Source organism: Xanthomonas sp. NCPPB 1062, from assembly GCF_041481705.2.
GTDB lineage: Bacteria > Pseudomonadota > Gammaproteobacteria > Xanthomonadales > Xanthomonadaceae > Xanthomonas > Xanthomonas euvesicatoria.
Window position 1 is genome coordinate 684,791 of sequence record NZ_CM192987.1, and the last position, 115,343, is coordinate 800,133.

A 115,343-nucleotide genomic window follows, 5' to 3' on the forward strand; every position below is an offset into this window, starting at 1 on the left:
GCAGCATCAGCGGCTTGAGACGCGCATTGATGATGAAGGGCGCGATGGCGTTGACCAGCTGCGTTTCCAACAGCTCCACCGACGGCACTTCGGCCATCAGCAGGCGCCAGGAATTGCGGCCGCGCAGATCGACCTGCTGCAGGTCCTGATCCAGTCGCCCATCAGGAAACAGATGCTGCTGGCCTACCAGCTCGTCGTCCAGCAACGCGATCTGCGAGAGTTCGGCGGCACGGGTGAGGCCGTCGGCGCTGTCGAGCCCACGGCCATGCACCGCGGGTAACGCGGTGGCCGAGGCATCGCGGAGCAACTCCGGGGTGCGCAGGCCTTCGTAATGACCGACAAGATTCCGCACGGTCTCCGGCAGCTCGTGCAATGCGGCGGTTTCGCCGGCCATCATGTGGGCGTAGAACTGCGGCGGGCGACGCACGGTCTGGCAGGCGTTGTTGATGATGAAATCCAGCCGCTCGCGCGTGGCCAGCAGTTCATTGCAGAACGCTTCCACGCTGGGGGTATGGCGCAGGTCCAAGCCGAACACCTGCAGGCGATGACCCCACTGCGCGAAGTCCGGTTCCTGCGCATAGCGCGCGGCCGAATCGCGCGGGAAGCGCGTGGTGACGATCAACTCTGCCCCGGCGCGCAGCAACTTCAACCCCGCCTGGTAGCCGATCTTGACGCGCCCGCCGGTCAGCAGGGCGACGCGCCCGCGCAGGTCGGCGGTTTCGGTGCGCTTGAAGAAGTTCACCTCCGCACAGGTGGGGCACATCTGGTCGTAGAAATGATGCAGCTCGGTGAACTTCTGCTTGCAGACATAGCAATGGCGCAGCTCGGGCGAATGCGTGGGCTCCGCCGCGGCAGTGGCGTTTTCGCCGTTGTGGGCGTCGTGCAGGCCGGCGGCATGCGGCGGGAAATAGTTTGGCGTGCTGAACACCGGTTTGCGTCGTAGTGCGCGGATACCGCGTTGTTCCAGCAACGCTTCGGCCTTGCGCACCTTTTCCTGGTGGCGCTCTCGCTCTCGCTGCTTGAGCAACTGCCGCCGCGCCTTCGGCTCGGGGTGATAGACCTTGGCAACCACTTGATGCAGCCGCACGCGGTCGGCTTCGGGCAGGGTGTCCAGTACGCTGCGGTCGGCGTCGATGGCCTCCAGCACGTCCAGGGCCGCGCGCAGGCGGTCGGTCAGGGGCAGCTCGTCGTTGGGCACGGGTGGGGCGTTGGTGTTCAAGGCAGATCCGGAATGGGCGGCTGGCAACGCAGGCACGATGGCCGGCAGCCAGCAGGCGAAGACGATGACAGGAGCAGGCGGGCAGGGCGCCGCTGCGCTTGGCCGCTGGGCGGGATGTCGGCAGGCGGACATTTTCGCCGATTGTGGGTGGCTGGCGCCAATACGGGCGGCTGAGCGGGTCAGCCAGGCTGTTGCCGCGCGCTCGGCTGGCGGCCTTGGGCGCTCCATGAGCGACGAGCTGTCGGTGAACGTCCCCCAGCTGCGGGCAGGATGCGACTGGCCGGATGTTTGGGTAATCTTCCGCCACACCGGCGCGAATTGGCGCCCGGGGCATTCAAGGGGACATCGATGAAGACTTCCATGCTGGCCATCGGGCTGGCCGGCTTGCTGTGTGCGTGCACCGTTGTGTCGCCCGATCCGGGGCAGCAGGCCGTGTTGGTGGATAAGCCCTTGTTCTTCGGCAAGGGCGGCATCCGCCTGGACGATGTGCGCGATCCCGGGCGCACTTACACCTGGCTGACCACGTCGGCCAGCTATGTGGATGTGACGCCGCAAACCGTGCAGGTGGCATTCGACGATTTTTCCTCCAGCGACAACATCCTGTTGGACTTCTCCACCCAGATCCAATACAGGATTACTGCGCCGGCGCTGCTGTTGTCCAGGTTTGGGCAGGATTGGTTCAAGAACAACGTGGCCAGCCAGTACGCGTCCATCGTGCGCGACCAGGTCAAGCGCTACGACATGACTAAGATGATGAGCGACCCGGACACCGCCAGAAAGATCGACGATTCGGTGACGCAAAACGTCAGTGCCTTGGTCAAGGAGCAAGGCCTGCCGATCCAGATCCAGAACATCACCTTGGGCCGCGCACGTCCGAATCCGGATGTGTTGCAACAGATGAATCTGACTGCCGCGCAGCAACAGCGGGTCAAGACCCTGGTGGAGGCGACCACCGCAGAACGGCAGCGCGAGCAGGAGCAAGAGGCCAAGGCCGACGCCGACAACGCGTACCGCAACCGCATGGGGCTGACGCCGGAGCAGTACCTGGCCAGCCAGATCGCCGAGCTCAATGCCGAGGCCTGCAAGAAAGCGCAGGCGTGCTACATGGTGCCATCGGGAACGGCGGTGATTGCAAGATAGGTGCGTCTTGCCTGCCGCCAGGCGCACGCACCGGGTGATGCGCCTGCCTGCATTCTTCCACGGTGATCGCGTGCCACGCTCGCGCACCATCGCGCTGCTCACGCAGCCTGCAACATCGCTGGGCTACGGTCGCCAGTGAGTGTCGCGGCGGGAGAAAGCACGATGGGTCTGTTGGTCGATGGCAAATGGCAGGACAGGTGGTATGACACCAGCAAGAGCGAGGGGCGGTTCGAGCGCTCGCAGTCGCAGTTTCGCAATTGGGTCACGCGCGATGGCAGCGCCGGGCCGCATGGCCAGGGCGGGTTCCAGGCGGCTTCGGGGCGTTATCACCTGTATGTGTCGCTCGCCTGCCCATGGGCGCACCGCACGCTGATCTTCCGGCGCCTGAAAGGGCTGGAGTCGATGATCGACGTGTCCATCGTGCACTGGCTGATGCGCGAAAACGGCTGGACCTTCGCCGATGGGCCAGGCGTGGTCGGCGACACCGAGAGTCACGCGCAATATCTGTACGAGGTGTATCTCAAGGCCGACCCGCATTACTCGGGCCGGGTCACGGTGCCGGTGTTGTGGGACCGCGAGCGCAAGACCGTGGTCAGCAACGAGTCGGCAGACATCATCCGCATGTTCAATAGCGCCTTCGACGCGATTGGCGCTGCAGACGGTGATTTCTACCCGCAGCCGCTGCGCGAGCAGATCGATGCGGTGAATGCGCGTGTCTATGACACCGTCAACAACGGGGTCTACAAGGCGGGCTTTGCGACCACCCAGGCGGCCTATGACGAAGCGGTGGTGCCGTTGTTCGAAAGCCTGGACTGGCTGGAGGCGCGCCTGAGCGCACAACGCTATCTCTGCGGCGACCGGCTCACCGAAGCCGACTGGCGCCTGTTCACCACACTGGTGCGGTTCGATGCGGTGTACGTGGGGCACTTCAAATGCAATCTCCGGCGCATTGCCGACTACCCGCAGCTGTCTGGATTCCTGCGCGAGCTCTACCAGATGCCGGGGATTGCCGACACCGTGAACTTCCAGCACATCAAGGGGCATTACTACCAGAGCCACGACACCATCAACCCCACCGGTATCGTCCCGATGGGGCCGCTACTGGATCTGGATGCGCCTCATGGGCGTGGCGGCTGATTCGCATGGTCGCCATGGCACGGCGGGTAAGGTGGCGTATGCTGCGCACCCGCGCGATCAACAGGCGACGTCATGCTCAATCATGTCATGGTAGGAACGAACGATATCGCGCGTGCGCGAGCGTTCTACGATGCATTGCTAGGAGGTGTCTTCGGTGCGCCTGCGCCGTTCGTCAATCAGGCAGCAAGCGGGCACACCCGCCTGTTCTACCGGCATGCAGGCAGCACTTTTTGTGTGAGCGAGCCGATCAACGACGAACCCGCCAGCCCGGGTAACGGTGCAACGGTTGGCTTCAAGTGCGACTCGCCGGAACAAGTGCAGCACTTTCATGACAGCGCGGTCGCTGCCGGCGGCATTTCCATCGAAAGACCGCCCGGTTTGCGTGAGAGCAGTATGGGGCCGACGTGGTTGGCGTACGTGCGCGACCCTGATGGAAACAAGCTGTGTGCGATCTATCGCCCGGCGTGAGCAAGGTCTGTTACGCGGTCTGTCACAGGCATAATTTGCTGAGTTGATAGCGGCGACGGAGCGCTATGCGAGCACGGCCTGCGCAACCCGTGGCAGGCCTTCAAGCATCATGCATGGATCCGTGGAGATGCGTTATCGCTTGGCCGCATCGCGCATGATCAGCGTCGCCGCGCCTACCGTGATCGCGTCTTCGACCACGCCGGTGCTGGTTTGGCCGTAACGCTCGATCGCGCGCATGCGTGCATTGAAGGTGAGATAGGCGGCGGCAACGGCCGTCGTCGCACCGAGCAGCGCGGCGATGCCGCGTTGTTCGCGCGGCGCCAATGCAGTGCCGACGATCACACCGGTGGCGATGCGCGCAATCATGCCGGGCAGCACGATGCGGTCGGGCGCGGTCTTCATCTTGTCGCCGGCCAGCTCGCCGCCAGCCAATGCCAACATGCCGGCCGATGCCAGTGGGTTGGCGAGCAATGCCGGCGCGCCATTGTCGGCAGGGAGATTGCCGGTGCGTGCAGCATTGGCGACGGCGGCCAGCGGCGTCATCGACCGCATGCCGGCGACGGCGCCCATCAGGATGGAGTGGATCAAAGCCATGTGCACCTCTGCATGTGCTCGACCATCGCAGGCGGAATGCCTGCGCGTGGCACGCTGTTATCGATCTGCGCAGACTAGGGCGTGGCGTGTGTGGGAGTTGGCAAGATGTTGTGCACGCTGCGCATCGGTTGTGCTCGCATGCCGGCCGCTGCCATGCGCAAACCGCTGGCGCAGCAACCGGTGGTGTCCGTGGCTGACCGCTGCGGTGCATGCCGTTGCCTTGGGCACTTCAATATCCCGAGGCCATGCCTTGTGTCAGCGCTCGCTCTGATCGGCAGCCTTGCTCCCGAGCAATACCTTCAAGCCGTGGGTGATGCCGCGCGGCCCGATGCTCAGGTGGTCCTCATCGTTGAGAACCTCAAGCGTGAGATGCAACGACGGATAGCCACGCGCACGCAACGCACGCGCCATGTTCTGGGTATCGATGACCATGTCGTAGGTCTGGTGATAACGCACTTGCTCGTACTCGCCGACGTACATGTACACCTGCGCCGGCAGATCGCGATGCGTGGCTGCAAAGGTCGTTTCCTGCGCCACCATGGCATGTTCGCCATACCAGTACGACGGGCTCCCGAGGATATAGCCAGAAAACATCTCCGGGCTGCTGAGCAGGATGTCCGTGCCGAGCAGGCCGCCGTACGAATGCCCCAGATACAGGCGCCGCTGTTCGTCGGTTCGGTAGTGGTTGGCCACAAACGGCAAGACCTGCTCGCGCAGGTAGCGGATATAGGCAGCGCTCTTGCCGTGGGTCGCCACCGGCGCCGCGTTAGGGCCGTCTTCCGGCGTCGGCGTATAGTCGCGCCTGCGGCTGGGCATGGGTTCCTCGCCGACGGCGTAGGACAGCCCAACCAGGATGAAATCCTCGATGGCCGGGCCTTCGCCATTCAAGCGACGTGCGATCTGTTTGACCAGCGCAAACGCGTAGTCGCCGTCGGTGGCATACAGCACCGGGTAACGCCGCTGCGGATTTTCCGCATAAGCGCGTGGCAGGGCGACGAAGACCTGATAGCGACGCCCCGAGACTGGATCCGGTACGTCCCAGACCTGCGTATCGGCCAGCTCATAAGGGTGGCCCTCGCCACGCTGGCTGCCCGGGGCATGGGCAGGCGTGCGCACTGCGACCGCTGCCTGCGGCGTTGCTGCTTTAGCCGGCGTCGGCGCTGGTGCCTTGCCGCAGCCGACCAACAGCGCGATCCCTAATCCTGCCAACATCGCATTCTTCAAAGCAGTCTCCTGCAGGGTTACCCTGGAATCGTCTGGGGACATCGGCACGCGGCGTTTAGTTCAGTCGACCGATCGAGGTCAACGCCGCCGTCGTGGCCATATCGTTCGGATTGGTGCCCGGCATGTCCTGCGGCACAGGCATGCCCTTGCTGCGGTAGAAATCGATCCAGTATGGCGAAATCTTGCCGGTCTGCAGGTTCTTGAAGTTCATCGGTTGCAGGGCGAACACGTGATGCGCGCGGAAGGCGCGCTCGATGAAATCCGAGCAGTAATAGCGGTTGTCGTCCTGCACGTAAGTGTCGTTGTAGGGCTTGCCAAGCATGCGCCATGCCTGGGCAATGGCATCGGGGATGGCAGGACGATGTTCGGGGGTGAGCCGATACACGAAGATCTGCCGCTGCTTGGCGGTGGCCTCATCGATGAATGCCTGCAGTGGCTGCTCGCGCGAACCGTATTCGTCGGCATGCAGCACCACCGCAACGTCGCCTGCATGCGCCACCAGCGCGACATGGTCGAAGCTGGGTTGCCCCTGGGTGGCAGTTGCATCGTCGATGGCGCCGCTGAGGCCAGTGTGCGCCGCAGTGACGAACAGCAGATCGCCATCGCGCACCTTCAGCGCCAGCGCCGTGGCGGGCAATAAGGCAACCAGCAGGAACAACAGCAGTGCGATGCGCATGGTGCGAGGCTTGAGGACGACGGAGCCGGCATTATCGCCGGGATGTGCGGCGGCGGTGCCAAACGCATGTGGGCACTGGGCACGTATCACGCGCATCGGTCGCAAGGCGCATGCGCTTGCCTGGCCATTTAACCTCAGTGTCGTTGGGTTGGACTGTAGACTGGCCTTGCCAGCGGGCGTCGCCGCCGCCATCGCGTCGCGGCAATCCCTGTCCGTCTGGAGTGTTGTATGCGTGTGTCTTCTGCGTTGTCGCCGATCGGCCGTCTGTTTGCGTTGGCTGCATTTTTCGAAGGGCTGACCTGGGCCGGATTGTTGGTCGGCATGTTTCTGAAGTATGGGCTGCAGAGCACCGAGCTCGTGGTCTGGGTATTCGGGCGCCTGCATGGCGCGGCGTTCCTGTTCTATGTCGCGGTCAGCGTGATTGCCGCACTGCGGCTGCGCTGGCCGTGGTGGGTATGGGCCTTGAGTCTGCTGGCGGCGTTGCCGCCGCTGGTGACGGTGCCGCTGGAGATGTGGTTCCGGCGTCTCGGCTTGCTGGGCCAGCGGCAACCTGTTGCGCACTGAACCGTTGCGCGCCCGGCGCGCGCAGCCCCCTGGCAGCACGTTCGCCGCTGACACCGGCCAATCCGATCAAGATGCCGGTGCTTCTTATGGCCGGTGGCAAGGACGAGCGCGCCGGTCGAACACACCCAACGGATGGAGTGCGCACTCAAGGATGCCCGCGTAATCGCTGTACTTCCCCAACGAGGGCTACGGGTTCTTCATCGAGCCGCATCGACGCGGGTACGACACGCGCGTGCTGGCGTTTTTGAGGAAGCACTTGGGTGGCAGTACGGCCAAGCGAGTGGCCGCCGTGTCATCCGGGTCTAACCGGATGACACATGTGGTGCGGCGCCTAGGCGCGATGACGCGTTAGCTGCGGACATGGCGCAGCAGCGGCCACCGTACCGCCTGTACGCCGCTCAATTGGCCGGCATCGGCTGCATCTGATACTGCGCCGGCGGGGTCGCACCGAGCAGGTACTGCACGAAGTAATCCCAGCGACGGCGGGTGACGTACGGGGTGAGATCGCCGTAGCCGTGCTTGGCGTTGGGCAGCATCAGCATGTCGAAGTTCTTGTTGGCCTTGATCAAGGCATCGGCCACCAGCAAGGTGAGGTACGGCGGCACGTTGTCGTCCAGCGTACCGTGCACCAGCATCAGCCGGCCCTTGAGCTTGCTGGCGTGATTGGCGTTGGCCTGGTCGTCGTAATTGGAGGTGCCGTCGGTGTTGACGATGTGCTCGCCGTGATACTTCTCGGCCCAATCGTCTTCGTAGCCGCGATTGTCGTGGTTGCCGCTTTCCGACCAGGCCACCTTGAAGAAATCCGGATAACGCAGCATCGCGCCGGTCGAGGCGTTGCCGCCGCCGGAATGGCCCCAGATGCCGACGCGATCCAGATCGATCCAGGGATAACGTTGACCCAGCTCCTTCAAGCCGGCGACCTGATCGGGCAAGGTGTTGTCGCCCATGTCGGCGTACCAGGTGTCGTGGAAGGTCTTGGAGCGCCACGGCGTGCCCATGCCATCGATGGCAATGACGATAAAGCCCAGTTCGGCCAGCGATTGATTGTCGCCATGGCCGGCGAGAAAGCTGCGCCCGCGCACCGAGCCGGTCTGCGGGCCGGGGTAGACGTAATCGATGACCGGGTACTTGCGCGTCGGGTCGAAGTTGGTGGGTTTGAACATCAAGCCGTACAACGTGGTCTTGCCATCGCGTGCCTTCACTGTGATGGGTTCCGGCGGTACCCAGCCGGCCGCCTTGAGGCGGGTGATATCGGCGGTGGCGATCGTGCTGACGGTGCGGCCGTCGCCGGCTTCGCGCAGCAACGTGACCGGCGGCGTGACCGAGGTGGAATAGGTGTCGACAAAACGTGCACCGTCGGGCGACAGCGCGATGCTGTGATTGGCCGGTTCCGGCGTGAGCAACACCGGATCGCCGCCATCCAGGCTGACTTTCCACAGCTGCTGGTAGTACGGGTCCACGCCTGCGCTGCGGCCGACGCCGACAAACCATGCGGTGCGCGTGACCGGGTCCACGCGCAGCAATTCGGTGACGTTGCCTTCGCCGGTGGTGATGGCGCGCTTGGGTTTGCCGGTGGCCAGATCGTAGAGATACAGCTGGCCCCAGTCGCTGCGTTCGGAGAACCACACCGCCTCGTTGCTGGCCGGCAGATACGCCCAGTTGGCGGCGACCTGGCCGCTTTCGTAATAGGTCTTGACGGTTTCGTCGAAGGCGGTGCGCACCGCGCCGGTGCTGGCATCGGCGATACGCAACCAGGTCTGCTTGTGGAAGCGCGAGGTGGAGGCGAATGCCAGCGTCTTGCTGTCCGGTGCCCACTTCACGTCGTCCCACAGGCCAGGCGAGCAACTCACGTCGTCGCAGAGCGTGGAGCGATGTTGATCCGGCGGTGTTTTCAGGCGCAGCACGCTGCGGGTGGGCACGTCGATGATGACGCGCTCGATCATGGTCACGTCCTTGTCGCCGGCCAGCGGATATTTCCACGCCCGCAGTTCCGGATGTCCCAGCTTGGTGCTGACCAGGTACATGTCGCCGGTCTTGCGCTGGTCCTGCTGGAAGGTGGCGATCTTGCGGGAGTCCGGCGACCACGCCAAGATGGCATTGTCCGTGTGCTGCCAGCCGGCGTTATCGGTGGCGTAACCGAAGTTTTCCACGCCATCGCGGGTGAGCTGGGTTTCCTGGCCGCTGGCAAGATCGCGTATCCACAGGTTCCAGTCGCGTATGAAGGCTTCGCTGCGCTTGTCCGGCGACAGCACGCCCGGTTCCGGTTTGTCCTTGGCGTACAGCTTGCTGCAACGCGCACGCGCATCGCAGACCACGGCGGTGTCGCGCACGTTGAGGCGGTAGCGACCATCGGCGGTGACCTTGACCACCGGTGCGAAGGTGTTGGCCTTGAGCGGCTTGTCGCCGGTCTTCAATAGCTTGTTGAGCGAAGCAACCAGCGCAGCCTGTTTGAAGAGCGGTGCGGTCTTGCCGGTGCTGGTGTCCAGCTGCAGCAACCGGTTGCCCTTGGCATCGTGATCGACATACGCCACGTGCGTGGCATCCAGCCAGTCGATGCGGGTGAGGGCGTGGTCCACCAGTGGCTGTGCGGCATAGCTGATCAGCCGTTCGGCGCGCGCGTAGTCGGCCTCGGTGACGGCAGGGGCTTGCGCGCCGGCAAGTGCCGGCAGAGCGGCCAGGGCGACGGCAAGGCACAGGTGCCGCAGCGGCAACGGGGTGGTGGGCATGAAGATTCTCCGGGATGAAAGGAGCGCGCAATGCGGTCGGCGCGACCGTCCGATGCTACCCGCCACGTGGGCTGGGTGCCTCTGCCAGAAGTCGTGCCCGCGTGGTGGCGTCCGTTGCGGGCCGCATCCGGCTCGCAACGGACGCCGCGTGGCCGAGAAAGCGGGCCGGCAATCGAGCGGTTGCCCAGCGGATTGCCCAGGCCCGGCATCACCGCTGCGTGGCGGCGCGGGCTCGATCGCCATCGCCATCGTGGGCGAAGACACCCACGGCCCGCACGTGCGTCGCTGCGCGATCAGCCACCGACGACGTGCCCTTGCGCGATGAACTACGCTTCTCCCGTGCCCCGGCATGGCCATGCGGCACGATATGGGGTGTTGCACGCACGCAATGTTGACTGGAGGCCGTCTGATGTCCTGGTTTCGCCGCTTGGCACTGTCCCCCTTCCTCAAGGCGCATCCGCCAGTCAGGACGCAGCCTGCCGCCATGGATCTGATTGCCGCATATGCGCCAGTGCTGCCTGCCAGTCTGCTCGAGCTATGGCGTAAAAAAGGGCTGGGGCATTATGGACGCATGCAATTGGCGCTGATCGACCCCCGGCACTGGCAGCCGGTGCTGGATCGCTGGATCGTCTCGCCAACTGACGCAGTACAGCGTATTCCGATCGCGCTCACGCCCTTCGGCGCACTGCTGTACTACCGCAAGCTCACTGCCACCGACGAAGACGTGGTCTATGTGGATCCGGTCTCCAAAGCCACCGGCGATCTGAGCTGGAACCTGGAGGACTTCTTCAACCAGTCCCTCTGCGATGCGGCGTTCTGCGATTCCCTGATTCCATCGGCCCGGCTTGCCGCCGCGCGCGAGGAGTGCGGCCCACTCGCTGCGGGCGAGGTCTACCAGATCGACCAACTGCTGCTCTCGATGCAGATGCTGCGGGTCGACAAGGTCGATGCGTTGGCGCTGCACAGCCGGCTGCGCGACGCTGTCGATGCCCCCGCACCCGTGGCCGACGTGCCCGCGACCATTGCCGATGCATTGCCTGCAGAGCAGCGCCCTGTGTTCGAGGGCATCTTCCAGCAACCACAGGCGAGCGGCGACCTGCACGGCCTGTACCTGTCGTCCTATATCGATTGGCATCGCATGCTGTCACTGGAACCCGACGGGCAATATCGCCTGCTGTTCTGGAAGATCGATCATCGCAGCCATGCCCGTACCGATGTGCGTGCGTATTCGGGGCGCTTTGAGGTGACGCAGACCGAAATGGGCGATCGCTACCTCACCCTGGACATCCGCTTGCGCCGCGATTCGAGCGGTAGCGATGCCAACGATGCACAACTGCTGGTCATGCGCTCGGGTACGGAGATGTTCCTGCTGCGCACCGACGAACTGGCAGACATGGCAACGGCCATGGAGGGCTCGAAAACACTCGGACGCAGCGAGTACTACTTCCGTAAGGTGAGGTTGACCGATGCGTTCGTCCCGGAGCCATCCGGCGGGCGCGCCGCGCCACCGCTTGCCGATCTTCCACACGTGTTGCAGCAACAGGTGAATGCCGAGGCGATCATCGCCACCGTCACCTACGTGGACGAGATCGACCCGGACGCTGAAGACGACGGCGCCGGCACCGTCATGTGCACGCTGGACCGCGGCCAGGACGATGGCCTGCGCATGAACATGCCGCTACGCTCGCCACCAGGCACAGGGCGTGCCCTGGTTGGCTGGGTATGGGAGATGGACCTTGCCGCGTGTCGTGCCGGCATCAGGTATCAACGCGGCAGCGATGGCAAGGTGGAAGACGGCCCGGTTGTCGGCGATGTGTTGACCAATCGCCTGAGCACCGAATGAGGCGACAGAGCGCAGCGTCGGCAGCGCGGTGGCCCGCTCGTCTACTTGCTCATGCAGCGCTTCCAGCGTTCGTTCACCCGCTGCGCAAACCAGGCGGTGGTGAGCGTGCGGGTGATCTTTGGGCTTTCCAGGGTGATGCCGGGCAACACGGCACGCGGCAGCGGCTTGCCGGCGCTGCGCTCTGCCAACGCGAACACCTGGCGATACAGGTCGGAGTCGGCGAAATCTGCGGTGTTGCCGGCCTCCAGTGCGCGGCGGAGCTGGCGGTCGCTCATCGCCAACTGGCTGCCCAGGCTGCGTGCGGCGCGCTCGGTGCTGCCGGGCGCATCCAGGCTGGCGCCCGGCGTGAGCAGGTCGCCGTCCAGGGCTAGCGCGATGCCGCTGGCCCTGCTCAGCGCTGCCTGGAAGGCGGCATTGCGGCTGGCGTACCAGCCGGCGTTGAAATCGGCGAAGCGGTACAGCAGCGCGTCGTAGTTGGCGGGATAGCCCAGCAGATGCTGGGTACCGAACCACAGCCCGCCACGGCGGCTGAAGACTTCGTGGCGGATCGAATCGCCGGGCGGGTAGGGGTAGCGCTGCGCATGCTGCTCGGCGAAGGCGATGCTCACCTGCATCGGCCCGGCGGTATGCACCGGGTTGAATCCGTCGAACAGCCGCGCGCCCAGCGGCACGCTGCCGGTGAAGTCTTCGAAGATGCGGCTCAGTTCCTGTTCGGTACGCGCGGCAGCGATGCGCGTGGCATAGCTGCGCCCATCCGGCGAACTCAGACGCAGGGCGGCATCGACCATGAAGCCGGGAATGTGATGCGCGCTGGCGCGGCGGTCGATCTCGGCACGCGAGATCTTGCCCAGGTTGGGCACGACCGGATTGGCCTGGTAAGTCGATTCCTGCTCGGTCACCGCCAGCACTGCGCAGATGTGCTCGGCGCTGGTGTCCAACGCCTGCGAGGACAGCGCCACATACACATCGTTGGCCCAGCCGGCGCGGTCGGGCAATGTTGCCGGCAGGCGCTGCGCGATATCGGCCTTGACCGCATCGGGCGAGCGTTGCGGGGCACGCGGGGCCTGTGTGGCGCAGGCCGACAGCAAGGCGATGGCGAGCAGGGTGAGCGCGCGGGGCAGGTGTGAGATCACGGCGTTTCCGGAAGATCGAGGGGCGGCAGCTGCCGTGCGGCAGTTTACGCGGCCGCGCCGGGGGAGCTTCACCCACCGGCGCGTGGGGTTGCCGTCTCGTCGCATCGCGATGGCAGGCGATCGAGCAGATGGGGTGGACTGCGTGTCGCCGTGCGTCATGTGCATCGCGCGATAGCCAGGCGACGATGCGGGTCTGGCTGCCGTCTGCGCGTCCGGGCGATGTGCTGCGATCTCCCGTCATCCGGATTCAAGAGTGGCCCGCCTGGGCCGATAACGAACGCGACCGCTTGCGTCGATCACGTGCGCTGTCGTGTGCGTTGGTCATCATGACAGTCGCATCACCTCGGAACATGGGCGTTTGGCCTGAAATTCCGCTGGATTCCATCGCCATCCAACCGTGGGAGTGCTTGAAATGCCGCAGCAACCAGCAAGCCGCCACGTATGCGCAGATGGCAGCGGCTTGGCGTGCGCACGTTGCGGCCCGTCCTCGACGTGATGACGCGATGAGCATGTGCGTGGTCCGGTGGCGACATGGGCTCGCTGCGTTTGCCTTGCTGCTGGGCAGTGGCATGGTGTCGGCGCAGCCGCAGCCGTGGAAGACGATCGAAGCGGCGACCATCGACGACCCGGTGGTCGCCTTGCAGATCGCACAGGGCGCACTGCAGCGGGCTAGCGGCGACCACGACGTGGAGGCCGAGTTCTGGGCCTTGCTGGCGCAGGCGCGCGTGCTTATTTCACTGGAAGACAGCGAACGCCGCCAGGTGGCGCTGACGCAGGCGCGCGGAAAGCTCGACCAGCTGCACGGCAGCACCTCGCAGGCGCAGCTGTGGCTGGATATCGTGCAGGCGCTCAGCGACGTGCGCGAAAACCCCAATCGCGTCATGGTGGCGCGGCTGGAAGCGCTGCGCCAACGGGCCAGCGCGCTGGGCCGCAACGATCTGCTGTGCGAAGTCGAGGCGGTCGACATGTGGAGCATGCTCGCCTCCGGCAGCAGCGATGAATCCTGGAGTGCGGCGCAGGCCAGCTATCAATGTGCGGCGCGCGAAAAACTCCTGGGGCTGGAGCTGGATGCGTTGACGCAACTGGGCGCATTGGCCAGCCGCGTCGGTGGTCGGCCCGCCGAAGACAGCGAAACCGAAGACTATCTGCAGCGTGCGCTTTCACGCCTGCACGACCAGCCGGCGCGCTTCCAGCGCAGTCTGATCGAATACGAGTTCGGCACTGCCTTGGCAACCAGGCAACCCGAAGCGGCGCTGCTGCATTTCAGGCGCGCCTTGGCGCTCAGCCGCGAACTGCGCGACCAGGCCGGCGTGGCTGCGGCGCTGACCAGCGCCAGCGAAGCCCTGATCGAAACCGGCGATGCCGCTTCTGCATTGACGATGGCGCGCGAAGCCCTGCCGTTGATGCAGCAGCAAGGCAATATCGGGCGCGTTGCGGCGTGTCATGCCGTCTTGCTGCAGGCCTTGATCGCGTTGAAGGCTGAGGGCCTGGACGCCGAAATCGTCGCCGCCAAGGCCGCGGACGATCCCAACCTGACCTTGAACCGTCGTGCGCAACTGGTGGACGCGATCGCCCAGGCGCTGGCATTCCGCGGCCGCCATGCAGAGGCCTACCAGGAACTGCAACGCGCCAACGCGCTGCGCGCGCAGAGCCTGGACCGCCAGCGCGATACGGTGATGTTGCGGTTGCAGGCGCGCTACGAAGACGCACGTCGCGGCGCCGAAACGGCCGAGCTGCGCCGCCGCAGCGAGACCGCGCAGCTGGCACTGCAGGCGCGCGAAGCGGGCCAGCGGACGCTGTGGATCGCGTTGTGCGCGGCCTGCCTGTTGCTGCTCGGTGCACTGGTGGTGCTGGCCTTCGGCGCACGGCACCGCCGCCAGTTGTCGCGGCTGGCGATGCGCGATGAACTCACCGGCCTGCCCAACCGGCGCGCCATTCGCACCGAGGCGCAGCAGCAGATCGAGCAGGCCTTGCGCTCGCACACGCCGGGCATGCTGGCATTGATCGATCTGGATCACTTCAAGCAGATCAATGACGTGTATGGGCACGCCACCGGCGATGCGGTGCTCAAGGCACTGGCCAGTGCGTCCCGGCTCGCCTTGCGCGCGCAGGATCGCCTGGGCCGCCTGGGCGGCGAAGAATTCCTGCTGGTGCTGCCGGGCTGCGGCGAAGAGGAGATTCCCGCGGTGTTTACGCGCCTGCGCAGTGCGGTGGCAGCGATCGACATCGCCGGCCTGCCGCCCGACCAACCGGTGCGCTTTTGCATGGGCGCGGTGCGCATCGTCGCCGACACCGGGCTGGATGTGTTGCTGAGCCAGGCCGATCTTGCGCTGTACGCCGCCAAGACCGCTGGGCGCGATCAATGGGCGGTGTGCTGATCCTGGTGCACGCACCCGCGCTGCGACATCGAGGCGATGCTGCGGCACAATCTGCCGGCCGATGGCGACCGCTGGTTGCCGTGAACCGATCCAACGACCCAGGACCGCATGCGCACCGATAGCCGCCTTTCCCGCATGTTGCACGTGTTGCTCCACATGGCCAGAAGCCCGCAGCCGATGACCTCCGAGCAGATCGCCAGCATGCTGTCGACCAATGCGGTGGTGGTGCGCCGGACCATGGCCGGGCTGCGCAGTGCCGGCTATGTGCAATCCAGCCGCGGGCACAACGGTGGTTGGCAGATCGGCTGCGATCTTGCGCAGGTGACGCTGCTGGATGTGCATCGCGCGGTTGGCGGCCCGCACCTGTTCGCGATCGGTGCCGATCACCCGAATCCGCAATGTGGGGTGGAGCGTGTGGTCAATGCGGCAATCGCCGATGCGCTGGCCCACGCCGAAGCGCTGCTGTTGCAGCGCCTGGGCACGGTGACGCTTGCCGCACTGGCGAGCGAGTTCGATGCCTTGTGCAGCGCGAGGGCGCCATCTGGCGGCAACGCGACGGGCAAGCGCACGCGGCAGCGCTGAATCACGTCACTGGATGCGCGGCGCGATACCCGTGGTGTCTGTCGTCGTCGATTAATGTAACACCGAAAGATACATTAATCGGTGTCGGCACCCAGGAGCGACCATGCAGCACGAGGTGATCATCATTGGCGGCAGTTATGCAGGGCTGTCAGCCGCCCTGCAGTTGGCGCGGGCGCGACGCCGCGTCTTGCTGGTGGACAGCGGCCGGCGGCGCAATCGTTTTGCCGAAACCTCGCATGGCTTGCTGGGCCGCGATGGCGCATCGCCCGCGCGCATCGCCGATGAGGCGCGTGCGCAGGTGCTGTCGTATGCCAGCGTGCAGTGGGCTGACGGCGAGGTCGTCCAGGTCCGCGGGCAGGCGGAGGCGTTCGAGGTCGTCTTTGCCGATGGCAGCGTGCATGCCACCCGCCGGCTGATTCTGGCCATGGGGGTGGTCGATCGTCTCCCTGCGCTGGCCGGTCTGGCCGAACGTTGGGGCAGGCAGGTGTTCGTGTGTCCGTATTGCCATGGCTACGAACTGCAGCAGGGGCGCATCGGTGTGATCGCGACGTCTGCGCTTGCTGCGCATCAAGCCGCCATGCTGCCGGATTGGGGCCCTACTTGGCTGTTCTTGAACGACACGCTGGTGCCGGACGAATCCCAGCGGGCGCAACTGGAGACGCGCGCGGTGCATGTGGTGACCGGCGCAGTGGCGGCGCTGCAAGGCGAGGGCGATGCGCTGGAGCTGGTGCTGCACGACGGCCAGAGGTTCGCGTTGGACGGGGTGTTCATCACCACCCAGACCGAGATCAGCCCGTTGGTGAGGCAGCTTGGATGTGCCACCAGCGAGGGGCCTTTCGGTCGCCTTCTCGCTGTGGACGCCATGCAGGCAACGACGGCGCCGGGCGTATTTGCCTGTGGCGATATCGCAAACCCGGCCGCATCGGTGGTGTTGGCGGCAGCCGGCGGCGCGATGGCCGGCGTCGCAACGCATCGCAGCCTGATCTTCGGCCTGGGTAGCTGACGATTGCGCCGGTAGCGACGCGCGTGCACGCCAGCGGTGTGCGGGCTGCGACTCAGCGCCGCATCCCCGACCGACGCAGGTCCTGCATTGGAATCCTGTGCGTGGCGAAAACAACAGTGCAAGAGCGCCGCAGCCGGTGACGAATGACGGCCAAGCCCACCTGACGACTTCGCAGCGGTTGGTCGCTCTGAGTGGGGGCGCGTAAACTTCGCTGCCATGTGGATAGAAATTCAGGCTTGAAAACACCTCGTCCATCACCGTCGCCGGCCTCTGAACGCAAGAGTTCACGCCTGATCGACTGGCTCGTGCGCGGCGTGGTCGGTATCGCGGTGATCGCATGTTGCGGACGTTTTTGGCTATTGGGTGAGGCAGTCTTCGAAGGACGCTATGTCAGCGTTATTCGTGGCCGGCCGGCACGGATCTTTCTGGTCGACAGCGACCCGCATCGCTTCTGGATTGCCGTTGGCTGGGATGCGCTGCTGAGCTGCGTACCGTTGCTGATCGTCGGCGGGTTTGCATATGCAAGTTGGCGCGCGCCGCCACGTGCGGTGATGGCACGGTTGGCGGCGATTGCAGTCTTCGTGCTGCATGACCCGGCGTGTGCGTGGCCACCGATCATGCGACGTCGCTGCCATCCGATACCCAGCGGTTGAGGCGCGGCGGCAGGCAATCGTCTGCAGCGTGCAAATGCTGGTGCGCGGCGCAAACGGCGTGTCGAGCAAACAGCGCTGACCAAAAGCAGGCCGGATTCGCATCGCCCCGGGGCGCTCGCACAACCATCAATGCGCTTTTTGCTTGCGCGAAGGTCGCCGCGCACCGTGCCTGGGCCAGGTGTCGTAGCTGTAGACGAACTGCTTCTGGTCGGCCCCCGCGGTCGGGTCGCAATGCCAGGAACCGGCGACACCGCCGGGTTCCAGCACGCCGCCGATCTCGCGTACCGCCTGCGCTTCGAAGGCGCAGATGGGCCCGTAGACGGCCACATCCCAGTCTGGTCGCGACGTTGGATGCGCGTGCTGTACCAGCACGACGTCGCTGCCATGGAAGCGATGGACCTGCGCGGCATGTTGGCGATCGGTGCTGAAGTAGCAAGGTGCACCGATGCTCAGTACCACGACGTCGCCGTCGCGCGACACCGCGCACTTGCCCTGGTGTTCGCCCAGGCGGATCACACGCCCGCCCACCGTTGCGGTGGTCACCGGATAGCGCGTGGTCACTTCCGACATCGGCTGCGATGCTGCGCTTGCCGATGCCGTCTGCGCGTGTGTTGGTGTCGCAGTGACCGGCAGTAGCCAGACCAGCAGGGCAATGATCAAATGGGCGCGCATGCAACGTCCGTGTCGAGGGCGCGGCAGTATCGCAGATCCCGCCGGCGGCACGCTGCAACCGTCGCGGTAACCGTCATGCCGGCCTCGTGTGATCATGCAGTGCGCATGCGTGCCGCGAGTGCACGCCGTCTTGCATTCGCCACGCGATGATCGCGCGGGCCGTATCGCCAGCGTCAATGGCGTGGAGGCACCACTCAGCGCCGTGCAGGCAAGCTCGCCAGCACGCCATCCAGGGCAAGTTGCGTGGTGAAGCCGGCCTTGGCCAGGCGCTTGCTCACTTCGTTGGGCACATCGCGCCCACTGGTGAGCTTGTTCGGCGCGCCGGTGTAATGAAACAGCCGCCCGCCTCGGCGCAACACGCGTGCTAGCTGATCGTAGAAAACCTGCGAATACAGCTCGCCCGCAATGCCGAAGCGGGGCGGGTCATGCAGGATGGCATCGACCGAATCGTCGGCCAGCGTGGCGATGTGCTGCGCGCTATCGGCATGGGTCAGCTGCAGGCGCCCGCCGGCAGCGGCGCCCACCGGATCCGGCGACCACGGGTTGAGCGTGCGCAGCCACAGCACGTCGGCATTCTTTTCGAACGAGAGCAGCTGCGCGACCCCGGCCTCCAGGCAGCAGGCGGCGAAGTAGCCCAGGCCGCCGCAGGTGTCCAGCACGATCTTGCCGCGCGGATCCACCAGCGCCACCTTGCGCCGCGCATCCTCGAATGGGGATAGTTGCGCGGACGGCAGCATCTTGATGCCATCGATCTCGAACGTGGGCGCGCCCCATTCGGTGGGCACCAGCTTGATCAATGCGCCGCTGTAGCGCGAGATCGGCGCGAAATCCTCGCCATCCCAGAAGTACAGGGTGCGCTCCTTGAGTTTGCCCGGATACGGGTAGCCCTGGCCGCGCCACTGCCAGGTCTGCACATCGAGCTGGGCGGTATCGGTACTGCGGCCCAGGTCGAGCGAGCCGGTCCAGTGAGTCAGACCACTGCCGCGCGCGGCAAGCAGGGCTTGGGCATCGGCGAGAACGAGTAGGGGGCCGGAGTAGTGGGGCACGGCTGACAGCTCTGTGTGCGGCGTGCGGCACGTGCCGCACCGCTGCAAGGAAGGGAGCGGCATCGTAACCGACCTGTTGCGGCCCGGCATCTGCTGCCGGGCCGCCACCATGCGCTCGCCACCGAGGTCGACTGCCCGCGCCGTTTCGCTGACACACGCTGCAACGCATACTGCATGCAGTCCGTATCGACACCTCGTCGGATCGGCGTCAACCGTGGAGTGTGGGCAATGCTGAAAGGTGTGTTGTTGGGGTTCGCCTGCTATGCGGCCTATTCGATCAGCGATGCGTTCGTGAAGCTGCTCGAGGGCACGCTGCCGGTCTATGAAGTGCTGTTTCTCGGCGCGCTGCTGATGCTGCTGGCGGTGCCGTTCCTGAAAAAGCCCGACGACCAGTTGCGCGAGCTGGTGATGGCCAAGCAGCCGGCACTGTGGCTGCTGCGTGCGCTCACCGGCGCCATCGGCAATCTCACCTCGGTGATCGCCTTCACCACCTTGCCAATGGCCGAAGCATTCGCGCTGATCTTCCTGATGCCGATCTTCGTCACCGTGCTGTCGGTGATCTTCCTCAAGGAAGAAGTGCATTGGCGGCGATGGTCGGCGGTGATCGTCGGGTTCATCGGCGTGTTGATCGTGCTGCGCCCTGGATTTCGTCATCTCACCCACGGGCATGTGGCGGCCATCGTGTGCGGCCTGGTCGGCGCCATCTCGGTGATCGCCTTGCGCATGGCAGGGCATAGCGAGAAGCGATTGACCTTGTACGGCGCTGGCGTGATTGGCCCGTTGGTGATGGGCGGGATCATGATGTTGCCGAGCTTCGTCTGGCCCACGCTGTCCCAGTGGGGCTTGTTGGCCGGCTACGGCTTGCTCGCCGGGCTGGCCGCCATCTGCATGATGTACGCCACGCGCATGGCCCCGGTCAGCCTGGTCGCACCGACCCAATACAGCCAGATGCTATGGGCCATCGCCTTCGGCTACCTGCTGTTTCACGATCATCTGGACTGGCCGATGGCCGTGGGCATCGCGCTGATCCTGGGCGCCGGTCTGTTCACCCTGGTGCGCGAGGAACAGGTGTCGCGTTGGTGGCGGCGAACCAAGATTGTTTGACGGCGGGGATTGGGGAGTCGGGATTGGGGATTTGTAACAGCGTTAGTCGACTTGACGTGCAGCTTTGCTGCTTTTCGAATCCCTAATCCCGGCTCATTCAGCGCGGCTGCCGCCAGCCTTCAACAATGCGTTGATAGTCGCCGCTGGCCTTGCTCAGGTGCAGCCATTGGTCCACATAGGCTTTCCAGGCGTGGTCGTCGCGCGGGAGCAGGAAGGCTTTTTCGCTGTATTGCAGCGGTTGCTCCGGTGCGATGGCGCACAGGCCTGGCAGCCTTGCCTGCTGATACAGCGCTTCGGAGGCGTCGGTGATCATGACGTCTGCGCGATGCGCCAGCAGTTCTTGGAAGATGGTGGTGTTGTCGGCGAACAGCCGCAACGTGGCCTGCGGTAACTGGCGGTGCGCGAAAGCCTCGTTGGTGCCGCCCGGTGGTTCGATGAGGCGCACCTCCGGCCGGTTGAGCTGTTCCAGACTGCGGTAGCGCGCCTGGTCGGCGCAGCGCACCAGTGGAATCTTGCCGTCCACATCCAGTACCGCGCTAAAGCTGGCCTGGCGTTGCCGCTGCAAGGTGACGGAGATCCCGCCGACCGCGATATCGCAGCGGTCGGCCAGCAAGTCCGGCATCAGTTGCGGCCAGCTGGTGCGCACCAGGCGCACGCGTGCGTCCAGGCTGGCGGCCAGCGACTGCACCAGGTCGATGTCGCTGCCTTCGAACTGCCCGTCGCCGCGCAGCAACGAATAGGGACGGTAGTCGCCGGTGGTGCATACGCGCAGCACCCCCGATTGCAGCACCGCATCCAGGCGCGACGCCGGTGTGGCGGCGTGCGCCGTGCCGCAGCTCAACAACAATGCAAGGCAGATGCGATGGCGCATGGCATGGTCTCGGCGAGGTCTGGGCATGATAGCGGTGGCTGCGGCGGCCTGCGCTGCAAGGCGTCGCATGCGCGCCAGGTCAGGCTTGCTTACCGGCTTGGACGTGGCCGTCTGCGGTTGTGGATGCGCGACCGCGCAAGAGGGCCTTGTGCGCCGTGCGATGTCGAGTGTGATCATTCGCGCCATGCCGACTGCGCCACGTCAACAGCATGTCACGCAAGCTCATTGCAGGCTCACGGCGGAGTAGCGCGATGCAGCCTAGCGTTAACGCTCCTGTCGAATTCCATCGGAGCTGCTCATGCATCTGAATCCACGCACCGCGCGCACCATGACCAACGCCGACGCCGCTGTTCTGGCACATGGCACGCCCGATCCCGATACCAACGAAGAAGACACGCCGCTGGAAGAACAGCCGCCGCAACGCGGTGGCCTGAACGATGAGGTGGGCGACCCGGAGCAGGAGGACGACGGAGCGCTGCCGGGGCGGGTAGGCGGCGGCCTTGCGGGTGGTTGAGTACTGACGGTGCGACTGCGCTGGTATGAGCTCTACCTGCCGTCACCGTGACAGCACGTCGCATGCCGGTCCCACTTGTCGGCGCGTGTCTTTCAAGACACGGGCGTCCACGCCTGTACCGCGTTTTGTTCTCTTGATAGTAGCGCCAACGAAGAGTAGGTCAGTGTCGCGTTTGGCCCTGCTTCCTGTTGGCCATTTTTTTCGCCTGGCGTCGTGTCTCTGCGTGCTCGTCCTCCGTCTTGTGCGCTCGACGTTGTGCGCTCGACGCTGCTTGTCACGCGCGCGGTCGGGGAAGCGGGCGCGAGCATGGCACGCGCATGCTGTGTGCGGCTGCGCTGCAATGGGGCAGCACTAGCAGCGCCGTGGTGTGATCTGAGGCGCAGCTGCAGGCTCGATCTATTGCATGTGGTGCTGTTGGCGTCGTCATCAATGCCGTGCACTGCCTTGCTGCCCGGCGATGACCTCGCGACAACGGGCATTGCGGCAAACGATCCACCAGTGCAGCTCGACCAGCACGAGTTGGCGAATCAGGCGGGCGCGAGCCGGCTGTCCGATGCGCAGCGACTGGGTACCGGGTGCCCAATGCGCGCAACGCCCACGCGCGCGCTGCCTGCCTCGAGAGTGGTTGTCCACACGGCACCACCGACGCCCCATGATGGGGCGAGCTGCCCACCATGCGCCGGCGCATCCATGCCCTTGCGATTGCCGCAGCGCAAACCCCTGGTATGCGTCGGCGCGATCTCGTATTTTTGACGGCTTGTTCACTTGCCGGTGCCGTGCCCATGTCTGACCCGTCCGCGCCCGATCATCTGCAACGCAGCCTGTCCAATCGCCACCTGCAGTTGATCGCCATCGGCGGGGCGATCGGTACCGGCCTGTTCATGGGCTCTGGCAAGACGATCAGTCTGGCCGGGCCGTCGATCCTGTTCGTCTATCTCATCATCGGCGCGATGCTGTTCTTCGTGATGCGCGCAATGGGCGAACTGCTGCTCTCCAACCTGGAATACAAGTCGTTCATCGATTTTTCCACCGACCTACTCGGGCCGTGGGCCGGGTTTTTCTGCGGGTGGACGTACTGGTTTTGCTGGATCATCACCGCCATTGCCGATGTCATTGCCATTGCGGCCTATGCGCAGTTCTGGTTTCCGGGATTGGCGCCGTGGATTCCCGCGATCTTGTGCGTGTTGTTGCTGCTGAGCCTGAATCTGGTCACGGTGAAATTGTTCGGCGAGATGGAATTCTGGTTTGCGCTGATCAAGATCATCGCCATTGCCGCATTGATTATCACCGGCGCCGGGCTGGTGGCCTGGGGCTTCCGTTCGCCGTCGGGCAACGTGGCCTCGCTGTCGAATCTGTGGAACGACGGTGGCATGTTCCCCATGGGCATCGGCGGGTTCTTTGCCGGCTTCCAGATTGCGGTGTTCGCCTTCGTCGGTATCGAGCTGGTCGGCACCACGGCTGCAGAAACCGCCGATCCGCGCCGCAACCTGCCCAAGGCGATCAACTCGATCCCGGTGCGCATCCTGATTTTCTATGTGCTTGCGCTGATCGCCATCATGGCGGTGACGCCGTGGCGACAGGTGGTGGCCGACAAGAGCCCGTTCGTGGAGTTGTTCGTGCTGGCCGGCGTGCCGGCGGCAGCGAGTTTGATCAACTTCGTGGTGCTGACCTCGGCCACCTCCTCGGCCAATAGCGGCATCTTTTCCACCAGCCGCATGCTCTACGGCCTGGCCGAAGAACAGCATGCGCCCAAAGGCTTTGCCAAGCTGTCGCGCGCGGCGGTGCCGGCGCGCGGCCTGCTGTTTTCCTGCCTGTGCCTGCTGCTGGGCGCGATGCTGGTGTATCTGATTCCCAACCTGGTCACTGCGTTTACGCTGGTCACCACGTTGTCGGCGGTGCTTTTCATGTTCGTGTGGTCGCTGATCCTGTGCGCCTACATCGCCTACCGCCGCAAGCGCCCGGAGCAGCACGCCGCCTCGGCGTTCAAGATGCCCGGCGGCGTGCTGATGTGCTACGTCTGCCTGGCATTCTTCGCCTTCGTCATCGTGCTGCTCACCCTGCAGGACGACACGCGTCAGGCATTGCTGGCCAGCCCGGTGTGGTTCCTGCTCCTGGCCATTGGCTATGCAGTCAAACGCCGCGGGAACCGGCAGCATTGAGCGATCGGTGCGAACTCATCGCGTGTGCAGCGTGCGGCGGTGACCGCACGCTGCGAGCCGTCATGACGATGCGCGTGGACGGTGGATCATTCACCGCTTGGGTCAGGATGCGCCGCTTCGCCTTTCTCTGCCGGGCTCGGTGACGCGATGGCCGCACCGGCGGGCACACGCTGCAACGGAATCTGTTTCTTTGCTTTCCATTCCGGCGTGACCGGCAGACCGTAGTGCTGAAAGAGCTTGGCGACGTTTTCGAGATGGTCTGACGTTCGGTCGGCATATTCGCTGAATCGCCCCGAATCGTTATCGATGCAGAGCTCGCCGTCCGGGTTGTAGTACAGCGTACCGCTGATGCGCGCTTCCGGTATCCGGCGATTTTCCTGCCAGGGGGTCTTGTTCCATGGTTGGCCGCCTACGAGGGTGACATGGCCTTGCGCGTATGGCTGTTTCTTCTTGCGCGCGTCCTTGCTTGTCATCGGCTCGTCCAGGACCACGCCAGGATGCCCTTCGCCGATGACCAAGCTACCATTGCTGGCGATGTTCCATTTGTACTCCACCTTCTTGTCGCGCAGATCGTCCAGGCGCAGGCGCTGAGCCAGTGGCGTACTGGGCGGGACGTCGGTTGCAGTCTGTCCGCGGAACGTCGGGGTGCTTCTGATGCGATCGATGGCGTCCTCGCTCAGCCCGAGATCGTTGGATAGCTTGGCTGGATCGAGACGATGCAGCGTCTTCAGTGCCGGACCGGTCGAGACGAACAGGCGTGTTGGATTGATCTTGACGTGCTCGGGAGCCTCCGTTATTTCCTGAGCCTGGATCGGCGTCCGGTGGGTACCGTCTTTTAGAAGCTTTCCGCGCGCAGGCTGGGTGCTGCCGAACAGCGTATCGAGATGGCTGCTGTCTGCGACGAACGCCGGCGATCGCCCCTTGGCTGATGCGCTTCGGCGCAGGCGGGGCAGCTCGCGAAGCTGGGAATGGACGCCGATTTGGATGTCGTCGCACACCGCTGGGGCATGTCGCGGATCCACATGACCGATAGGCTCGTGTAGCCCGCCAGACGCCGAGCCGGAGATCTTCATGCGCGTACTCCTGGAATGCGTGAGCGGAAAATGTAAGACAGCCAGAAACTGCATACCGCGCACAGCAGAATCGATGTGCGATTTGGCGAACGCTTTCGCTGCCTTGCAGAAACCGCACGGCGAATTGCAGGTGTGACCAGGGACGGCCGTCGTCGCCGTCGCCGATGGGCATGTGCCGGCGTTGACGCCATGGTGGACGCGGAGGATGCTTGGGCTCTTTCATCTCACCGTCGATGCATGATCACGATCCACCCGATTGCCGGAACCCAGCACACCCCAGGTTGCTGGGTCGACCTGTGCCAGCCAAGCCCGCAGGAGCTGGCGCAAGCCGCTGAGAAAGTGGGGTTTGCCTTGCCTGATCGTGCGGCGATCGGCGAAATCGAATTCAGCAGCCGGGTGCGTCGCCAGGGCGATGTGTTGTTTCTCAATGTGCCGCGTTTCCAGGACGAGGACGGCCCCACGGCGCCGTTGGGGTTTGCGCTGTCGCCCACCATGCTGGTGACCTTGCGCGAGCAGCGCATCGGCTCATTGGAGGCCCTGACGACGCGGCTGGAACACGAGCCCTGCCACAGCTCTGACGATTTGCTGCTACGCATGTTCGATCAACTGGTCGGGCGTCTGGCGGACCGGCTTGAGGGACTGGAAGCGGCGGTCACCGAAACCACGCGGCTGGTATTCGACAGCCCACACAAGACCAAGGGCCTGGAGCGCATGTTGCACCAGGTCGGCGACATGGGCCGCCAGCTTGGCGGCCTGCACAACGCAGGGCAAGGCATGCTGCGCCTGGTCACCTATCTGGATGGCGCCGCCCCGGACTGGTTCGGGGCCGATGCAGCCAAACGCATCACCCTGCTGCACAAGGACCTGACCACCTTGAGCGAATTCCAGCAGCACATGGACGACCGCATCGAGTTCCTGCTCGACAGCGTGCTGGGCATGATCAACATGGACCAGAACAACGTGATGAAGGTGATGGCGGTGGCGTCGGTCGTCGGCATTCCGCCCACCGTGCTGGTCGGCATCTGGGGCATGAACTTTTCTTACATGCCCGAACTCAAGGGGCACGACCATTACTTCTGGGCGCTGGGCATCATCGCGCTGAGCGTAGTGGTGCCGCTGGCGTGGTTTCGCAAGCGTGGCTGGGTGTGACGCATCAGCGCCCGTAAACCGTGGGAGCGCTGCTGGGCGCGCTATGGCGTGACCGGGAAGGCGCTCGCGCCCGGGGGCGCTCCTACAACGTGTCGTTAGCGCAATCATCTGTTGCGCGCGGTTTCCAGACTAGGCAATGCCGAGCTGGTGCAGTTCGGTCGCCCTGCAGCTCGCGGCAGAATGCGGGAAACCCGTAGGAGCGCCCCCGGGCGCGATGTGGGGTTACCGGGAAGGCCCTCGCGCCCAGGGGCGCTCCTACGGGGTTGGCCGGAAAACTGCCCGGGGTGCATGGCGTGCAACCGGGCAATGTGCAGTGCTTGCTGCTGTCGGGCGGCCTGGTCAGCCCTTGGCCTGGAAGCTGGCTTCTTCGTACGGCTGCACCACCACCCAGCCTTCGCCGGCAAAACGCATCTGCAGGCTTTCGCCCGAGCCGCGGCCGAACAGCGTGCCGATCGAGACGTCGGTGACCAGCTCGGGGGTCAGCGTGCCGGACCAGGCGACGGTGGCGTTGGGGTCGGTGAACACCGGGCCGCTGGCGGCGGTGACCGGCAAGGTCAGTGGCTCGTAGTGCGAGGTGATCGCCACGATGCCGTGGCCGCTCAGGCGCACATTGAACAGCCCGCCCGAGAGCATGCCGGCCACTTTGCGCATCATGGTGATCTTGTGTTCGACGCCCGATTCGAACGCCAGCACGTCGTTGCCGTTGACGAAGATCGCCTCGCCGTTCAAGCGCAGCAGCGTGATCATCTTGCCGACATCGGCCAGATACACGCGGCCCTGGCCTTCGGCCTTCATCAACTGCATGCCTTCGCCGCTCACGGCTTTTTTCAGCAGATTGCCCAGGCCCTGTTCCAGCAGTCCCTCGCGGGTGAACTTGACGTTGCCGGTGCGCGCCACCATGGCGCCGGCCTTGGACCACACCATGCCGTCGAGGCGCACTTCCAGCAGATGCGGGTTTTCCAGTTCGAACGGATCGGGGCTGACGTCCTTTTCCTTGGAATGGGCGAGAAATTCGTTGAGCGTGCGTACGGCCATGGGTCCGTCCTGGAGTGAAAGAGTGCGCATGATACGCGGCCCTCTGCGGTGCAGTCGCGGGCCGGCGCCGGGAGCATAAGTGCTGCGCATCGCCGCACGCGATGACAGCGGCAATGTGGCGATCAGCAATCGCGCTCTACGCTTGCGGGCGAACCAGGTGCGGATCGAAGAGCTGCGCTCCACGCGGCTGCGCACACCATCAGAGCGCGTCGCCGGTGCGCAGGATCGCCATGGTGGCCCGTCTGCCACGGCTCGTGCGGGCAATGCCCCATCGCACGCCTGTTCGCAACGTGTTGCCAGCAAAGGCAGAGCGCGTCATGTCGCCGCGACGGCGGTGCTGCGCATCGGTGACGTGCACCGTCCGAGACCCGACGCCAATGATCCGACCCTGCCGCTGCCACGCACTGCGCGGCAGCGGCACCGCCCTCAGCGCGCGGCCGCCTCGGGCTTGCGCACGCGCTTGGCGGGTGCGGTTTTGGCATCCTTGCCCGGATACAGGTTCAGCAGCATCAAGGTGACGCCGTTGGTCCAGCCGAAGCCGTCCTGCAAGGCGTATTCGCCACCGCCGCCGCCGGCCGCATCGGTCTCCAGGCCGTACTTTTCGACCAGCTTGTGCTCGCGTGCGAACAGCGCCTGTACCTGGGCCAGAAAACGTTCGCCAATGGTGCGTGCCAGCGCGTCTTCGCCGTAGCGCCGCAGGCCATCCACGGCCACCCATTGCAGCGGCGCCCAGCCGTTGGGTTCGTCCCATTGCTGGCCGGTCTTCACTGCGGTGGTCGCCAGGCCGCCGGGGCGCAGCAGCGTTTTACGCACGGTGCTGGCGGTGCGCTTGGCGTGATCGTCCGAGGCCAGGCCGGCGAACAGCGGGTACAGCGCGGCGGCGGTGACCTGGTTGCTCAGCGTGCGCGTCTGCCAGTCGTAGTCGGCGTAGTAGCCGGCGGCATTCCACAGATGCGCGTCGATGGCCTGCTTGCGCTGTTGTGCAAGTGCGGCGTAATCGCGGGTGCACTCTGCGCCGGCTTGCGCGCAGGCCTGCGCCAGCGTGCGCTCGAGGTGGTAGAGCAGGCTGTTGAGGTCGATCGGGAGGATGGCCGTGGTGCGGATGGTGCGCAGGTTCTGGCCGTCGGCCAGCCAGCGGCTGGTGTAGTCCCAGCCACTTTCGGCGCCGGCACGCAGGTCGCGGTAGACCTCGGCGGCCGGGCGGTCTTTCACTTCTGCGGCGGTACGGGTGTCGTGCAGCCAGGCCTCCGGGCGCGGGGTGTCGCGCTCGTCCCAATAGCGGTTGAGCACGCTGCCGTCGGCCAGGCGCACCACGTGGCGCGCGGCCTGGCCGGGCTGCAGGTCATCGCTGCCCTGCATCCAGTAGGCGTATTCCTTCTGCAACTGCGGCAGGTAGCGCTGATACACCGCCTCGCCTTCCACGCCGGCCTGCAGCTCCACCATGTAGGAGAAGAACGGCGGCTGCGAGCGGCTGAGGTAGTAGGTGCGGTTGCCGTTGGGAATATGCCCGTAGGTGTCGATCAGGTAGGCGAAGTTGTCCAGCATCTGGCGGCTGAGCGTGGTTTCGCCGCTCTTCACCAGGCCCAGCATGGTGAAGTAGGAATCCCAGTAATACACCTCGCGGAAGCGCCCGCCCGGCACCACATACGGATGCGGCAGCGCCAGCAGGCTGCTGTGCGGCGGCACGTGGTTCTGGCTGCGCACCAGCTTGGGCCACAGCAGGTCGATGTGCTCGCGCAGCGCGGTGTCCTGGCGGATCGCGTCGGTCTGCACCGGCGGCGATTCTTCGAAATTGGCATCCACGAACTTGCGCAGGTCGAAGCCGGGGTGATCGTGCTGCGCCAGATAGTCGGCATTGATCAGCGCCGGGTCGCGCAGCGGCAGGAAGTCGACAAAGTGCTTCTGGTCGTCGAACAGCTCACCGCGCTGCACGGCCTGGAACAGTTCCGGGTAGGCCAGGTCGGGCGTGGGCGGCGTGGGCGCCGGCGCATTGACGACCGGAGGGTCCAGCGGCGCGGCGGTCAGCGTGCCCGGCGCAACAAACATGCTCAGCGACAGGCCAAGCAGCGACGTGCAGCACGGGGGCGCGGCAGAACTCATGACATCTCCAGAACGGGCAGTGGCGTAGGGCATGGTAAACGACCGATGTGGCGGGCGGGACCGAGCGGGGTGCCGGCACGCCGACAGGCTTCGCACGGGGACGACTGGATTCAGCAAGCTGATCGGCGTGGTGCCGCAACGTGCGTCTGTCCAGGCATATCGGCGCGGCACTCAGGCAGCTTGAATGGTGGCGCGCCGGCATCCCTGCAGTCTGGCTGCTGCAAGATGCGCGCCAGTGACGTGCCGGAAGACCGCCACCTGCCCGCTTGCGCTAGCGCTCGTTCTTCAGCAGGCGCTGTAATTCCAGCGCATTGGAGGTGGCGCACCCGGCTGCGGTGTTGTCGAAGATCACCCAGCGTTCGGGCGGTGGCGGCGTGCTATCCGGGTGGCTGGCGCGCACCGTGGCGGCCAGCGCCTGCAGTGCGGTGTGCGCGTAGCTGCTGTAGTAGATACGCGGGGCGCCATGCCAGCGCCAGTAAAGCGGCGCAGCAGCCAGGCTCGGGAGGGAGGCCGCGGGCACCGGCGCCGGGTCGGCGGCGCAGCGTGCAATGCGATGGCGTGCCAGCAGCGCCTGCGCAGGTGCGGCGAACCAACTGGCGTGGCGTGGTTCGCAGACCACGCCGCCGTCCCAGCGCCGGCGCAGCATCGCGAAAAACCGCGAGGCCACCGCGGCATCGAAGGCCGCGCTGGGCGGCAGTTGCAGCAGCAGGCAGCCCAGTCGTGTTCCCAACGCGCCGGCCTGCGCCAGGAAGGCATCCAGCAGCGGCCCGGTGCCGTGCAGGCGCGCGTCGTGGCTGATGCTGCGCGGCAGCTTGACCGAAAAACGAAAGTCCTCCGGTACGCTGTCGGCCCATCGTGCGTAGGTGCTGGCGCGATGCGGGCGATAGAACGAGGAATTGATTTCCACCGCGTCAAAACGCGTGGCGTAGCGCTGCAACACGCTGGCGCCCTCGCCGAACTGTGCACGGTCGGCGGCAGGAATCGACCAGCCCGCGCAACCACAACGCACACGTGCAATGGCACCGGATGGACGAGCTGGCATGGCAGGCAAGCGGAGGGTGGCAGCACTCTATGCATGCGCGTGCGTCAGGATGTCGTGTGCATCGCGATCACGGGCGAATCACGCAGCGCTTCGATACTGGGCGCATGCCAGAAGGTCCCTCACTTGTCATCCTGCGCGAAGATACCCAAGCGTTTGTCGGTCGCAAGATCGTGCGCGTGTCCGGCAATAGCAAGCAGGACATCGCCCGTCTGGACCAGCAAAAAGTGCTGGCACTGCGCAGCTGGGGCAAACACTTCCTGATCGAATTTGCGCACTTCAGCGTGCGCATCCATTTCCTGCTGTTCGGCAGCTACCGCATCAACGAAGACAAGCCCAACGCGGTGCCGCGCTTGTGCCTGGAATTTTCCAACGGCCAGCGGCTGAACTTTTATGCCTGCTCGGTGCAGTTCATCGAGCGCCCGCTGGACGAGGTCTACGACTGGACGGCGGATGTGATGAACCCGCTCTGGGACCCCGCGCAGGCACGCCGCAAATTACGCGCCGCGCCGGCACTGCTGGCGGCCGATGCACTGCTCGACCAGACTATCTTTGCCGGCGTGGGCAACATCATCAAGAACGAGGTGCTGCATCGTATCCGCGTGCATCCGGAAAGCACCGTGGGCGCACTACCGGCGCGCAAGCTGGGCGAACTGGTCACCCAGGCACGCGACTACAGTTTCGACTTCTACACCTGGAAAAAAGCCTTCGTGCTGAAGAAGCATTATCAGGTGCACACCAAGACCAGTTGCCCGCGCGACGGCGCGCCGCTGCAGTACCGCAAGCATCTGGGCAAGGCCGGGCGTCGCGCGTTTTTCTGCGAGGTCTGCCAGCGTCTGTACCGCGCCGACGAGGCCTGAGCTGCGCCGCGCCGCGGCCGGGAAAGCGGCGGGCGGATCGGGTAAGGCCTGCCGACGGATTGCGGTCACTCAGCACCAGACCGCACTGGCCGACACATGCGTGCGCCTGTCGTTGGCTTGCCAATGAGCGGACGGCGATGCGTCTTCGGTGGGAGCGCTGGCGTACCGGTGCAACAGCGTTCGGGCAGATGCACTGCGCGGTTGGGCGTCGCCGGGTGCGCAGTTTTTCGCGGTGCTGGCGGTTGGCCTGCGCATCGCATGGCCGGCGATGTGCCTTGCCTGTTTTCGGATGCTGGTGTCGACAGCGGCGCGCCCGCTGTTTGGCCCGTGGCGCACTGGCAATTCGCTTGCGCAACCTGCGGCGCAATGTGAATGGCGGCTGGCCCTGCCTGGCCAAACAACGAATTCCAAACGCGCGCCGGCGCGGCGCCGGCTAGATTTGCGCGTCGCACACCAGGGTTCGCCGTGTGCGGCATCGGCACTCTCATCTCATCGGTCTCCCGCATTGTGATTACCCGCAGGAAGGAAGCGCTTGTCCCGCATGTCGCCGCTGTCGCATGCACGGGCGCCATCCTGTTCTTTCTTGCCTGCCTGTTGCTGTACATGCCGCCGCCGCGCGAAACCGCGCAACACGAGGACACGTTGCAGGTGTATTTCGTGCCGCGGCCGCAACAGACGCCGCCGGCACCGCAGCAACCGCCGCAGGAGCCCGAGCGCAAACCGCGCGTCGCATCGGCCGCGCGTGCGACGCCGCCGGCCACGCACACGCCGCCACCGCCGCGGCAGCCGGCCGCCGCCACTGCCCCTGCCAGCGATTCGATGTCGGCCCAGCTGTATACCCGTGACGGGCGCCTGCGCATGGCGCAGGTGGACCCCATGGCGCAGACCGGCAGTGCGGTGCCGCCGGGGATGGCCGACGAACGCGCGCAGGCCAAGGCGCGCAAGATCATGGAGCGGGTCAACCCGGTGCAGTACCAGCAAACCCGCTTCGCCAAGGACTGGAAGAGCGATGGCACCCTGGGCGATGTGGCGGTGCAGGAAATGAATCGCGGCATGAAGAAGTTCAACGACATGCTCAACGGGCCGCAGACCCAGGTTGCCAAGGCGCGGCCGCCGCCGGATGTGCGCTTCAATCCCGCGCTTGCCGGCAATCAGGCCGAGATGGGCAGCGAGGCGACGGGCGATGCCTATAAATCGGCGCCGATTGCGCATGAAACGCTGCCCGACCTCAAGGGTGAAGCCAGCCGTCGCATCCGCGAGGCATTGGCGGCGCTGGAACAGCGCAGTGCGCGTTGCGATGCCTCCAGGCGCACATCGCTGTTGTCGCCGGTACGCACGCACCTGTCGGATCTGGAACGCGCCGAGCACGCCTTGAACAACGGCGCCGACCCGGTGATGGCCGCACAGATGTTGCCGCGTCAGGCCGACAGCGCCTACGACCTGGCCCGCCGCGCGCTGTGGTACGCCGATCGCCAGTTGAAGCAGTGCGCGCTGGGGTGAGGGTACGTCTGCGACGCAGCAGACCGGTTCGCAGGCCTCAGGCCAGACTCTGCCGGTAACGGTCCTTTTCTGCACTCAGCGCGACCTCGGCACGTAGGAACACCTGGCCGATCGGCTCGTCCGGGGCAGTGGATTGCGCTTGGCCCAACAAGACGGTCAGGCCCAGCGCATGTTGTTGCTGGGCGATCTCGCGCAGGCTCTGCAAGGTGCGCTCGGCGTCGGGGCCGCGCAGCACGGCGATGAATTCCGCACTGTCGGTGACGCGGTCGATGCTGTTGCCTGGCCCCTGCACCAATGCCGCGAAGGCCTGGTCGAGCTGCTGCAGGTTGCGCCCGAGCAGACGTTCGCTCTGGCGCTCGGCCAGTGCGGCCAATTCCTGCACTTCCAGAATCACCAGGTGATAACCCGTGTCGGCAACGGCCTGGCTGGCGACCGGGACGACCGGCTGCAGGATGGCATCGCGCTCCAGTTGCAGCTCGCGCTTGCGCTCGTCGAGCAGGCGCATGGCCACCCGTGCAAGCGCCTGCAGGCCGGTGCGCTGCAACTCGGTGAGCGTGCGTGGCTCGGTGTCGAGCACGCAGACCGTGCCCAGTGCAACGCCTTCTTCGGTGACCAGCGGCATGCCGGCATAGAACCGCGCGCCGGTGTCGCCGGTGACCACCGAGATATCGGCAAACCGGCTGTCCTTGCGCAAGTCGGGTACTTCCATCAACTGATCGGGGCTGCGGATGGCGTGGTCGCACACTGCCTGGCTACGTTCGGTCTGCTGCAGGCCCAGCCCCAGCCGCGCCTTGAACCATTGGCGGTCGCGGTCCACCAGCGACATCAGCGCGATCGGTGTGTCGCACAGGGACGCGGCAACCTGCACGACGTCTTGATAGGTGTCCTCCGGCAGGCTGTCGACGATGCGATAGCCATCCAGGACGTGTTGGCGAGAGGATTCGTCAGCCACGGGCATGTCTTTCATCGAATAAGCCAGGCAAGCGCGAACGCGAAAGCCGCAAGCATACCGGCAGCGCCGGTAACGTGGCGTGGATGCCGCCCCGCGGAGCGCGCAGCGTGAGACACCAACACCGCATGCCGACAACGACCGCACGTGTCGTGGTTGCGTGCCGAGCGGGCAGGGCTGCCATGGCGCACTCGCTACAGGCGAGGTGTTCGACATGTGCTGGGTGTACCGCCCGCTCTGGCGAGGTTTCGCCCGGGCCGTCTGCAGCAAGATTGCACACAGCGGCATACGGGCCCACCCGGCAGTGGCGAGCCAGTGCGATCGCTGCTTCAACAGCACAGCGCATGACAGGCACTCTGCCGTATCCCTGCTGCTGTCGAGCACGCCTGCAGGCCGCGATCACAGGGCAGCAGTGCATGTGCCCCTGGTGCTGTCGCGCCACAACCACGCGGGAACACTCGCGGTGGCGACGCTCGTTCGGGCAACGACTGACGCGGCAGACAACCACACGCTGCATCACCATACCCCGCCGGCACCGGCCACGCTGCATGCAGCAGCGCAGCCGGTGTCGCAGGTGCGATCAGCGCTTGACCGGCTTGCCGTCCACGTCCAGCACCTGCACTTGGCCCAGCTTGAGTGCACGCACCGGGGCTTCGATCTTCTTCAGGTCGCCGACGATCACCCAGGTCATCGCCTCCGGCTTGATGATTTCCTTGATGGCCTTTTGCGCGGCCGGCTGGTCGATCGCTTCCAGGCGCGGCTTGAGCGTCTGCACGTAGTCGTCGGGGCGGTCGAACTGCACGATGCCTTCGATCGCACCGAGCACCGCACCGGTGGTTTCGAAGCTGCCGGGCAGGGCGCGGATGCGCTGGTTCTTGATCTTCTCGATTTCCTCGCTGGTCAGCGGCTTGTCGCCGATGATGGCGGTGGCTTCCTTGAAGATCTCGTTGGCCGATTCGGCGGTCTTGTCGGTCTGCACCGGTGCCGAGAACAGATATGGCCGCTGGCCCTGCGCGTCCATCATGCGGGTGCCGGCGCCATAGGCCCAGCGCTTGTTCTCGCGCAGGTTCATGTTCAGGCGCGAGGTGAAGGTGCCGCCGAAGGCGCCATTGGCCACGCCGATCGCCAGGTTGTCCGGCGCCTTGGTGGACGGAGCCAGCAAGCCGGCCAGAATCACCGATTGCGGTGCGTCCGGGCGGTTGATCAGGTACACGCGCGGCTTGGGCTGGGCGGCGACGTTGGCCAGGTTCTTCTTCGGCAATGCCGTGGTCGGGGCCTTCCAGTCGCCGAAGGCGGCATCGAGCTGGGGAATGATCTGCGCCAGCGTGGTATCGCCGGCCACCAGGATGCGCAGGTTGTCCGGGCGCAGCCACTGGCTGTGGAAATTCTGCAGATCCTGCGCATTGAGGCTCTTGATCGCCGCCTCGGTCCCGCTACCGGTGAGCGGGATGCCGTACGGGTGCTGGTTGCCGAACAGCAACGGCGGCAACGCCCGCAGCGCCAGGCTGTTGGGCTGGGTCTTTTCCTGGGCAATGCCGGACAGCCACTGGCCGCGGACGCGTTCGATGTCGGCGGCCTTGAATGCCGGGTTGCGCACGATGTCGGAGAACAGCTGCAGCGAGGGCTGCAGCTGGTCGTTGAGCGCATCCAGCGAGGCGCTGCAGCTGTCCAGATCGCAGCCGACCGCCGTGATCGCGCCCAGGCGCTGGCGGCGCTGCGCCACTTCCACCGAATCCAGTGCTGTGGTGCTCTCGTTCATCAGCGCGGCACTGAAGCTGGCGGTGCCGAGCTTGTGGCCCTGGTCGGCGGCGTAGCCGGCGTCGAACAGCAACTCCACCTGGGTGACCGGGATGGTGTGGCGTTCGGCCAGGATCACCTCGATGCCGTTCTTCAACTTGCCGCGCTGCAGCTTCGGAAAGCTCAGGTCCGGGAATCGATCGGTCTGCGGCACGCCCTTGCTGCGGTCCAGCGTGGAGGCGGTGACCTTGAACGTGCCCGCGGCCGGCAGCTTGGGCGCCGGCTTGCCGGGTTCTTCGCCACGTGCCACCACCGCCTTGTCTTCGGCGGCCGGGTCGAAGTCCTTGCCGGCCGGCAGCACGGTCAGCAGGTAATCGCCCTTGCCGAACCAGGTGGCCGAGGCCTGCTTGACGCTGTCGGCGGTGGCGGCCTGGGCGCGCTGCAGATCTTTCTTGTAGGCGCCGGGGTCGCCGCGATAGACCTGGCCCTCGGCCAGGATCACCGCCTTGCCGGTGAAGCCGCCGACCTTTTCCAGCCCGCGCACGAAGCCGGCGCGGTAGGCCACCTGCGCGCGCTGCAGTTCGTCGGCGGTGGGGCCCTGGGCGATGAATTTCTTAAGTTCTTCGTCGATGATTGCCTCGACCTTGGCCGGGTCCACGCCGTCCTTCACGTCGGCCTGGATCTGTACCTGGCTGGACAGCGCGAACGGCTGCACCGAGGCGGAGACGTCGTCCACCAGATTGTCCTGATAGACCAGGCGCTGATACAGCCGCGAGGTCTTGCCGCCGCCGAGCACGGTGGTGGCCAGATCCAGCTGGATGAGGTCGTCGGTGCCCAGTTGCGGTGCGGCCCAGGTGCGGTAGATGCGCGGCTGCGAGACATGGTCGTGCTGCACGCCGCGCTTCTGCGCCGCCAGCGGGGTCACCCACGGCTGCTGGCGCGCCACCGGCTTGCCGGACGGGATATCGCCGAAGTACTGCAAGGCCTTGGCGCGCGCCTGCGCCACGGTGATGTCGCCGGCCAGTACCAGGGTGGTGTTGGCGGCGCCGTAGTTGTCGTTGAACCACTGTTTGACGTCGGCCAGCGAGGCCGCGTCCAGGTCTTCCATCGAGCCGATGGTGTCGTGCTGGTAGGGATGGTTGGCCGGGAACAGGTTGGACAGGATGTTCTGGTCCACGCGGCCATACGGGCGGTTCTCGCCCTGGCGCTTTTCGTTCTGCACCACGCCGCGCTGGGTATCGAGTTCCTGCTGGCCGATCGCACCGAGCAGGTGGCCCATGCGGTCCGATTCCAGCCACAGTGCGGTATCCAGCGCGGTGGTCGGCACGGTCTCGAAATAGTTGGTGCGGTCGAACCAGGTGGTGCCGTTCATGTCGGTGGTGCCGACCTTTTCCAGCGGCGCGAAGAAGCTGCCCTTGTTGTTTTCCGAGCCGGAGAACATCAGGTGCTCGAACAGGTGGGCAAAGCCGGTCTTGCCGGCCGGCTCGTCGCCGGAGCCGATGTGGTACCAGATGCTCACCGCCACCACCGGCGCCTTGTGGTCTTCGTGCACCACCACGGTCAGGCCGTTGGGCAGGGTGAAGCGGGTATAGGCGATATCGGGAATGGCGCTGCTGGCCGCGCTCTTGGACAGGCTGGCCGGGGCGGCAGCAACGGCGGGGGCAACGGAACCGGCAGCGACGCCAAGCACACCGGCGATCAACAGGGACAGCGGACGCAGCATGTGACACTCCAGGACAGGGCAATCGGCCGAGGGTAGTGGCTGCTTGGCGGCGGGGCAAATGCGGATCGGCAGGGGCCAGCCTGGCGGCTCACCGCGTTCGGTGCCGGGCAGGAGCCGGGCGCCGGCGCGTCGCTCGCGCGGCGCATTGCCACGGCACGACGGCCAGGCGAGCGCCAGCGCCACGACTCAAGTTGCTCGTCGCCTCGCCGTTACCTGGGGCGACCTATCCTGACCAGACGCCGCCTGCCGATCACGCCATGACCGTCCTGTTGCCGCCCGTGCCGATGCCCGTCGATGACGCCCTGCGCGTGGAGGCGGTGCGCCGGCTGGGCGTGCTGGACACCGAGGCCGAGGCCGAATTCGACGATATCGCCTGGCTGGCTGCACACGTCAGCGGCGCCACGATGGCGCTGGTGTCGCTGCTGGATGCCGACCGCCAGTGGTTCAAGGCGCGTTGCGGCACCGATCTGGAAGGCACCCCGCGCAGCGCCTCGTTTTGCGCCCACGCGATCATGGGCACCGAGTTGATGGAAGTGCCCGATGCCGAAGCCGACCCGCGCTTCGTCAACAACCCGCTGGTGATCGCTGCCCGCGGCGTGCGCTCGTATGTCGGGGTGCCGTTGATCGGGCGCGAAGGCTACGCCTACGGCACCTTGTGCACGCTCAGCACCCAGCCGCGCATGCTCGAGGACAGCCAGAAACAGGCCCTGATCCGTCTCGCCCGCCAGGCCGCCAAACAGCTGGAAGCGCGGCGCGACCGGCTGGACGCGCAGGCGCAGCGGCAGACCTTGAGCATGTTGCTGGAAGCCATGCCCGACGGCGTGGTGGCGTGCGGCACCGACGGCTTGCTGCGCGAGTTCAATCACGCCGCCCGGCAATGGCATGGCACCGACCCGCGCGTGCTGCCGCCGGCGCAGTGGGCGCTGCACTTCGACCTGTACACCGCCGATGGCAACAGCCTGCTGCCCACCGAGGAAATCCCGCTGCTACGTGCCTGGCGTGGCGAACACGTGCGCAATGCCGAACTGGTCATTCGCGCCACCAACCAGCCGCCGCGCAGCGTGCTCTGCAATGCGGACCCGGTGGTCGGCGACAAGGGCACGGCGTTGGGCGCGGTGTGCGTGATGCACGACATCACCCAGCTCAAGGATGCCTCGGCCGCACTGGCCGGCGAACGCGCGCGCCTGCAGGCTCTGGTGGACGCCTCGCAGGACGTGGCCATCATGGCATTCGACCCGCAGGGCCGTCTGGAACTCTTCAATCCCGGCGCCGAGCGCCTGCTCGGTTACCGTGCCGACGAGGTGCTGGGCACCTGCCCGGCGCAGTTCCATCTGCCGGCCGAACTGGAGCGGCACATGGCGACGCTGGCGTTGTCGCCCCCTTCGTACCTGAAACTGGCTGCGGCCGCGGCTGGCGATGTGCTGGCCGAAGAACTCTGGACGCTGGTACGCAAGGACGGCGATCTGCGTCGCGTGCGCCTGTGTTTCAACGTGATCCACGATGCGCAGCAGGGCCTGGCCGGGTATCTGGCGATGGCCATCGACGTCACTGCCGAATTGCAGGCGCAAGCGGCCGCGCAGCTGGCCGCCGAACGGTTCACCGGCGCATTCGAAACCGCGCCACAAGGCATGGCCATCGTGTCGCTGGAAGGTGAGTGGCGCGACGTCAATCCGGCGCTGTGCGGCATCCTGGGCTATTCGCGCGAGCAATTGCTGCGCACCACCTTCCAGCAGATCACCCATCCCGACGATCTGCAGATGGACCTGCAATTGGTCCAGGACCTGATCGACGGAAAACGCGACAGTTACAGCCTGGCCAAGCGCTACATCAGCCAGCACGGCGCGGTGATCTGGGCGCAGCTGTCGGTGTCGCTGGTGCGCGATAGCAGCGGTGCGCCGGTGCATTTCGTTTCGCAGATCCAGGACGTGACCGAGCGCCACGTGGCCGCCGAGCGGCTGGCCGAAAGCGAAGCGCGCCTGCGCGCGATCAGCGACGCCACGCCCACCCTGGTGGCCCAGTTCGATGCCGGGCAGCGCTACCTGTTCGCCAATGAAGCGCATCGCCACTGGCTGGGCGTGGAGCCTGCCAGCCTGGTCGGTCGCCACATTACCGAAGTCCTGGGCGAAGACCTCAGCACCGCCGCGCGCGCTGCGCTGGCACAGGTGGTGGCCGGGCAGCGCGCCAGTTTCGAACATGTCCTGGGCGGCAGCACGCCGCGCGATGTGGAAGTCACCCTGGTGCCCGAAACGCAGACTGCCACGCCCACCCAGGGCTTTTTCCTGATGGCGCACGATGTCACTGCGCACAAGACCCTGCACCGCCTGATGCACGAGCGCGCCACCCGCGATGCCTTGACCGGCCTGCCGAACCGGCACGCATGGTCCGAAGCGCTGCTGGTGGCGGTTGCGCAGGCGCAACAGCAGCAACGCGCGGTGGCCGTGATGTTCCTGGATCTGGACGGCTTCAAGCGCATCAACGATGTCCACGGACACCGTGCCGGCGATGCGGTGCTGGTGGCGTTCGGCAGCTGCCTGCAACGCGCGGCAGGCGAGCGCTATCTGGTGGCGCGTCTGGCCGGCGACGAATTCGTCGTGTTGCTGGACGGGTTGGAAGATGCGCAGGCCGAATGCGCCGCGGTGGCAGAGCGTATCCGCACGCTTGCCGCAGAAGGCGCCACGTTTGGCGATGAGCATCTGCCGATCCAGCCCAGCATCGGTGTGGCCTGGCAACACGGCGCACAGGCCGAGGCGTCCAGTTTGATGCATGCCGCTGACGAGGCGATGTATGCAGCCAAGCGCGCGCGGCAGCCAGATAGGCAAGCGCCTCGATCTTAGGCGTGGTGTGTCGAGGGTGCAGCGCAGCGCATGCGCACTGCCGGAAGCTGCGGATGTCTGCTGCTGGGTGCAAACGCAAACAGCAAACCGCAAACAGCCAGCGTGACAGCGTGACAGCGTGACAGCGGGCATAGGGTCAGCGTGGCAGCTAAAAAGTTACCGGCAGTCGTCAAGCAAGTTTGGACGACGCAGCGCACACAGATTGCAGACGTGGTTCGGCTATCGCGTGGTAAAGCCTCGCCAGAAAGGCGCCGCGCTCGCGTTGCAAAGGCAACGATGCGCGTCCTTGCCTGGGTAATGCGCGATAGAGCGCGCCGAGACCAAGCGCAGCTAACAACACGACTGCGCAGCCGCCAGGCAGGCGCGGCCGGTGCTCGGAATCGGCATGTACCACGCGTACGCTGCGGTTCTGAGCGCGTCGTCCGCGCCCACCTGACGGCTGCTCACTATGCTTTTTAGCCGTTCTAACCCCGGCACGTTGCGCGCCGCGGTTGTGGCGCTCAGGCGCTCGGTTCAATCGCTTTCCAGCAACGCGCCATCGCTTCGCGCAAGCTGGCGATGGTGGTTCGGCCCGCGATTGCGGCGGACCCTGACGCGGACGCATGGCAGATGGCGGTGTCCTTGTCACGATCCCAAACCATCATCAGTCGCCGTCATCGCTGCACCTGCGACCGACATCGCCTGCCGCACAGGAGCGAGCGCTCGTGTGCGTGGCAGGCGACATCGCTCATGCACGCAGCCTGTGGTCCTGCGCAGCCTGACTGGCGGCCGCCGGCTTCGTAGCGGCAGGCGCGTTCGCTGCGCTACGTGCCTGCGGCTGGCCGGCAGCCGATGTCAGCCGGAACACTGCCACGGCGTGGGTCAGGTCTGCCGCCTGGTCTTCCATGCTGCGCGCCGCCGCGGTGGCTTCTTCCACCAATGCGGCGTTTTGCTGGGTCATTTCGTCCAGTTGCATCACCGTGGTGCTGACCTGTTCGATGCCGGCGCTTTGTTCGGTGCTGGCCGCGGTGATCTCGGCCATGATGTCGGTCACGCGCTTCACCGAGCTGACCACCTCGGTCATGGTGCTGCCGGCCTGTTGCACCAGCTCCGAGCCTTGCGCCACTTTTTCTACCGAATCGGAAATCAGCTGCTTGATTTCCTTGGCAGCACCGGCCGAGCGCTGCGCCAGGGCGCGCACTTCGGTGGCGACCACGGCAAAGCCACGGCCTTGCTCGCCTGCGCGCGCTGCTTCCACGGCCGCATTCAGCGCCAGGATGTTGGTCTGGAAGGCGATGCCGTCGATCACCCCGATGATGTCGGAAATACGCGCCGACGATTGCGTGATCGCCTGCATGGTGCTCACCACTTCCTGCACCACGCGGCCGCCGCTCTCGGCCACATCGCCGGTGCCCTTGACCAGTTGGTTGGCCTGGCGCGCGTTGTCGGCGTTCTGGCGCACGGTGGAGGTGAGTTCTTCCATCGAAGCGGCGGTTTCTTCCAGGTTCGCTGCCTGATGCTCGGTGCGCGTGGACAGGTCGGCATTGCCGCTGGCGATCTCGCCTGCCGCGGTATTGATCATCTCGGCCGAGTGCTGGATGCCCTGCACGATGCTGGTCAATTGGATGGCGGTGCGGTTGGCTGCATCGGCCAGGCGACCGAACGCGCCTTCGTAATGCGACTCCACGCGCTGCGACAGGTCGCCGTCGGCGATCGCGGCCATGATGCGGCCCACATCGTCCAACCCGGCGTCGGCCTGCTGCATCAGCCGGTTCAGCGCCTGCACCATTTCCGCAAACGCGAACTGGTAATGCGATTGGTCGCCACGTGCGGAGAAATCGCCGCGCGCAGCTGCATCGGCCAGGCGCGCGATGTCGCTGTTGATTGCAGACAGATTCTCTTTCACCGTATCCAGCGCCTGATGCAAGGCTGCGCGCTGGCCGGGCAGGCGACGCATGTCGCGGCGCAGATCGCCACGGCCGTAGTCGCTCATCACGTCCATCGCTTCGTTGATGGCATCTAGATGTTCGAATACCACCGTGTTGACGCCGTGCGCCAGCGTGCCGTAATCGCCGGGGAAATCTTCCGGAATGCGGTGCGCGATGTTCTCGCCCTGCTGCAGGCGGATCATGGTCTGCATCTCGCCGTTGAAGCGCTGCAGCTGGGTCTGCATCTGCTGCATGCTGTGCATCAGCTGGCCGGTTTCATCGCGCGATTCCACGCGGATGTCGTTGTCGAAGCGGCCCGAGGCGATGGCTTCGGCAGTGCGCGAGGCAGCGCGCAGCGGCGCGGCCATGGCCGAGGCGATCAGCCAGCACAGCCCGATCACCAGCGCCACCAGGGCGCCGCCGATCAAGGTCAGGGTGCGCGTGAAACCCCACGCCTGCACTTGGATGTCTTCGGCATACACGCCCATCACCAGCACCCAGTTCCAGGCCGGAAAGGTCTTGGCATAGCTGATCTTCGGTAGCTGTTCCTTCTTGCCCGGCTTGGGCGCGTCGTAATAGCTGAAGCCGTCGCCGCTATCGATGGCGGTCTTGATGTCGCGATACACGTATTGCCCGGCATCGCTCTTGTAGTCGGTCATGTCGGTGCCGACCGGGCGCTTGGGATGCATCAGGATGCGCATCTGCGGGTCGACGATGAAGAAGTAATCCACCCCGTCGTTGGTGCGCATGTCGGCCAGCGTGGTGCGCGCGGCTTCCTTGGCTTGCTCCAGGCTCAGCTCGCCGGCTTTGACCTTGTCGGCATAGTGCTGCATCACCGTCAGGCCCATCTCCACCTCGGTCTTGACGCTGAGCTTGCGCGCCTCCACCAGATCCAGATATTGCAGGCGCGCGGCGGCCATCGCCAGCAGGATCACGCCCACGGTCAATAGCGTGCACAACAGGACGAACTTTCGGGTGAGCGGGAGATTGGCAACAGAACGACGCAAGAGGGAAACAACAGGCATGACAACGACATCCAGAACGCGCGCACGGCGCTACATCATGGATAGCGGCTGATTCACATGCAGGTTGAATACTAACTGCGGCAGCGTCCGCTCAGGCGATGCAACAACGTGCCAATGCAATGTTGGAGCGCACCGGCCGCGACAAGACGTATCGGTAACGTTCCTCGCGCCCGCGCGCTGCTACGGAAGCATCAGCATTGGTCCATCGATGCAACGGCGGACACGCACTGCGTGTCCGCCGCATTGCATCAACCTGCAGCGCAGAAGCCGAACTCGGCAGTGGCGCCGGGCGCCAGCGTGCGGTTGAAGTCCACGCCGCTGGCCTGGAGTGTGGTGCCGCTCTGTGACCAGGTAACGTTCCAGGCGTTGTTGACGGTGCCGGTGACTGTCAGCGAGATCGACCAGTTGCCGCTGGCGGTGCCGGTATTGGTGACCTGCACGCGGTTGCAGTAGCCTCCGTTCCACCTACTGTCCGGGATCACCTTGGTACTGAAGCCCGCGCTTGGCGTCGGGGTTGGCGTCGGTGTCGGCGTGGGGGTCGGCGTTGGCGTCGGTGTGCTGTTGCTTACCGTTCCCCACAGCGTCCGCAACAAGGTCATCTTGTCTTCGCGCACGCTGATCCAGTCGTCGCGCAGGATGCCGCCGGTATCGCCGCTATTGGGGTTCCACGACCAATAGAACCCTTCGTTGATGCCCTTGCCACGCAGGTATTTCACCAGTGCGTCTTGCCAGACTTTGTCGCGCGCATCGCCTTCGCCGTACTTGCCGCCGAATTCGCCCAGCAGCAATGCGTGATTGCCGGCAAACTGGCCGAAATGGCGGTCCCAGATCGCGGGCATGTTGTTGGGGAAGTTGCTGTCGTTGAAGTACGACTGCACGAACACGTCCGGGCCGTACACATGCGGTGCCAGCAACAGGCGGTTGGCCGGAATGTTCAATGGGGTGCAGGCCAGCGGCTGCAGGCTGCCACCCCAGAAGATGCCGCCATTGGTCGAACACACCGGGTTGTCGGTGATGCCTTCCACCGCAATGATCCACTTCGGCGCCACCGCAAGCACGGCGGCAGAACCGCGCTCGGCGGCCTTGTTCCAGTCGGTGGCGGCGTTGCCCGTGCCCCAGGTCGCGGCGCCGTGCGGCTCGTTCTTCAGATCCACGCCGATCACCCTCGGCACGTTCTTGTAGCGGTTGGCGACAAAGCGCAGATCGTCCAGCCATTGCGCTTCGGAATATGAACTGGTGTACCACAGCTCGGAAATCGCCGCGCAATCGGGCGTGTGGTGATCCAGCAGCACATACATGCCGCGTGCGTTGAATTCGTTGATCACCTTGTCGAGGATCTGCAGCGAGGTCAGGCCCTGCAGATCGGCGTTGCGGCTGTAGTCGATGCTGCTGGGCATCTGGCCGCTACGCAGCGTGGCCGGGCAAAACGGCAGGCGCACCGCGTTGAAGCCCAGGCCCTGCATCTGGTTGATCATCTCCTTCCAGTTGCGTGCCCACAGGCCATGCATGACATGGTTGCCGGTCTCGAAGCCGAACACGTTGACGCCCTTGAGCTGAACCACGTTGCCGTTGTCGTCGACGATCTTGTTGTTGCTGACCGAATAGCTGAAAGCCGGTGCGGCTGTGAGCGCTAACATCGTTGCCAATGCGAGCGTACTTGCAGTCCTGAAAATGGACATGATGGTCTCCCTGGATGACCGAACTCGACGGCCGAGTGCGGTGAGGGGGGCATCTTGGTCTTCGGCTGCGCCGTGTGGCGTGACCGCTGCCACAGAAGAGCGCAGTGGCGCACCGATCACACGCAAGCTGCGGGCGAGGTCGCTTTCCCGCACACTATCGCTGCTGCGTGCTGTCCGCAGGCTGTCCTTTTTGTCCCCCGGAGTGTCCCTCAATGTCCTTGTTGCGTGCCGAAATGGCGCAATGGCGCGCCTCCCCCGCGCGCGAACTCATGGCCGGTGCGGTCGCCACATTTGCGCTGATTCCCGAAGTGATTGCATTCGCGTTCGTCGCCGGGGTGGATCCGCAGGTGGGCCTGTTCGCATCCTTCGTGATCGGCATCGTGATCGCGTTTTGCGGGGGGCGGCCGGCAATGATTTCGGCTGCGGCCGGCTCGGTGGCGCTGGTGGCTGCACCGCTGGTGGCCGCGCACGGGTTGCCCTATCTGCTGGCCGCCGGCCTGCTCGCTGGCATGGTGCAGATCCTGTTCGGGTTGTTGCGCCTGGGCGTGCTGATGCGCTTTGTCAGCAGTTCGGTGCGCACCGGTTTCGTCAACGCGCTGGCCGTGCTCATCTTCGCAGCGCAACTGCCGCATCTGCTCGGGGCCAACCTGACCACCTGGGTCATGCTGGGCGCAGGCCTGGCCATCATCTACGGCCTGCCGCGTCTGCGCCTGCCGGGGCTGTCGGCGATTCCCTCGCCCCTGCTGTGCATCCTGCTGCTCAGCGTGGCCGGCACTGCGCTGCATCTGCCGCTCAAGACGGTGGCCGATCTGGGCAAGCTGCCCAACGCGCTGCCGTTCCTGCAATGGCCGGCGGTGCCGTTGACGCTGGAGACGCTGCGCATCATCGCGCTGCCGGCACTGGCCATTGCCATGGTGGGCCTGCTCGAGTCGATGATGACCGCGCGCGTGGTCGATGAACTCACCGACACGCCCAGCAACAAGAACCGCGAATGCACCGGCCTGGGCATCGCCAACGCGGCGGCCAGCCTGTTCGGCGGCATCGCCGGCTGCGGCATGATCGGGCAGACCGTGGGCAACGTGAAATACGGCGGCCGCGGCCGGCTGTCCACGTTGTTTGCCGGCGTGTTCCTGCTGATCCTGATGGTGCTGCTCAAGCCGTGGGTGTCGCAGGTGCCGGTGGTGGCGCTGGTGGCGATCATGGTGATGGTGTCGGCAGAGACCTTCGACTGGCGCTCGCTGCGCACCGTGGTGACCCACCCGCGCACCTCCAGCGTGGTGATGCTGGCCACCGTGGCGGTCACATTGTTCACGCACAACCTGGCGGCAGGTGTGGCGGTCGGCGTGCTGCTGAGCGGGGTGTTCTTCACCTTCAAGGTGGCCGGGTTGCTGCAGATCGCGCATCACGATGGCGCGGATGGCGTGCGCACCTACAGCGTGCGCGGGCAGGTGTTCTTCGCCTCGGCCGATGTGTTCATCGACGCCTTCGACGCACGCGAGGTGCCCGGCCGCGCAGTGGTGATCGATGTCGGCCGCGCGCACTTCTGGGACATCACCGCGGTGGCGGCACTGGACAAGGTGGTGCAGCGTTTGCGTCATCACGGGCTGGACGTGCAGGTGAAAGGCCTGAATGCCGGCAGCCGCCGCCTGATGCAGCGGCATGCCTTGGGCGAAGACGCGCTGGAATCGGCACTGCCTTAGAGCGTGTTATTCACGTTGAGATGGAATGCGCCTGGCACGCCTGCGGCGCGTCATCCCGGGCTGTCCGTGCGCTGAGCGCGGCTGCGAGCGAATTCAAGTTCCGGCGGGCGACGCCGATGATTCGGCATCCTCATTGCCGGTCGTCGCTGTGATGCCAGTGGGTTTCAGCCCGAGATGTGTACCTGCGTGCCAAGCCCGGCATGACGGGTTCGTGTCCGCCCGCCGGAGGGCGCAGCCGTGACCAACGCACCGTTGCTGGAACGGATGGTGGACCTGACCGCCATCCGCGATGCGGACCTGCTCGATCTGAGCCTGTTGCGCACCGTGCGCGAAGTCTGCGCGGCCGAAGAACTTTCGCTGCTGCGCATCGCCCCGGACAGCAACAGCATCGCCGAAACGCGCCTGCGCGACGATGGCCGGCTGGCGCTGACGGTGGCGGAGATCCACGATGCGCGCACGCGCATCCAGCTGGCCGAGGTGCATGGGCCGGGCGATGTGGTGCAGCTGCACGAAGACGGCCGCGCCCTGCTGGTCTACCCGATGATGGAAGCGCGCGGCATCCGGACCTGCCTGCGGGTGGGCGGGACGCGTATTCCCGGCGTTGCCGAGCAAGCGATGCTGCAGGGCTTTGCGCGCTTCTTCCAGAACTACCGCAGCCTGCTCGACGACGCCCAGCGCGATGCGCTGACCGGCCTGCGCAACCGCAAGACCTTCGACGATGTGATCCTGCGGCTGTTTGCCGGTGGTGCCGACTCCGCCGCAGAGCAGGGCGTGTGGCTGGGCATCGTGGACATCGATCACTTCAAGCGCGTCAACGACACCTTCGGGCATCTGTATGGCGATGAGGTACTGCTGCTGGTCGCACAGCTGATGCAGCGTGCGTTTCGCCAGGACGACCTGCTGTTCCGCTTCGGCGGCGAAGAGTTCGTGATCGTGTTGCGCGGCGTGGACCGCGACACGGCCGTGAGTCTGTTCGAGCGATTCCGGCTGGCGGTGGCCGAGCACCTGTTCCCGCAGGTGGGGCAGGTCACGCTCAGCACCGGCATCGTCGAACTGACGCACGGTCGGCTGATCAGCGAAATGCTGGACGAAGCCGACAAGGCGCTGTACTGGGCCAAGCAGAACGGCCGCAATCGCGCGGCGGTCTATGCCGAGCTGATTGCCGGTGGGCAATTGCAGCAGGTTGCGCAACCAGTGGGCAGCATCGATCTGTTCTAGGCGCCAGCGCGGCGCTGAAACAGGCCAGAGCTCTTGGCCGTGGATGCAGACACGAAGCTTGTGCAGTACTCATCGCACCCGCATCGCAGGCTTCGGCGCAGCCGCAGGTATCGGCCTGCACGCGATGCTGGCTACACTCCAGGGCTATCCATGATGCGGGGTGTGCAATGAAGCGAGTTGCCGTAGGACTTCTGGCGATGGCGGTCTCGACCGCACTGATGGCGGCCACGCCGAGTTTCGATGGCGCGCGCATCTCGCGCGACGTCAAGGAACTGGCCTCCGACGCCTATGAAGGCCGCGGCCCGGCCACTGCCGGCGAAGAAAAGACCATTGCCTACCTGAGCGAGCAGTTCGCCGAAGCCGGCCTGCAGCCGGGCGGCGACCTGGCCAACGGCAAGCGCGGCTGGACCCAGGCGGTGCCGTTGCGGCGCGCCGATATCGTCGGCACGCCGACCATTGCGGTGCAGAACGCGGGCAAGCCGCAAACGCTGACCCAAGGCAAGCAAATCGCCATCCGTGCCGCGCTGGATGGCTCATCCAAAGTGGAGATCGCCAACGCGCCGCTGGTGTTCGTCGGCTACGGCGTCAAGGCGCCCGAGCGCAACTGGGACGATTTCAAGGGTGTGGACCTGAAGGGCAAGATCGCGGTGGTGCTGATCAACGACCCGGATTTCGAAACCGGCAAGGGCGACTTCGACGGCACCGGCATGACCTACTACGGCCGCTGGACCTATAAGTACGAAGAAGGCGCGCGCCAGGGCGCACTCGGCGTGCTGGTGGTGCACGAAACCGCGCCTGCCTCGTATGGCTGGGACACGGTGGCCAGCTCCAACACCAACACCATGTTCGACGTGTTGCGCGACAACCCGCGCAGCGCGCATCCCACGCTGGAAGGCTGGATCCAGCGCGATCTGGCCACCGAGCTGTTCAAGCACGCCGGGCTGGATTTCGAGACCTTGAAGAAGCAGGCGCAGACGCGCGGGTTCAAGCCGGTCGAGCTCAAGGACCAACGTTTGAGCGCCAGCTACCAGGTCAAATCCGATGTGATCACCTCGCACAACGTGGTGGCGCGGCTGGAAGGCAGCAAACATCCGGACGAGACGCTGATCTACAGCGCGCACTGGGACCATATCGGCGTGGGCAAGCCGGATGCACGCGGCGACACCATCTTCAATGGGGCATTGGACAATGCCAGCGGTACCGCCGCGCTGCTGGAGCTGGCGCGTGGCTTCGCCCAGGGGCCAACGCCTGAGCGCTCGGTGGTCTTCCTGGCGGTCACCGCCGAAGAAAAGGGCCTGCTGGGCTCGGAATTCTACGCCTCCAAGCCGCTGTACCCGCTGGACACCACGGTGGCGGTGATCAACATGGACGGCATGAATCCGTTCGTGCCCTCGCGCGATTTCGGCATCTACGGCACGGCAAAGCTCGAGCTGCTCGATCAACTGAAGAGCGTGGCCGCGCAATCCAAGCTGCGTTACACGCCCGATCCCAAGCCGCAGGCTGGGTATTTCTTCCGTTCCGATCATTTCTCGTTCGCCAAGCGCGGCGTGCCGGCGCTGTCGTATGCAGCCGGCCAGGATTGGGAAGTGGGCGGCGTGGCGGCGGGAAAGGCGGCCGCCGACGACTACACCGCCAAGCGCTATCACCAGCAAGGCGACGAATGGAAGCCGGATTGGACCTTCGCCGGCGCCGCCCGCGACCTGGGCGTGCTGTATGCGTTGGGCCAGCAGCTGGCCGACTCGCGCCAGTGGCCGAACTGGAGCCAGGATTCGGAGTTCCGCGCTACCCGCGACGCCAGCGCGGCGGCACGCAAGTAAGACGGCTCACAACGTCATTGCGCGAGGACCAGGGCTGCTGCCCTTGCGCGATGGCGCATGTGCCATATCGATATGCCGCGTTTGAATAAGCCTTGCCTGCCACGCGGCTTGTGCTTGCTGTTGTCGGTCACAGCAAGCGGCGAACGTTCTGTGTAACGCCCTCGCTGCTGGCGGCATGGATGCCGCATCGCGCCCCAGATGCATTCACGGCGTGTCCGGCGAGCGGCGAGGGCACTGCGCACGCGACACGGCGGGCCTAAGGATCGCCGAGCGCTCGCAGATGTCATTGATGCCTCGATCAAGCGGTTGCATCAGCAAACAAAACCACGTGCGACGAGCCGCTTTCCCGGGCATCGCGCAACGGTCTGGTGCGGCGAGGACGCCGCATACTCGACCAATCAAGCTGCTGCCGCAGGCCTTGAGAACGTCCGACCACCGCAATGCCTGGAATTCCAGAGCGCCTTGAGCGATGCAGAGCGGCCAACCAATCGCTTGCCCCAACCTCTGACCGCATCGGTGCAGCGCAACGCCAGCGCCCCGTCGCCGCAACCGATTGCACGCCATGGCACACCAATTGCAGCTGTCAGGCAGCATGGCCCGGCCAGCGGTCCGTGACAGCGTCTGCGCTAGGCTGCAATCTGTTGGGGTTGCGTTCGGTCGGTGCGGCGTAGTCTGCCGCGCGGTCCTCGTGGGGGAGGGCGAAGACCGTACGCGGCGTTCGTTCCTTTAACGGTCGATTCTTTAGGATGAGCTGCGAGGTGAGATTGCAGCCAGGAGAACTTGTGCATCGGAGTGGTTTCAGAGCGTCTTGGTCGTACACCGTCGGGCTCGCCCGCTCGGCCGCGTGCCAGGCAACATCGCACTGCATGGCGGGGATGGACCTCCCGTGTCAGCCCGCACTGTCGTCCTCGCGCGACGGGCAGCCCTGATGGATGGCACCGTGACCCCTTCCCCGACAACGACTGCAATGCCCCCCGTTTCCGCCCTCGATGCCGGCACGCCCACGCTGCCGCCGGAAGCACCGCTGGCGATGCCCGAACAGAACCTGCGCGAAGGCAGCCTGCAGGTGCGCCACCAGCGCACTTCGCCGCCCGGCATCGGCGTGCGCCGCTTCTATTTGATCGGCGGCACCTTCGCCACCACCGCCATCGCCGTGTGGGTGATGCTCAGCGTGCTGTGGCCCGATGGCATCAGCGTGCTGGAAGGCTGCCTGCTCGGCCTGTTCGTGTTGCTGTTCGCCTGGATCGCCATGTCCTTCGCCAGCGCCGTGGCTGGTTTCGTCACCGTGGTGGCGCGCGCCGGCCGCAAGCTCGGCATCGACCCGGAGCAACCCCTGCCCACGCTGCGTTCGCGCACCGCGTTGCTGATGCCCACCTACAACGAAGACCCGCGCCGGCTGTTGGCCGGCCTGCAGGCCATCTACGAATCGGTCGCCGAGACCGGCCAGTTGGAGCATTTCGATTTCTTCGTGCTCAGCGACACCACCCGCGAGCACATCGGCCGCGCCGAGGAGCTGGTCTATAACGAACTTTGCGATCGCGTCGACGGGCATGGCCGCATCTTCTACCGCCGCCGCGCCGACAACGCCGCGCGCAAGGCCGGCAATGTGGCCGACTGGGTGCGTCGCTTCGGCGGCAGCTACCCGCAGATGCTGATCCTGGACGCCGATAGCGTGATGACCGGCGACACCATCGTGCGGCTGGTCGCCGGCATGGAAAACAACCCGGACGTGGGCCTGATCCAGACCTTGCCGGCAGTGGTCAACGGGCAGACCCTGTTCGCCCGCATGCAGCAGTTCGGCGGGCGCGTGTACGGGCCGATCATCGCCTTCGGCGTGGCCTGGTGGCACGGCGCCGAGAGCAATTACTGGGGCCATAACGCCATCATCCGCACTCAGGCCTTCGCCGATCACGCCGGCCTGCCGTCGCTGCGCGGGCGCAAGCCGTTCGGCGGGCATGTGCTCAGCCACGACTTCGTCGAAGCGGCGCTGATGCGGCGCGGCGGCTGGGCCATGCACATGGTGCCGTACCTGCAGGGCAGCTACGAAGAAGGCCCGCCCACGCTGACCGACCTGCTGATCCGCGACCGCCGCTGGTGCCAGGGCAACCTGCAGCACGCCAAGGTGGTGAGCGCCAAGGGCCTGCACTGGATCAGCCGCATGCACATGCTGATCGGCATCGGGCATTACTTCACCGCGCCGATGTGGGGTCTGTTGATGCTGATCGGCATCGGCATTCCGCTGGCCGGCGGCGGTATCGATCTGGCCGGCGACCTGCCGTTCTCGCCCGCCCGTTACTGGCACGGCAGCAGCCAGGGCAATGCGATCTGGATCTTCATCTGCACCATGTTCGTGTTGCTGGCGCCCAAGCTGCTCGGCTACATCGCGTTGCTGCTCAACCCGCGCGAACTGCGCGCCTGCGGTGGTGCCTTCCGCGCTGCGGTGAGCATCCTGCTGGAGACCGTGCTGGCCGCCCTGATGGCGCCGGTGGTGATGTACCTGCAGTCGCGCGGTGTGTTCGAGGTGCTGGCGGGCAAGGATTCGGGCTGGGATGCGCAGGTGCGCGACGACGGCAAGCTGTCGTGGCCGGCGCTGTTTCGCAGCTATGGCGGTCTGACCGTGTTCGGCCTGTTCATGGGCGCGGTGGCCTACGCGGTCTCGCCCGCGCTGGCCGCCTGGATGGGGCCTGTGATCGTCGGCATGGCGTTGTCGATCCCGGTGGTGGCGCTGACCTCGCTGCGTCGCACCGGCATGGCGCTACGCCGCGCCGGTATTTTCTGCATCCCCGAAGAACTCGACCCGCCCAAGGTGCTGGTGCGTGCCTCCGAGCTGCGCCGCGCCGCTGCGCTGGAACCGTCGCTGATCTGAGTGTGCGTCGGCGCCGGCCTCGTTGGCCGGCGCTGTGGCGCGGTCGCATGCAGAGCCCCGTGGCGAACGGCGGGCCTCAAGCCTCTGGCGCCGGCTGATCTGGCCTGCCCCTCGCGCAAGGCATAATGCCCAGCCCGCAAGCGGAGCTGGATGATGCTGGAAGTGATCGAACGCGAGACCGGACCGAACCCGCAATGGAGCGTGCTGTGGCTGCATGGCCTGGGCGCCGATGGCAGCGACTTCGCCCCGATGGTGCCCGAGCTGGTGCGCCCGCAGTGGCCCGCGCTGCGCTTCGTGTTCCCGCATGCGCCGATCCGCTCGATCACCATCAATAACGGCGTGCGCATGCGCGGCTGGTACGACATCGTCGGCATGGATTTCGCCCAGCGCGCCGACAAGGCCGGCATCGCCGAATCGGTCACCCAGGTCGAGGCCTTGATCGCCCATGAGCAGAGCCGCGGCATCGCGCCGGAGCGCATCCTGCTGGCCGGCTTCTCGCAAGGCGGCGCCGTGACCCTGGCCGTTGGCCTGCAGCGCAGCGTGCCGCTGGCCGGGCTGATCGCCATGTCCACCTATCTGCCGGATCCGGCCGCGGCCGCCAGCCAGTTGCAGCCGGCCGCCCTGCGCCAACCGCTGTTCATGGCGCATGGCACGGCCGACCCGGTGGTGCCGTTCGCGGCCGGCCAGGCCAGCATGCAGACCTTGCGCACGCTGGGTTTCGCACTGGATTGGCACACCTACCCGATGGGCCACCAGGTCTGCCTGGAAGAGATCGAGGCCTTGCGCGACTGGATGCAGGCGCGCTTCACCGCTGCCTGAGCCCATGGCCCAGCGCGCGCCGCAGATCGCCTGGATGCCGGACCTGTGCCGGCTGCCGCGGTTGGGCGCGATGCTGGGCTTGGCCGAGCTGGTGGTGCTGGTGGTGACCTTGGTCCCCGACGCCGGCGCGCGCAGCATCACGTTGTCGCGGTTCCTCTCCGCCAGCGGCCTGGCGCTGTGGCTGGCATTGGCGGTCACCGTGCTGCTGTGCGTGTTGCGGCCCACCTTGTCGCGATTGCCGCCACGCCTGGGCGGGCTGAGCGCCTTGCTGATCGCTGCGGTGGTGGCGATGCTCGGTGCCGGCATCGTGCACGGCCTGTATGCGGTGCTCGGGCAGGTACCGCTGGGCGCGCAGGTCGGCTTCTGGCGGTTCACGCTCGGCAGTGCGGCCACGGTGGTGCTGATCACTGCGCTGGCGCTGCGCTACTTTTATGTCAGCGACCGCTGGGAGGCGCAGGTGCAGGCCAATGCACGCGCCGAGGCGGATGCCTTGCAGGCGCGCATTCGCCCGCACTTCCTGTTCAACAGCATGAACCTCATCGTCAGCCTGCTGCGGCGCGATCCGGTGGTGGCCGAACAGGCGGTGCTGGACCTGTCGGATCTGTTCCGCGCCGCCCTCGGCGCCGGCGAGGGCGTCTCCACCTTGCGTGCCGAATGCGAACTGGCCGAACGCTATCTGGCAATCGAATCGCTGCGCCTGGGCGAGCGCCTGCAAGTGCGCTGGCACCGCCAGGAACCGTTGCCGTGGGAGCTGCCGATGCCGCGCCTGGTGCTGCAGCCGCTGGTCGAAAATGCGGTACTGCATGGCGTTTCGCGCATGCCCGAAGGCGGTACGCTGTACCTGTCGCTGCGTCAGCGCGGCAACCAGCTGCAGATCCGCATCGTCAACCCGGCGCCGCAGCCCGGCACCCAGTTGCCGCTGCTGGCCGGCGCCGGGCATGCCCAGGCCAGCATCTCGCACCGGTTGGCGTTCCAGTTCGGCGCCGGGGCACGGATGGCGGCCAGCTGGGCTGAAGGCTACTATGCCTGTGAGATCACATTGCCGCTGCCGTGAGGGGAAAGTCACTGCAGCGAGGGGGAGTCCATGACGGCCACGCAAGTGCGGGTGCTGATCGCCGATGACGAGCCACTGGCGCGCGAGCGCCTGCGCATGCTGCTGGGCGAGCATCCGCAGGTCGAGGTGATCGGCGAGGCCGAAAACGGCCAGCAAGTGCTGCAGCAGTGCGAACAGCTGCGCCCGGACCTGGTGCTGCTGGATATCGCCATGCCCGGCGTGGACGGCCTGGAGACCGCGCGGCTGCTGCGGCAAGGCCAGCCGCCGCCGGCGGTGGTGTTCTGCACCGCCTACGACCAGCATGCATTGTCGGCGTTCGACGCGGCCGCGCTGGATTACCTGATGAAACCGGTGCGCCCGGAACGGCTGGCATCTGCACTGGAAAAAGTCGCCACCTTCCTGGCCGGCCGCGTGCCCGGCACCGCGTCCAGGCCGCTGCGCACCCATCTGTGCGCGCGCCTGCGCGGCAGCCTGCGGCTGATCGCCATCGGCGACATTCGCTACCTGCAGGCCGAAGAGAAGTACGTCATCGTCCATCACACGCGCGGCGAGGACTTGATCGAAGAGTCGCTGAAATCGCTGGAAGACGAATTTGCCGACCGCCTGGTGCGCATCCATCGCAATTGCCTGGTGGCCCGCGATGAACTGGTGGAACTGCGCCGCAGCGGCGATGGCCAGGTCCACGCGGTGCTGCGCAACGTGCCGCAGACCCTGGAAGTGAGTCGGCGCTGCGTGGCCAGCCTGCGCGATCAACTACGCCAACTGTGAGTTCGGTGCCGGCTCCGCGATAATGCCGGCATGACCACGCTCCGTATCGCCACCCGCAAAAGCCCGCTTGCCCTCTGGCAGAGCGAACATGTCGCCGCCGCGCTGCGTCAGCACCATCCCGGCCTGGAGGTGGTGCTGGTGCCGATGAGCACCCGCGGCGACGAAGTGCTGGACCGGTCGCTCGCCGCCATTGGCGGCAAGGGCCTGTTCCTGAAGGAGCTGGAGCTGGCAATGCTGCGCGGCGAGGCCGATTGCGCGGTGCATTCGCTCAAGGACGTGCCGATGGAACTGGACGCCCCGTTCGTGCTGCCGGCCATCCTGGAACGCGGCGACCCGGCCGATGCGCTGGTGTCCAATCTCTACGCCAGCCTGCAGGCGCTGCCGCTGGGCGCGCGCGTGGGCACCTCCTCGTTGCGTCGCCAGGCGCAGTTGCGTGCGGCGCGCCCGGATCTGGAATTGATCGACCTGCGCGGCAACGTCAACACGCGGCTGGCCAAGCTCGACAATGGCGGCTACGACGCCATCGTGCTGGCCTGCGCCGGCCTGCAGCGGCTTGGGCTGGAAGCACGCATCAGCGCGCGGCTGGACGCGCCGGAATGGTTGCCGGCACCTGCGCAGGGCGCGGTGGCGGTGGAATGCCGTGGCGACGATGCACGCATCCACAGTCTGCTGGCGGTGCTGGATGCTGGCCGCACGCGTGCCTGCGTGGAAGCCGAGCGCGCCATGAACCGCGCCCTGCACGGTAGCTGCCATGTGCCGGTAGCCGCCTTCGCGCGCTGGGAAGGGCAGGGCCTGTTCCTGCAGGGCATGGTGGGCAGCGCCAGCGACGGCCGCCTGATCCACGCCGATGCGCACGGCAGCGCCGAAGATACCGAAGCGCTTGGCCGCCGCGTTGCGCAAGGGCTGTTCGACAAGGGCGCCGCGCAGCTGCTGGCCGAGCTGTAACGCGCTGTCGCGTCAACGTGTAACGCGACCGACATCGACGCCGGCGCCCAAACGCAAGCTCCAGACCTAGCCGCTACACACGCAATGCCGCCCCCACGCAGCGCCCGCTCTTCGTAGCAGCGGCCCTGGCCGCGAGAGGCTTTATCGGGAACGCCCTCGCGGCCAGGTCCGCTCCTACCGTTCGCGGTTGTTTACTTGAACGTGTAGACCAGATTGACCGTGGTCAGCGTATCGGTCTTCTTGTCGCCGTCGCTGACGTCGCTGTTGTGACGCATCTGCCACGCCGCCTTCAATGCAAAGTGCGAGTTCATGCTGACCTGCACGCCGAAATCGTTTTGCGCATAGGTGTTGTACTCGCCCGATTCCACCAGCAGCGTATTGATCAGATCGGTGTTGTCGGTGACGGTGTACTTGAGGTCGAACAGGCCGCGGCCGATCAACCCGGTTTCGTTACGGTCTTCGTCGCTGTTGTGCGCGCGGCGCACACCCGGGCCCACCTGCGCATCCAGGTAGAAGCGGTCGGCGTCGATCAGGCGCGTGCCATAGCCGATACCGAAGGTGGCCAGACGGTCGTAGGTGGCGAAGTCGTCGTGTTCGTAGCGGCCGGTGGCCGTGAGCTGGCGGTGTTCGCCCAGCTGCAGTGCGCTGCCGACGCTGCCGGTGTAACGCTCGGCGGTGGTCTGGCGCTCGCGCGTGGTGCTGCCGTCGTCGTTGGTGTTGGTGTATTCCGAACTCGAGCGCAACGCGGTGGCATCCAGGCTATGGATCCAGTCGCCGTCGGTGTAGCGCAGGCGCACGCGGCCGTTGAGGCTGTCGGTGGTGCTGTTGCCATGCGCCGCAGCGTAGCCGAGCTCGCCGCTGCTGCCGCTCCAGGGCGACGGCAGCACCACGGCGGCCGGGTCTGCCGGCACCGGTGCGACTGCCTGGGCCCAGACGGAGGGCGTGATCAACAACAGCGGCAACAGGGCAGACAACGGGACACGGCGGGACATGGGCAGCTCGCTTTGGAAGGCGGGAGAGGGGTGGAAGCGATTTCATGATAACGGACTGTGCGGTGACGTCATCGCCAAGTGAATATCCGCTTCATTGCCGGTTGGGACGCCGAAGGCGGCATGGACCGGAGCGGCCCTGCAGACGGGCGCGGCGATGAAAGGCGATCTTTGAAGCGGTCGGCGAAGTGGTCGCAGTGGCTGGAGCGACCTGCGAGATCGTTGTCAAGGGAATGAATGGTGGTTCGGGGCGAATGCCGGGCGTGAACCGCAGCGACCTGCCCGGATGCGCGTGCGCATGGCAGGCGGCCTGGCGATGTCATCAGGACTTCTGGCCAGCCAGTGGCAGGAGCCTGAGCGGCCCGGGGCGTCGCGTGCCAGCGTTACCGGCGATGCCTGCCAACCCGGGGCCTGCGCGACCGCGCGCACGACCCCGGCATGCAGTGGCTGTGCGACCGACCCAACAGACCAGGCCGCTGCATCGCACATCCTCCGGGCGCTTGCCGCTGTCTGCCAGCCGTCACATCGCGATGCTCACCCCGCCACGCAAAGACTCGGACATAATCGACGCATGGACCGCTACGAACGCATCAACTCCCTGCATCGCTTGCTCAAATCGGCACGCTACCCGGTCACGGTGGCGCGGCTGCAGGACGAGCTGAGCTGTTCCCGCGCGACTGTCTACCGCGATCTGGCGTTTCTGCGCGACGCGCTGATGGCACCGGTGGAAGGCGACGGCGAATCGGGCTTTCGCTATCTCTCCGGCGAAAGCGACCGCTTCGAATTGCCCGGCCTGTGGCTGAGTTCGGAAGAACTGCACGCGCTGCTGGCCTCGCAACAGCTGCTCGCGCGCACCGGCGGCGGAGTGTTGTCTTCGATGCTGGCACCGCTGCAGCAGCGCATCGAAGGACTGCTGGCTGCCCAGGCCGGCGTCTCGCAGTGGCCAGTGGATCGGGTGCGGGTCATTCCACATCGCGGCCGCAAGCTGGACGAAGCCAGCTTCCGCACCGTGGCCTCCGGCGTGCTGGAGCGCAAGCAGCTGAGCTTCGACTACCGTGCGCGTTCCACCGACGAATCGACCAAGCGGACGGTGTCGCCACAGCGCATCACCCATTACCGCGACAACTGGTATCTGGACGCGTGGGATCACGGTCGCGACGGCGTGCGCAGCTTTGCGGTGGACCGCATCAACCACGCGCGTCTGCTCGATGCGGCGCCGCGCGATGTGCCCGACAGCGAACTGGACGAGCAGCTTGCCGCCAGCTACGGCATTTTTTCCGGGGCGCCCAAGGGGTGGGCGACCATCGTGTTCAGCTCCAAGGCCGCGCGCTGGGTTGCCGACGAACATTGGCATTCCAAGCAGCAGGGCCGCTTTCTGCCCGATGGCCGCTACGAGCTCAAGTTGCCCTACAGCAACTCGCGCGAATTGCTGATGGACGTGCTGCACTACGGCTCGGACGCAGAAATTGTCGAGCCCATGTCGCTGCGCGAGCAGGCCAAGGCGTTGTTGTCGCTGGCGCTGAGCAATTACGACTGAGCGTGGTAGACAGTTGACGCATACGGCAGGGCCGCAGTTGCGGCAGGCACGTGCACGCGTCTGGAAGCTGCATCAGCCCTGGTAGGCGCAGATGCGATCAATGGCGCCCAAGGCCTGAAGTGGCCGAGGTGCGAAGCGGATTCGGCCTTATGACGTGTCAGGCCCCATCTTGCACCGCGAGCATCTGCTGCGGCTGCAAGCCCAAGCAGTGGAAGTCAACCAAATCCTCACCCTGATGCCACTGCTTCTCTACCCAGGCCTGTCCCCACCGATCCACCTCGTAAACCTCGAACGTTTCGCCGAGCATCGAGAGAAGCCGGTCTCTTTCCAGTTGCGGCAGGTGGCAGACAGTGGACTGGTGGAGATGCGTGACCTGGACACGCGTGCCGACCCGAACGACCAGGCCGATGCTGTCAGTTGTGGTTTGCTCCGGCATGGGGCCTGATACCTCGGTTAGCCGAGCCGCGACGCGGCGTCGGCTCGGACGAATTGCCAGGCCGCGCGACAGGCACGATCACAGGAGCTAGCGCTGCCACAGGCCGTGATCGTTTCCGCCGAGCAGGTAGATGGCACATCGACCCCAGCCGGGAAGTTCCATCGGTGGGACTGCGACCGTGCCGCCTGCCTCCACGATGGCCGAAACAGCCGACTCGATGTCTTCGACGAGCCAGTAGGGGCGAACAACGGGCCGTTCCGACTCGCGCAGAGGTGCGCGTACACCGACGATGCCGCCGCCGGCCAGGTATGCGGTGCGGGCGTTACCCAGCTCGGGTACCGGCTCGCCGAATTCGGCGCCCTGCACCGCGTAGGCGGCACAGACCTCCTCCGTGTTGCAGGTAACGATCTCCAAGTACTGAACCTTCAAGCCACACCTCCAACGGATGACGTCCGATCGTGCTAGCGCTTGTTCGGCACTTCAAAGCCCAGGCGGTCCACCTGTTCGCGCAGCTGCGGTACCCGCTTGAGTTTGTCGGTATAGATGGAATAGTCGTCGCGCATCTTGTTGACCAGCATGCGGTACTGGTCGCGGCTCATGTCCGGCTTGCGCGAGAAGATCCAGGCCAGGTCGCGGCCCGGGTAAGAGATCAGCATCCACGAGCCGTCGGGGGCGATCTCCAGGATGCGCTGCTTGGCCGGGATGACCTTGTAGAACCAGACGCGCCAGTCCCGGTTGCCGCTGTCGGCATCCACCGAGGCGCGCGCATTGACTTGCTTTTCCGGTTCGCCGAATCCGTCGCGGTACAGATAGCGCACCGCCACCTTGCCGTCTTCGACCAGGGTGTATTCGTCGCGGCTGGTGACGTGGCCACGCTCGACCGCGTTGGGCATGCGCGCAATCACGTACCAGGTGCCCATGATCTTGGACAAGTCGATTGCCGGCTCCGTGGCGGACGTGTCCTTGGCGTGTGCCACGGGCAGGCCGAGGACGAGCAGAACAGCGAGGGCGATCGTAACGGTCAGGCGCATCGCAACATCACAAAGAGGCAGTCGGAGCAGCACACTACCGCATGCAGGGGGCAAGTTCGCGTCAACGGTCGGGTCTGGCATCGGCAGCCGGGCAATCCGCGGCAGACGCCGGGCGGCTGGGGCCGGCTGGCGGGCGCCGATCAGGCGCTGGCACCGCGATCGACCGGCTGGCTGCGCCGCGCGGCGTCGGTCCGGTGCCGCGCGCCGACGTTGCAGGGGGCCGCAGCATTCGTGGAGGCCGGTGACGCGCCTGGGCAGGCGCCCCAATCGCGCCCCGCAGGATGCCCGCGTCAAGGTCGCAGCTTGTGAGATGGGCTGCGGCAATCCTGCGCGCCTGTTGTGATCCTTCCTGCCACGGAGTGCCGCCATGTCGCATCGTCCTGCTTCCCGTTCCGAACGTCCCGACCCGCGCGTGCTGCGCCCGGTGCGGCAGATCGCCCTGGCCGGGCTGGCCCTGGTGCTGGTCTGGCCGGCCGCGCGAGGTAGCAGCGAGTGGATCGGCTGGTTGCCGCTGTGGCTGGTCGGCATGCCGATGCTGGCGTGGTGGAGCCTGCACCGGTTTGCCCTGCCTTCGTTGGCAACGCGTGGCGCGCGCCGTGTTGCGCCCCGGCGGCGTGGCCCGCAGGCCCAGCGCCGGCGCAGCGCTTCGCGTACGGCGACACAGGCGCGCGCAGCCTGACCTTCGGCAGGGTTGGCTGGCGGGGCGCTGTGCTACGTTCCGGGCATTCGTGTTTCCGGAAACATTCATGTCCAAGTTCGCCTCGATCTGCCTGGTTGCCGGCCTGATCACCGCTGGCGCCGTCTCTGCAGAGGAACCCCCCGTGTCCAACGATCCCTACGCCTGGCTGGAAGATGTCACCGGCGCCAAGCCGCTGGACTGGGTCAAGACCCAGAACGCCAAGACCGAGGCGCGGCTGGCCAGTACGCCGGCGTTCAAGCAGATGGAAACCAGCATCCGCGAAGTGCTGGATTCGGACGCCAAGATTCCCGGCGTGCAGAAGATCGGCGCGTTCTACTACAACTTCTGGAAGGACAAGCAGCACGAGCGCGGCCTGTGGCGGCGCACCACGCTGGACGAGTACCGCAAGGCTTCGCCCAAGTGGGAAACGGTGCTGGACCTGGATGCGCTCAACAAGGCCGAAGGCGAAAACTGGGTGTGGCACGGTGCCGACTGCCTGCGCCCGGACTACCAGCGCTGCCTGATCGCGTTGTCGCGCGGCGGTGCCGATGCCGATGTCACGCGCGAGTTCGATCTGGGCAGCAAGCAATGGGTCAAGGACGGTTTCTTCCGCCCCGAGTCCAAGGGCGGGCTGGGCTGGATCGACCGGGACACCGTCTACGTGTTCACCGATTTCGGCGCCGGCAGCATGACCAGCTCCGGCTACCCGCGCATCGCCAAGCAGTGGAAGCGCGGCACGCCACTGACTGCTGCGACCGTGGTGTACGAAGGCAAGCCGACCGATATGTACATCGCGGCCATGCATGACGACACGCCCGGTTTCGAGCGCGATTTCGTCAGCCGCACGCTGGCCTTCTACAACGACGAGCTGTATCTCAAGGGCGCCGACGGCAAGCTGGTCAAGGTGGACGTGCCCAATTCGGCCAGCAAGTCGGTCAAGCGCCAGTGGCTGACGCTGGAGCTGCGCGAGCCGTGGACGGTGGGTGGCAAGACCTACAAACCCGGCACCTTGCTGGCCACGCGTTTCGACGATTTCATGGCCGGCAAGCGCAACTTCGATGTGTTGTTCGAACCCACCGACACCACCTCGCTGGCCGGCATGGCGTGGACCAAGTCGCACCTGGTGTTGAACGTGCTGGAAGACGTCAAGAACCGTCTGAGCGTGATCACGCCTTCGCGCGATGGCTGGAAAAAGAGCGCGTTCGTCGGTGCGCCGAGCTTTGGCACGGTGGATGTCGGCGCGGTGGATAGCGACGACAGCGACGCGCTGTGGCTCACCGTCACCGATTACCTGACCCCCACCACCTTGTCGTGGGTGGAGGTGGGCTCTGCGCCGCAGCCGCTCAAGACCATGCCGGCGTTCTTCGATGCCGGCAAGGACACCATCGAGCAGCACTTCGCCACCAGCAAGGACGGCACCCGCGTGCCGTATTTCCTGGTACGCCCGAAGACCTTGAAGCTCGACGGCAGCGCGCCGACCCTGCTGTACGGCTACGGCGGTTTCGAGATTTCGATGACGCCCAATTACTCCGGTGGCCTAGGGCGCGCGTGGCTGGAGAAGGGCGGCGTCTACGTGGTGGCCAATATCCGCGGCGGTGGCGAATACGGCCCTCGCTGGCACCAGGCCGCGCTCAAGCAGAACCGCCACAAGGCGTATGAAGATATGGCCGCGGTGGCCAAGGATCTGGTGGCGCGCAAGATCACCTCGACCAAGCATCTGGGCGTGCAGGGCGGCAGCAATGGCGGCCTGATGACCGGCAACATGCTCACCCAGTATCCGGAGCTGTTCGGTGCGGTGGTGGTGCAGGTGCCGCTGCTGGACATGAAGCGCTACAGCCACCTGCTGGCCGGCGCCTCGTGGATGGCCGAATACGGCAACCCGGACACCGACGACTGGAAGTTCATCCAGACCTTCTCGCCGTACCACCTGTTCGATGCGAAGAAGACCTATCCGCCGGTGATCTTCCTGACCTCCACGCGCGACGATCGCGTGCACCCCGGTCACGCGCGCAAGATGGCCGCCAAGATGATCGAGGCCGGCAAGGACGTGACCTATTACGAGAACATCGAAGGTGGCCACGGCGGTGCGGCCAACAACGCGCAGGCCGCGCATATGGCCGCGCTGGCGTACAGCTTCCTGTGGGAGCGGTTGGCCGACTGAGGCGCCGTCCACATGCGGCATGATGCGTCGCGCGACACGAGGCCGCTGGCAGTTTGCAGCGGCCTCGTGTCGTTAGAGGGTTTTGTCTTAGGTCAACATGCCCGAGCGTGCGCGATGTTGGCCTTGCCGATGGCGTTGGCGGTCAGCGGGTGCGCAGTGGAGAACGCGCATGCTACGCAATGCGCAAGGCGTCGGCGCCTTACGCGAAACGTCCGTGCAGCGCACTGCGGGTCACGCAGCCTGCTACAACCGCTTCAACCCACGCGCAATCCGCTCCACCGCCTGCTGCAGACGCGGCAGGCTTTGCGTGTAGGCAATGCGGACGTGCTGATTGGCGCGGTAGTGGCCGAAGTCGATGCCGGGCGTAAACGCAACATGTTCGGTTTCCAGAAAATGCGCGCAAAACGCCTGCGCATCATCTGAAAATCCGCTGATGTCGGCATACAAGTAAAACGCGCCTTGCGGTTCGACCGCGATCTCGAAGCCCAGCGCACGCAAGGCCGGCAGCAGGTAATCGCGACGCTGCTGAAACTCACCGCGGCGCGCTTCGAAGATGGCGATGCTCTCGGGCGTGAAGCAGGCCAGTGCGGCATGCTGGGCAATTGTCGAGGCACTGATGTAGAGATTCTGCGCGAGCTTCTCCAGTTCCGGCACCGCGTCGGGCGGTGCGATCAGCCAGCCCAGCCGCCAGCCGGTCATGCCGAAGTACTTGGAAAAACTGTTCAGCACGAACGCGCCATCGTCCACCTCCAGCACGCTGTGCGCGTCCAGGCCGTAGGTCAGGCCGTGATAGATCTCGTCGACCACCAGATGGCCACCGCGCGCATGCAGCGCCTGCGAAAGCGCAGCCAGTTGCGTGCGCGACAGCACGCTGCCGGTGGGATTTGCCGGTGAGGCCACCAGGGCGCCCACGCTGTCGGCGTTCCAGGCGCTCTCCACCAGCGCAGGGGTCAACTGATAATCGCTGTCCGGGCCGACCGGGACCAATTGCGCGGCGCCTTCGACCAGGCGCAGAAAATGCCGGTTGCACGGGTAGCCCGGGTCGGCGAGCAACCAATGCTTGCCCGGATCCACCAGCAGGCTGCTGGCCAGCAGCAATGCGCCAGACCCCCCGGGTGTCACCAGAATCCGCTCCGGATCGAGGTTGCAGGCGTAGCGTTGCGCATAGAAGCCGGCAATCGCCTCGCGCAGCGCCGGCAGCCCGCGTGCGGCGGTGTAGCGGGTGTGGCCGGCTGCCAATGCCGCCTGGCCGGCAGCGACGATCGGCGCGGCAGTGGTGAAGTCGGGCTCGCCGATTTCCAGGTGGATCACGTCGTGGCCGGCCTGCTCGAGCGCATTGGCGCGCGCCAGCAGCGACATGACATGAAACGGGGCGATGTCCTGGCTGCGACGGCTATAGCCGCCTGCGTACGGAAGTGTGGAATCCATTGGCTCGATGATAGACCAGCATGACCCAGGACACATGGCGCCCGACAAGGGGCTCTTCCACACTCCGGTGCCGGGATGGCATTGCGTTCATCCAATGGACCCCAATCTGATGAAGCCGTCCTCACTCTTCTGATCGCCAGCCTGATGACCACATCCCCTGCCTTCGCCGCCCTTCCGTCGCCGCCAGACGTCGCCAAGCACCCGCATGTGGTCAAGGCGCCGTTCGGTGCGACCCGCAACGACGACTATTACTGGTTGCGCGACGACAAGCGCGAAGACAAGGCGGTGCTGGCGTATCTCGACGCCGAGAATGCCTACACCGACAAGGTGATGGCGCCGCTGAAACCGTTGGAAGAAGCGCTGTACACCGAGATCGTCGGGCGCATCAAGCAGGACGATGCCAGCGTGCCGTATCGCGAGCGCGGCTATTGGTATTACACGCGGTTCGAAACCGGCAAAGATTATCCGATCCAGGCGCGTCGCAAGGGCAGCATGGAGGCGCGGGAACAGATCCTGCTCGACGTCAACCAGATGGCGCAGGGCAAGGGCTACTTCAGCGTGGGCGATGCCGCGGTGAGCCAGGACAACCGCATCCTCGCCTGGGCCGACGATGCCGTTGGCCGCCGTCAATACACCATCCGCTTCAAGAACCTGGACACCGGCGAACTCTATCCGGATACCGTGGAAGGCGTCTCGGCCAATGTGGTGTGGGCCGACGACAACAAGACGCTGTTCTATGTCGAAAACGACCCGGAAACGCTGCTCACCGTGCGCGTGAAAAAGCATGTGCTCGGCACGCCGTCCAAAGACGATGTGCTGGTGTACGAAGAGAAGGACGACAGCTTCTACATGGGCATCGGCCGCACGCGCGACGACAAGTACATCACCATCGCGGTGGAAAGCACGGTTTCTTCGGAAACCCGCTATGCGCTGGCCGCCAAGCCGGACACCTTCACGGTGCTGGCCAAGCGCGAGCGCGATGTGGAATACCACGCCGAGCATTTCGATGGCCGCTGGGTGATTCGCACCAATGCCGACGACGCCAGGAACTTCAAGTTGGTCACTGCGCCCACCGATGCGACCACGCGCACGCAGTGGACCGACTGGGTGGCGCACGACGACAACGTCTACATCGAAGACTTCGAATTGTTCGATGGATTCACCGCCATCGAAGAGCGTTCGGGCGGACTGGAGCGTGTGCGCTTGCTCATGCGCGATGGTAGCCATGAATACGTCAAGGCCGATGAACCGGCGTATTCGATGGGTCTATCTGTCAACGCCGAGCCGGATACCGTCTGGCTGCGTTATAGCTACACCTCGCTGACCACGCCGGCGACCACCTACGAGCTCAACACGCAGACCGGCGAGCGCCGGTTGCTCAAGCAGCAACCGGTGATCGGCTACGACGCCAGCAAGTACGTGACCGAACGCGTGTGGGTGACGGCATGCGACGGGGTCAAGGTGCCGGTGTCGCTGGTGTACAAAAAGGGCTTCAAGAAGGATGGCAGCGCGGCGCTGTTTCAGTATGCGTACGGCAGTTACGGCATGTCGATGGACCCGGCATTCAATCTGCCGGCGATCAGCCTGCTGGACCGCGGTGTGGTGTATGCCATCGCGCACATCCGCGGCGGCCAGGAAATGGGGCGCCAGTGGTACGACGACGGCAAGCTGCTGCACAAGCAAAACACCTTCAATGACTTTATCGATGTCACCCGCGGTCTGGTCGCGCTAGGTTACGCCGCCAAGGACCGGGTTGCCGCATCCGGTGGGAGCGCGGGCGGTCTGCTGATGGGCGCGGTGGCCAATATGGCGCCGCAGGACTATCGCGTGATGGTCGCGCAGGTGCCGTTCGTCGATGTGGTCACCACCATGCTCGACGCCAGCATTCCGCTCACCACCAACGAATACGACGAGTGGGGCAACCCGGAAACCCAGGACGATTACCAGTACATGCTGTCGTACTCGCCGTACGACAACGTGCGCAAGCAGGCGTACCCGGCGCTGTTCGTGGGCACCGGCCTGTGGGATTCGCAGGTGCAGTACTGGGAGCCGGCCAAGTGGGTGGCCAAGCTGCGTGACGACAACACCGGCACCCAGCCGATCGTGTTCCGCACCAATATGGAAGCCGGGCATGGCGGCAAATCCGGACGCTTCCGCCGCTACCGCGAGCTGGCCGAATCGTATGCGTTCGTACTGGATCAGTTGGGCGTGAAGTAGCTGGACGGGAGGGATTGGGGAGTCGGGATTCGGGATTCGTTAGAGCGGATGGCTTGGGCGGCAGCTGGCTGCTCGCTGGGATGCGAGCGGCTTGCACGTCTTCCATCTTCCGCCTCACCGCCTTCGTTTTTCCTTATCGGCGCGGTGCGTTCGCTGCCTCGCCCTGCAGCGAGCCGGGCATCGCAGTCAGGCGTCGCTGCGGCCGGGGCTGCGTATCTGACCGCAGCGCGGTGGGGCGACGCTGGAGATCTGGCGGCCAGCGCGCGCTGCATGCCGCCCGCTGCGCAGAACGCGCCCTTCTGCAGCGGTAGAATCATCGCTGCAAGGCCGACTCACCAAACCGCAGCGCTGGCCGTATCATTTGCGCATGACGCGACCGACTCGATTCCGCTGGGCCTGGTGGTTGCTGGCCTACGCCAGCCTGGCTACCGGCATCGTCGGGATCTTCGTCCCGGGGCTGCCGACGACGGTCTTCATCCTGATCTCTGCCTGGGCGGCCTCGCATGGCTCCGAGCGCCTGCACAACTGGCTGCTGTCGCATCCGCGCTTCGGCCCGGCGATTGTGGAATGGCAGACCTACCGGGCAGTCAGCCGCAAGGCCAAGTGGATGGCGACGCTGACCATGACGGTCTGCGCCGCGATCATGCTGTGGTGCGTGCCGGTGTTCTGGGTCAAGTGCCTGTCGATCGGCAGCATGGCCGTGGTGGCGATCTGGCTGTGGTTGCGCCCGGAGCCGCCGCCGCGCCCGCTGCCAGGTGCGCACTGAACGCAGCGCGCCTGCCAGCGCACGGCCGTAACGGCGTTCTGGCTATACTTCGGCCCATGAGCATTATGTCCCGACCGTCTGTTCGTCTCGCACTGGTTGGTGCGACCTTTCTCCTGCTTGCCGCTTGCGGCAACAAGGGCCCGCTGGTGATGCCGCAGAAGCCGGTGCCGGTGGAAGCCCAGCCGGTGCCGCAGCCGGCGGATGCGTCGCAACCGCTGGACGAGTCCACGCCTGCGCCTGCGCCGGTGGATGGCGCTACCAAGCCCGCATCCACCACCGACCAGCCCGCTAGCAGCGGCAATGAGCGCTGACGGTCGCAGCGGGCGTCTGCGTTTCACCAAAATGCATGGCGCCGGCAACGACTTCGTGGTGCTGGACCTGCGCGACGGTACGCCGCCACCGGATGCCGCACTGGCGGCGCAGCTGGCCGACCGCCACTTCGGGGTGGGCTGCGATCAGATCCTGACCATCGAGGCACCGCGCAGCCAAGGTGCCGTGGCGGCCTACGGCATCTGGAATTCCGATGGCTCGGCCGCACGCCAATGCGGCAACGGCGCACGCTGTGTCGCCGCGTGGCTGGTGCGCGACGGCACGGCCCAGGGCGAGCGCTTCATCATCGACAGCCCAATGTCCGCGCACGCGGTCGAGCGCCTCGACGGCGACCGCTACGCGGTGGCGATGGGTGTCCCGCAGTTCGAGCCCGCCCAGATTCCGCTGGCCGGGTTTGCACATGCGCGCGACGAATATGCGCTGCCGGTGCACGGCGAGACCGTGCGCTTTGGCGCGGTGTCGATGGGCAACCCGCACGCGGTGGTCGAAGTCGGTCGCGTCGATGCAGCACCGGTGGAACGCGTAGGCGCGCTGCTGCAGCAGAACGCGGCGTTTCCCGATTCGGTCAATGTGGGTTTCGTGCAGGTGGTCGACCCCGCGCATGTGCGCTTGCGCGTGTTCGAGCGCGGGGTGGGCGAAACGCTGGCCTGTGGGAGTGGCGCCTGTGCGGCCGCGGTGGTGTTGATGCAACGCGGCCGTGTCGAGCGCGATGTGCAGGTGTCCTTGCCCGGTGGCGAGTTACGCATTCGTTGGCCCGGCGACCAGGAGCAGGTGGTCATGTCCGGCCCGGCGGTGTTCGTCTTCGATGGAGAATGGAACCGATGAGCGAGAACACGGACAAATTCGGCGCGCACGAAGTGGCCACCTGGTTGCGACGTCACCCGACCTTCCTCAAGCAGTTCCCGGATCTGGCGGTGAGCTTGCTGGTGCCGCGCGACGACGGCCCCACCGCTTCGTTGGCCACCTACCAGTTGGAAGTGCTACGCGACAAGAACCGCGAACTCTCGCGCCGCCTGCACGAGCTCGGCAGCAACGCGCAGGAAAACGAGCGGCTGTCAGTGCGCACGCATCAACTCACGCTTGCGTTGATGCGCCAGACCAGCGCGGCCGACACGCTCAAGGCGATGGCCGCCTCGCTGGCGGAAGATTTCAACGGCGAACTGGTGCGGCTGGTGTTGCTAAAGCCCGTCGATGCGCTGGATGCGGACTGGCTGCAGACCATCGCAATCGACGATGCACGGCTGGCGCCGTTTCGCGATTGCCTCAACGATGGCGAGCCCATCTGCGGCCGCCTGCAAGCTGAAAAACACACGCTGCTTTACGGCGCACAAGCGGGGCAGGTGCACTCCACCGCGTTGCTGCCGCTGCCGGGCATCGGCCTGATCGCGGTGGGGAGCAGCGATGCCAACCGGTTCTATCCCGGCATGGGCACGCTGTTCCTGCGCATGATGGGCGAATCGTTGAGCGTGGCGTTGCAGCGCTTCGACGTGTGAGGCCATGGCTGCGCACACCGACGTTGGCGACATGGGGCGCTGGTGGTGGCGCTGCTTTTGCAGCAGGGAGAGTGAGGTGTTGGCAGTCGAGTCTCTGCGTTGTCTGCACCTGCAGGGCGCGCGCGTCGCGCGCGTGTTGCAGATGACGGCAGTCACCCCGCGCAATCGGGAGCGCTGAGGTGTCATCGGTCGACGAGTTCCTGACGTACCTGCAGGTCGAGCGGCAAGTATCGGCGCACACGCTGGACGCGTATCGGCGCGACCTCGCGGCCCTGGTCGTCTGGGCAGCCGAGCAGGCGACCGAAGCTGGCGTGCAGGACGCTGCAGTGCCTGGCGAGACTGCACAGCTCGACAGCGCGCACTTGCGGCAATTCGTTGCGGCAGAGCATCGACGCGGGCTGTCGGCAAAGAGCCTGCAGCGCCGCCTGTCGGCATGCCGCAGTTATTACGCCTGGTTGCTCAAGCATGGCCGCATTTCGGCCAGCCCGGCGGCGGCGCTGCGTGCGCCCAAGGCGCCGCGCAAGTTGCCGCAGGTGCTGGACGCCGACGAAGCCGTGCGTCTGGTGGAAGTGCCGACCGATGCGCCATTGGGCCTGCGCGACCGCGCGCTGCTGGAAGTGTTCTACTCGTCCGGGCTGCGCCTGAGCGAGTTGTGCGCGTTGCGCTGGCGCGACCTGGACCTGGACAGCGGCCTGGTGATGGTGCTCGGCAAAGGCAGCAAGCAGCGCCTGGTGCCGGTGGGCTCGCACGCGATCGCCGCCTTGCGCGAGTGGCGACGCGACAGTGGTGCAAGCGCCGACAGCCATGTCTTCCCTGGCCGTGCCGGCGGTGCGATTTCGCAACGTGCAGTGCAGATCCGCATCAAGCAGCTGGCCGTGCGCCAGGGCATGTTCAAGGACGTGCACCCGCATATGCTGCGCCACAGCTTCGCCAGCCATATCCTGGAATCGTCCGGCGATCTGCGCGGCGTGCAGGAGTTGCTGGGCCATTCGGACATCGCCACCACCCAGATCTACACGCATCTGGATTTCCAGCACTTGGCCAAGGTCTACGATGCCGCGCATCCGCGTGCCAGGCGCAAGAAAGCTGCAGAGTGAGCGCCAAGCTGTAAGCGGCCGGCAGCCGGCGTCATCGATTCGTGCGGTTCATTGCCGCAGGTCGGTCTGCATGTCGCGTGCAACCGTGTTGCTGTCTCGCAAGTGAGCGCCGCCATCCCTGCCTGCGGCGACTGGTCGCGGCGTGCTTGAACCCGGCAGGGGCGTCCCCACCTCCTTGGAAACCCTCGGAGGATCCATGGACCCTAGCCAGAACCCCAATATCGTTCACGCCACCACCATCATTTCGGTTCGACGCGGTGGGCATGTCGCCGTCGCCGGCGATGGCCAGGTCACCCTTGGCCATACGGTCATGAAGGGCAATGCACGCAAGGTGCGTCGGCTGGGGCGCGAGGGCCAGGTGCTGGCCGGTTTCGCCGGTGCGGCAGCCGATGCGTTCACCTTGTTCGAATTGTTCGAAGCCAAGCTCGACAAGCACGGCCAGCTGACGCGCGCTGCAGTGGAACTGGCCAAGGATTGGCGCACCGAGCGCCGGCTGGGCAAGCTCGAAGCGCTGCTGGCCGTGGCCGACAAGGAAACTTCGCTGATCATCAGCGGCACCGGCGATGTGATCGAACCGGAAGACGGCATCATCGCCATCGGTTCTGGCGGCTCGTACGCCTTGTCGGCCGCACGCGCGCTGCTGGCGCACACCGAGCTGGATGCCAAGACCATCGCCACCGAAGCGATCAATATTGCCGGCGATATCTGCATCTATACCAATCGCAACGTGGTGGTCGAAGAGCTGTGATTCGGGATTCGGGATTGGGGATTCGCAAAAGCGCTCCTTTCCCTCCGCCCGGAGATCCATCGATCGTTCCCATTCCGCTTTTACGAATCTCAAATCCCTAATGCCAAATCCCGATACCGCCACCATGACTCCGCGCGAAATCGTGCAGGAGCTCGACCGTCATATCGTTGGCCAGCACGACGCCAAGCGCGCGGTTGCCATCGCGCTGCGTAACCGCTGGCGCCGCATGCAGTTGCCGGAAGAACTGCGCAACGAAGTGATGCCCAAGAACATCCTGATGATCGGCCCCACTGGCGTGGGCAAGACCGAGATTGCGCGGCGCCTGGCGACGTTGGCCAATGCGCCCTTCGTTAAGGTCGAAGCCACGCGCTTTACCGAAGTGGGGTATGTGGGCAAGGATGTGGAGCAGATCATCCGCGATCTGGCCGATACGTCCGTCAAGCTGTATCGCGAGCAGGCCAAGGTGCGCGTGCGCAATCAGGCCGAAGAGCGTGCCGAAGACCGCATCCTGGACGCATTGCTGCCACGTCGCGCGGCCGGGATTGGGTTTGATCCGGAAGCGGCGCGCAACGAGCCCTCGTCGCAGGACAACGAAACCCGCATCAAGTTCCGTCGCATGCTGCGCAACGGCGAGCTGGACGAGCGCGAGATCGAACTGGAAGTGGCGGTGAACGCCAGCATGGACATCATGACCCCGCCGGGCATGGAGGAAATGGGCCAGCAATTGCGGCAGATGTTCTCCAATCTGGGCAGCGGCAAGTCGCAGAAGCGCAAGCTCACCATCAAGGCGGCGCGCCCGCTGTTGATCGAGGAAGAAGCCGGCAAGCTGGTCAACGAAGACGACGTGCGCACTGCGGCCATCGAGGCGTGCGAGCAGCATGGCATCGTGTTCATCGATGAGATCGACAAGGTGGCCAAGCGCGGCGAAGCCGGCTCCAGCGGCGGCGATGTCAGCCGCGAAGGCGTGCAGCGCGATCTGTTGCCGCTGGTGGAAGGCTCCAACGTGTCCACCAAGTACGGCACGGTCAAGACCGACCACATCCTGTTCATTGCATCCGGCGCGTTTCATCTGGCCAAGCCCAGCGATCTGATTCCGGAGCTGCAGGGCCGCTTCCCGATCCGCGTGGAACTGACCGCGCTGACCAAGGCCGATTTCGTGCGCATCCTCACCGAGCCCAAGGCCGCCTTGATCAAGCAGTACGAGGCCTTGCTGCAGACCGAAGGCGTGGCATTGACGTTCGCACCCGACGCGGTGGATCGGCTTGCCGAGATTGCCGCGCAGGTCAACGAGCGCCAGGAGAATATCGGCGCCCGTCGCCTGCACACGGTGTTGGAGCGTCTGCTGGATGTGTTGAGCTATGAAGCGCCCGATCGCGATGGGCAGAGCGTGACCGTGGACGCCGCCTATGTGGATGCGCAGCTGGGTGAGCTGGTACAGGATCCGGACCTGAGTCGCTACATCCTCTGATGGTGCTGCACGGCGACGTGCGAACGGTTTTAGAAAAGACCCGCCATTGGCGGGTCTTTTTGTTTGCAGAAGGCACTGCTGACAAGCCAGGTCTTGGCGCAGATCGGCACTGCGATGCAAGCCAAACAGCAGCGCCACTGCGCAGTGGCATTGCCTGTCATCTGTCACCGCGCACGGCTACGCACCTGCAGTGGCGCTGACGTCAATCCTCGCCAATATCTTCGTTCCACACATCCGGGTTGGCGGAAATATAGCCGCCAAGCAGGTCGATGCATTCCTGGCTATGCAGATCGATCACGTTGACGCCGTGCTCGCGCAACCACGCGATGCCGCCCTGGAACGTGACCGATTCCCCGACCACCACCGTGCCGATGTTGAACTGGCGTACCAGCCCGCTGCAGTACCAGCACGGCGCCAACGTGGTGACCATGATGGTGTCCTTGTAGCGGCGCTGGCGGCCGGCCTTGCGAAATGCGTCGGTCTCGCCGTGTACCGAGGGGTCGTTTTCCTGCACGCGGCGGTTATGGCCGCAGCCGAGCAGGCGCCCGTCATTGTGGTATAGCGCCGCGCCGATCGGGATGCCGCCTTCGGCCAGGCCCTGGCGTGCTTCGGTGATGGCGGTGTCCAGCAACGCGCGGTAGTCGGGGGTGGTGATCATGCGAACTCCAAAGGGGCCGCGCCGGCAGGGCGCAGCATGTCGAGATGGGGAATGCCATCTTCCAGGTACGGTGCGGAAGCAGGTGCAAACCCGTGCGCCGCGTAGAACGATTGCAGGTGCGCCTGCGCACCGAGCTGGATCGCGTGACCCGGCCACTGCGTGTGCACCAACCGGATGCCTTCGCGCAACAGCGCATGCGCAAGTCCAGTGCCACGAAATGCAGCGGCGACGACCACGCGGCCGATGCTCGGTTCGGAATAACTCAAGCCCGGCGGCAGCACGCGCAGGTAAGCCGCCAACGCGGCGTCATTGGCGGTGCCCAGCAGATGCAGCACCGCCGGATCGGTATCTTTGCCATCCAGTTCCGGATAGGCGCATTGCTGCTCCACCACGAACACATCCGTGCGCAGCCGCAGCAGCGCATACAGCTGCGTGGTGTTCAGTTGCGCAAACCGCAGGTGCTGCCAGTGCAGGGCAGGAAGGGGCATGGTGGGCATCACTGCATGATAGCGGCAGTGCCGCCGTTGAGCTGCGACGTCATGCCGGTGTGGGGTACTGGCTGCCTGACCTGCGCCGACACTGGTGCCCACGCGCGGATACCGGTTTGTGCCTAGTCGACTGCGCTGTCGGTATCGACGGCCACCACCACCGACATGCCCGGCCGCAGCCGCGGCGCCAACGGCTGGTCCGGATCGACGCTGATGCGCAGCGGAATGCGTTGGGCAATCTTGACGAAGTTGCCGGTGGCGTTATCGGCCGGCAGCACGCTGAATTCGGAGCCGGCAGCCGGCGAAATGTCCTGTACGCGGCCATGCAGACGCGCGTTGTCCAGCGCATCCACGGTGAAGCTGGCGCGCTGGCCGATGCGGATCCTGGCCATCTGGGTTTCCTTGAAATTGGCCACGATCCACAGCGTGTCCGGCACCAGCGACATCAGCTGCGTGCCGTTGGTGACGTAGGCGCCCTGGCGCACGCCAAGCTGGCCGAGCTGGCCGTCGCGCGGGGCCAGGATGCGCGTGTTGTCCAGGTTGATCTGTGCCAGCTGCACGGCGGCCTGCGCATTGGCGAGCGCGGCTTCCAACGCGGCGCGGTTGACGGTCACGCTGCGGGCGTTTTCTTCGGCGGCCTGCACTGCGGCACGTGCCTGCGCCACGCCGGCATCGGCTTGCGCGCGCGCGGCAAATGCGGTGTCGCGGTCCTGCTCGGAGACCAGTTGCTGGCTGGCCAGCTGCTGCGTCCGTGCATAGGCCGAATGGGTGCGCTCGCGTTGTGCCTGGTTGCTGCTCAGCGCCGCGCGTTGCTCGGCGATCGTGGCTTCGGCGCTGTGGCGTTGTTGATCCCAGTTGGCGAGGTTGGCCTGGGCGGTCTGCACTTGCGCCTTGGCCTGTTCGAGTTGCTGGGCATAGATGCGATCGTCGATGCGTGCCAGCAACTGCCCGCGCTTGACGTGCGCAAAGTCCTGCACCGGTACCTGCGTGACATAGCCGCTCACCTGCGGCGCAATCACCGTGATCTGACCGTGCACCATCGCATTTTCGGTGCGTTCGATCGCACTGACGAACGGCGGCAGGCGCCAGGCATACAGCACCAGCGCCACGCCGATCAGGGCAAGCCCGCCGAAGCCGATGACCCCGGCGAGACGGCGACGCCGACGACGTTGCCGGTCGGCAGGCGGGGAGGAATCTGCTGGTGTCTTCATGGGCGCGCAGTGGGAGCAGGAGGAGGAGGGGGCGATACCGAGGGGCGCAGATAGCGGCGCCACAGCAGCACGGACAGGATCCACACGCCGGTGGCGATGGCGATGCAGCCGATCAACAGGAACACGTCGTTGTACGCCAGCACATTGGCCTCGCGCGTGGCGACCGTGCCCAGCGTGCGCACGCCTTGGGCCTGACGCAGTGCCGGGTCGCCGATGCTGCGGCCATACAGGCTTGCATAGGCCTGTACGCGCGCGGCCACCTGCGGGTCGGTCAGCGCCAGATGTTCCACCAATTGGCTGGAATGGTATTTCTCGCGCACCACCTGCACGGTGCCGAGCAGGGCGCTGCCGAGCAGGCCGCCCATGTTCTGCGCCATGCCGAACAGCACGATGAAACTGATCAGGTTGCCCGGCTGCGCGATCACCCGGCCGATGCCGGCCACCATCGCCGGGCCGATGAAGAACGTGCTGCCGAAGGCGAGCAGGAACTGGCTCACATACATCTGTTCGGGGCGGGTGAGGCTGGTGGCATCGGCATCCATGAAGCAGCCCACACAGATGGCCGCCACCGCGATGATCAGATGTTCGGCAACCCGCGCCGGGTTGATCAGCCACGCGCTGGCCGCCACGCCGACCACCGCGCCCAGCAGCATCAGCGCAAACAGGGTCTGCAGTTGCGTGTTGGCCAGGCCCAGCGTCTGGAAGAAGCCGATGGCGCCGGTGCTTTGTTCCGACAGCACCAGGCGGATCAACAGGATCGCCAGCCCCAGCCGCAACATGTCCGCACTGGCCAGCCAGCGCGTGTTGATCATCGGATTGCGGCGGTTGTGTTCGATCCAGGCCGCCGTGCACAGCAGCACGATGGACGCGGCCAGCACCACGCCCAGCCACGGCGTGCTGGTCCACCACAGCAGGCGCCCGAGCGAGAGCACCGCGGCCAGGCCGGCGGCGCCGGCGGCGAACAGGCTGAAGGTGAGGAAATCCAGCGGCTCGAACACGCGATACCGGTCGCTTGGCGGTAACTTGAGCGCCAGCACGCAGGCCAGCGCGAACACCGCCAGCCCGCACTCGAACAGGTACAGGCCTTGCCACTCGCCAAATTCCAGCAGGTCGGTGGAAAACACCCGCGCCAGCGGCAACGCCAGCTGGGTCATGCCCAGGCCCAGCACCACGGCCTTGAGCCGATATTTGCTCGGGAACGCCTGGATCACGTAATACAGACCCAGCGAGCTGAGCGCCGCGCCCACCAGCCCATGCGCGGCACGCACGGTGATCGCCGAGCTCAGGCTGTGCACGAACAGGTGCGCGAAGGCGATGAGCGCGTACAGCGCCAGGAAGATTTCGGTGAACCGGCGCAACCCGAACTGCTGGCGAAATTTCACCAGCAGCAGGTTCGCCGACATGTTGGTCATCACATAGGCGGCCGGCAGCCACGCCATTTCGGTGGCATAGGCCCCCAGCGTGCCTTGCAGGTAGGTGAGGTTGGCAGTGACCAGGGCGTTGCTCAGCCCTCCGGTGAGCGCCACCACCGCGCCCACCAGGCCGTACTGAATACGCCGCCGGATAGGGTGCAGGGGGGTGGAGGCCGACCCGGGCAGGGTGGGCCGCTCGTGGGGCTGCCAGTCGCGCTGGACGTACTTGTCGCGCACTGAGTGCTCGCAGGGCCGGTCGCAGGTGAAAACGCGATTGTGGTCCGGTTGCGGTCATGGCGGCGTCAGCAGTGCGATAATCCAGCCATGAGCGAATCCCCCTATACCTCCGGTACCACCCATTTCGGCTTTCGCGATGTCGCTGCCAAGGACAAGCAGAAGCTGGTCGGCGAAGTGTTCACCTCGGTCGCGCGTAACTACGACCTGATGAACGATCTGATGAGCCTGGGCGTGCACCGCGCATGGAAACGCTACTTCGTGGCGACCGCGCAGGTGAAGCCAGGCGACCGCGTGCTGGACCTGGCCGGCGGTACCGGCGACATCGCCGTGCTGCTCAAGGAGCGCGTGGGCAATGAAGGTGCGGTGGTGCTGGGCGACATCAATGCCGGCATGCTGTCGGTGGGCCGCGACCGGCTGACCAACCGCGGGCTGGTGTCCGGTTTCGACTACGTGCAATGCAATGCCGAAGCGCTGCCGTTCCCGGACCAGAGTTTCGACCTGGTGACCATTTCCTTCGGCCTGCGCAACGTCACCGACAAGGACGCCGCCTTGCGCGAGATGTACCGCGTACTGAAGGTCGGCGGCCAGGCGCGCGTGCTGGAATTTTCCGAAGTCACCGCCGAGTGGTTCAAGCCGATCTACGACTTCCACTCGTTCAAGATCCTGCCCAAGCTGGGCCAGCTGTTCGCACGCGATGCCGATAGCTACCAATACCTGGCCGAAAGCATCCGCAAGCATCCGCCGCAGGAATCGCTCAAGGGCATGATGGGCGAGGCCGGGTTTGCGCGTTGCCACTTCAAGAACCTGACCGGCGGCATCGTGGCCATCCACTCCGGCTACAAGATCTAAGCAGGTCGTTTCAGCCCGGTTGGCGTCGGCGCGCGTAGCGTGCGCTGGCGCTCGCCCGCCGCGTGCACGGGATCGCGCGTTGCGTGGAAGCGGTGTCGCACATGGATACACCAGCGAAGTTCTGAGACTTCCGTCGCGTTGGCTCGACACGCTCTCGGCGACACTGAACGCTCTTTTGCCGGAGTGTTGGATGCGCTTGTACGCCGGGCTCTCGCGCGTGTTTCCCCGCTCCTTCAGCGCCAAACTGCTGGCGGTGACCTTCCTGGGCATCCATCTGCCGTTGCTGTTGTTGATCGCCTGGTTGGCAGCGCAGAGCGAACTGGACGGGCGCCCGCTGTGGTCGGTGGTGATCGTGGCATTGCTGGCCACCCTGGCCGGCACGGCGCTAACCTTGGTCGCGCTGTACCGGCTGCTGGCGCCGCTGCGCATCGCTGCCGATGCGCTGGATTCGTATTACGCCGATCAACGCCTGCCTACGCTTCCCGAACAGGGTGACGATGAATTGGGCCGCCTGTTGCGCGGCATCAACCGCAGCCTGCGCGGCATCGATGCCGGCATGCGCGATCTCAAGAAACACGCCTTGTTCGACCCGTTGACAGAAGCGCTGAACCGGCGCGGCTGCGAACAGGCGATGCGCGATTCGGTGATCGCCTCCCAGCGCGAAGGCTGGCCGTTCGTGCTGTTCGTGCTGGACATGGACAACCTCAAGCAGATCAACGACCGCTTCGGCCATCTGGCTGGCGACCGCGTGCTGGTGCGTCTGGTGAACTCGGCGTACGGCTGGTTGGGCGCGCAGGACTGGGTCGGGCGTTGGGGCGGCGACGAATTCCTGATCGGCATCCATGCCAGCGAAGACGACGCCACGCTCAAGCTCAACCAATGGCTCTCGATGCTCGAGCGCGAAGATGCCGACGAGGCGCCGCTGCATGTGAGCGCCGGCAGTGCGGTGTGCGAACAAGGGCTGGATGCCACCGAACTGTATCGCCGCGCCGATGCGGCGATGTACCGCGCCAAGTTCTCCGGCGGCCGGCGTCTGGTGCGCGACGGGCACGACGCCCCGCGCGGCCATCCGGTGGCCTGACCTGGGAAAGCCGATTGCGACAGCACGCGGCAGGCCATCGCGCGGATGGCTACCGATGGCACGGGCAGGCTGCGGCGCAGGGCGTTAAAATGCCTCATTCTCCTTGCTGCGGTGCCGTCGATGCGCTTCCCGTTCCTGTCGCTGTCCCTGGCCGTGTCCATCGCGCTGGCCGGCTGTTCCAATGACTCCACGCCGTCGGCCTCCCCCACCGCGCCGGCCGCCACTGCCAAGGCCCCCGTGAAAGCAGACGCCCGCAACCACGACGAAAGTTCCTACGCCCAGCCGCAGCTGGTGGTCATCAAGGACCTGGCGCTGGACCTGAAGCTGGATTTCGATGCCAAGCAGATCGGCGGCACTGCCACCTACACGCTGGAGTGGAAGGACAAGGCCGCCAAACAATTGGTACTGGATACGCGCGAGTTGAGCATTGCGCAGGTACAGGCGGACGATGGCAAGGGCGGCCTGTCGCCGCTGCAGTTCGCCCTGGCACCGGCCGACAAGACCTTCGGTAGCAAACTCACCATCGAAGCGCCGCATCAGCCGGGCAAGGTGGTGATCACCTATCACACCGCACCCACCGCCTCGGGCCTGCAGTGGCTGGAGCCGTCGATGACCGAAGGCAAGCAACTGCCTTTCATGTTCAGCCAATCGCAGGCGATTCACGCGCGCAGCTGGGTGCCGCTGCAGGACACCCCGAGCGTGCGCTTCACCTATAGCGCGCATGTCACCTCGCGCCCGGACGTGATGGTGCTGATGAGCGCCGACAACGACCCCAAGGCGGCACGCGACGGCGATTACAACTTCAAGATGCCCGAGCCGATTCCGTCCTACCTGCTGGCGATCGCCGCCGGCGACGTGGTGTTCAAGCCGATTTCCGCGCGCTCGGGCGTGTGGGCCGAGCCGGCCATGGCCGACAAGGCCGCCAAGGAATTCGAAGACACCGAAAAGATGATCGGTGCCGCCGAAAAACTGTATGGCCCGTATCGCTGGGGCCGTTACGACATGCTGGTGCTGCCGCCGTCGTTTCCGTTCGGCGGCATGGAAAATCCGCGCCTGACCTTCGCCACGCCTACCGTAATCGTCGGCGACAAGTCGCTGGTCTCGCTGGTCGCGCACGAACTGGCGCATAGCTGGTCCGGCAACCTGGTGACCAATGCCAGCTGGAAGGACATCTGGCTCAACGAAGGGTTCACCACCTACGTGCAGGGCCGCATCACCGAGGCGCTGTACGGCAACGAGATGGCCGAGATGGAGCGCGAAATCGATCAGGGCGATTTGCTGGCCGAAGTCAAAGACATGCCGCCGGCCGACCAGGTATTGGAGTTGCCGCCGCTGGCCCAGCGCGACCCTGACGAGGCCTTGAGCCAGGTTGCCTACGTCAAGGGCGCGTGGTTCCTGCAGTTCCTGGAGCAGCGTTTCGGCCGCGAAGTATTCGACCCGTTCCTGCGCGGCTGGTTCGACGATCATGCCTTCCAGAGCGCCACCACCGACCAGTTCGTCGATTACCTGAAGAAGAACCTGCTGGACAAGCATCCCAACACGGTCAGCGCAGCCGAAGTGGATGCGTGGCTGAAGCAGCCTGGCATTCCGGCCTTCGCCGCCAAGGCGCGCTCGCGCAGCTTTTCGATCGTGGATACCGCACGCATCGCCTGGAGCGGCAGCGGCACCTTGCCGAACAAGCAGGTCACCAGCGAGTGGGGCACGCAGGAATGGGTGCACTTCCTCAGCGGCATGGGCGCCACGCTCAAGCCCGAGCAGCTCAAGCAGCTGGATGAGGCGTACCACTTCACCGGCACGCCGAATGGCGAGATCGCCATGCGCTGGTATCCGCTGGCCATTCGCAGCGGCTACACCGATGCGCGCGCTGCCGCGGGCGAGTTCATCGAACGCGTCGGCCGCCGCAAGCTGGTGCTGCCGATTTACGCCGAATTGTTGAAGACGCCCGACGGCATCGCGTTCGCCGAACAGGCCTTCGAAAAGGCCAAGCCCAGCTATCACCCGATCACCACCGCATCGGTGGCCGAGATGATCGCCAAGGCCAAGGCGGCACCGCCGGCGCAGCCGTAAGGGCAGCGGAGGGCGTTGCAGACGCCCTCCGGCCACCTCCATCGCTGCCGTAGGAGCGCACCCGGGCGCGAGGTGGCTTTACCGGGAATGCTCCATCGCGCCCAGGTGCGCTCCTACGGTCGCCGGCGGTTTGATCGCGGGTACGGCAGGCAGGCTGGTATCGTTGACATTGAATTCTCTCCGGAGTCGACGATGAAGTATCTGCTGAGCGCGGCCTTGTGCGTTGCCGCCTTGAGTGCCTGCACCGACCGCGAGGCGCAACGTCAGGCGCAGGCCACCGCGCAGGCGCAGGCCAGGGAAGCCCAGGCCGATGCGCTCGCCAAGCAATACGACGAAGCGGTGAAAGCGCAGAACTGGGACATGGCGCGTGCGCATGGTGCGGCCTTGATCGAAGGTTATGCCGGCACCGCGGCTGCCACGCGTATCGAACCGGGCTATGCCGATATCAAGGCCAAGGGCGAGCAGGCGCGCGAGCTGCGCCGCATGCAGGCGCTGTGGCAGTACTCGCAGGTGCCGGCCAAGGGCGGTACGCAGCGCTCGGCGATGATCGACGCCAAGCAACGTGTGGATGTGGATGGCAGCGGGCCCAAGCCGGTCAGCCTGGTGTTTCGCGATCATCCGCAGTGGAAGCGCCACAGCTACCTCGTGCTCAAGGCCGGCGATTTCAATTGCTACGGTGGCTGCAAGGTGCAGGTGGCGGCCGATGGCGGCGCGCCGCGTGCCATGGCGGCGCACCGCCCGGACACCGACGAAGCCATTGCCATGTTCATCGACGATGACAAGGCGTTGTGGAAGCTCGTACGCAACGCCAAGCGCATCAGCATCACGTTCCCGGTCAAGGCCGGCGGTACGCGCACCGCAGAGTTCGAGGTCGGCGGCCTGGACACCACGCAGATGCCCGGGTGGAAGTAGGCCGGCTCGCGATGACATGCCGGCGTACATCGAATGTGTGTGCGGGCTGGTGCAGCACTAGCGGGCTTGATCGACTGTGCGGTACCCCGGTGTGATGGCGCTGCAGCGCGTCGGCACTGCGCGCTCGGGGCGGTCGGCAAAGCTGGCGCGCATTCGTTCGGTGGCAGGCGCGCGCGCGTTGGAGTGTCCGCGCAAGTACATGCCGAGCGGGCGCCACACGCACCGGCTTGGCGGTGCGTGCAGACGCCATGTCGACCGCGTTGGGCGAAGTCGCTGATGGCGCCCTGCAAGTTGGCCGCACCGCCGCATGCCGCATCGAATCGATCACTTTCTTGTCTTTGCACGGATGGACAGCATGACACTCACCGCGCGCGCTCCCACGTTGTCCGACTACCGCCATTGGGTCTTCGACATGGATGGCACCCTGACCGAGGCTGCGCACGATTTCGCCTTGATCCGCCGCGCGCTGGACATCCCGCCAGAGGCGGACATCCTGCACCACCTGGCCGCGCTGCCGGCCGACGAAGCGGCGACCAAGCATGCCTGGTTGCTCGAACACGAGCGTGCGCTTGCCCAAGGCGCACGCGCCGCGCCGGGCGCAGTGGCGCTGGTGCGCGCGCTGCATGCTGCCGGTTGCCGGCTTGGCATGCTCACCCGCAACGCACGCGAGCTGGCAAAGATCACGTTGCAGGCGATCGGTCTGGACGATGCGTTCGCCTGGGACGACATCGTCGGCCGCGACGAGGCGGCCCCAAAACCAGCGCCCGACGGGCTGCACTATTTCGCGCAGCGCTGGTCGGTGCAGGGCAGCGCGCTGGTCATGGTCGGCGATCATCACAATGACCTGGCCTGCGGCCGCGCCGTCGGTGCGTGCACTGTGCTGGTCAATACACCCGGCGATCCCTGGCCCGGTTTCGCCGACTGGCGCCTGCACGATTGCACGCAGTTGCTCGCGCAATGGGCGGGCCAGGTGCGCGTTGTGCCTGTGCAACGCGGGTAACGTGCAGCCGATCGGGCATCGGAATGGTTAACTCACTGCCGACGCGATGACGCGTCTCAAAGGGGGCTCGCCGTATCCGCATCCGCCTTTCGGACACCTGCTCCCGGCGGAAGGAGAGATGCGTGGCGCCACCGCGCGGTGTTGCTTGCCATAGCGCATCGCGCTGCACCAGCGGCGCAGCGATCGGGGTCCAGCACACGCCCGGCATTGCTGAAACATCTTTCCCGACCGTCTGCACCACTGTGTCACAGCACGTTCGGCGCAAACTGTGCCAAAACCGTGACAGCGCCAAGTGCCCAGCTCGCCGTCATTGCCCCCAACCCTTGCCGACTCGACGTGGTGCGGCGCACCAGTGTGCTGGCATGACGTTTGCTCAGGTCTCTCCCGACGTTTCCTACGTCCGCATCGCCACGGCGGTGACAGCGCCTGCGCTGCGGGATGTTTCAACCGACTGGTTGTTCAAACGAGAGGGGTAGACGCACATGCACCAATCTTCCTGTCGCAGCGTATGCAGCACTGCGCTGCTCATGCTTGCGCTGAGCGCCGTTCTGTCCGGCTGCAAGAAAGACACACCGACCGAAACTGCGGCGCCGGCAACGGCTGCAACACCTGCCGCTGCGCCCGCCGCTGCACCTGCCGCCGCGGTCGATACCGATAGCGAGTTCACCGCCAATGCCAGCAATGCGGACAACTGGGGCGGTGTGGGGCGCGACTTCGCACTCACCCGGCATAGCCCGCTGGCCGAGATCAATCGCGACAACGTCAAGAATCTGAAGATGTCGTGGGAGATGAAAACCGACGCCACGCGCGGCCACGAAGGCCAGCCGCTGGTGATCGGCAGCATCATGTACATGGTCAGTGCGTATCCGAACAACGTCTTCGCCATCGATCTGGCGGCGCAGGACGACGGCGGCAAGGTGTTGTGGAAATACACCCCGCAACAGGACGAACGGTCGGTGGCCGTGGCATGCTGCGACACGGTCAACCGCGGCGCCTCCTATGCCGATGGCAAGCTGGTCTTCGGCAGCCTCAGCGGCGATGTGATCGCACTCGATGCCAAGACCGGCAAGGAAGTGTGGAAGCAAAAACTCGCCCACCCGGACAAGGGCGAAACCATCACCATGGCGCCGATCATCGCCGACGGCAAGGTGGTGGCCGGCATCAGCGGCAACGAATTCGGCGTGCTCGGGCGCGTGGCCGCCTACAACCTCGCCGATGGCAAGCAGGCCTGGTCCTGCGATGCGGCCGGCACCGACAAGGCGATCTGCCTGGGTCCGGATTTCAACAAGGCCAATCCGCAGCATGGCCAACTCGGCGACCTGGGGGTCAAGACCTTTCCCAACGAAGAATGGAAGCGCGGCGGCGGTGCAGCGTGGGGCTGGTACAGCTACGACCCGAAGTTGAAGCTGGTGTACTACGGCACCGGCAATCCCGGCCTGTGGAGCCCGTCGTATCGTTGCGGCAAGACCTCGCAGGAGGAGTGCAACAACGGCGAGCATGACAACAAGTGGTCGATGACCCTGTTCGCCCGCAAGATCGATACCGGCGAGGCGGTGTGGGGCTACCAGAAGACCCCGTTCGACCAGTGGGATTACGACGGCATCAACGAGCCGATCCTGGTCGACCTGACCATCGACGGCAAGCAGGTCCCCTCGGTGGTGCAGTTCGATCGTAACGGCTTTGCCTACGTGCTCGATCGGCGCGATGGCACGCTGCTGCGCGCGCACAAGTTCGTGCCGGCCAACTGGGCCGAACGCATCGACATGAAGACCGGTCGCCCGGTCAAGGTGGCTGCGCATTCTCCGCTGGAACGCGGCAAGAAAGTGCAGGCGTTTCCGTCGGCGATGGGCGGCAAGGACCAGCAGCCGTGCTCGGTGGATCCGGCCAATGCGGCGGTGTTCTTCTGCGGCACCAATAACTGGCACATGGAGCTGGAACCGCAGGAGCGCGGCAACACCATGATGGGCCTGCCGTATGTGTTCGCCAACGTGATGATGAAGCCGAACGAGCCGGGCGCGCTGGGCATCGTCAAGGCGTTCGACGTGGTGGAAGGCAAGTCCAAGTGGGAGATCAAGGAGAAGTACCCGGTGTGGAGCGGCACCCTGGTCACTGACGGCGGGCTGGTGTTCTACGGCACGCTGGATGGTTGGTTCCGCGCGGTGGACAAGGACACCGGCAAGAAGCTGTGGGAGACCAAGCTGCCGTCCGGCATCATCGGTAACCCCATCGCTTATAAAGCCAACGGCCATCAGTACGTGGCGGTGTTCTCCGGTATCGGCGGGTGGATCGGCCTGCCGGTCACTGCGGGCCTGGATCCGTCCGATCCGTATGGCGCGCTGGGTGCGGCAGGGCTGGCGTTCGGTGCGGGCTTTGACAAGATCCCGCTCGGCGGCATGGTCCACAGCTTCCGTATCGATGGCGCCGGCAAGACCGTGACTGCCACTGCGACCGCCACTGCGGCCGCAGGTGGCGGTACCGCCAATGCCGCAGCGAAGACGGCACGATGATCTGCACGCAAGGCGTTGGACGCGCACCTCGGCAGCTTGCTGCCGGCGTGCGCGGCATCACCCGGCACCTGCAGCAGGTGCTGGTGCTGTGCAGCCTCGGACTCGTCGCCGCAGGTTGCACACGCGAGCCGTCTTCATCGACGGCTCGCGCTTCTCGTTCGGATGTGGTGCCCGCTGCGGCACCTGCATCAACCAACTCGCCGGCAACACCGCCGCCAGCGCCCGACCCGCACGTGCTGCGCGTGTGCGCAGACCCGGGCAACATGCCGTTGTCCAACAAGGCCGGCGAAGGCTTCCAGAACAAGATTGCCCAGGTCGTGGCCGCTGCCATGGGCCGGCGCCTGCAATACGAATGGCGCACCTACTACCAGCGCGGGCTGGCACGCAGCACGATCAACGCGGGCCGTTGCGATGTGCTGATGGATCTCAACAGCGATTTCGAGCAAGGGGTGGTCACGCGCCCGCTCTATCGCTCGACCTATGTATTGGTCACACGCAAAGGCTTGAATGTGCGGCCTGCTTCGCTGGACGACCCGGCGCTGAAGAAGCTGCGCCTGGGCGTGTTCCAGAGCTCGCCTGCGCGTCAGGCGCTGTACGAGCATGGCATCAGCGGTGAGGTGCAATACCTGTTCTACGATTCGGCCACTGCGCCGGAAGAACACCCCGGCAAGCTGGTCGAACGGGTTGCCGCCAACACGCTGGATGCGGCCGAATCCTGGGGCCCGGTGGCCGGGTATTACGCACAGCGCAACGGTCTGGGAATGGTGCCCTTGAACACCATCGACGATGCGGTGCTGGAGTATTCGATGGCCTGGGCGGTGTCGCGCAAGAATGCAGACCTGCGCGATGCGTTGAACACGGCGCTGCAGCAGAGCGCGGCAAAGATCGACCAGATCCTGCGCAGGTATCACGTGCCGCTGGTGCGCTGTAGCGACTGCGTGGTGGCCGGCGATCTGGCGTCGCACGGGCCGTATGTCACGCCGACACCGGCATCCACTGCACCCAGTCCGGCGGCCTCGTCGCAAGAGTTGGCGCAGCTGCAATTGCGCATCGCCGACGGTGCAGACCCGAACCAGGAACTGGCGCATGCACTGGACGCGGGCGACGCCGTGCGTGCGGCATGGCTGCTGCGCCATGGCGCCGATGCCAATCGCGCGAACCTGCTGGGCGAGCCGCCATTGCACCAGGCCATCCGCAACCAGGAGCCGGACCTGGTCGGCCTGCTGCTGGATGCCGGCGCGCGCATCGAGGCGCGCGACGCCAGCGGCTGGACCGCACTGATGAAAGCCGCCTGGGCCAATGACGCCGACAGTGTCGGCAGGTTGCTGGCCAAGCGCGCGCCGGTGGACACCGTGTCCAGCGACGGCTGGAGCGCGCTGGATCTTGCGGTGTCCTATGCCGACGTGGGTGTGGTGCAGGCGCTGCTGGACAAGGGCGCGACCGTGCGGCGCGCCAACCCCACCGGGTTCACCCCGGTGATGTTTGCGGTGGCGCGCGACGACCCGGCCATTGTGGAGGCTGTGCTGGCACGCGGCGCCGAGGTCAATCACGCCAATCAGGCCGGTGTCACAGCGCTGATGCTGGCTGCCGCGGCCGGGCGCGAAGCGGTTGCCCGACGCCTGCTGGCCGCAGGTGCCGACCCGTCTGCGCGCAACCGCGACGGCAAGAGCGCCGCGGATCTGGCGCAGGCACGTGGCGACACCGCGCTGGCCACGCTGCTCGCCGAGGCCCGGCGCCCGGCACCCAAATGATTGCTTCACCCGTCGCGCGCACCGGGGTGCGCGGCGTTCCCTCCGATCAAAAAGGTTCGTTCATGCGCACGTCCACTACACGTTATCTCGATCGTTCCGTCCGCGCACCGCTGTGCGCGTTGATGTTCAGCGTCGTGCTGGCGGCATGCGGCAAGGACGCGCCGCCGGCCCCGGCCGCCGATACACCGCCGCCAGCGCCCCCGGCGGCGGCCAGCGCACCGGCGCCTGCGCCAGCCGCCGGCAGCGCAGCGCCTGCACCTGCACCTGCGCCTGCGGCCGCAGGGATGCCGAATGTGGCGGCCGGGCCTGCCCCGGATCCAGCGACGCCGGCCGCACCACCTGCCACGATCGTGCCGATTCCCAAGGGACCCGAGGTCAAGGTCACGCCCGAACTGGTCGCCGAAGGCAAGAAGATCTATTTCTCGGCCGGCTGCAATGCCTGTCATGGCGGTACCGGTGGCGGTGGCATGTGCCCGCCGCTGACCAACGACATCTGGGTGTACGGCAGCGACGACGACACCCTGCGTACGCTGATCAATGAAGGCACCGCGGCCATGATCACCCACGGCAAGACCCGCGTCGGGCACGAAAAGGTCGTCGGGCAGATGCCGCCGTTCGCGCCGGTGCTCAAGCCCGGCGATACCGAAAAGTTGCTCGCCTTCATCCACTCGATCAACAAGACTGCAGGCAAGGCGCAATGAGGCCAGCGCCTGCTCGCTGGCCATGCATGCTTGCAGCAACGCTGCTGGCCACGCTGCTGCTGGCCGGCTGCCAGCGCGACGCTGCCTCGCCGGCCTCCACCGCCGCACCCGCGACGACGGGCCCTGCAGCACCGGCGCCGGCAACGCCGCCGGTGTTTGCGTATGTGCCCAATCAACGCAGTGGCACCGTCTCGGTAATCGATACGCACACCGATACCGTGGTGCGCACGCTCAGCGCGCAGGGCCAGCTCGGCAAGCGCTTGCAGCAGCTATTGCCCGGCCCACAGGGGCATCTGTATCTGATCGATGCCGAGCATCACCGGCTGGTCGAGCTCGATGCCGAAAAAGATGCGGTGTTGCGCAGCGTGGACATCGGCGAGAACGCCGAAGGCATCGCGTTGTCGCCGGACGGCAAGCAGTTCGCGGTATGCGTGGAAGGCCAGAATCAGGTGACGCTGATCGACGCGGCGCAATTTGTCGTGCAGCAGGTGATCGCCACGCGCGGGCAGGCGCCGGAGCATTGCGCCTACACCCCGGATGGCAAGTGGTTGCTCACCAGCAATGAAGGCTCCAACGACATGGACATGATCGAGCTGGCCACGCATCGATCGCGCGGCGTGGTGGCCACCAGCGGGCATCCGCGCGGCATGGCGTTCGCACCCGACGGGCACAGCGTGTACATCGCCCAGGAAACCGCCAACGTGGTGGACGTGATCGACCTGCAGACGCGTCAGCGGCGCGCCAGCCTGCCGGCCGGCGTGCGCACCGCCGGCGTGGCGCTGTCGGGAGATGGCGCGCGGCTGTATGCCTCCAACGGGGGCGCCGGCACGGTCAGCGTGATCGATCTCAAGACCGCACGCACCCTGGCCGAGATCCCGGTCGGGCAGCGTCCGTGGAATCCTGCGCTGACGCCGGCCGGCGACAAGCTCTACGTTGCCAACGGGCGTTCCAACAGCGTGAGCGTGATCGACACCGCCAGCTTGCGCGAACTCAAACAGATCCCCGTCGGCGAGCTGCCGTGGGGCGTGATCATCGCGCGCTGAGCGGCCGGCAGGCCGACGCGCGTCAGGGAGGCCGGATGAAGACACGCGCTGCGGTGGCCTGGGGTCCGCACCAGCCGTTGACCATCGAAGAGGTAGACCTGCAGCCGCCGCGTCCCGGTGAGGTGCTGGTGCGCCTGGTCGCTACCGGCATTTGCCATGGCGATGCGCATGCGTTGGCGCATGGCCACGCCGGCAGCTTCCCGGCGATCCTGGGGCAGGAGGGCGCCGGTGTTGTCGAAGACGTCGGGATCGGCGTCACCAGCGTGCGGGCCGGCGATCACGTGATTCCGCTGTACATGCCCGAATGCGGCGTGTGCAAATTCTGCCGTTCCGGCCGTACCAATCTGTGCCAGGCGATTCGCAGCAGCCAGGAACGTGGCCTGATGCCCGATGGCAGCAGCCGGTTCTCGTTGCACAGGCGTCCGGTCCTGCATCACATGGGCACCAGCACGTTTTCCGAATACACGGTGTTGCCGGAGATTGCGGTCGCACGCATCCATCCGGATGCGCCGCTGGAGCAGGCCTGCCTGCTCGGTTGCACGGTCACTACCGGCGTCGGTGCGGTGCTCAACAGCACGCATGTGCGGCCAGGAGATTGCGTGGCGGTGTTCGGGTTGGGCGGCATCGGATTGTCGGTGATACAGGGCGCAGTGCTGGCCCAGGCCGGTCGCATCATCGCGGTGGACATCGACCCTGCGAAATTCGCACTGGCACGCACGCTGGGCGCCACCGATTGCCTGGATCCGCGCGACTACGGTGCGCCGATCCAGCAGGTGATCGTGGACCTGACCGATGGCGGCGCCGACCACAGCTTCGAATGCATCGGCGATGTCGGTGCGATGCGCGCCGCGCTGGAGTGCTGCCACAAGGGGTGGGGCGAGAGCGTCATCCTGGGCGTGGCCGAGGACACGCAGGAAATCAGCACGCGCCCGTTTCAATTGGTCACCGGGCGGGTGTGGCGCGGCAGCGCCTTTGGTGGCGTCAAAGGCCGCAGCGAGTTGCCTGGCTATGTCGAACGCTATCTGCACGGCGACATTCAACTGGCGCCGCTGATCACGCGCACGCTGGCGCTGGACGACATCAACCAGGCGTTGGCGGACCTGCGTGCGGCACGCGGCATCAAATCCATCGTGGTGTATTGAAGGAGACGCACATGGCAGCAGGCAGATGCAGGACAGCGACGCTGCATCGCAGGGGATTGGCAGGCGCATGCGCCATGACCTTGCTCGCACGCAGCGCAGTGGCCGTTGCAGCGGAAGCGCCGCAAGTCACCTGGTTGGACCGTATCGAGGTGACCGCCACGCCGATCCCGGGCACCACCATCGATGCGGCGCAATTGCCGTACATGGTGCAGTCGGCAAGCAATGCCGAACTGTCGCGTGGGCGCAGCAACAACCTGAGCGATCTGCTGCAGCGCCGCTTCGTGGGCGTGGACGGTAACGACGTGCAGGGCAGTGCGTTCCAGAACGATCTCACCTTCCATGGCTTTCGTGCGTCGGCGCTGCCGGGCGCCTCGCAGGGGGTGTCGGTGTATCTGGATGGCGTGCGCTTCAACGAACCGTTCGCCGATATCGTCAGCTGGGACATGCTGCCCGAAGCGGCAATCAGCGCCGTGACGCTGATGCCGGGTTCCAACCCGCTGTTCGGGCCGAACACGCTGGGTGGCGCGGTGGTGCTGTCTACCGCCTCCGGGCTGACCGCGCCCGGATTACAGGGGGAAGCGAGCATCGGCAGCGGCGCGCGCAAGCGGCTGGATGCCAGTTACGGCGTTGCCGGCGCCGACGGCTGGCATGGCTTTGTCGCGCTGACCGGCTTCGACGAAAACGGCTGGCGCGCTGCCTCCGAAGGCCGGCTTGGCACCGTGTTCGGCAAGGTCGGTAAGCAAGGCGAGCAGACCGACTGGAGCCTGTCGCTGCTGCACGGGCGCAGCCGTCTGATCGGCAATGGTCTGCTGCCCGATACACGCTACACCGACGAAGGTCCGGAGCCCGGCTTGTATCGCGCCGATCGGCGCTCGGTCTACACATCGCCCGATCTCACCCGCAATCGCACTACGCTATTGAGCGTGCAGCTGGACCATCGTTTCGATGCAGACACTGCGCTGCACGCGCTGGCTTATTCGAAGATGGGGCGGCGCGACACCGTCAATGGCGACATCGGGCAGGACTACGAGGAATTCGTCGAAGAGTGCGCTTCCGGTTACGCCACCGATGGCAGCGCACTGGATGCCGATTGCGACGTCGCCCGCACCGATGCCGACACGCTGCACACCGGCGCGCTCAACACCACCCAGATGCGTCAGCACGCGCAGGGCGTTGCGCTCAATCTGAGCATGCAATGGGGCGCGCATGCGCTCACCACCGGCGCCACTTTCGATCGCGGCCATGTGCGTTATCGGCAATTCGCCCGCGACGGGTGGGTGCAGCCCGACCGCTCGGTCGTTGCAGATCCGGCGACAGACCGCGCGTTCTTTTCCGGCGTGCGCGGCAGTACGCAGACATTGGGCGTGTTCCTGGCCGACACCTGGGCACTGGACGATGCCACCCATCTCACCGCCGCGGTGCGCTGGAATCATGTGGTGGTGGACAACGTTCTTTCCACCGCCGACGACGGCGACCGCCCACGCGAGCGCTTCGTTTATGCCAAAGCCAACCCGTCGCTGGGGCTGACCCGGCGGCTCGCATCGGCGGTGACGCTCTACGGCTCGGTCGCGCAGAACAGCCGTGCACCGACCGCCATCGAATTGGGCTGCGCCGATCCCACTCAGCCATGTCGGTTGCCGACCGGTCTGCAGGCCGATCCGCGCCTGGAGCAGATCATCTCGCGCACCTACGAACTGGGCGCGCGCTGGACGCCGTCGGCCGATCGCAACGCCACGCTGTCGGTCTACCGCGCCGACAATCGCGACGACATTCTGTTCTTGCGCGCACCGGATACGCAGTTGGGTTACTTCGACAATGTCGGCCGCACGCGCTATCAGGGCGTGGACGCGGCACTGCATCTGCGCAGCGGCGATTGGCAGTGGTCGGCCGGCTACAGCTACCTGGATGCCACTTACCGCAGCGACGGCCAATTGCTGTCCGGCGAGCGTGTGATCGCGCTGCGGCCGGGACTGCGGATCGCCGCGCTACCGCGGCACAACCTCAAGCTCGGGGTGGAGTGGCAACGCGATGCGCTGACGCTGGGCGTGGGCGTGCGTGCGGTCTCCGGGCGGGTGGCCAGCGGCAACGAAGATGGCCAGGTCGACAATGCCGAAGAAGGCCAGGCCGCGCCCGACCGTATCGACATCGGCACCGCCGGCTATGCCCTGGTCGACCTGCAGGCGCGCTGGACCATCAACGCGCGGGTGTCGCTGTTCGCCCGGATCGACAACGTCTTCGACCGCCGCTACGCCACCTATGCCGCCGTGGCCGAAGACGTGTTTCCCGACGGCGGACTCGCGCGCCCGCAGGATGCGCCAGTGGAAACCGGCCCGGCACGATTTCTCGCACCGGGGGTGCCCCGGCAGTACCTGATCGGCGTGCGCTGGGCGCTTTGATCGCGGGACATCGGGAATCGGGAATCGGGAATCGGGAATCGTAGAGCGTCAGCGCGCTGCTTTTATCTATTCCCGATTCCCGATTCCCGATTCACCCGGTCTCCAGCCCGTGCTTGCGCAACTTGCGATACAGGGTGTTACGGCTGATGCCCAGGGCATCGGCGGTGCGGCTGACATTCCAGCGATGGCGTTCGAGTTGTTGCTGCAGCACCAGCCGTTCGGCCTGATCCAATGCAACGCGGCCGGGCATATCGTCGGCCGCGACCGCGCGCGCATCGACCAGGCAAGGAGCGCTGCCCGCGTCGACGATCTCCTGCGGCAGATTCGGCAGGCGAATCACCTCGTCACTGCACAGCACGGCCGCCGTGCGCAGCACATTGCGCAATTGGCGCAGGTTGCCCGGCCAGGCGTAGCTGAGCAGCTTGTGCAGCGCATCTTCGCTGATGCGCACGCTGCGCTCGCTGTTTTCCTCGCGCAACAGGGTGCGGATCAGTTCGGCCTTGTCGCTGCGTTCGCGTAGCGGCGGCAGATGCAGCACCACGCCGTTGAGGCGGTAGTACAGGTCCTCGCGGAATTCGCCGGCGGCCACCATCTGCGCCAGGTCGCGGTGGCTGGCGCTGATCACGTGCAGCTCCAGCGGCATTGCCCGGTCGCTGCCCAGCGGGGTCACGCTCTGTTCTTCGAGCACGCGCAGCAGCCGCGTCTGCAGCGGCAGCGGCATGTCGCCGATTTCGTCCAGGAACAAGGTGCCACCGCTGGCCTGCAGCAGCTTGCCGTGGCGGCCTTCGCGCGCGGCGTCGGTGAACGCGCCGCGCGCGTAGCCGAACAGTTCGCTCTCGATCAGCGCCTCGGGAATCGCCGCACAGTTCACCGCCACGAACGGCCGCGCCGCCCATGGCGAGCCGCGGTGCACCGCCTTGGCGAACTCCTCCTTGCCGGTGCCGGTGGCGCCGCACAGCAGGATCGACACGCGATGCGCGACCAGCTTCAGCGCGTTGTCCAGGTTGTGGCGCATGCGCGGATCGGAGCCGACGTGCTCGCGTGCGTAAGCGGCCTCGCCATCGTCGGCGGGGGTGGCGTGTGCGCCGCCAGCAACCGCGTTGCGGCGCGGCGGCTGCGCCAGGGCGAAGAAACGGCGCCCGTGGCAGGCGCAGCGGATCGACCAGAGCGTGCTGGCAGCGTTGCGCGCGCGCTGCTCCACGGTGTCGAAGTCCAGCTGCATCACCTGCGAGATGTCGCGCCCGACCAGCAGGCTGCGGTCGCCCTTGCCGAGCTGTTCCAGCGCCGCTTCGTTGACGGCCAGCACGCAGCCGTCGGCGCCGATCGCCATCAGCGCCTCGTGCAACAGGCCGGCGAACTCCGGGCGGCTGTGGAAGCGCAGGATCCACGCGTGCCGATACTGCTCCAGGAAATACGAACGCGCGATCTGTGCCGCCGACATGCGCACCAACGCGCTGGTGTGGCGCTGTACCAGCTTGGTGTCGCGCGCGTCCGGCGTGGACGCATCCAGCACCGCCAGCAATTGCCCGTGCGGGTCGAGGATCGGCGCACCGCTGCACGACAGCGGCAGGTGCCGGGCCAGATAATGCTCGCCGCGATGTACGCCTAGCGCGCTGCGCTCCACCGCGCAGGTGCCGATACCGTTGGTGCCCTGGTAGCGCTCGGCCCAGCTGGCGCCGCAAAACAACCCGGTCTGGCGGAATTCGCGCAGCAGTGCCGGGTCCTGCACGCTGTGCAGCAAGGTCGCCTCGGCGTCGGCGAACACCACGGCATAGCCGCCGCCGGCGATCTGCTCGTAGAGGTTCTCCATCTCCACCTTGGCGATGCGCAGCACTTCCTCGAGCCGCTGCTGGCGCTCGCGCAGCCCGCTACCGTCGTGGACCATCGGCAACGGGGGGGCATCCGGACTCAGCCCATACTCGTCCAGGCAGCGCTGCCACGAGCGCGCCAGCGCCGGCGGCAGCGGTTCGATCTGGCGGAAGCGGCGCATCCGCGCCAGCAGCGCCGATTCGGCCTGGGCATCGGACGAGGGCCCGGCCGTGGCCTGCAGGAGGTTGGCGACAGTCACTTCCGACACGTGGCGCTTCCTCGGTCCCTACCCGGGGCCAGAGCGGCAGTGACGCATAAACCGGGGCGAGGCTCAAACCGCGGTGCAGCAAACGCCGGGGATGCGGATTCGGGATTCGGGATTGGCAAAAGCGGCTCGGCTGGGGGCGGCTGCCTTTTCGCCCGGGCCAAAACGAAAAAACCGCGCCATCGCGCGGTTCCTCGTGACCTCGAGGCGCCAGGATCCAGCTTTTACGACTCCCGACTCCCGAATCCCCACTCCCGGCTACAACGCGTAGCCGAACTGCTGCTTGAACTGGTCGTTGAACTCGGCGAAGTCGAAGCGCTGGTTCTGGGTGCCCGGGTGTTCCACTTTCAGCGCGCCCATCAGGTTGCCCATGCGGCCGATGGTCAACCAGTCGTAGCCGCCCTGGATGCCGTAGATCAGCCCGGCGCGGAATGCATCGCCGCAGCCGGTCGGGTCGACCACGCGGCGCTCGTGCGCCGGCGGAATGTCGTAGGTCTTTTCCGGCGTATGCACCAGCGCGCCCTTCGGGCCCTGCGTGGTGATGTAGGCCTGCACGCGCGAGACGATGTCTTTTTCGTCCCAGCCGGTGCGTTCCTGCAACAGGTTCGACTCGTAGTCGTTGACCACCACGTACTGGGCCTGTTCGATGAACTGGCGCAGCTCCGGGCCGTTGAACAGCGGCATCGCCTGGCCGGGGTCGAAGATGAAAGGGATGCCGCCGGCAGCGAACTCTTCCGCGTTCTGGATCATGCCTTCGCGCCCGTCCGGGCCGACCAGGCCCAGGGTCACGCCCGGCACATCCTTCACGTGGTTTTCGTAGCTGCGCATCATCGCGCCCGGATGGAAGGCGGTGATCTGGTTGTTGTCGTGGTCGGTGGTGATGAACGCCTGCGGGGTGAACAGGTCGTCGATGATCTTCACCCGCGACAGGTCGATGCCCAGCGTTTCGAAGTGTTCGCGGTACGGGCCGAAATCCTGGCCGACGGTGCCCATCGGGATCGGCGCGCCACCGAGCAGATGCAGGTTGTAGGCGATGTTGCCGGCGCAGCCGCCGAACTCGCGGCGCATGCGTGGCACCAGGAACGACACATTCAGGATATGCACCTTGTCCGGCAGGATGTGGTTCTTGAACTGGTCCGGAAACACCATGATGGTGTCGTAGGCGAGGGAACCACAGATCAGTGCGGACATCGAGTCGGGCCTTTGCGTTGGGAAAACCCGCCAATTGCCGGGCATGGCAGCGGGACGGCGCGTGCGCCGCGGCGCAAAGGGTAACGGCTGCGGCCGATCAGGGCCACAACCGCATGCCATGGCCGGCGTGACCGCCACATGAAAACGGGGGCGAAATCGCCGATTTTTCCTTGCTCACCCCGGGGGGGATTGCTAGGCTAGCCGACTTCGTTTTCTGCCCAAATTTTCGCCAGTCTGGCGGCGGGCATGCGACTCACCCAGGAACGACTCCCTCGATGTTCAAGAAACTCCGCGGCATGTTCTCCAACGACCTGTCCATCGATTTGGGCACGGCCAATACGCTGATCTACGTGCGCGGACAGGGCATCGTGCTGAACGAGCCGTCGGTGGTTGCGGTGCGGCAGGATCGCGCAATCGGCGGCACGCGCTCGGTCGCTGCCGTCGGCGCGGAGGCCAAGCAGATGCTCGGCCGTACCCCCGGCCACATCACCACCATCCGCCCGATGAAGGACGGCGTCATCGCCGACTTCACCTACACCGAGGCGATGCTGAAGCACTTCATCAAGAAGGTGCACAAATCGCGCTTCCTGCGCCCCAGCCCGCGCGTGCTGGTGTGCGTGCCGGCCGGCTCCACGCAGGTCGAGCGCCGCGCCATCAAGGAATCTGCGGAAGAGGCCGGTGCGCGCGATGTGTATCTGATCGAAGAGCCGATGGCCGCAGCGATCGGCGCCGGCATGCCGGTGACCGAGGCGCGCGGTTCGATGGTCATCGACATCGGCGGCGGCACCACCGAAGTGGCGGTGATCTCGCTCAACGGCATCGTGTACTCGCAATCGGTACGTGTGGGCGGCGACCGTTTCGATGAGTCGATCACCAATTACGTGCGCCGTAACCACGGCATGCTGATCGGTGAAGCCACCGCCGAGCGCATCAAGCTGCAGATCGGCTGCGCCTACCCGCAGGACGAGGTGCAGGAGATGGAAATCTCCGGCCGCAACCTTGCAGAAGGCGTGCCCAAGATGATCAAGATCAACTCCAACGAAGTGCTCGAAGCGCTGCACGAGCCGCTGTCGGGCATCGTCTCGGCGGTGAAGCTGGCGCTGGAGCAGACCCCGCCGGAACTGTGTGCCGACGTGGCCGAGCGCGGCATCGTCCTCACCGGTGGCGGCGCGCTGCTGCGCGACCTGGACCGCCTGATCTCCGAAGAAACCGGCCTGCACGTGCAGGTGGCCGACGACCCGCTCACCTGCGTTGCCCGCGGCGGCGGCCGTGCGCTGGAGCTGGTGGACATGCACGGCAACGAGTTCTTCGCGCCGGAGTGAAGCGCTCGGGATTAGGGAGTCGGCATTCGGGATTCGCAAAGCGTGTCCCGGCCTTCGGCCTTGACCGATTGCGGTGTAGCCCTGTTTGTCTAACGCTTAGTCGTACCGGGGGCCGCCAACTGCTCCTCGAATCCCCAATACCTAATCCCGAATCCCGGCCTTAACGTGCCCTCCTACGCCGGTCCTCCCGTCGCCTCCCGTCCGGGCGAAGTCACCTCCACGCTGCGGCTGCTGGTTTATCTGGTGCTGGCGGTGGTGCTGATCGCGCTCGATAGCCGCGGTGGCTGGCTGAGCCAGGTGCGCATGCAGGCCAATCTGCTGATCCAGCCGATCTGGGCGGTGGCCGGGCTGCCGGGGCGCATCGGCTCGCAGGTGCGCGACAACGCCGCAACGCATGCGCAACTGGTGGAAGAGACCCGGGATCTGCGCAATCAGCTATTGGTCGCCAATGCGCGCCTGACCCGGTTGCAGACCGCGGCCCTGGACAACGCGCAACTGCGCGAACTGCTCAACGTGGCCGAGCGCCGCGGTCTGGATGTGCAACTGGCGCCGATCCTGAACATCGATCTGGATCCGACGCGCCAACGCCTGCTGCTGGACGCCGGCAGCCGCGAAGGGGTGGTGCTGGGCCAGGCGGTGATCGATGCCGGCGGCCTGATGGGACAGGTGATCGAAGTCACCCCGCTGCATTCCACCGTGTTGCTGCTCACCGACCCCGACCACGCCGTGCCGGTCAGCGTGGCGCGCAATGGCGTGCGGCTGATCGTCTACGGGCGCGGCGACCGCCTGGAACTGCGCGACATCCCGCTCAGTGCCGGCGTGCAGGTGGGTGATGAAATCGTCACCTCCGGCCTGGGCGGCCGCTTCCCGGCCGGCTTCCCGGTCGGCAAGGTCTCCGAACTGCATCCGGACGATACCCACGCCTTCCTGGTCGGCGAACTGACCCCGGCCGCCAAGCTCGATCGCGGCCGCGATGTGTTGCTGCTGCGTGCCGGCAAGCCGTTGCGGTTGGTGCCGGGGGCCGGGATTGGGGATTCGGGAGTTGGGATTCGCAACAGCGACAACAGCAACGGCGGCGCGGCAGCCGCCAGCGCGCCGGTGGCTGCCACGCCACGCACGCCGGTGGGCGGGATTTCCAACGTAATGATTGATACCGCGCGTCCGACGGCCGCTGCGGCATCGGGCACCGGCACTGTTCCCGCGCCGCGCACACAGTCCGTGTCGACACCTGCCGCGCCTGGTGTCCAGTCGGCCCGCGCATCAGCGTCAGCATCCAGCGGCCACGCCAGCCTGCCGGCCAGTCCTCCTGGGTCGAACGGCCCTGAACTCCAGACCCGCGGTTCCCGCGCAGCGTCATCGCAGGGCTCACAGGCTTCAGGGAGTGGAGACGCTGGAAGGGGCAACGGCAACGGCAACGGCAACGCCGCACCAGCACAGGCGGCCGCTTCTAACCAATCCCCAATCCCCAATCCCCAATCCCGTTCTTCTCCGCAGGAGACGGACCAATGACCCGCATGCGCAACACCTGGATCCTGCCGGCGAGCATCTTCATTGCGCTGGTCCTGGGCCTGCTGCCGTTGCCGATGGTGGTGCAGCCGCTGCGGCCGTACTGGCTGGCGCTGGTGCTGGCGTATTGGGTGATCGAGGAGCCGGACCGGGTTGGGCTGGGCCTGGCCTTCGTGGCCGGCGTGCTGGCTGATCTGCTGTATGGCGGGCTGCTCGGCGAACAGGCGCTGCGGCTGGTGATCATGACCTTCATCCTGCAGCGCTTCCGCGCGCGCATGCGTTTTTTCCCGGTCTCGCAACAGGCGCTGGCCATCGGCGGGCTGCTGCTCAACGACCGCATCGTGTCTTCGGCGGTGCATCTGGCGGTGGGCGAGCCAACCCTGCCGTGGAGCTACTGGTGGGCGCCGCTGCTGGGCATGGCGCTGTGGCCGCCGCTGTTCGTGGTGCTGGATGCGGTGCGGCTGGGCAAGCGGGGCAAGAAGTAAGCCATGCACGGGCGCCGTCATCCCAAGAATCCGCATGCGGAGGCCGAACAGTTCCGCCGTCGCGCGGTGCTGGGCTTTGTGATGGTGGTGATCTGCCTGGTCGGCCTGGGCGGCTGGTATTTCAAGTTGCAGGTGCTCGACCACGAGGTCTACGCCACGCGTTCGGAGGCCAACCGCATCAAGCCCAAACCGGTGGTGCCCGGGCGCGGCATGATCTACGACCGCACCGGCCGGCTGCTGGCCGAAAACGTGCCGGCCTTCCGTCTGGACGTGACCCCCGACAAGGTCGCCGACATGAACGCCATGCTGGACGCGTTGGGCAAGGTGATCCCGATCGCGCCGGAGGATCTGGAACGCTTCAACCGCGAGCGCCGCGCACGCCGCAGCTTTTTGCCGGTGACGCTCAAGCTGCGCATGAGCGATGAAGAGATGGCACGGTTCGCGGTGGAGCGCTGGCGCTTCCCCGGCGTGGAGCTGGAGCCGTATCTGACCCGGCGTTATCCCTACGGCCCGTTGTTCGCGCACATCATCGGTTATGTGGGCCGGATCGACGAAAAAGACCTGGCAGTGCTGGGCGAGGGCAATGCTGCGCTCACCCATATGGGCAAATCCGGGCTGGAGCGCTACTACGAGCAGGATCTGCGCGGGCAGGTCGGTTACGAGCAGGTCGAAACCAATGTGCAGGGGCGGGCCATCCGCACCGTCGGCCGGGTCGCCCCGCAGTCGGGTGCGGATCTGCGCCTGTCGGTAGACGCCGACCTGCAGCGCGCGATGGTGGCCGCCTTCGGCGAGCACGAAGGGGCGGCCATTGCGATGGACCCGCGCACCGGCGAGATCCTGGGCATGGTCAGCTTGCCCAGCTACGACCCCAACCTGTTCGTCAACGGCATCTCGCACACCGATTTCAAGATGCTCAACGACAACCCGTCGCGGCCGCAGTTCAACCGGCTGGTGCTGGGCGGCGTGGCGCCGGGCTCCACGCTCAAGCCGCTGATCGCGTTGGCCGGCCTGGACAGCGGCCTGCGCCGGCCGGAAGACCGGGTGCTGTCCACCGGCATGTTCTACCTGCCCGGCGTCAGCCGCGGTTGGGGCGATTCGCACCGCGGCGGGCATGGCTGGACCGACCTGCGCAAGTCGATCGCCCAGTCGGTCAATACCTACTACTACCGCCTGGCGGTGGATATGGGCATCGAGCGCTTCGACCACTATATGTCCGAGTACGGCTTCGGCCAGCCTACCGGGGTGGACCTGCTGGGCGAAATCGGCGGCATCCTGCCGTCGCCGGCCTACAAGTACAAGACGCGCAAGGAGCGCTGGTATCCCGGCGACACGGTCAACATCGCCATCGGCCAGGGCGACTGGAAGGTCACGCCGCTGCAGCTGGTGCGCGGCGTCTCGGCGATCGCCAGTGGCCTGCTGCTGCGCCCGCACCTGGTGCTGGAAGAACGCACCGGTTTCGATCATCCCTGGGAGCCGATGATCCAGCCGCCCGGCAAGCCGCTCAGCCAGAACCCGGCGCATCTGCAGGTGGTGCGCGAGGGCATGATGGACACCATGCGGCCCGGCGGCACCGGCTATGCGATCACCCCGGGCGCGCCGTACCAGATGGCGGGCAAGACCGGCACCGCGCAGGTGGTCAGCCGCAAGGGCGTGGCGGCAGTGGACCCGCGCAGCCTGCCGTTGCACCTGCGTCACCGCGGCCTGTTCGTCGGCTTCGCGCCGGCCGACAACCCGGTCATCGCGGTGGCGGTGGCGGTGGAAGGCGGCGGTTTCGGCACCAGTTCGGCGGCGCCGATCGCACGCAAGATCTTCGATGCCTGGCTGCTGGGCAAGATGCCCGCCGGTCTGGAGCCGCTGGACAGCGAGCTGGGCATGACCGCCGTGGGCGTCAATCAGTTCGAAGCCGGCGTCACCGACGCGCGCGCAGCCGGCGACGCCGCCGCTGCCACGCTGGACGAGCTGCCGGTGGTGATCGGCCAGAGCGCCGTTGCGCTGGACCCCAACACTCCCGCGCAACCGGTAGTGCCGGATGTGCCGGACGCGGTGCAGGAGACCGACCATTGAGCGACATCCTGCGCTGGTTGGTGGACATGGCTGCGCGCTTTACGCGCAGCCTGGACTGGGTGCTGTGCCTGGCGCTGGGTGGGCTGATGGCCATCGGCCTGTCGGTGCTCAAGAGCGCCGGCGGCACTGCCAATGGCGAGCACCTGATGATGGCGCAGGGCATCCGCTTCATCATCGGGGCAGCGGCGATGTGGGGCATTTCACGCATGTCGGTGCTGCGCCTGCGCGCCTGGACACCGTGGGTGTACGGCTTGTCGATGCTGCCGCTGCTGGCGGTCTTCGCGCTGGGCACCGGTAAGTACGGCCGGCAGTGGCTGGACCTGAAAGTGTTCTACCTGCAGCCCGCAGAACTGCTCAAGATCAGCCTGCCGATGATGGCGGCCTGGTATCTGCACCGCATGCCGCTGCCGCCGCGCATTGCCACCGTGCTGGTGACTGGCGTGATTATCGGCGTGCCCACCGCGCTGATCATGTTGCAGCCGGACTTCGGCACCGGCGTGTTGATTGCTGCCAGCGGCGTGTTCGTGCTGTTGCTGGCCGGCCTGCCGTGGTGGTGGGTGGCCGTTGGTGTGGGCGGTGTGTCCGCGGCTGCGCCGGTGGCGTGGTTCTGGCTGCTGCGGCCGTACCAGAAGGACCGCATCATGATGTTCCTCAACCCCGAAAACGACGCGCTTGGCGCGGGCTGGAACATCATCCAGTCCAAGATCGCGATCGGTTCGGGCGGGTTGAACGGCAAGGGCTGGGGTCTGGGCTCGCAATCGCACCTGAACTTCATTCCCGAACAGACCACCGACTTTGCGTTTTCCGTGCTCAGCGAAGAATTCGGCTGGATCGGCGTAGCCACCGTGCTGACCCTGTACCTGATCGTCATCGGCCGCTGCCTGTGGATCGCCTCGCAGGCGCGCGACACTTATTCGCGCCTGGTTGCCGGCGCCACCGGCCTGGCGTTCTTCGTCTACGTGCTGGTCAACGGCGGCATGATCTCCGGCCTGCTACCGGTGGTGGGCGTGCCGATGCCGCTGATGAGTTACGGCGGCACCTCGGCGGTGTCGTTGCTGGCCGGCCTGGGCCTGGTCATGGCAGTAAAGTCGCATCGCCCGGTGCACGGTTACTGAGCCGTGCCGAAAATATGCTCGTACGGCAGGCACGCCTTGAACATTGTCCCTTTGCTGGCGACGCGGCAGCCCGTGGCTGGAAGGCTGCCGCGCGTGTCAGTGGCTGAGCGTTGCAGCCTTATTGGGAAACCCGGATGCTGCCGTTAACGTCGATAAAGACCTGAAACACGTTGCCGACTGTGAAAGTCGGCTGGTTCAGGGTTCGCAGCGCAGTGCCGAGTCTGCAGTCGGTCGTGCTGAATCCACCTACTTGAAATGTGGAGCCGACAAGAACCGAGGCAAGGGTTGTGGTCCTGCCGTTCGAAGGTACCGGGGTGCAGCTCCATCCGCTGCGAACTTTGACGTTCTGTACGAAAATTGCTTTTACGCCGGGGTTTTTATTTGTCGCAAAAATGGGAACGGCCTGCTGCGCGCTGGCCGTCGTGGCGACTCCCGCTGCCAATGCGAGCAAGGCACAGCATGCGGCTTTCCTGAAATCACGTGCGTTCGAATATATGGTCATTTAAATTTTATTTGGGTTGGAGAAGGGCGGCCTGTTGCAGGCTGCGGGGGATATCGCCAGTGGCGCATTTAATTGTTGCCTGAGCGTCGCGCATTTTGTCTATAGTGAAGTTAATGGATAAGATGGAATTGCGGAGAAAGTCACGAAAGCGCGTGGGTCGGATATGGATGTATATAACGGGGAATTTTATCTAATATAATTCGAGTAAATGGAGCGGTGGGCCGGGGTATTATTTGCCACTGAAAACTACGCGAATTAAATTCACTGGTGCCCTTGGATAAACTGGTCAAGCCGGCCGCGTGTGGTGACTGGAATGTTGGCTCAACAAGACCCATGCCATCGCGCGTGCAAGGCACCTAGGAGCGCAGTCCTGTGCAGCAGCCAGCGCAGGTGATCGTCGGCCGCTCGCCGTCGGGCAGATGCAGTGCATCGCCATGGCTGCTTCAGTCGGCATCGACGGCGATGGCAGTCGGCGTTCAGACGGAGGATCGCCACTCTGCTGAGGGCTCTTGATCCCGCGACCTTGAAGTCGCGTCGGCGTCTGGAGTTTTGCGGGAGCCTGTAAAAAACGGCTCCCTGGGCGACTGGTTCGGTGCCACGGTGGCCGATTCGCAATCGCTGCCGCCAGCTGCGCCGGGCGCTTGTAGAGTCCGCACGCTGGCGCGACTGCGTCGATCGCAACGTGCAGGCGACACATTCCTTCGCATTCGAGTGATCTCCCCGATGAAACTGCTCGCCACCGCCATCGGCGGTGCCTGTCTGGCGCTGGCCGGTCATGCCGCCGCCATCGATTTCGCCACTGGCGATTCCCGTCCGCTGTCCGAGCCGGTCGTTCCGGCCACCTGCAAGCTGCTGCGTGCCGGCCGGACCGCCAGCGATCGCCAATTCGACCCGGCATTGGAAAGCGCGCCGCCCGATACCCAGGCCATCCAGACCGCGCTGACCGATTGCGCCAGCAAGCACGGTAGCGTGTTGTTGACCACCGGCAGCGGCGACGCCTTCCTGACTGGCCCGTTGTCGATCCCCGCTGGCGTGACACTGGTCGTCGATCAAGGCGTCACCGTGTACGGCTCGCGCAACCCGGCCGACTACGGCAACGGTTGCGGTACGGCAGGCGCCAGAAGCGGAGGCTGCCTGCCGTTGATCGCCATCAAGGGCGCTCGATCCGGCGTGATGGGGGTGCGCCGCAATGGCCACCAGGGCACCATCGATGGCCGCGGCGATCTGCCCATGCTGGGCAAGACCACCACCTGGTGGGAGTTCGGCGAGGCCGCCAAAGGCGCCGGCCAGGTGCAGAACAGCCCGGACCTGGTCAAGTTGCAGAACGCCAGCGCTTTCACGCTCTACGACATCAACCTGGTCAATGCACCGTACTTCCATTTCTTTGCGCATATCGTCGACGGCCTGACCATTTGGGGCGTGCGCGTGAAGTCGCCGGCCACCAGTCCCAATACCGACGCGCTGGACCTGGACAGTGTGCTCAATGCCACCATCCAGGACAGCGACGTGATGAGCGGCGATGATGGCGTGGCGATCAAGACCATTGCGTCCAGGTCGGCCAACATCAGCGTGCTGAATTCGCGCTTCTATGGCACCCACGGCATCTCGATCGGTAGCGAATTGATGTCCGGTGTCAGCAACGTGCTGGTCGACAACAACGTCATCGTATCCACCGATGCCAACGGCAATCGCAGCACCGACAACAATGGCCTGCGCATCAAGACCAGCCTGGCCAAGGCTGGTGCGGTCGACCTGGTGACCTACCGCAACACCTGCCTGTACGGAGTGAGCAACCCGCTGGTGATCAATCCGTTCTACGGCAGCGCCCGCGGCGGCAGCGTCCCGACCTTTCGCAGGATCGTGGTCGATGGCTTGCGCAGCGTCGACGGGCGCGGCGGCAAGGGATGGGTCCTGCAGGGTGCCGATGCGAGCGCTCCGCTCGATCTGGTGCTGGCGAACGTGGCGTCCGACAACCTCGGCAATACCACCGGCAATGCGCGGATCGGTCTGAGCAATAGCGCGTTGACGCCGAGCGGCAGCAACGTGGTGACCACCGCAGTCCAGCTCGACGGTGCGGTGCCTACCTGCCCGGGCGCTTCACAGTTTCCAGATCTATAAGCGGTGCGGCGCGACCTTCGCCGGTCGTGTCGCTGACGAGCGCTCCTGCGCAGCAGCGCAGGCCGGTTGCCAGAATGCAGCCTGTGGTCCGGAGAAGGAGGCCGACGCCGGGCTTGGCCCGGCAGATCGGCAGGGCCACGCGACATTAGCGGCCTCATCCGGGTTGCACGAGCCGCGGTGCTGCCACCACCGCCAGCCGCAGGCCTTTGAAGCGCCCTTCAGCGCCCGCCGCAGATCACTGGCCGGTTCGCTCTGGCGGAGGCGGCATGCTGCGGAGAGCCTTGACATTGGCCAAAGTTCTTCGTTTTCATGGCCTTATTGCCAGAAGTTCATCTGATGTCTGTTACCCTCGGCCGATGATTCGACGCACCCTGACCTGCCTGCTCACCCTCGGCCTTGTCGCCTGCGCGACCCAGCCCAGTCCTCCGTCGCCGCCACCGGCTGCCAGCGCGCCGCCGGCCAAGCCGCCGCTTGCGCCATCGGCATCAGCACCGCCGGCCAGCGCCGCCGCCGAGGCGCCCGCGCTTCCGCCAGTCGACCTGACTCCGGTGCCGTTCGAGATCGCCCGCGCCAACTTCGTGCGCGACACCTCGGCCAGGTACGGCATCGATGCCGCGCAGATCGAAGCGGTGCTGGCGCAGGCGCAATTCAAGGACGCCATTGTCACTGCGATGTCGCGCCCGGCCGAACGGGTCAAGCCGTGGAACGAATACCGGCCGATGTTCATCACCCAGGCGCGCATCGATGGCGGCCGCAAGTTTCTCGCCGAACATCGCGCCGAGCTGAGCAAGGTCGAAGCCGCCACCGGTGTGCCCGCGCAGGTGATCGTGGCCATCATCGGGGTGGAAACCAGCTACGGCAGCAACGCCGGCAAATACCGCGTGCTGGACGCGCTGTACACGCTGGCGTTCCGCTATCCGCGCAGCGGCGACCCGGCCAAGCTCGAACGCGAAGTGCGCCGCGAACTGTTTTTCCGCGACGAACTCGCCCAGTTGTTCGCGCTCGGCAAGGAAGAGCAACTCGACGTCAGCACCCTGATCGGCAGCTATGCCGGCGCAATGGGCATGGGCCAGTTCATGCCGTCCAGCTATCGCCAGTTCGGCGTGGATGGCGATGCCGACGGCACGCGTAATCTGTTCACCGACTACAACGACGTATTCGCCTCGATCGCCAATTACTTCGTCAAGAAGGGCGGCTGGGTGCGTGGCGGGCAGGTCGCGGTACCGGCCACGCTGGCCGCCGGGCACGAAGAATTCAATCCCACCGACTGGTCGCCGGTGTACACGCTGTCCGACCTGTCGGCGCGCGGCTATCACCCGAGCGCACCGGTGGTGGCCGGCAGCACCGCTACCCCGATCAGCCTGGAAGACGCCAACGGCAAGCAGTACTGGCTGGGCTTCCAGAACTTTTACGCGATCACCCGCTACAACATTTCCAAGATGTATGCGATGGCCGTGTTCCAGCTGTCCGAGGCCATCGCCGGCAAGGAGTTACCCCCGGCATGAACAACATTGCAGGCCCCAAGTGGCTGATCCCGATGGCGCTGATGCTCGGCCTGGCGGCCTGTAGCAGTGCACCGAAGAAGACCGCCGGCGGCAACGGCAGCGGCGCGATCAAGGGTGTGAAGGTCGAAGGCAAGGGCCCGGCGTATGTCGCCACCGGTTGCCCGTCCACCTCGCCGTATGCGCCCGCCAAGGAAGATCCGTCCACGCGCGGCGACTACACCGCCGGCGGCTTGTACAAGCCCGGAGTGAAAGACTCCACGCCCGATCACGTGCCCAATGTGGCCTGCATCCCCGAGCCGCTGGTGACCAACGAGCCGCGCTCGGCGGTGGGCAATCGTTCGCCGTACGAAGTGCTGGGCAAGCGCTATGTGGTGATGGACAACCCCGGCGACTATGTCGAACGCGGCACCGCCTCGTACTACGGCAACAAGTTCCATGGCCGGCTGACCTCCAACAAGGAGGTGTACGACATGTACGCCTTCACCGCCGCGCACAAGACCTTGCCGCTGCCCAGCTTTGCGCTGGTGACCAACACCGACACCGGCCAGTCGGTGGTGGTGCGCGTCAACGACCGCGGCCCCTTCCACGACGGCCGGGTGATCGATCTGAGCTACGCCGCGGCGGTGAAGTTGGGCATCACCGGCAAGGGCACCGGCAATGTCGAAGTCCGCGGCCTGACCGAAGCCGACAACGGCAATCTGCTCGCCAAGCGCCGCAGTGGCCAGACACCGGTGAATACCGCCGTTGCCGCGGCGCGGCCGGCTGCCGGCGCCAGCCAGATCGATGGCCTGGTGCAGCGCTTGCCCACCCGCACCGTGCCGCCGCGTGCGGTCGCCACCGGTACCGCCACCGCGGTTGCCACAACTGCCGCTGCACCCACTGCCGGTGCACCGGTCACTGCGGCCGGCGAGCGTTGGCGCTACCGCGTCGCCGATTCGCGCCAACCCGGCAATGCCGACAACTTCGATGCCTGGATGAAGGCGCAGGGCGTGCGTGTGGCCACCGGCAAGCCGGCCGCTGCGGCCCCGCGACCGGCCGCGTCAGCGTCTGCCGCCGTGCCCGCCGCGGCGCCGCCAGTGGCGGTTGCGGCGGTCAAGCCATCCGAAAGCACTGCCTCGCGCCCGCTCAAGGCCGACCCAGCGCCCGCCAAGGCGCCCAGCGTGGCCGAAGCTGCGCTCGGCGACATCCTGCTGCAGGTCGCCAGTTTCGCCAGCCGCGAAAACGCCAATCGCGCACTGTCGCAACTGGCTTCGGCGGGGATTGCCGGCGCCAGCGTCAGCGACATCGTCAGTGGCGGGCGCACGCTGTGGCGGCTACGCGTGAATGCACGCGACCATGCAAATGCGTCGGAGATTGCCCAGCGCATCGCCGGCCTCGGGTTCGGTCGCCCGCAGATCGTGGTCAATTAGCGCGCCTGGGTGGGCCACTGCGACGCCGATCGGGCGTGAGCGCATCCGTGCTTGCGCGCTGGCTGCAGTGGCGTTATCGGGAACGGCTGAGCCCACCCGGTCAGCGGGTAAACATTGCGCATCTGCATTGCGCATCTGCAAGGCGGATGCGACCAAGGTCGGCTTCGATATGCACGTCGCGCACGTCAAATCCTTCGCGTCCTCTGCCTCCAGCTCACGCCTGCGCACCGGCGTCGCCCGTCGAATGCGCTGCAAGCAATGCCGCACGTGTGCGTGTCGCCGCATTCGGCAGTTCGCCTCGGGCACCGCAAGCGTCCGTGCGCCTGGCTGCCATCGCTGAACTGCGCAAGCGCACGCATCGCGCAACGCGTCGCCCTGATCGCCGCGGCGTCTTACAATTTCGCATTGCCCGGCTTTCGGGCCCGTCAGGAGTCGTTCTTCAATGAAATTCCGCTTCGCCGCCGCTGCCGTGGCCACGTTCGCCTTCGGCCTGGTCTGCGCCCAGACACCTGCGCCGCAGCCGACTCCTGCCGTGGCTGCCGCCCCGGCCGCCTTGCCGGTACCGCCGGCGCCCGCACCGGCCGTGTCCAAGTCCTGGATCCTGATGGACTACGCCACCGGGCAGGTGCTGGCCGGTGAAAACATCCACCAGCAGCTGGCGCCGGCCAGCATCACCAAGGTGATGACCTCCTACGTGGTCGCCGCCGAGATCAAGAACGGCAAGGTCAAGCGCGACGACCAGGTCATGATGAGCGAACGCGCCTGGCGCGAAGGCGGCGCGGGCACCGACGGCAGCTACAGCGGCTTCCCGGTCAACCAGACGGCGCGTCTGGAAGACATGGAAAAGGGCATGGCGATCCAGTCCGGCAACGATGCCGCCATCGCGCTGGCCGAGCACGTGGCCGGCAGCGAAGAAGCCTTCGCCTCGCTGATGAACAGCTACGCCGCCAAGATCGGCATGAAGGATTCGTACTTCGTCAACGCGCACGGGCTGAGCGCCGAAGGGCATCACTCCACCGCCTACGACCTGGCCCTGCTGGGCCGCGCGATGGTGCGCGATTACCCGGAGACCTACGCCTACAACAAGATCAAGGAATTCCAGGTCGGCACCATCAAGCAGAGCAACCGTAACCGGCTGCTGTGGCGCGACCCGGCGGTGGACGGCATCAAGACCGGCCACACCTCCGAAGCCGGCTACTGCCTGCTGAGCTCGGCCAAGCGCGGCGATCAGCGCCTGATCGCGGTGGTGATGGGCGACAGCTCCGAAGAACAGCGCGCCACCGATAGCCTGGCGCTGCTCAACTGGGGCTTCCGCTTCTTCGAAACCCACAGCCTGTATGCGCCCGGCAAGGTCGTCACCAAGCAGAAGGTCTGGAAGGGTCAGCAGGATGAAGTGCAGCTCGGCGTGGCACAGCCGTTGCTGGTCAGCCTGCAGCGTGGCCGCTACAACGACCTCAAGCCCAGCATGGAAGTGCCCAAGAACCTGCAGGCACCGATCAAGCAGGGGCAGCAGGTTGGCACCGTGAAGGTCAGCCTGGACGGCAAGGTCATCGCCCAGGCCCCGCTGGTCGCCATCAACGCCGTCGAAGAGGGCGGATTCTTCAAGCGCCTCTGGGACGCGTTCTGGATGTGGTGGGAATCGGAGTGATCCAAACAAAAAAGCCGGCTTTCGCCGGCTTTTTTGTTTGCGGGATTGGGGATTGGGGATTCGAAAAAGCGAGGGCAGCGGCGAAGCCCCGCGCTGCTCTTCCAAATCCCGCTGGCCCGCTCTTGCGAATCCCCAATCCCCAATCCCGAATCCCGAATCCCAGCCGTCAAAGCATCCGGCTAATCGTAAAACTGCCATACACCGGCGTTTCGCGCTGGGTGTCGAATTCGCGGGTACGGTGGTAGCGGGCGAGGGCGAATTTCCAGCGGCCGTACATCACTGCCAGGCCGTAGCCCACATCGCCGACGAACGGGCGCTTGTCCACGCTGTGGCTGTTGCGGAAGGTGTTGCCGTCCAGGGTGATGTCGCGGATCACCCAGCGCGCGTCGGTGGTGACGAACAGGTGGCCGGACCAGCCGCTGGCGCGCCCGAGCCGGCTGGGGGCGGTGTTTTCGCCCGCGGGGCGGGTCGGGGTGCTGCCGAAGTCGTCCGGCAGTTTCCAGCCGAAGCGCGCCTCGCCGCCTGCATTCAAGTGCGTGGCCATGTTGCCGACCGCGCCGCCCCAATGCGAAATGAAATCCCAGCCGAACCCACCGGCATTGCCGCTGGCATCGGCCGGCCAGCGATGCATGCGCTCGTGCACCAGGTTGATCAGCGGTTCGTTGTGCAGTTGGTTGTCCCAGCCCTGGAATTTCTCGTCCCCGAGTGCATCGTGGATCGCATCCTGCGCTTCCTTCGCAAGCGCCCACGGGCCGACAACGCCGACCTGCAACTGCGTGGTGCGCAGGTGCGCATCGTTACGCGCGTTGTAGCCGAAGCTCGCCAGCAGGATGCCGGCATAGGGGCGGTCGTCCGGGATGACGTCGCGGCGGGTGTAATCGGTCGGGGTGAAGATCGCCTGGCCGATGGAAAACACCATGTTCTGCTGGTCGAACTCGCCCGGGTGCAGCCGCTCCAGATAGCTGTTGACCCACCGCGCAGTCCGCGGCAGGCACGGGTCGTCGGTGTAATCGACCAGGTTCGGCGACACCAGCGTCAGTACCGCGCCGTTGGAATACCCCTGGTCCTGATCCTCGCCGCCGAACAAGTCGTTATCGACACGGAAGTTCACCGCAGGCGGCGTGCGCCCAAGACGGCTGGAATCGCACTGATCCGCCGCCAGGGCCGGCAACGACAGCCCGGAAAGAGAAAGCAGCAAGGCAGCAGACAACGCGTGCGGTCGGAGCATGGAGGACCTGGGGAGGAGAGCTGGAATCGGAAAAATGCCTGCGTCTTCTGTTGCGCCGTGTGAACGCGCGCGTCATTTGCCGCGGCTAAAGCGAGCTGTAGCAGCCGTCGAACACAGCCGTGTGCGATGTCTGTGGGGCAGTGACAGCCCTAGGCAGCAGGCGAGCGCTGCTGCCATGAAAAGCTGGCGCCGATAGCATATGATCCGCCGCGGGGGAACCAGCCCCAAGGAACGGCGGCCTTTGCAGGCCAATTCATTACCAACGGATCGCGTTTGCCAACGGCAGCGCAGGTGTTTAGGGGACTAACATGAGCAAGACGATTTCTGTGGGCGCAGCGCTGCTGTCCAGCGTGCTGGGTATTGCATTGGCCAGCGTTAGCGCGCCGGCGTCGGCCGGGTTCAAGGACGCCTTCAAGGGCTCCGCGCAAGATCAGCGCAAGGAGGGTGTGGCGCAGATCCCGACCTGCACCAAGTCGCTGGGTAGCCTGTCGGTCATCGAGCCGGAAGACGCGGTCAACTGGTGGTCGGGCCAGCAGCTGCCGGCGCCTTCCAAGTTGATCAAGGTGTTCGTCAACAAGTCGCGCTGCTTCACCCTGGTGGATCGCGGCGCCGGCATGGCGGCCTCGCAGCGCGAGCGCGATATGGCGGCCAATGGCGATCTGCGTGCTCGGTCCAACATGGGCAAGGGCCAGATCCGCGCGGCCGATTATGTGATGACGCCGGACCTCATTTCGCAGAACCACAATGCCGGCGGCAGCGCCATTGCCGGCATGTTGGGCGGCCTGGTGGGCGGCAATGCCGGCAACCTGGTCGGAGGCCTGAACCTCAGCAAGAAGACCGCTGACGTTGTGCTGACCATCACCGATGTGCGTTCTTCCGAACAGGTCGCCATGGCTGAAGGTAACGCCAAGAAGACCGATTTGGGCTGGGGCGCGCGTGGCAACGTCTTCAGCGGCGGCGACTACGGCGCGGCCGGTGCGGGCGGTTACGCCAATACCGAGATCGGCCAGGTGATCACGCTGGCATATCTGCAGGCCTACACCGACATCGTCAGCCAGCTCGGCGGGCTGTCCGGCAATGCGGCGGCATCGAACACGCAGCAGGCGGTCACGGTCACGCGTGCAGGGCGTCTGCTGGCCAATGCCAAGGGCACGGGTGCGGCCGTGCGCACGCTGGAGCCAGGCATGATGCTCTACCCCACCGGGACCAAGGAAGGCGTCATGTGGGAAGTCGAGGACGAGATGGGCAACCGTGGCTGGGTCTCCTCGGCCATGTTGGAACTGTCCAAGTAAGCCGCGGATGCAATCGGCGCCAGGCGTGACGGCGCTGGCGTAACGCAGCGGGGCCGCGCGGCTCCGCTGTCCCATTCCGCGCGGGGCGGGCTTGGGTTTGCCCATCGTCGGCCCGATAATGGGCGGATGGATATCAGCACCGACAACCCCGATCACGGTTTTCAATTTCCCGGCACCTTCGAGCTCAGCGCCATGGGCACGGCCGAGCGCGGCCTGGAAACCGAGCTTCCGCGCCTGCTTGCTGCCACCGGCGTGGAGCTGCTGCAGGAGAGCGTGAGCTGGAAGCATTCTTCCAGCGGAAAGTATGTCTCGGTCAAGATTGGCTTCCGTGCCGAAAGCCGCGAGCAGTTCGAGGCCGCACATCAGGCGCTACGCGATCATCCGGAAGTGAAGTGGACGCTGTAGCGGCCGAGCCCGTGAGCAGCTCTACGGCTGGCTTGCCTGCGCAATTACGCGACCTCGGCCAGCAGGACTACGCGCCTGTGTGGCGTGCAATGCAGCGTTTCACCGATGCGCGTGGTGAACACACGGCCGATGAGGTCTGGGTGGTCGAGCATGCGCCGGTGTTTACGTTGGGTCAGGCCGGCAAACCCGAGCATGTGCTGGCCCCGGGCGAGATTCCGGTGCTGCAGGTCGATCGCGGCGGGCAGGTCACCTATCACGGCCCGGGCCAATTGGTCGTTTACCCGTTGCTGGATCTGCGCCGGCTGAAGATCGGTGTGCGCGATTACGTGTGCAAGATCGAGCAGGCGCTGATCGATACGCTGGAGGAGTGGAACATCGTGGCCGAGCGCCGCGACGGTGCTCCTGGCGTGTACGTGGGCGGGGCCAAGATCGCCGCGCTCGGGATTCGCGTGCGGCGTGGCTGCACCCTCCACGGGTTGTCGTTCAACGTGGCGATGGACCTGGAACCGTTCCACCGCATCAACCCGTGTGGCTACCAGGGTCTGCAGGTGACCTCGGTGCTAGACTTGGGCGGCCCCTCCGGGATGGACGCCGTCAAGGCGGTGCTGCTCGACCAGCTGGCGCGCCAGTTCGGCCTCGTGCTGCAGCCCACTTCCGCATTGCCCGACCTTTCGCTTCCGGCCTGAGCGCCCCGTATCGTCATGACCCAGCCTATCGCCCGTTCCATTCCCTTGCAGGTCGTCTCCGGCGACACCGCCGCGCCTGCGCCGCTGCAGACCGGCGTCAAGCAGATCGGTGGCGACAAGATCAACCGCTCGCCGGTGCAGTTCGTCGACGCGCCGGTGCTGCGCAAGCCGTCGTGGATCCGGGTGCGGATTCCCTCCGGCAATGCGGTACAGAACCTCAAGGCCAAGCTGCGCGAAAACCGCCTGGTCACGGTGTGCGAAGAAGCCAGCTGCCCGAACATCCACGAGTGCTTCAGCCACGGCACCGCGACCTTCATGATCCTGGGCGAGGTCTGCACGCGGCGCTGCTCGTTCTGCGACGTGGCGCATGGCCGGCCCAAGCCGCCCGACGCGAGCGAGCCGGCCAGCCTGGCCGCCACCGTTGCCGACATGGGCCTGAAGTACGTGGTGGTAACCAGCGTGGACCGCGACGACCTGCGCGACGGTGGCGCCCAGCATTTCGTCGACTGCATTTCGGCCATCCGGGCCATTTCGCCCAACACGCGTATCGAAATCCTGACCCCGGATTTCCGCGGCAAGGGTCGCATGGACCGCGCGCTGGAGATCCTGGCGCTGAGCCCGCCGGACGTGTTCAACCACAATATCGAAACCGTGCCGGACCTGTACCCGAACGTGCGCCCCGGCGCGGACTACCAATGGTCGCTGACGCTGTTGCAGCGCTTCAAGGCGCAGCATCCGTCCATCGCCACCAAGTCCGGCATCATGCTGGGCCTGGGCGAAACGATGGAGCAGGTGCAGGCCACGCTACGCGACCTGCGCGCGCACGATGTGGACATGATCACCATCGGCCAGTATCTGCAGCCCACGCCGCACCATCATCCGGTGATGCGTTACTGGACGCCGGAGGAATACAAGGCGCTGGAAGACTACGGCAATGCGCTGGGCTTCAGTCATGTCGCCTCCGGCCCGATGGTGCGTTCGTCGTACCACGCCGATCGGCAGGCTGCGGGCGCTGGCGTCGCCGCCTGAGTCGGTAACAGGCAAGCGGGCGACTGCCGCGGCCGTGTGCGATCGATGTCTGAACCAGCCCCGCGGTGCGGGTGCGTCGATGCAGGCCGGTCCTGCGTGTTGTCGGTAGGCCGCTGATCGACCAGTGGCGACGCGCTACGGCCGGCCATATCGCGATGCCAATCAACGACAGCCCCGTGCATCGCGCGGGGCTGTGTCGTCTCTGGCCCATGCGGCGCGCAGCCGCAAGGTACGGTCTCGTTCACAATCCGCTACAGGCCCGGCGCTAGGCTGATTCAGCCAGCGGATGACAACGCCAGCAACTTTCGGCACTGTCATGCTGTCTGATCCGTTCACCGCCCTTCTTTCGTCGGCCTCGTGCCGAGAGCCATTCGATGACCTACAACGTTTCTTCGTGCATGAAGGCCGGCCTGCTGGCGCTGGTGTTGACCACTCCGATGGCCTTGCTTGCACGCGCCGATACTGCGCTGCCCGCCGCCGCCACGCCCGACCAGGCGACGGCCACCAAACTCGTCTACGGCCTGCTCTCCGACAGCCGCTATGCCTACCGGCCGCGCACGCTGGACGAGGCGATGTCCAAGGACGTGTTCAAGCGCTACCTGGAAACGCTGGATGGCGGCAAACAGTTCTTCACCCAGGCCGATATCGACAGCTTCGCGCCGCTCCAGGCCGGTGTGGGCGACGCGTTGCGCGGCGGCAACCTGGAGCCGGCGTTCCAGGTGTTCTCGGTCTACAAGAAGCGCGTCGATCAACGGGTCAAGTACGCGCGCGACCTGCTCAAGCAGGACTTCGATTTCAGCGGGAACGACAAGTTCGAGTACGACCGCAAGGACGTGCCGTGGGCTGCAGACGACAAGCAGTTGGACGTGCTGTGGCGCCAGTCGGTGATGAACGATTGGCTGCGCCTGAAACTGGCCGGCAAGAAGCCCGACGACATTCGCAAGACGCTGGACAAGCGGTATGTGGCACTGGCCGATTCGGTCAAGCAGCTCAAGGGCGAAGACGTGTTCCAGTTCTTCGTCAACGCCTATACCAATGCCGTCGACCCGCATACCGATTACTTCACCCCGCGCACTGCCGAGACGTTCAACCAGCAGATGTCGCTGTCGCTGGAAGGCATTGGCGCGCAGCTGCAGAAGCAGGACGACATGGTGGTGATCCGCGAGGTGATCCCGGGCGGTCCGGCGGCGGTGGACGGCACGCTCAAGCCGGGCGATCGCATCGTCGGCGTTGGGCAGTCCAAGAATGGCGCGATCGAAGATGTGATCGGCTGGCGCATCGATGACGTGGTGGCCAAGATTCGCGGCAGCAAGGATACCCAGGTGCGCCTGGAGTACATCCCGGCCGAGTCGGGCATCGACGGCAAGCACCGCACGGTGACCCTGACCCGTCAGAAGGTGCGTCTGGCCGAGCAGGCTGCCAAGGGCGAAACCATCACCTTGCCGGCCACCGGCAGCGAGCCGCAGCGCCGCATCGGCATCATCAAGCTGCCGGGCTTCTACCAGGATTTCGAAGGCCGTCGCCGTAACGCAACCGACTACGCCTCGGCCACGCGCGACGTCGCCAAGCTGCTGGCCGGCTTCAAGACCGACAAGGTCGATGGCGTGGTGCTGGACCTGCGCAACAACGGCGGTGGGTCGCTCGACGAGGCGATCGAACTGACCGGCTTGTTCATCGAGCAGGGGCCGGTCGTGCAGGTCCGCGAATCCGGCGGCCGCGTCACCGTCAATGGCGACAGCGACCCCAAGGTCGCCTGGGACGGCCCGCTGGCTGTGTTGATCAACCGCGGCTCGGCGTCGGCATCGGAAATCTTTGCCGGTGCGATCCAGGATTACGGCCGTGGTCTGGTGATCGGCGAAACCAGCTTCGGCAAGGGCACCGTGCAGAACATCGTCGACCTGGATCGCTGGCCTGCTGCCGAAGGGCAGCGGTATGGGCAGGTCAAGTTGACGATCGCGCAGTTCTTCCGCGTCAGCGGCTCCAGCACCCAGCACAAGGGTGTGGTGCCGGATATCGCCTTCCCGGCCAGCGTGGATGCCACCGAGTTCGGTGAGAGCACCTACGACAATGCATTGCCGTGGACGCGTATCGCCGCTGCGCCGCACACCCAGTACGGCAACTTCGCACCGCTGCTGCCCAAGTTGCAGGCTTTGCACACTACGCGCATCGCCACCGACAAGGAATTCCAGTGGTGGGAAGAAGACGTCAAGCAGTTCCGCGATGAAAAGGCCAAGAAGTACATTTCGTTGAATGAGGCCGAGCGCGTTGCCGAGCGACAGAAGCAGGATCAGCAACGCAAGGATCGCCAGCAGATTCGCAAGCAACTCGGCCTGCCGCTGGATCCGCTTGCCGAAGACAGCGACGACGGCCTGACCGGTAACGAGCGCGACATCGTCAAGGACACTGCACGCGAAAAGGCCGCCGAA

General features: G+C 65.7%; 90 protein-coding genes, 1 other RNA gene and 1 pseudogene (2 of these 92 running past the window's edge). 62 read left to right on the forward strand and 30 right to left on the reverse strand.

The window, feature by feature from the left end; genetic code table 11:
• A protein-coding gene (locus tag ACCQ16_RS02975) for an SDR family NAD(P)-dependent oxidoreductase (protein ID WP_218554296.1) crosses the window boundary here: on the reverse strand, positions 1–1,219 show its 5' portion. It extends 368 nt beyond the left edge of the window; 1,219 of the gene's 1,587 nt are visible here — the first part of the coding sequence; the start codon lies at positions 1,217–1,219; its stop codon lies beyond the left edge, outside the window.
• 360 nt (positions 1,220–1,579) lie between these two features.
• Between ACCQ16_RS02975 and ACCQ16_RS02980 the strand changes: the two genes are divergently transcribed.
• The 3 genes from ACCQ16_RS02980 to ACCQ16_RS02990 all read left to right on the forward strand — a co-directional run bounded on the left by ACCQ16_RS02980 (position 1,580) and on the right by ACCQ16_RS02990 (position 3,964).
• Entirely contained in the window at positions 1,580–2,359 is a 780-nt protein-coding gene (locus tag ACCQ16_RS02980) for an SPFH domain-containing protein (protein ID WP_014089266.1), read from the forward strand.
• Between the two features lie 162 nt (positions 2,360–2,521).
• Complete coding sequence (locus ACCQ16_RS02985) at positions 2,522–3,496, forward strand: glutathione S-transferase family protein (protein WP_277573304.1); 975 nt, start codon at positions 2,522–2,524, stop codon at positions 3,494–3,496.
• Between the two features lie 72 nt (positions 3,497–3,568).
• Entirely contained in the window at positions 3,569–3,964 is a 396-nt protein-coding gene (locus tag ACCQ16_RS02990; protein ID WP_011346265.1) for a VOC family protein, read from the forward strand.
• A 132-nt stretch (positions 3,965–4,096) separates the two neighbouring features.
• Here ACCQ16_RS02990 and ACCQ16_RS02995 read toward each other — a convergent pair whose 3' ends face one another.
• The 3 genes from ACCQ16_RS02995 to ACCQ16_RS03005 all read right to left on the reverse strand — a co-directional run bounded on the left by ACCQ16_RS02995 (position 4,097) and on the right by ACCQ16_RS03005 (position 6,458).
• Complete coding sequence (locus ACCQ16_RS02995; RefSeq protein WP_169306476.1) at positions 4,097–4,558, reverse strand: DUF4126 family protein; 462 nt, start codon at positions 4,556–4,558, stop codon at positions 4,097–4,099.
• 255 nt (positions 4,559–4,813) lie between these two features.
• Positions 4,814–5,752: an alpha/beta hydrolase gene (locus tag ACCQ16_RS03000; protein ID WP_122273593.1), complete on the reverse strand. Its 939-nt coding sequence runs from the start codon at positions 5,750–5,752 to the stop codon at positions 4,814–4,816.
• An 85-nt stretch (positions 5,753–5,837) separates the two neighbouring features.
• Positions 5,838–6,458, reverse strand: a complete 621-nt coding sequence (locus tag ACCQ16_RS03005; RefSeq protein ID WP_071117406.1) for a YiiX/YebB-like N1pC/P60 family cysteine hydrolase — start codon at positions 6,456–6,458, stop codon at positions 5,838–5,840.
• A 228-nt stretch (positions 6,459–6,686) separates the two neighbouring features.
• Here ACCQ16_RS03005 and ACCQ16_RS03010 point away from each other — a divergent pair, with 228 nt between their 5' ends.
• Both ACCQ16_RS03010 and ACCQ16_RS03015 read left to right on the forward strand, forming a co-directional pair.
• Complete coding sequence (locus tag ACCQ16_RS03010; protein ID WP_277573305.1) at positions 6,687–7,022, forward strand: DUF3817 domain-containing protein; 336 nt, start codon at positions 6,687–6,689, stop codon at positions 7,020–7,022.
• 47 nt (positions 7,023–7,069) lie between these two features.
• A pseudogene (locus ACCQ16_RS03015) lies at positions 7,070–7,374 on the forward strand (alpha/beta hydrolase family protein).
• A gap of 46 nt (positions 7,375–7,420) precedes the next feature.
• Here the strand turns inward: ACCQ16_RS03015 and ACCQ16_RS03020 are convergent.
• A complete protein-coding gene (locus ACCQ16_RS03020; protein WP_372380205.1) occupies positions 7,421–9,748 on the reverse strand; it encodes a S9 family peptidase in 2,328 nt (775 codons plus the stop codon).
• Positions 9,749–10,157: 409 nt separating this feature from the next.
• On the opposite strand from ACCQ16_RS03020, the gene ACCQ16_RS03025 reads away from it, so the two are divergent.
• Positions 10,158–11,591 (forward strand): GAD-like domain-containing protein, encoded by a 1,434-nt coding sequence (locus tag ACCQ16_RS03025; protein WP_372380206.1) that lies wholly within the window; start codon positions 10,158–10,160, stop codon positions 11,589–11,591.
• A gap of 41 nt (positions 11,592–11,632) precedes the next feature.
• Here ACCQ16_RS03025 and ACCQ16_RS03030 read toward each other — a convergent pair whose 3' ends face one another.
• Positions 11,633–12,724 (reverse strand): DUF1615 domain-containing protein, encoded by a 1,092-nt coding sequence (locus ACCQ16_RS03030; protein ID WP_011346271.1) that lies wholly within the window; start codon positions 12,722–12,724, stop codon positions 11,633–11,635.
• A gap of 503 nt (positions 12,725–13,227) precedes the next feature.
• Between ACCQ16_RS03030 and ACCQ16_RS03035 the strand changes: the two genes are divergently transcribed.
• The 4 genes from ACCQ16_RS03035 (at position 13,228) to ACCQ16_RS03050 (ending at position 17,340) form a co-directional block, all read left to right on the forward strand.
• Complete coding sequence (locus ACCQ16_RS03035) at positions 13,228–15,102, forward strand: GGDEF domain-containing protein (RefSeq protein ID WP_338340050.1); 1,875 nt, start codon at positions 13,228–13,230, stop codon at positions 15,100–15,102.
• Positions 15,103–15,210: 108 nt separating this feature from the next.
• Entirely contained in the window at positions 15,211–15,684 is a 474-nt protein-coding gene (locus ACCQ16_RS03040) for an Rrf2 family transcriptional regulator (protein WP_008577562.1), read from the forward strand.
• A gap of 103 nt (positions 15,685–15,787) precedes the next feature.
• Positions 15,788–16,687, forward strand: coding sequence for an NAD(P)/FAD-dependent oxidoreductase (locus tag ACCQ16_RS03045; protein ID WP_218502789.1), 900 nt, complete (start codon positions 15,788–15,790; stop codon positions 16,685–16,687).
• A 191-nt stretch (positions 16,688–16,878) separates the two neighbouring features.
• On the forward strand, positions 16,879–17,340 hold the full coding sequence (locus ACCQ16_RS03050) for a DNA replication complex GINS family protein (RefSeq protein ID WP_372380368.1): 462 nt from the start codon (positions 16,879–16,881) through the stop codon (positions 17,338–17,340).
• A gap of 126 nt (positions 17,341–17,466) precedes the next feature.
• Here ACCQ16_RS03050 and ACCQ16_RS03055 read toward each other — a convergent pair whose 3' ends face one another.
• Together ACCQ16_RS03055 and ACCQ16_RS03060 are read right to left on the reverse strand one after the other, a co-directional pair.
• Positions 17,467–18,012 (reverse strand): hypothetical protein, encoded by a 546-nt coding sequence (locus ACCQ16_RS03055; RefSeq protein WP_071118710.1) that lies wholly within the window; start codon positions 18,010–18,012, stop codon positions 17,467–17,469.
• A gap of 194 nt (positions 18,013–18,206) precedes the next feature.
• The gene (locus ACCQ16_RS03060; protein WP_051370099.1) at positions 18,207–19,121 is read right to left on the reverse strand and encodes a class I SAM-dependent methyltransferase; all 915 of its coding nucleotides are present in this window, start codon (positions 19,119–19,121) and stop codon (positions 18,207–18,209) included.
• Positions 19,122–19,286: 165 nt separating this feature from the next.
• On the opposite strand from ACCQ16_RS03060, the gene ACCQ16_RS03065 reads away from it, so the two are divergent.
• A complete protein-coding gene (locus ACCQ16_RS03065; protein ID WP_031420908.1) occupies positions 19,287–20,162 on the forward strand; it encodes a DMT family transporter in 876 nt (291 codons plus the stop codon).
• 97 nt (positions 20,163–20,259) lie between these two features.
• On the opposite strand, the gene ACCQ16_RS03070 is transcribed toward ACCQ16_RS03065, so the two are convergent.
• Positions 20,260–21,033 (reverse strand): transporter substrate-binding domain-containing protein, encoded by a 774-nt coding sequence (locus ACCQ16_RS03070; protein WP_014089280.1) that lies wholly within the window; start codon positions 21,031–21,033, stop codon positions 20,260–20,262.
• Between the two features lie 298 nt (positions 21,034–21,331).
• Here ACCQ16_RS03070 and ACCQ16_RS03075 point away from each other — a divergent pair, with 298 nt between their 5' ends.
• The gene (locus ACCQ16_RS03075; protein ID WP_011346280.1) at positions 21,332–21,547 is read left to right on the forward strand and encodes a hypothetical protein; all 216 of its coding nucleotides are present in this window, start codon (positions 21,332–21,334) and stop codon (positions 21,545–21,547) included.
• Between the two features lie 782 nt (positions 21,548–22,329).
• Positions 22,330–23,706, forward strand: a complete 1,377-nt coding sequence (cycA, locus tag ACCQ16_RS03080; protein ID WP_031420911.1) for a D-serine/D-alanine/glycine transporter — start codon at positions 22,330–22,332, stop codon at positions 23,704–23,706.
• A gap of 86 nt (positions 23,707–23,792) precedes the next feature.
• On the opposite strand, the gene xopV is transcribed toward cycA, so the two are convergent.
• Positions 23,793–24,779: a XopV/AopV family type III secretion system effector gene (gene xopV / locus ACCQ16_RS03085; protein WP_218556315.1), complete on the reverse strand. Its 987-nt coding sequence runs from the start codon at positions 24,777–24,779 to the stop codon at positions 23,793–23,795.
• Between the two features lie 237 nt (positions 24,780–25,016).
• Between xopV and ACCQ16_RS03090 the strand changes: the two genes are divergently transcribed.
• Positions 25,017–25,928, forward strand: a complete 912-nt coding sequence (locus tag ACCQ16_RS03090; RefSeq protein WP_014089285.1) for a CorA family divalent cation transporter — start codon at positions 25,017–25,019, stop codon at positions 25,926–25,928.
• A gap of 339 nt (positions 25,929–26,267) precedes the next feature.
• On the opposite strand, the gene ACCQ16_RS03095 is transcribed toward ACCQ16_RS03090, so the two are convergent.
• From ACCQ16_RS03095 to ACCQ16_RS03105, 3 genes are all read right to left on the reverse strand, one after another.
• Positions 26,268–26,963 (reverse strand): AIM24 family protein, encoded by a 696-nt coding sequence (locus ACCQ16_RS03095; protein WP_014089286.1) that lies wholly within the window; start codon positions 26,961–26,963, stop codon positions 26,268–26,270.
• A 426-nt stretch (positions 26,964–27,389) separates the two neighbouring features.
• Positions 27,390–29,063 (reverse strand): alpha,alpha-trehalase TreA, encoded by a 1,674-nt coding sequence (gene treA / locus ACCQ16_RS03100; RefSeq protein ID WP_029818577.1) that lies wholly within the window; start codon positions 29,061–29,063, stop codon positions 27,390–27,392.
• Between the two features lie 271 nt (positions 29,064–29,334).
• Positions 29,335–30,105, reverse strand: coding sequence for a DUF72 domain-containing protein (locus ACCQ16_RS03105; RefSeq protein WP_014089288.1), 771 nt, complete (start codon positions 30,103–30,105; stop codon positions 29,335–29,337).
• A 104-nt stretch (positions 30,106–30,209) separates the two neighbouring features.
• On the opposite strand from ACCQ16_RS03105, the gene ACCQ16_RS03110 reads away from it, so the two are divergent.
• Positions 30,210–30,962 carry a DNA-formamidopyrimidine glycosylase family protein gene (locus ACCQ16_RS03110; protein ID WP_008577537.1) on the forward strand — a complete coding sequence of 251 codons (753 nt, stop codon included), beginning with the start codon at positions 30,210–30,212 and terminating at the stop codon, positions 30,960–30,962.
• Positions 30,963–31,556: 594 nt separating this feature from the next.
• Positions 31,557–32,462: a hypothetical protein gene (locus ACCQ16_RS03115; RefSeq protein WP_170922840.1), complete on the forward strand. Its 906-nt coding sequence runs from the start codon at positions 31,557–31,559 to the stop codon at positions 32,460–32,462.
• Positions 32,463–32,499: 37 nt separating this feature from the next.
• On the opposite strand, the gene ACCQ16_RS03120 is transcribed toward ACCQ16_RS03115, so the two are convergent.
• The gene (locus tag ACCQ16_RS03120; protein WP_008577841.1) at positions 32,500–33,429 is read right to left on the reverse strand and encodes a GAF domain-containing protein; all 930 of its coding nucleotides are present in this window, start codon (positions 33,427–33,429) and stop codon (positions 32,500–32,502) included.
• 562 nt (positions 33,430–33,991) lie between these two features.
• Positions 33,992–36,871, reverse strand: coding sequence for a M16 family metallopeptidase (locus ACCQ16_RS03125; protein ID WP_218195982.1), 2,880 nt, complete (start codon positions 36,869–36,871; stop codon positions 33,992–33,994).
• 257 nt (positions 36,872–37,128) lie between these two features.
• Here ACCQ16_RS03125 and ACCQ16_RS03130 point away from each other — a divergent pair, with 257 nt between their 5' ends.
• Entirely contained in the window at positions 37,129–39,705 is a 2,577-nt protein-coding gene (locus ACCQ16_RS03130) for a PAS domain S-box protein (RefSeq protein WP_277573311.1), read from the forward strand.
• Positions 39,706–40,090: 385 nt separating this feature from the next.
• Positions 40,091–40,166: non-coding RNA, sX9 sRNA (locus ACCQ16_RS03135), on the forward strand.
• A gap of 266 nt (positions 40,167–40,432) precedes the next feature.
• On the opposite strand, the gene ACCQ16_RS03140 is transcribed toward ACCQ16_RS03135, so the two are convergent.
• Together ACCQ16_RS03140 and ACCQ16_RS03145 are read right to left on the reverse strand one after the other, a co-directional pair.
• Complete coding sequence (locus ACCQ16_RS03140) at positions 40,433–42,619, reverse strand: methyl-accepting chemotaxis protein (protein ID WP_218559342.1); 2,187 nt, start codon at positions 42,617–42,619, stop codon at positions 40,433–40,435.
• 266 nt (positions 42,620–42,885) lie between these two features.
• On the reverse strand, positions 42,886–44,316 hold the full coding sequence (locus ACCQ16_RS03145; protein WP_039416984.1) for a cellulase family glycosylhydrolase: 1,431 nt from the start codon (positions 44,314–44,316) through the stop codon (positions 42,886–42,888).
• 212 nt (positions 44,317–44,528) lie between these two features.
• Here ACCQ16_RS03145 and ACCQ16_RS03150 point away from each other — a divergent pair, with 212 nt between their 5' ends.
• The 8 genes from ACCQ16_RS03150 (at position 44,529) to hemC (ending at position 55,503) form a co-directional block, all read left to right on the forward strand.
• Complete coding sequence (locus ACCQ16_RS03150) at positions 44,529–46,016, forward strand: SulP family inorganic anion transporter (protein ID WP_014089296.1); 1,488 nt, start codon at positions 44,529–44,531, stop codon at positions 46,014–46,016.
• 237 nt (positions 46,017–46,253) lie between these two features.
• Positions 46,254–47,234, forward strand: coding sequence for a GGDEF domain-containing protein (locus ACCQ16_RS03155; protein ID WP_011346297.1), 981 nt, complete (start codon positions 46,254–46,256; stop codon positions 47,232–47,234).
• A 167-nt stretch (positions 47,235–47,401) separates the two neighbouring features.
• Positions 47,402–49,051 (forward strand): M28 family metallopeptidase, encoded by a 1,650-nt coding sequence (locus ACCQ16_RS03160; RefSeq protein ID WP_277573312.1) that lies wholly within the window; start codon positions 47,402–47,404, stop codon positions 49,049–49,051.
• Positions 49,052–50,018: 967 nt separating this feature from the next.
• On the forward strand, positions 50,019–51,917 hold the full coding sequence (mdoH, locus tag ACCQ16_RS03165) for a glucans biosynthesis glucosyltransferase MdoH (protein WP_008574349.1): 1,899 nt from the start codon (positions 50,019–50,021) through the stop codon (positions 51,915–51,917).
• Positions 51,918–52,067: 150 nt separating this feature from the next.
• On the forward strand, positions 52,068–52,736 hold the full coding sequence (locus ACCQ16_RS03170; RefSeq protein ID WP_031420930.1) for an alpha/beta hydrolase: 669 nt from the start codon (positions 52,068–52,070) through the stop codon (positions 52,734–52,736).
• Between the two features lie 4 nt (positions 52,737–52,740).
• Positions 52,741–53,790, forward strand: coding sequence for a sensor histidine kinase (locus tag ACCQ16_RS03175; protein ID WP_031420931.1), 1,050 nt, complete (start codon positions 52,741–52,743; stop codon positions 53,788–53,790).
• Between the two features lie 30 nt (positions 53,791–53,820).
• Complete coding sequence (locus ACCQ16_RS03180; RefSeq protein WP_057681169.1) at positions 53,821–54,558, forward strand: LytR/AlgR family response regulator transcription factor; 738 nt, start codon at positions 53,821–53,823, stop codon at positions 54,556–54,558.
• Between the two features lie 30 nt (positions 54,559–54,588).
• Positions 54,589–55,503: a hydroxymethylbilane synthase gene (hemC, locus tag ACCQ16_RS03185; RefSeq protein WP_008574345.1), complete on the forward strand. Its 915-nt coding sequence runs from the start codon at positions 54,589–54,591 to the stop codon at positions 55,501–55,503.
• A 191-nt stretch (positions 55,504–55,694) separates the two neighbouring features.
• Here hemC and ACCQ16_RS03190 read toward each other — a convergent pair whose 3' ends face one another.
• Positions 55,695–56,495: a DUF481 domain-containing protein gene (locus ACCQ16_RS03190; RefSeq protein ID WP_029818590.1), complete on the reverse strand. Its 801-nt coding sequence runs from the start codon at positions 56,493–56,495 to the stop codon at positions 55,695–55,697.
• Positions 56,496–57,063: 568 nt separating this feature from the next.
• Between ACCQ16_RS03190 and ACCQ16_RS03195 the strand changes: the two genes are divergently transcribed.
• Positions 57,064–58,029 (forward strand): helix-turn-helix transcriptional regulator, encoded by a 966-nt coding sequence (locus ACCQ16_RS03195; RefSeq protein WP_005916857.1) that lies wholly within the window; start codon positions 57,064–57,066, stop codon positions 58,027–58,029.
• Between the two features lie 157 nt (positions 58,030–58,186).
• On the opposite strand, the gene ACCQ16_RS03200 is transcribed toward ACCQ16_RS03195, so the two are convergent.
• The 3 genes from ACCQ16_RS03200 to ACCQ16_RS03210 form a co-directional block, all read right to left on the reverse strand.
• Positions 58,187–58,465 (reverse strand): hypothetical protein, encoded by a 279-nt coding sequence (locus ACCQ16_RS03200; RefSeq protein ID WP_122273318.1) that lies wholly within the window; start codon positions 58,463–58,465, stop codon positions 58,187–58,189.
• Between the two features lie 87 nt (positions 58,466–58,552).
• The gene (locus tag ACCQ16_RS03205) at positions 58,553–58,894 is read right to left on the reverse strand and encodes a VOC family protein (RefSeq protein WP_122273317.1); all 342 of its coding nucleotides are present in this window, start codon (positions 58,892–58,894) and stop codon (positions 58,553–58,555) included.
• A gap of 32 nt (positions 58,895–58,926) precedes the next feature.
• Positions 58,927–59,496 carry a lipocalin family protein gene (locus ACCQ16_RS03210; RefSeq protein WP_008574341.1) on the reverse strand — a complete coding sequence of 190 codons (570 nt, stop codon included), beginning with the start codon at positions 59,494–59,496 and terminating at the stop codon, positions 58,927–58,929.
• A gap of 367 nt (positions 59,497–59,863) precedes the next feature.
• On the opposite strand from ACCQ16_RS03210, the gene ACCQ16_RS03215 reads away from it, so the two are divergent.
• Positions 59,864–60,175, forward strand: coding sequence for a hypothetical protein (locus tag ACCQ16_RS03215; RefSeq protein WP_014089304.1), 312 nt, complete (start codon positions 59,864–59,866; stop codon positions 60,173–60,175).
• Positions 60,176–60,242: 67 nt separating this feature from the next.
• A complete protein-coding gene (locus tag ACCQ16_RS03220) occupies positions 60,243–62,336 on the forward strand; it encodes a prolyl oligopeptidase family serine peptidase (RefSeq protein WP_008577312.1) in 2,094 nt (697 codons plus the stop codon).
• Positions 62,337–62,579: 243 nt separating this feature from the next.
• Here the strand turns inward: ACCQ16_RS03220 and ACCQ16_RS03225 are convergent, their stop codons facing one another.
• Entirely contained in the window at positions 62,580–63,764 is a 1,185-nt protein-coding gene (locus ACCQ16_RS03225) for a pyridoxal phosphate-dependent aminotransferase (protein ID WP_011346309.1), read from the reverse strand.
• Between the two features lie 144 nt (positions 63,765–63,908).
• Between ACCQ16_RS03225 and ACCQ16_RS03230 the strand changes: the two genes are divergently transcribed.
• The 8 genes from ACCQ16_RS03230 to hslU all read left to right on the forward strand — a co-directional run bounded on the left by ACCQ16_RS03230 (position 63,909) and on the right by hslU (position 71,883).
• Positions 63,909–65,981 carry a S9 family peptidase gene (locus ACCQ16_RS03230; RefSeq protein ID WP_277573313.1) on the forward strand — a complete coding sequence of 691 codons (2,073 nt, stop codon included), beginning with the start codon at positions 63,909–63,911 and terminating at the stop codon, positions 65,979–65,981.
• 367 nt (positions 65,982–66,348) lie between these two features.
• Positions 66,349–66,747 carry a YbaN family protein gene (locus ACCQ16_RS03235; protein WP_003482768.1) on the forward strand — a complete coding sequence of 133 codons (399 nt, stop codon included), beginning with the start codon at positions 66,349–66,351 and terminating at the stop codon, positions 66,745–66,747.
• A gap of 56 nt (positions 66,748–66,803) precedes the next feature.
• The gene (lptM, locus tag ACCQ16_RS03240) at positions 66,804–67,058 is read left to right on the forward strand and encodes an LPS translocon maturation chaperone LptM (protein WP_014089308.1); all 255 of its coding nucleotides are present in this window, start codon (positions 66,804–66,806) and stop codon (positions 67,056–67,058) included.
• The gene (gene dapF / locus ACCQ16_RS03245) at positions 67,048–67,902 is read left to right on the forward strand and encodes a diaminopimelate epimerase (protein ID WP_014089309.1); all 855 of its coding nucleotides are present in this window, start codon (positions 67,048–67,050) and stop codon (positions 67,900–67,902) included. The genes lptM and dapF overlap by 11 nt, the downstream gene beginning before the upstream one ends.
• Positions 67,899–68,570 carry a DUF484 family protein gene (locus ACCQ16_RS03250; RefSeq protein WP_008571700.1) on the forward strand — a complete coding sequence of 224 codons (672 nt, stop codon included), beginning with the start codon at positions 67,899–67,901 and terminating at the stop codon, positions 68,568–68,570. Before dapF ends, ACCQ16_RS03250 begins: the two co-directional genes overlap by 4 nt.
• Before the next feature lie 179 nt (positions 68,571–68,749).
• Positions 68,750–69,667: a tyrosine recombinase XerC gene (gene xerC / locus ACCQ16_RS03255; protein WP_008571702.1), complete on the forward strand. Its 918-nt coding sequence runs from the start codon at positions 68,750–68,752 to the stop codon at positions 69,665–69,667.
• Between the two features lie 196 nt (positions 69,668–69,863).
• Positions 69,864–70,415, forward strand: a complete 552-nt coding sequence (hslV, locus tag ACCQ16_RS03260) for an ATP-dependent protease subunit HslV (RefSeq protein WP_005997221.1) — start codon at positions 69,864–69,866, stop codon at positions 70,413–70,415.
• Between the two features lie 100 nt (positions 70,416–70,515).
• Positions 70,516–71,883: an ATP-dependent protease ATPase subunit HslU gene (gene hslU, locus ACCQ16_RS03265; protein ID WP_008571704.1), complete on the forward strand. Its 1,368-nt coding sequence runs from the start codon at positions 70,516–70,518 to the stop codon at positions 71,881–71,883.
• Positions 71,884–72,085: 202 nt separating this feature from the next.
• Here the strand turns inward: hslU and ACCQ16_RS03270 are convergent, their stop codons facing one another.
• The 4 genes from ACCQ16_RS03270 to ACCQ16_RS03285 form a co-directional block, all read right to left on the reverse strand.
• Entirely contained in the window at positions 72,086–72,541 is a 456-nt protein-coding gene (locus tag ACCQ16_RS03270; protein ID WP_011346314.1) for a nucleoside deaminase, read from the reverse strand.
• Positions 72,538–73,038, reverse strand: a complete 501-nt coding sequence (locus ACCQ16_RS03275) for a GNAT family N-acetyltransferase (protein WP_071118081.1) — start codon at positions 73,036–73,038, stop codon at positions 72,538–72,540. The genes ACCQ16_RS03270 and ACCQ16_RS03275 overlap by 4 nt, the downstream gene beginning before the upstream one ends.
• A 113-nt stretch (positions 73,039–73,151) precedes the next feature.
• The gene (locus tag ACCQ16_RS03280) at positions 73,152–74,240 is read right to left on the reverse strand and encodes an HlyD family secretion protein (protein WP_122273313.1); all 1,089 of its coding nucleotides are present in this window, start codon (positions 74,238–74,240) and stop codon (positions 73,152–73,154) included.
• The gene (locus ACCQ16_RS03285; protein WP_031420951.1) at positions 74,237–75,889 is read right to left on the reverse strand and encodes an MFS transporter; all 1,653 of its coding nucleotides are present in this window, start codon (positions 75,887–75,889) and stop codon (positions 74,237–74,239) included. Before ACCQ16_RS03285 ends, ACCQ16_RS03280 begins: the two co-directional genes overlap by 4 nt.
• A gap of 87 nt (positions 75,890–75,976) precedes the next feature.
• Between ACCQ16_RS03285 and ubiE the strand changes: the two genes are divergently transcribed.
• From ubiE to ACCQ16_RS03340, 11 genes are all read left to right on the forward strand, one after another.
• Positions 75,977–76,738 carry a bifunctional demethylmenaquinone methyltransferase/2-methoxy-6-polyprenyl-1,4-benzoquinol methylase UbiE gene (gene ubiE / locus ACCQ16_RS03290; RefSeq protein WP_008577300.1) on the forward strand — a complete coding sequence of 254 codons (762 nt, stop codon included), beginning with the start codon at positions 75,977–75,979 and terminating at the stop codon, positions 76,736–76,738.
• Between the two features lie 190 nt (positions 76,739–76,928).
• Positions 76,929–77,819 (forward strand): GGDEF domain-containing protein, encoded by an 891-nt coding sequence (locus ACCQ16_RS03295; protein WP_008577298.1) that lies wholly within the window; start codon positions 76,929–76,931, stop codon positions 77,817–77,819.
• Positions 77,820–77,939: 120 nt separating this feature from the next.
• Positions 77,940–79,886 carry a M1 family metallopeptidase gene (locus ACCQ16_RS03300; RefSeq protein ID WP_277573314.1) on the forward strand — a complete coding sequence of 649 codons (1,947 nt, stop codon included), beginning with the start codon at positions 77,940–77,942 and terminating at the stop codon, positions 79,884–79,886.
• Positions 79,887–80,078: 192 nt separating this feature from the next.
• Positions 80,079–80,798, forward strand: a complete 720-nt coding sequence (locus ACCQ16_RS03305; RefSeq protein WP_008577295.1) for a hypothetical protein — start codon at positions 80,079–80,081, stop codon at positions 80,796–80,798.
• Positions 80,799–81,144: 346 nt separating this feature from the next.
• Entirely contained in the window at positions 81,145–81,798 is a 654-nt protein-coding gene (locus tag ACCQ16_RS03310; RefSeq protein ID WP_136733540.1) for an HAD family hydrolase, read from the forward strand.
• 482 nt (positions 81,799–82,280) lie between these two features.
• Entirely contained in the window at positions 82,281–84,305 is a 2,025-nt protein-coding gene (locus ACCQ16_RS03315) for a methanol/ethanol family PQQ-dependent dehydrogenase (protein WP_080721041.1), read from the forward strand.
• Positions 84,302–86,056, forward strand: coding sequence for a quinoprotein dehydrogenase-associated putative ABC transporter substrate-binding protein (locus ACCQ16_RS03320; RefSeq protein ID WP_277573315.1), 1,755 nt, complete (start codon positions 84,302–84,304; stop codon positions 86,054–86,056). Before ACCQ16_RS03315 ends, ACCQ16_RS03320 begins: the two co-directional genes overlap by 4 nt.
• Before the next feature lie 26 nt (positions 86,057–86,082).
• Positions 86,083–86,757: a c-type cytochrome gene (locus ACCQ16_RS03325; RefSeq protein ID WP_029818604.1), complete on the forward strand. Its 675-nt coding sequence runs from the start codon at positions 86,083–86,085 to the stop codon at positions 86,755–86,757.
• Positions 86,754–87,800, forward strand: coding sequence for a beta-propeller fold lactonase family protein (locus ACCQ16_RS03330; RefSeq protein ID WP_033478736.1), 1,047 nt, complete (start codon positions 86,754–86,756; stop codon positions 87,798–87,800). Before ACCQ16_RS03325 ends, ACCQ16_RS03330 begins: the two co-directional genes overlap by 4 nt.
• Before the next feature lie 35 nt (positions 87,801–87,835).
• Positions 87,836–88,942, forward strand: coding sequence for an S-(hydroxymethyl)glutathione dehydrogenase/class III alcohol dehydrogenase (locus tag ACCQ16_RS03335; RefSeq protein ID WP_014089321.1), 1,107 nt, complete (start codon positions 87,836–87,838; stop codon positions 88,940–88,942).
• A gap of 11 nt (positions 88,943–88,953) precedes the next feature.
• Entirely contained in the window at positions 88,954–91,338 is a 2,385-nt protein-coding gene (locus tag ACCQ16_RS03340) for a TonB-dependent receptor (RefSeq protein ID WP_031420973.1), read from the forward strand.
• 91 nt (positions 91,339–91,429) lie between these two features.
• Here ACCQ16_RS03340 and ACCQ16_RS03345 read toward each other — a convergent pair whose 3' ends face one another.
• Both ACCQ16_RS03345 and ACCQ16_RS03350 read right to left on the reverse strand, forming a co-directional pair.
• Positions 91,430–93,415, reverse strand: a complete 1,986-nt coding sequence (locus ACCQ16_RS03345) for a sigma-54-dependent Fis family transcriptional regulator (RefSeq protein WP_209261662.1) — start codon at positions 93,413–93,415, stop codon at positions 91,430–91,432.
• Between the two features lie 255 nt (positions 93,416–93,670).
• Entirely contained in the window at positions 93,671–94,603 is a 933-nt protein-coding gene (locus tag ACCQ16_RS03350; RefSeq protein ID WP_008573357.1) for a carbohydrate kinase family protein, read from the reverse strand.
• 275 nt (positions 94,604–94,878) lie between these two features.
• On the opposite strand from ACCQ16_RS03350, the gene ACCQ16_RS03355 reads away from it, so the two are divergent.
• The 5 genes from ACCQ16_RS03355 to rodA all read left to right on the forward strand — a co-directional run bounded on the left by ACCQ16_RS03355 (position 94,879) and on the right by rodA (position 101,095).
• Positions 94,879–95,925 (forward strand): rod shape-determining protein, encoded by a 1,047-nt coding sequence (locus ACCQ16_RS03355; RefSeq protein WP_003482734.1) that lies wholly within the window; start codon positions 94,879–94,881, stop codon positions 95,923–95,925.
• Positions 95,926–96,090: 165 nt separating this feature from the next.
• Positions 96,091–97,434: a rod shape-determining protein MreC gene (gene mreC, locus ACCQ16_RS03360; protein ID WP_031420977.1), complete on the forward strand. Its 1,344-nt coding sequence runs from the start codon at positions 96,091–96,093 to the stop codon at positions 97,432–97,434.
• A complete protein-coding gene (mreD, locus tag ACCQ16_RS03365; protein WP_005911183.1) occupies positions 97,431–97,916 on the forward strand; it encodes a rod shape-determining protein MreD in 486 nt (161 codons plus the stop codon). The genes mreC and mreD overlap by 4 nt, the downstream gene beginning before the upstream one ends.
• A 3-nt stretch (positions 97,917–97,919) precedes the next feature.
• Positions 97,920–99,980: a penicillin-binding protein 2 gene (mrdA, locus tag ACCQ16_RS03370; protein WP_008573355.1), complete on the forward strand. Its 2,061-nt coding sequence runs from the start codon at positions 97,920–97,922 to the stop codon at positions 99,978–99,980.
• Complete coding sequence (gene rodA / locus ACCQ16_RS03375) at positions 99,977–101,095, forward strand: rod shape-determining protein RodA (RefSeq protein WP_184420455.1); 1,119 nt, start codon at positions 99,977–99,979, stop codon at positions 101,093–101,095. Before mrdA ends, rodA begins: the two co-directional genes overlap by 4 nt.
• Positions 101,096–101,213: 118 nt before the next feature.
• Here the strand turns inward: rodA and ACCQ16_RS03380 are convergent, their stop codons facing one another.
• Entirely contained in the window at positions 101,214–101,597 is a 384-nt protein-coding gene (locus tag ACCQ16_RS03380) for a hypothetical protein (protein WP_014089325.1), read from the reverse strand.
• A 723-nt stretch (positions 101,598–102,320) separates the two neighbouring features.
• Between ACCQ16_RS03380 and ACCQ16_RS03385 the strand changes: the two genes are divergently transcribed.
• The 4 genes from ACCQ16_RS03385 to ACCQ16_RS03400 all read left to right on the forward strand — a co-directional run bounded on the left by ACCQ16_RS03385 (position 102,321) and on the right by ACCQ16_RS03400 (position 108,277).
• Positions 102,321–103,715: a glycoside hydrolase family 28 protein gene (locus ACCQ16_RS03385; RefSeq protein WP_031420983.1), complete on the forward strand. Its 1,395-nt coding sequence runs from the start codon at positions 102,321–102,323 to the stop codon at positions 103,713–103,715.
• Positions 103,716–104,071: 356 nt separating this feature from the next.
• Positions 104,072–105,220, forward strand: coding sequence for a lytic murein transglycosylase B (mltB, locus tag ACCQ16_RS03390; RefSeq protein ID WP_372380207.1), 1,149 nt, complete (start codon positions 104,072–104,074; stop codon positions 105,218–105,220).
• The gene (locus tag ACCQ16_RS03395) at positions 105,217–106,629 is read left to right on the forward strand and encodes a septal ring lytic transglycosylase RlpA family protein (RefSeq protein WP_277573317.1); all 1,413 of its coding nucleotides are present in this window, start codon (positions 105,217–105,219) and stop codon (positions 106,627–106,629) included. Before mltB ends, ACCQ16_RS03395 begins: the two co-directional genes overlap by 4 nt.
• 442 nt (positions 106,630–107,071) lie before the next feature.
• On the forward strand, positions 107,072–108,277 hold the full coding sequence (locus ACCQ16_RS03400) for a D-alanyl-D-alanine carboxypeptidase family protein (protein WP_003482723.1): 1,206 nt from the start codon (positions 107,072–107,074) through the stop codon (positions 108,275–108,277).
• A 166-nt stretch (positions 108,278–108,443) separates the two neighbouring features.
• On the opposite strand, the gene ACCQ16_RS03405 is transcribed toward ACCQ16_RS03400, so the two are convergent.
• Positions 108,444–109,505, reverse strand: a complete 1,062-nt coding sequence (locus ACCQ16_RS03405; protein ID WP_011346341.1) for a lipid A deacylase LpxR family protein — start codon at positions 109,503–109,505, stop codon at positions 108,444–108,446.
• 308 nt (positions 109,506–109,813) lie between these two features.
• Between ACCQ16_RS03405 and ACCQ16_RS03410 the strand changes: the two genes are divergently transcribed.
• The 5 genes from ACCQ16_RS03410 to ACCQ16_RS03430 all read left to right on the forward strand — a co-directional run.
• Positions 109,814–110,797 carry a CsgG/HfaB family protein gene (locus ACCQ16_RS03410; RefSeq protein WP_014089329.1) on the forward strand — a complete coding sequence of 328 codons (984 nt, stop codon included), beginning with the start codon at positions 109,814–109,816 and terminating at the stop codon, positions 110,795–110,797.
• Positions 110,798–110,923: 126 nt separating this feature from the next.
• Positions 110,924–111,202 (forward strand): YbeD family protein, encoded by a 279-nt coding sequence (locus ACCQ16_RS03415; protein WP_008577897.1) that lies wholly within the window; start codon positions 110,924–110,926, stop codon positions 111,200–111,202.
• The gene (gene lipB, locus ACCQ16_RS03420) at positions 111,190–111,888 is read left to right on the forward strand and encodes a lipoyl(octanoyl) transferase LipB (protein ID WP_277573318.1); all 699 of its coding nucleotides are present in this window, start codon (positions 111,190–111,192) and stop codon (positions 111,886–111,888) included. Before ACCQ16_RS03415 ends, lipB begins: the two co-directional genes overlap by 13 nt.
• 15 nt (positions 111,889–111,903) lie before the next feature.
• On the forward strand, positions 111,904–112,917 hold the full coding sequence (gene lipA, locus ACCQ16_RS03425) for a lipoyl synthase (RefSeq protein WP_277573319.1): 1,014 nt from the start codon (positions 111,904–111,906) through the stop codon (positions 112,915–112,917).
• 398 nt (positions 112,918–113,315) lie between these two features.
• Positions 113,316–115,343, forward strand: partial view of a carboxy terminal-processing peptidase gene (locus tag ACCQ16_RS03430; RefSeq protein WP_008577900.1) — the 5' portion only. The gene runs 132 nt beyond the window's last position; only the first 2,028 of its 2,160 coding nucleotides appear in the window; it begins with the start codon at positions 113,316–113,318; its stop codon lies beyond the right edge, outside the window.

Coding starts and splice junctions, on each gene's coding strand:
- ACCQ16_RS02980 (WP_014089266.1), top strand. CDS start 1,580: ATGCTGGCCATCGGGCTGGCCGGCTTGCTGTGTGCGTGCACCGTTGTG.
- ACCQ16_RS02985 (WP_277573304.1), top strand. CDS start 2,522: ATGGGTCTGTTGGTCGATGGCAAATGGCAGGACAGGTGGTATGACACC.
- ACCQ16_RS02990 (WP_011346265.1), top strand. CDS start 3,569: ATGCTCAATCATGTCATGGTAGGAACGAACGATATCGCGCGTGCGCGA.
- ACCQ16_RS02995 (WP_169306476.1), bottom strand. CDS start 4,558: ATGGCTTTGATCCACTCCATCCTGATGGGCGCCGTCGCCGGCATGCGG.
- ACCQ16_RS03005 (WP_071117406.1), bottom strand. CDS start 6,458: ATGCGCATCGCACTGCTGTTGTTCCTGCTGGTTGCCTTATTGCCCGCC.
- ACCQ16_RS03010 (WP_277573305.1), top strand. CDS start 6,687: ATGCGTGTGTCTTCTGCGTTGTCGCCGATCGGCCGTCTGTTTGCGTTG.
- ACCQ16_RS03020 (WP_372380205.1), bottom strand. CDS start 9,748: ATGCCCACCACCCCGTTGCCGCTGCGGCACCTGTGCCTTGCCGTCGCC.
- ACCQ16_RS03025 (WP_372380206.1), top strand. CDS start 10,158: ATGTCCTGGTTTCGCCGCTTGGCACTGTCCCCCTTCCTCAAGGCGCAT.
- ACCQ16_RS03035 (WP_338340050.1), top strand. CDS start 13,228: ATGAGCATGTGCGTGGTCCGGTGGCGACATGGGCTCGCTGCGTTTGCC.
- ACCQ16_RS03040 (WP_008577562.1), top strand. CDS start 15,211: ATGCGCACCGATAGCCGCCTTTCCCGCATGTTGCACGTGTTGCTCCAC.
- ACCQ16_RS03045 (WP_218502789.1), top strand. CDS start 15,788: ATGCAGCACGAGGTGATCATCATTGGCGGCAGTTATGCAGGGCTGTCA.
- ACCQ16_RS03055 (WP_071118710.1), bottom strand. CDS start 18,012: ATGCGCGCCCATTTGATCATTGCCCTGCTGGTCTGGCTACTGCCGGTC.
- ACCQ16_RS03060 (WP_051370099.1), bottom strand. CDS start 19,121: ATGCCGCTCCCTTCCTTGCAGCGGTGCGGCACGTGCCGCACGCCGCAC.
- ACCQ16_RS03065 (WP_031420908.1), top strand. CDS start 19,287: ATGCTGAAAGGTGTGTTGTTGGGGTTCGCCTGCTATGCGGCCTATTCG.
- ACCQ16_RS03070 (WP_014089280.1), bottom strand. CDS start 21,033: ATGCGCCATCGCATCTGCCTTGCATTGTTGTTGAGCTGCGGCACGGCG.
- ACCQ16_RS03075 (WP_011346280.1), top strand. CDS start 21,332: ATGCATCTGAATCCACGCACCGCGCGCACCATGACCAACGCCGACGCC.
- cycA (WP_031420911.1), top strand. CDS start 22,330: ATGTCTGACCCGTCCGCGCCCGATCATCTGCAACGCAGCCTGTCCAAT.
- xopV (WP_218556315.1), bottom strand. CDS start 24,779: ATGAAGATCTCCGGCTCGGCGTCTGGCGGGCTACACGAGCCTATCGGT.
- ACCQ16_RS03090 (WP_014089285.1), top strand. CDS start 25,017: ATGATCACGATCCACCCGATTGCCGGAACCCAGCACACCCCAGGTTGC.
- ACCQ16_RS03095 (WP_014089286.1), bottom strand. CDS start 26,963: ATGGCCGTACGCACGCTCAACGAATTTCTCGCCCATTCCAAGGAAAAG.
- treA (WP_029818577.1), bottom strand. CDS start 29,063: ATGAGTTCTGCCGCGCCCCCGTGCTGCACGTCGCTGCTTGGCCTGTCG.
- ACCQ16_RS03105 (WP_014089288.1), bottom strand. CDS start 30,105: ATGCCAGCTCGTCCATCCGGTGCCATTGCACGTGTGCGTTGTGGTTGC.
- ACCQ16_RS03110 (WP_008577537.1), top strand. CDS start 30,210: ATGCCAGAAGGTCCCTCACTTGTCATCCTGCGCGAAGATACCCAAGCG.
- ACCQ16_RS03120 (WP_008577841.1), bottom strand. CDS start 33,429: ATGAAAGACATGCCCGTGGCTGACGAATCCTCTCGCCAACACGTCCTG.
- ACCQ16_RS03125 (WP_218195982.1), bottom strand. CDS start 36,871: ATGCTGCGTCCGCTGTCCCTGTTGATCGCCGGTGTGCTTGGCGTCGCT.
- ACCQ16_RS03130 (WP_277573311.1), top strand. CDS start 37,129: ATGACCGTCCTGTTGCCGCCCGTGCCGATGCCCGTCGATGACGCCCTG.
- ACCQ16_RS03145 (WP_039416984.1), bottom strand. CDS start 44,316: ATGTCCATTTTCAGGACTGCAAGTACGCTCGCATTGGCAACGATGTTA.
- ACCQ16_RS03150 (WP_014089296.1), top strand. CDS start 44,529: ATGTCCTTGTTGCGTGCCGAAATGGCGCAATGGCGCGCCTCCCCCGCG.
- ACCQ16_RS03160 (WP_277573312.1), top strand. CDS start 47,402: ATGAAGCGAGTTGCCGTAGGACTTCTGGCGATGGCGGTCTCGACCGCA.
- mdoH (WP_008574349.1), top strand. CDS start 50,019: ATGCCCCCCGTTTCCGCCCTCGATGCCGGCACGCCCACGCTGCCGCCG.
- ACCQ16_RS03170 (WP_031420930.1), top strand. CDS start 52,068: ATGATGCTGGAAGTGATCGAACGCGAGACCGGACCGAACCCGCAATGG.
- ACCQ16_RS03175 (WP_031420931.1), top strand. CDS start 52,741: ATGGCCCAGCGCGCGCCGCAGATCGCCTGGATGCCGGACCTGTGCCGG.
- ACCQ16_RS03180 (WP_057681169.1), top strand. CDS start 53,821: ATGACGGCCACGCAAGTGCGGGTGCTGATCGCCGATGACGAGCCACTG.
- hemC (WP_008574345.1), top strand. CDS start 54,589: ATGACCACGCTCCGTATCGCCACCCGCAAAAGCCCGCTTGCCCTCTGG.
- ACCQ16_RS03190 (WP_029818590.1), bottom strand. CDS start 56,495: ATGTCCCGCCGTGTCCCGTTGTCTGCCCTGTTGCCGCTGTTGTTGATC.
- ACCQ16_RS03195 (WP_005916857.1), top strand. CDS start 57,064: ATGGACCGCTACGAACGCATCAACTCCCTGCATCGCTTGCTCAAATCG.
- ACCQ16_RS03200 (WP_122273318.1), bottom strand. CDS start 58,465: ATGCCGGAGCAAACCACAACTGACAGCATCGGCCTGGTCGTTCGGGTC.
- ACCQ16_RS03210 (WP_008574341.1), bottom strand. CDS start 59,496: ATGCGCCTGACCGTTACGATCGCCCTCGCTGTTCTGCTCGTCCTCGGC.
- ACCQ16_RS03215 (WP_014089304.1), top strand. CDS start 59,864: ATGTCGCATCGTCCTGCTTCCCGTTCCGAACGTCCCGACCCGCGCGTG.
- ACCQ16_RS03220 (WP_008577312.1), top strand. CDS start 60,243: ATGTCCAAGTTCGCCTCGATCTGCCTGGTTGCCGGCCTGATCACCGCT.
- ACCQ16_RS03225 (WP_011346309.1), bottom strand. CDS start 63,764: ATGGATTCCACACTTCCGTACGCAGGCGGCTATAGCCGTCGCAGCCAG.
- ACCQ16_RS03230 (WP_277573313.1), top strand. CDS start 63,909: ATGACCACATCCCCTGCCTTCGCCGCCCTTCCGTCGCCGCCAGACGTC.
- ACCQ16_RS03235 (WP_003482768.1), top strand. CDS start 66,349: ATGACGCGACCGACTCGATTCCGCTGGGCCTGGTGGTTGCTGGCCTAC.
- lptM (WP_014089308.1), top strand. CDS start 66,804: ATGAGCATTATGTCCCGACCGTCTGTTCGTCTCGCACTGGTTGGTGCG.
- dapF (WP_014089309.1), top strand. CDS start 67,048: ATGAGCGCTGACGGTCGCAGCGGGCGTCTGCGTTTCACCAAAATGCAT.
- ACCQ16_RS03250 (WP_008571700.1), top strand. CDS start 67,899: ATGAGCGAGAACACGGACAAATTCGGCGCGCACGAAGTGGCCACCTGG.
- hslV (WP_005997221.1), top strand. CDS start 69,864: ATGGACCCTAGCCAGAACCCCAATATCGTTCACGCCACCACCATCATT.
- hslU (WP_008571704.1), top strand. CDS start 70,516: ATGCCAAATCCCGATACCGCCACCATGACTCCGCGCGAAATCGTGCAG.
- ACCQ16_RS03270 (WP_011346314.1), bottom strand. CDS start 72,541: ATGATCACCACCCCCGACTACCGCGCGTTGCTGGACACCGCCATCACC.
- ACCQ16_RS03275 (WP_071118081.1), bottom strand. CDS start 73,038: ATGCCCACCATGCCCCTTCCTGCCCTGCACTGGCAGCACCTGCGGTTT.
- ACCQ16_RS03280 (WP_122273313.1), bottom strand. CDS start 74,240: ATGAAGACACCAGCAGATTCCTCCCCGCCTGCCGACCGGCAACGTCGT.
- ubiE (WP_008577300.1), top strand. CDS start 75,977: ATGAGCGAATCCCCCTATACCTCCGGTACCACCCATTTCGGCTTTCGC.
- ACCQ16_RS03295 (WP_008577298.1), top strand. CDS start 76,929: ATGCGCTTGTACGCCGGGCTCTCGCGCGTGTTTCCCCGCTCCTTCAGC.
- ACCQ16_RS03300 (WP_277573314.1), top strand. CDS start 77,940: ATGCGCTTCCCGTTCCTGTCGCTGTCCCTGGCCGTGTCCATCGCGCTG.
- ACCQ16_RS03305 (WP_008577295.1), top strand. CDS start 80,079: ATGAAGTATCTGCTGAGCGCGGCCTTGTGCGTTGCCGCCTTGAGTGCC.
- ACCQ16_RS03310 (WP_136733540.1), top strand. CDS start 81,145: ATGGACAGCATGACACTCACCGCGCGCGCTCCCACGTTGTCCGACTAC.
- ACCQ16_RS03315 (WP_080721041.1), top strand. CDS start 82,281: ATGCACCAATCTTCCTGTCGCAGCGTATGCAGCACTGCGCTGCTCATG.
- ACCQ16_RS03320 (WP_277573315.1), top strand. CDS start 84,302: ATGATCTGCACGCAAGGCGTTGGACGCGCACCTCGGCAGCTTGCTGCC.
- ACCQ16_RS03330 (WP_033478736.1), top strand. CDS start 86,754: ATGAGGCCAGCGCCTGCTCGCTGGCCATGCATGCTTGCAGCAACGCTG.
- ACCQ16_RS03335 (WP_014089321.1), top strand. CDS start 87,836: ATGAAGACACGCGCTGCGGTGGCCTGGGGTCCGCACCAGCCGTTGACC.
- ACCQ16_RS03340 (WP_031420973.1), top strand. CDS start 88,954: ATGGCAGCAGGCAGATGCAGGACAGCGACGCTGCATCGCAGGGGATTG.
- ACCQ16_RS03350 (WP_008573357.1), bottom strand. CDS start 94,603: ATGTCCGCACTGATCTGTGGTTCCCTCGCCTACGACACCATCATGGTG.
- ACCQ16_RS03355 (WP_003482734.1), top strand. CDS start 94,879: ATGTTCAAGAAACTCCGCGGCATGTTCTCCAACGACCTGTCCATCGAT.
- mreD (WP_005911183.1), top strand. CDS start 97,431: ATGACCCGCATGCGCAACACCTGGATCCTGCCGGCGAGCATCTTCATT.
- mrdA (WP_008573355.1), top strand. CDS start 97,920: ATGCACGGGCGCCGTCATCCCAAGAATCCGCATGCGGAGGCCGAACAG.
- ACCQ16_RS03380 (WP_014089325.1), bottom strand. CDS start 101,597: ATGACCATATATTCGAACGCACGTGATTTCAGGAAAGCCGCATGCTGT.
- ACCQ16_RS03385 (WP_031420983.1), top strand. CDS start 102,321: ATGAAACTGCTCGCCACCGCCATCGGCGGTGCCTGTCTGGCGCTGGCC.
- mltB (WP_372380207.1), top strand. CDS start 104,072: ATGATTCGACGCACCCTGACCTGCCTGCTCACCCTCGGCCTTGTCGCC.
- ACCQ16_RS03395 (WP_277573317.1), top strand. CDS start 105,217: ATGAACAACATTGCAGGCCCCAAGTGGCTGATCCCGATGGCGCTGATG.
- ACCQ16_RS03400 (WP_003482723.1), top strand. CDS start 107,072: ATGAAATTCCGCTTCGCCGCCGCTGCCGTGGCCACGTTCGCCTTCGGC.
- ACCQ16_RS03405 (WP_011346341.1), bottom strand. CDS start 109,505: ATGCTCCGACCGCACGCGTTGTCTGCTGCCTTGCTGCTTTCTCTTTCC.
- ACCQ16_RS03410 (WP_014089329.1), top strand. CDS start 109,814: ATGAGCAAGACGATTTCTGTGGGCGCAGCGCTGCTGTCCAGCGTGCTG.
- ACCQ16_RS03415 (WP_008577897.1), top strand. CDS start 110,924: ATGGATATCAGCACCGACAACCCCGATCACGGTTTTCAATTTCCCGGC.
- lipA (WP_277573319.1), top strand. CDS start 111,904: ATGACCCAGCCTATCGCCCGTTCCATTCCCTTGCAGGTCGTCTCCGGC.